This is a genomic window from Kitasatospora sp. NPDC097643 (genome assembly GCF_040302625.1).
Lineage (GTDB): Bacteria > Actinomycetota > Actinomycetes > Streptomycetales > Streptomycetaceae > Kitasatospora.
On record NZ_JBEOSA010000035.1, the window covers coordinates 1 to 88,429 of the forward strand.

General features: G+C 73.4%; 77 protein-coding genes, 2 tRNA genes and 1 pseudogene. 44 read left to right on the forward strand and 36 right to left on the reverse strand.

The genetic code is table 11. From position 1 onward, the window contains the following. Nucleotides 1-340: pseudogene (locus ABTY15_RS22375) on the forward strand (2-oxoacid:ferredoxin oxidoreductase subunit beta); the annotation flags it as partial. Nucleotides 341-438: 98 nt separating this feature from the next. On the opposite strand, the gene ABTY15_RS22380 reads toward ABTY15_RS22375, so the two are convergent. The 3 genes from ABTY15_RS22380 to ABTY15_RS22390 all read right to left on the reverse strand — a co-directional run bounded on the left by ABTY15_RS22380 (nucleotide 439) and on the right by ABTY15_RS22390 (nucleotide 2,807). Next, nucleotides 439-819: a VOC family protein gene (locus ABTY15_RS22380; protein WP_350596734.1), complete on the reverse strand. Its 381-nt coding sequence runs from the start codon at nucleotides 817-819 to the stop codon at nucleotides 439-441. A 160-nt stretch (nucleotides 820-979) separates the two neighbouring features. After that, complete coding sequence (locus tag ABTY15_RS22385; protein WP_350596737.1) at nucleotides 980-2,401, reverse strand: LCP family protein; 1,422 nt, start codon at nucleotides 2,399-2,401, stop codon at nucleotides 980-982. Beyond that, nucleotides 2,394-2,807, reverse strand: coding sequence for a DUF6542 domain-containing protein (locus ABTY15_RS22390; RefSeq protein ID WP_350596741.1), 414 nt, complete (start codon nucleotides 2,805-2,807; stop codon nucleotides 2,394-2,396). The genes ABTY15_RS22385 and ABTY15_RS22390 overlap by 8 nt, the downstream gene beginning before the upstream one ends. 240 nt (nucleotides 2,808-3,047) lie before the next feature. On the opposite strand from ABTY15_RS22390, the gene ABTY15_RS22395 reads away from it, so the two are divergent. After that, a complete protein-coding gene (locus ABTY15_RS22395; RefSeq protein WP_350596745.1) occupies nucleotides 3,048-3,689 on the forward strand; it encodes a TetR/AcrR family transcriptional regulator in 642 nt (213 codons plus the stop codon). A 61-nt stretch (nucleotides 3,690-3,750) separates the two neighbouring features. Here ABTY15_RS22395 and ABTY15_RS22400 read toward each other — a convergent pair whose 3' ends face one another. The 3 genes from ABTY15_RS22400 to ABTY15_RS22410 form a co-directional block, all read right to left on the reverse strand. Then, the gene (locus ABTY15_RS22400; RefSeq protein WP_350596748.1) at nucleotides 3,751-4,452 is read right to left on the reverse strand and encodes a hypothetical protein; all 702 of its coding nucleotides are present in this window, start codon (nucleotides 4,450-4,452) and stop codon (nucleotides 3,751-3,753) included. Nucleotides 4,453-4,681: 229 nt separating this feature from the next. After that, nucleotides 4,682-5,215 (reverse strand): GNAT family N-acetyltransferase, encoded by a 534-nt coding sequence (locus tag ABTY15_RS22405; protein ID WP_350596751.1) that lies wholly within the window; start codon nucleotides 5,213-5,215, stop codon nucleotides 4,682-4,684. A gap of 55 nt (nucleotides 5,216-5,270) precedes the next feature. Then, nucleotides 5,271-6,053 (reverse strand): GNAT family N-acetyltransferase, encoded by a 783-nt coding sequence (locus ABTY15_RS22410; RefSeq protein ID WP_350596755.1) that lies wholly within the window; start codon nucleotides 6,051-6,053, stop codon nucleotides 5,271-5,273. Nucleotides 6,054-6,151: 98 nt separating this feature from the next. Between ABTY15_RS22410 and ABTY15_RS22415 the strand changes: the two genes are divergently transcribed. Further along, on the forward strand, nucleotides 6,152-6,463 hold the full coding sequence (locus ABTY15_RS22415) for an endonuclease domain-containing protein (protein ID WP_350596996.1): 312 nt from the start codon (nucleotides 6,152-6,154) through the stop codon (nucleotides 6,461-6,463). Nucleotides 6,464-6,485: 22 nt separating this feature from the next. On the opposite strand, the gene ABTY15_RS22420 is transcribed toward ABTY15_RS22415, so the two are convergent. The 3 genes from ABTY15_RS22420 to ABTY15_RS22430 all read right to left on the reverse strand — a co-directional run bounded on the left by ABTY15_RS22420 (nucleotide 6,486) and on the right by ABTY15_RS22430 (nucleotide 11,792). After that, nucleotides 6,486-7,367 (reverse strand): CAP domain-containing protein, encoded by an 882-nt coding sequence (locus tag ABTY15_RS22420; RefSeq protein ID WP_350596759.1) that lies wholly within the window; start codon nucleotides 7,365-7,367, stop codon nucleotides 6,486-6,488. 124 nt (nucleotides 7,368-7,491) lie between these two features. Beyond that, nucleotides 7,492-10,422, reverse strand: a complete 2,931-nt coding sequence (locus tag ABTY15_RS22425) for an ATP-binding protein (protein ID WP_350596764.1) — start codon at nucleotides 10,420-10,422, stop codon at nucleotides 7,492-7,494. Nucleotides 10,423-10,520: 98 nt separating this feature from the next. Continuing rightward, complete coding sequence (locus ABTY15_RS22430) at nucleotides 10,521-11,792, reverse strand: RNA-guided endonuclease InsQ/TnpB family protein (RefSeq protein WP_350596767.1); 1,272 nt, start codon at nucleotides 11,790-11,792, stop codon at nucleotides 10,521-10,523. A gap of 166 nt (nucleotides 11,793-11,958) precedes the next feature. On the opposite strand from ABTY15_RS22430, the gene ABTY15_RS22435 reads away from it, so the two are divergent. Further along, the gene (locus ABTY15_RS22435) at nucleotides 11,959-13,389 is read left to right on the forward strand and encodes an AfsR/SARP family transcriptional regulator (RefSeq protein ID WP_350596772.1); all 1,431 of its coding nucleotides are present in this window, start codon (nucleotides 11,959-11,961) and stop codon (nucleotides 13,387-13,389) included. A 107-nt stretch (nucleotides 13,390-13,496) separates the two neighbouring features. Here the strand turns inward: ABTY15_RS22435 and ABTY15_RS22440 are convergent, their stop codons facing one another. Next, nucleotides 13,497-13,985 carry a hypothetical protein gene (locus ABTY15_RS22440; RefSeq protein WP_350596775.1) on the reverse strand — a complete coding sequence of 163 codons (489 nt, stop codon included), beginning with the start codon at nucleotides 13,983-13,985 and terminating at the stop codon, nucleotides 13,497-13,499. 180 nt (nucleotides 13,986-14,165) lie between these two features. Here ABTY15_RS22440 and ABTY15_RS22445 point away from each other — a divergent pair, with 180 nt between their 5' ends. Together ABTY15_RS22445 and ABTY15_RS22450 are read left to right on the forward strand one after the other, a co-directional pair. Further along, a complete protein-coding gene (locus ABTY15_RS22445; RefSeq protein ID WP_350596778.1) occupies nucleotides 14,166-14,576 on the forward strand; it encodes a VOC family protein in 411 nt (136 codons plus the stop codon). A gap of 229 nt (nucleotides 14,577-14,805) precedes the next feature. Continuing rightward, the gene (locus ABTY15_RS22450; RefSeq protein ID WP_350596783.1) at nucleotides 14,806-15,570 is read left to right on the forward strand and encodes an alpha/beta fold hydrolase; all 765 of its coding nucleotides are present in this window, start codon (nucleotides 14,806-14,808) and stop codon (nucleotides 15,568-15,570) included. A gap of 7 nt (nucleotides 15,571-15,577) precedes the next feature. On the opposite strand, the gene ABTY15_RS22455 is transcribed toward ABTY15_RS22450, so the two are convergent. Beyond that, a complete protein-coding gene (locus tag ABTY15_RS22455) occupies nucleotides 15,578-15,979 on the reverse strand; it encodes a VOC family protein (RefSeq protein WP_350596785.1) in 402 nt (133 codons plus the stop codon). Between the two features lie 173 nt (nucleotides 15,980-16,152). Here ABTY15_RS22455 and ABTY15_RS22460 point away from each other — a divergent pair, with 173 nt between their 5' ends. Together ABTY15_RS22460 and ABTY15_RS22465 are read left to right on the forward strand one after the other, a co-directional pair. Then, a complete protein-coding gene (locus ABTY15_RS22460; RefSeq protein ID WP_350596787.1) occupies nucleotides 16,153-16,614 on the forward strand; it encodes a hypothetical protein in 462 nt (153 codons plus the stop codon). Nucleotides 16,615-16,677: 63 nt separating this feature from the next. Further along, nucleotides 16,678-17,019: a DUF5713 family protein gene (locus ABTY15_RS22465; RefSeq protein ID WP_350596790.1), complete on the forward strand. Its 342-nt coding sequence runs from the start codon at nucleotides 16,678-16,680 to the stop codon at nucleotides 17,017-17,019. Between the two features lie 129 nt (nucleotides 17,020-17,148). On the opposite strand, the gene ABTY15_RS22470 is transcribed toward ABTY15_RS22465, so the two are convergent. Beyond that, nucleotides 17,149-17,751 carry an NIPSNAP family protein gene (locus tag ABTY15_RS22470; RefSeq protein WP_350596794.1) on the reverse strand — a complete coding sequence of 201 codons (603 nt, stop codon included), beginning with the start codon at nucleotides 17,749-17,751 and terminating at the stop codon, nucleotides 17,149-17,151. A gap of 169 nt (nucleotides 17,752-17,920) precedes the next feature. Between ABTY15_RS22470 and ABTY15_RS22475 the strand changes: the two genes are divergently transcribed. Next, the gene (locus ABTY15_RS22475) at nucleotides 17,921-19,405 is read left to right on the forward strand and encodes a phosphatidylinositol-specific phospholipase C domain-containing protein (RefSeq protein ID WP_350596796.1); all 1,485 of its coding nucleotides are present in this window, start codon (nucleotides 17,921-17,923) and stop codon (nucleotides 19,403-19,405) included. 93 nt (nucleotides 19,406-19,498) lie between these two features. Here ABTY15_RS22475 and ABTY15_RS22480 read toward each other — a convergent pair whose 3' ends face one another. Then, nucleotides 19,499-22,237, reverse strand: a complete 2,739-nt coding sequence (locus ABTY15_RS22480) for an MXAN_6230/SCO0854 family RING domain-containing protein (protein WP_350596801.1) — start codon at nucleotides 22,235-22,237, stop codon at nucleotides 19,499-19,501. Between the two features lie 273 nt (nucleotides 22,238-22,510). Between ABTY15_RS22480 and ABTY15_RS22485 the strand changes: the two genes are divergently transcribed. Beyond that, entirely contained in the window at nucleotides 22,511-22,924 is a 414-nt protein-coding gene (locus ABTY15_RS22485; RefSeq protein WP_350596803.1) for a DUF3052 domain-containing protein, read from the forward strand. A gap of 54 nt (nucleotides 22,925-22,978) precedes the next feature. On the opposite strand, the gene ABTY15_RS22490 is transcribed toward ABTY15_RS22485, so the two are convergent. Both ABTY15_RS22490 and ABTY15_RS22495 read right to left on the reverse strand, forming a co-directional pair. Further along, the gene (locus ABTY15_RS22490; protein WP_350596806.1) at nucleotides 22,979-23,683 is read right to left on the reverse strand and encodes a DsbA family oxidoreductase; all 705 of its coding nucleotides are present in this window, start codon (nucleotides 23,681-23,683) and stop codon (nucleotides 22,979-22,981) included. 82 nt (nucleotides 23,684-23,765) lie between these two features. Then, complete coding sequence (locus tag ABTY15_RS22495) at nucleotides 23,766-24,257, reverse strand: hypothetical protein (RefSeq protein ID WP_350596809.1); 492 nt, start codon at nucleotides 24,255-24,257, stop codon at nucleotides 23,766-23,768. A gap of 246 nt (nucleotides 24,258-24,503) precedes the next feature. Here ABTY15_RS22495 and ABTY15_RS22500 point away from each other — a divergent pair, with 246 nt between their 5' ends. Continuing rightward, the gene (locus ABTY15_RS22500) at nucleotides 24,504-26,540 is read left to right on the forward strand and encodes a tetratricopeptide repeat protein (RefSeq protein ID WP_350596811.1); all 2,037 of its coding nucleotides are present in this window, start codon (nucleotides 24,504-24,506) and stop codon (nucleotides 26,538-26,540) included. 128 nt (nucleotides 26,541-26,668) lie between these two features. Here the strand turns inward: ABTY15_RS22500 and ABTY15_RS22505 are convergent, their stop codons facing one another. After that, complete coding sequence (locus ABTY15_RS22505; protein WP_350596815.1) at nucleotides 26,669-26,893, reverse strand: DUF6011 domain-containing protein; 225 nt, start codon at nucleotides 26,891-26,893, stop codon at nucleotides 26,669-26,671. Between the two features lie 42 nt (nucleotides 26,894-26,935). Between ABTY15_RS22505 and ABTY15_RS22510 the strand changes: the two genes are divergently transcribed. After that, nucleotides 26,936-27,706 (forward strand): TetR/AcrR family transcriptional regulator C-terminal domain-containing protein, encoded by a 771-nt coding sequence (locus ABTY15_RS22510; protein ID WP_350596820.1) that lies wholly within the window; start codon nucleotides 26,936-26,938, stop codon nucleotides 27,704-27,706. A gap of 18 nt (nucleotides 27,707-27,724) precedes the next feature. On the opposite strand, the gene ABTY15_RS22515 is transcribed toward ABTY15_RS22510, so the two are convergent. Continuing rightward, nucleotides 27,725-28,117: a winged helix-turn-helix transcriptional regulator gene (locus ABTY15_RS22515; RefSeq protein ID WP_350597000.1), complete on the reverse strand. Its 393-nt coding sequence runs from the start codon at nucleotides 28,115-28,117 to the stop codon at nucleotides 27,725-27,727. Between the two features lie 106 nt (nucleotides 28,118-28,223). On the opposite strand from ABTY15_RS22515, the gene ABTY15_RS22520 reads away from it, so the two are divergent. Both ABTY15_RS22520 and rarD read left to right on the forward strand, forming a co-directional pair. Next, nucleotides 28,224-29,072: an SDR family oxidoreductase gene (locus ABTY15_RS22520; RefSeq protein WP_350596822.1), complete on the forward strand. Its 849-nt coding sequence runs from the start codon at nucleotides 28,224-28,226 to the stop codon at nucleotides 29,070-29,072. A 110-nt stretch (nucleotides 29,073-29,182) separates the two neighbouring features. Further along, nucleotides 29,183-30,151: an EamA family transporter RarD gene (gene rarD, locus ABTY15_RS22525; protein WP_350596828.1), complete on the forward strand. Its 969-nt coding sequence runs from the start codon at nucleotides 29,183-29,185 to the stop codon at nucleotides 30,149-30,151. On the opposite strand, the gene ABTY15_RS22530 is transcribed toward rarD, so the two are convergent. Genes ABTY15_RS22530 through ABTY15_RS22540 form a run of 3 tightly spaced genes read right to left on the reverse strand, consistent with a single transcriptional unit; the run spans nucleotide 30,141 to nucleotide 33,522 of the window. Beyond that, complete coding sequence (locus tag ABTY15_RS22530; protein WP_350596833.1) at nucleotides 30,141-31,109, reverse strand: ABC transporter permease; 969 nt, start codon at nucleotides 31,107-31,109, stop codon at nucleotides 30,141-30,143. The genes rarD and ABTY15_RS22530 overlap by 11 nt on opposite strands. Then, entirely contained in the window at nucleotides 31,096-32,157 is a 1,062-nt protein-coding gene (locus tag ABTY15_RS22535) for an ABC transporter ATP-binding protein (RefSeq protein WP_350596836.1), read from the reverse strand. Before ABTY15_RS22535 ends, ABTY15_RS22530 begins: the two co-directional genes overlap by 14 nt. A 3-nt stretch (nucleotides 32,158-32,160) precedes the next feature. Further along, the gene (locus ABTY15_RS22540) at nucleotides 32,161-33,522 is read right to left on the reverse strand and encodes a LolA family protein (RefSeq protein ID WP_350596840.1); all 1,362 of its coding nucleotides are present in this window, start codon (nucleotides 33,520-33,522) and stop codon (nucleotides 32,161-32,163) included. A gap of 182 nt (nucleotides 33,523-33,704) precedes the next feature. Between ABTY15_RS22540 and ABTY15_RS22545 the strand changes: the two genes are divergently transcribed. Further along, nucleotides 33,705-36,293 (forward strand): bifunctional FO biosynthesis protein CofGH, encoded by a 2,589-nt coding sequence (locus ABTY15_RS22545; RefSeq protein WP_350596844.1) that lies wholly within the window; start codon nucleotides 33,705-33,707, stop codon nucleotides 36,291-36,293. A gap of 139 nt (nucleotides 36,294-36,432) precedes the next feature. Next, on the forward strand, nucleotides 36,433-37,548 hold the full coding sequence (locus ABTY15_RS22550; protein WP_350596849.1) for an ADP-ribosylglycohydrolase family protein: 1,116 nt from the start codon (nucleotides 36,433-36,435) through the stop codon (nucleotides 37,546-37,548). A gap of 106 nt (nucleotides 37,549-37,654) precedes the next feature. Here the strand turns inward: ABTY15_RS22550 and ABTY15_RS22555 are convergent, their stop codons facing one another. The 3 genes from ABTY15_RS22555 to ABTY15_RS22565 all read right to left on the reverse strand — a co-directional run bounded on the left by ABTY15_RS22555 (nucleotide 37,655) and on the right by ABTY15_RS22565 (nucleotide 40,040). Beyond that, nucleotides 37,655-37,864: a DUF397 domain-containing protein gene (locus ABTY15_RS22555; protein WP_350596850.1), complete on the reverse strand. Its 210-nt coding sequence runs from the start codon at nucleotides 37,862-37,864 to the stop codon at nucleotides 37,655-37,657. After that, nucleotides 37,861-38,724, reverse strand: coding sequence for a helix-turn-helix domain-containing protein (locus tag ABTY15_RS22560; protein WP_350596853.1), 864 nt, complete (start codon nucleotides 38,722-38,724; stop codon nucleotides 37,861-37,863). Before ABTY15_RS22560 ends, ABTY15_RS22555 begins: the two co-directional genes overlap by 4 nt. Nucleotides 38,725-39,290: 566 nt before the next feature. Further along, nucleotides 39,291-40,040: a GOLPH3/VPS74 family protein gene (locus ABTY15_RS22565; protein ID WP_350596856.1), complete on the reverse strand. Its 750-nt coding sequence runs from the start codon at nucleotides 40,038-40,040 to the stop codon at nucleotides 39,291-39,293. 297 nt (nucleotides 40,041-40,337) lie between these two features. On the opposite strand from ABTY15_RS22565, the gene ABTY15_RS22570 reads away from it, so the two are divergent. Next, nucleotides 40,338-42,668: a hypothetical protein gene (locus tag ABTY15_RS22570; protein WP_350596859.1), complete on the forward strand. Its 2,331-nt coding sequence runs from the start codon at nucleotides 40,338-40,340 to the stop codon at nucleotides 42,666-42,668. 141 nt (nucleotides 42,669-42,809) lie between these two features. Here the strand turns inward: ABTY15_RS22570 and ABTY15_RS22575 are convergent, their stop codons facing one another. Continuing rightward, the gene (locus ABTY15_RS22575; protein ID WP_350596861.1) at nucleotides 42,810-44,354 is read right to left on the reverse strand and encodes a glycosyltransferase family 39 protein; all 1,545 of its coding nucleotides are present in this window, start codon (nucleotides 44,352-44,354) and stop codon (nucleotides 42,810-42,812) included. A 340-nt stretch (nucleotides 44,355-44,694) separates the two neighbouring features. On the opposite strand from ABTY15_RS22575, the gene ABTY15_RS22580 reads away from it, so the two are divergent. Further along, nucleotides 44,695-44,767: transfer RNA gene (locus tag ABTY15_RS22580), tRNA-Arg, on the forward strand. An 81-nt stretch (nucleotides 44,768-44,848) separates the two neighbouring features. On the opposite strand, the gene ABTY15_RS22585 is transcribed toward ABTY15_RS22580, so the two are convergent. Beyond that, a complete protein-coding gene (locus ABTY15_RS22585) occupies nucleotides 44,849-45,658 on the reverse strand; it encodes a phosphatase PAP2 family protein (RefSeq protein WP_350596864.1) in 810 nt (269 codons plus the stop codon). A gap of 423 nt (nucleotides 45,659-46,081) precedes the next feature. Between ABTY15_RS22585 and ABTY15_RS22590 the strand changes: the two genes are divergently transcribed. Next, complete coding sequence (locus ABTY15_RS22590; RefSeq protein WP_350596868.1) at nucleotides 46,082-47,053, forward strand: sigma-70 family RNA polymerase sigma factor; 972 nt, start codon at nucleotides 46,082-46,084, stop codon at nucleotides 47,051-47,053. A 131-nt stretch (nucleotides 47,054-47,184) separates the two neighbouring features. Beyond that, nucleotides 47,185-47,454: a hypothetical protein gene (locus ABTY15_RS22595; RefSeq protein WP_350596871.1), complete on the forward strand. Its 270-nt coding sequence runs from the start codon at nucleotides 47,185-47,187 to the stop codon at nucleotides 47,452-47,454. Nucleotides 47,455-47,534: 80 nt separating this feature from the next. On the opposite strand, the gene mscL is transcribed toward ABTY15_RS22595, so the two are convergent. The 5 genes from mscL to ABTY15_RS22620 form a co-directional block, all read right to left on the reverse strand. Next, nucleotides 47,535-47,954, reverse strand: coding sequence for a large conductance mechanosensitive channel protein MscL (gene mscL / locus ABTY15_RS22600; protein ID WP_350596873.1), 420 nt, complete (start codon nucleotides 47,952-47,954; stop codon nucleotides 47,535-47,537). A 30-nt stretch (nucleotides 47,955-47,984) separates the two neighbouring features. Continuing rightward, the gene (locus ABTY15_RS22605) at nucleotides 47,985-48,254 is read right to left on the reverse strand and encodes a hypothetical protein (protein ID WP_350596875.1); all 270 of its coding nucleotides are present in this window, start codon (nucleotides 48,252-48,254) and stop codon (nucleotides 47,985-47,987) included. Between the two features lie 295 nt (nucleotides 48,255-48,549). After that, a complete protein-coding gene (locus tag ABTY15_RS22610; RefSeq protein WP_350596879.1) occupies nucleotides 48,550-48,867 on the reverse strand; it encodes an FmdB family zinc ribbon protein in 318 nt (105 codons plus the stop codon). A gap of 158 nt (nucleotides 48,868-49,025) precedes the next feature. Continuing rightward, nucleotides 49,026-50,363, reverse strand: a complete 1,338-nt coding sequence (locus ABTY15_RS22615) for an MFS transporter (RefSeq protein ID WP_502893566.1) — start codon at nucleotides 50,361-50,363, stop codon at nucleotides 49,026-49,028. Between the two features lie 448 nt (nucleotides 50,364-50,811). After that, a complete protein-coding gene (locus ABTY15_RS22620) occupies nucleotides 50,812-52,296 on the reverse strand; it encodes a potassium/proton antiporter (RefSeq protein WP_350596887.1) in 1,485 nt (494 codons plus the stop codon). 345 nt (nucleotides 52,297-52,641) lie between these two features. Between ABTY15_RS22620 and ABTY15_RS22625 the strand changes: the two genes are divergently transcribed. Continuing rightward, nucleotides 52,642-55,359: a penicillin acylase family protein gene (locus ABTY15_RS22625; RefSeq protein WP_350596890.1), complete on the forward strand. Its 2,718-nt coding sequence runs from the start codon at nucleotides 52,642-52,644 to the stop codon at nucleotides 55,357-55,359. An 86-nt stretch (nucleotides 55,360-55,445) separates the two neighbouring features. On the opposite strand, the gene ABTY15_RS22630 is transcribed toward ABTY15_RS22625, so the two are convergent. Continuing rightward, nucleotides 55,446-56,021 (reverse strand): 5-formyltetrahydrofolate cyclo-ligase, encoded by a 576-nt coding sequence (locus tag ABTY15_RS22630; RefSeq protein WP_350596892.1) that lies wholly within the window; start codon nucleotides 56,019-56,021, stop codon nucleotides 55,446-55,448. A 74-nt stretch (nucleotides 56,022-56,095) separates the two neighbouring features. On the opposite strand from ABTY15_RS22630, the gene ABTY15_RS22635 reads away from it, so the two are divergent. The 8 genes from ABTY15_RS22635 to ABTY15_RS22670 all read left to right on the forward strand — a co-directional run bounded on the left by ABTY15_RS22635 (nucleotide 56,096) and on the right by ABTY15_RS22670 (nucleotide 62,464). Next, entirely contained in the window at nucleotides 56,096-57,010 is a 915-nt protein-coding gene (locus ABTY15_RS22635; protein ID WP_350596895.1) for a GGDEF domain-containing protein, read from the forward strand. 51 nt (nucleotides 57,011-57,061) lie between these two features. Continuing rightward, nucleotides 57,062-57,979 (forward strand): UTP--glucose-1-phosphate uridylyltransferase GalU, encoded by a 918-nt coding sequence (gene galU, locus ABTY15_RS22640; RefSeq protein WP_350596899.1) that lies wholly within the window; start codon nucleotides 57,062-57,064, stop codon nucleotides 57,977-57,979. A gap of 25 nt (nucleotides 57,980-58,004) precedes the next feature. Continuing rightward, complete coding sequence (gene glp / locus ABTY15_RS22645) at nucleotides 58,005-59,369, forward strand: molybdotransferase-like divisome protein Glp (protein ID WP_350596902.1); 1,365 nt, start codon at nucleotides 58,005-58,007, stop codon at nucleotides 59,367-59,369. A gap of 134 nt (nucleotides 59,370-59,503) precedes the next feature. Beyond that, on the forward strand, nucleotides 59,504-59,944 hold the full coding sequence (gene moaC, locus ABTY15_RS22650) for a cyclic pyranopterin monophosphate synthase MoaC (protein WP_350597003.1): 441 nt from the start codon (nucleotides 59,504-59,506) through the stop codon (nucleotides 59,942-59,944). Then, on the forward strand, nucleotides 59,941-60,444 hold the full coding sequence (locus tag ABTY15_RS22655; protein WP_350596907.1) for a MogA/MoaB family molybdenum cofactor biosynthesis protein: 504 nt from the start codon (nucleotides 59,941-59,943) through the stop codon (nucleotides 60,442-60,444). The genes moaC and ABTY15_RS22655 overlap by 4 nt, the downstream gene beginning before the upstream one ends. 14 nt (nucleotides 60,445-60,458) lie before the next feature. Next, nucleotides 60,459-61,067, forward strand: coding sequence for a GNAT family N-acetyltransferase (locus tag ABTY15_RS22660; protein ID WP_350596912.1), 609 nt, complete (start codon nucleotides 60,459-60,461; stop codon nucleotides 61,065-61,067). Nucleotides 61,068-61,216: 149 nt separating this feature from the next. Then, a complete protein-coding gene (sepX, locus tag ABTY15_RS22665; RefSeq protein ID WP_350596916.1) occupies nucleotides 61,217-62,308 on the forward strand; it encodes a divisome protein SepX/GlpR in 1,092 nt (363 codons plus the stop codon). An 82-nt stretch (nucleotides 62,309-62,390) separates the two neighbouring features. Continuing rightward, nucleotides 62,391-62,464: transfer RNA gene (locus tag ABTY15_RS22670), tRNA-Ala, on the forward strand. Between the two features lie 128 nt (nucleotides 62,465-62,592). On the opposite strand, the gene ABTY15_RS22675 is transcribed toward ABTY15_RS22670, so the two are convergent. The 3 genes from ABTY15_RS22675 to ABTY15_RS22685 all read right to left on the reverse strand — a co-directional run bounded on the left by ABTY15_RS22675 (nucleotide 62,593) and on the right by ABTY15_RS22685 (nucleotide 65,308). Further along, nucleotides 62,593-63,018, reverse strand: a complete 426-nt coding sequence (locus tag ABTY15_RS22675) for a universal stress protein (RefSeq protein WP_350596920.1) — start codon at nucleotides 63,016-63,018, stop codon at nucleotides 62,593-62,595. Nucleotides 63,019-63,110: 92 nt separating this feature from the next. After that, on the reverse strand, nucleotides 63,111-63,986 hold the full coding sequence (locus tag ABTY15_RS22680; protein ID WP_350596922.1) for a peptidase: 876 nt from the start codon (nucleotides 63,984-63,986) through the stop codon (nucleotides 63,111-63,113). A gap of 2 nt (nucleotides 63,987-63,988) precedes the next feature. Further along, nucleotides 63,989-65,308, reverse strand: coding sequence for a VWA domain-containing protein (locus ABTY15_RS22685; protein WP_502893565.1), 1,320 nt, complete (start codon nucleotides 65,306-65,308; stop codon nucleotides 63,989-63,991). A 212-nt stretch (nucleotides 65,309-65,520) separates the two neighbouring features. On the opposite strand from ABTY15_RS22685, the gene ABTY15_RS22690 reads away from it, so the two are divergent. The 5 genes from ABTY15_RS22690 to ABTY15_RS22710 all read left to right on the forward strand — a co-directional run bounded on the left by ABTY15_RS22690 (nucleotide 65,521) and on the right by ABTY15_RS22710 (nucleotide 72,283). Further along, a complete protein-coding gene (locus ABTY15_RS22690; protein ID WP_350596927.1) occupies nucleotides 65,521-66,033 on the forward strand; it encodes a DUF1269 domain-containing protein in 513 nt (170 codons plus the stop codon). Between the two features lie 97 nt (nucleotides 66,034-66,130). Next, a complete protein-coding gene (locus ABTY15_RS22695) occupies nucleotides 66,131-67,480 on the forward strand; it encodes an FtsW/RodA/SpoVE family cell cycle protein (protein WP_350596931.1) in 1,350 nt (449 codons plus the stop codon). After that, nucleotides 67,480-68,988 (forward strand): penicillin-binding transpeptidase domain-containing protein, encoded by a 1,509-nt coding sequence (locus tag ABTY15_RS22700; protein ID WP_350596936.1) that lies wholly within the window; start codon nucleotides 67,480-67,482, stop codon nucleotides 68,986-68,988. The genes ABTY15_RS22695 and ABTY15_RS22700 overlap by 1 nt, the downstream gene beginning before the upstream one ends. Nucleotides 68,989-69,234: 246 nt before the next feature. Beyond that, a complete protein-coding gene (locus ABTY15_RS22705; protein WP_350596940.1) occupies nucleotides 69,235-70,743 on the forward strand; it encodes an amino acid permease in 1,509 nt (502 codons plus the stop codon). 130 nt (nucleotides 70,744-70,873) lie between these two features. Further along, complete coding sequence (locus ABTY15_RS22710) at nucleotides 70,874-72,283, forward strand: glycosyltransferase 87 family protein (RefSeq protein ID WP_350596946.1); 1,410 nt, start codon at nucleotides 70,874-70,876, stop codon at nucleotides 72,281-72,283. Between the two features lie 62 nt (nucleotides 72,284-72,345). On the opposite strand, the gene ABTY15_RS22715 is transcribed toward ABTY15_RS22710, so the two are convergent. Together ABTY15_RS22715 and ABTY15_RS22720 are read right to left on the reverse strand one after the other, a co-directional pair. Then, complete coding sequence (locus tag ABTY15_RS22715) at nucleotides 72,346-74,121, reverse strand: penicillin-binding transpeptidase domain-containing protein (RefSeq protein WP_350596949.1); 1,776 nt, start codon at nucleotides 74,119-74,121, stop codon at nucleotides 72,346-72,348. A gap of 188 nt (nucleotides 74,122-74,309) precedes the next feature. Beyond that, nucleotides 74,310-76,121, reverse strand: a complete 1,812-nt coding sequence (locus ABTY15_RS22720) for a dolichyl-phosphate-mannose--protein mannosyltransferase (protein WP_350596953.1) — start codon at nucleotides 76,119-76,121, stop codon at nucleotides 74,310-74,312. 106 nt (nucleotides 76,122-76,227) lie between these two features. Here ABTY15_RS22720 and rsmI point away from each other — a divergent pair, with 106 nt between their 5' ends. The 10 genes from rsmI to ABTY15_RS22770 all read left to right on the forward strand — a co-directional run bounded on the left by rsmI (nucleotide 76,228) and on the right by ABTY15_RS22770 (nucleotide 88,386). Next, entirely contained in the window at nucleotides 76,228-77,097 is an 870-nt protein-coding gene (gene rsmI / locus ABTY15_RS22725; RefSeq protein WP_350596959.1) for a 16S rRNA (cytidine(1402)-2'-O)-methyltransferase, read from the forward strand. Nucleotides 77,098-77,332: 235 nt separating this feature from the next. After that, nucleotides 77,333-77,758, forward strand: coding sequence for a hypothetical protein (locus ABTY15_RS22730; RefSeq protein ID WP_350596962.1), 426 nt, complete (start codon nucleotides 77,333-77,335; stop codon nucleotides 77,756-77,758). A 78-nt stretch (nucleotides 77,759-77,836) separates the two neighbouring features. Next, complete coding sequence (gene metG / locus ABTY15_RS22735; RefSeq protein WP_350596967.1) at nucleotides 77,837-79,456, forward strand: methionine--tRNA ligase; 1,620 nt, start codon at nucleotides 77,837-77,839, stop codon at nucleotides 79,454-79,456. Then, on the forward strand, nucleotides 79,456-80,328 hold the full coding sequence (locus ABTY15_RS22740) for a TatD family hydrolase (protein WP_350596971.1): 873 nt from the start codon (nucleotides 79,456-79,458) through the stop codon (nucleotides 80,326-80,328). The genes metG and ABTY15_RS22740 overlap by 1 nt, the downstream gene beginning before the upstream one ends. Before the next feature lie 125 nt (nucleotides 80,329-80,453). Then, the gene (gene rsmA, locus ABTY15_RS22745) at nucleotides 80,454-81,347 is read left to right on the forward strand and encodes a 16S rRNA (adenine(1518)-N(6)/adenine(1519)-N(6))-dimethyltransferase RsmA (protein WP_350596975.1); all 894 of its coding nucleotides are present in this window, start codon (nucleotides 80,454-80,456) and stop codon (nucleotides 81,345-81,347) included. Beyond that, nucleotides 81,344-82,270 carry a 4-(cytidine 5'-diphospho)-2-C-methyl-D-erythritol kinase gene (locus ABTY15_RS22750; RefSeq protein WP_350596979.1) on the forward strand — a complete coding sequence of 309 codons (927 nt, stop codon included), beginning with the start codon at nucleotides 81,344-81,346 and terminating at the stop codon, nucleotides 82,268-82,270. Before rsmA ends, ABTY15_RS22750 begins: the two co-directional genes overlap by 4 nt. Before the next feature lie 207 nt (nucleotides 82,271-82,477). Next, nucleotides 82,478-84,313, forward strand: coding sequence for an ABC-F family ATP-binding cassette domain-containing protein (locus tag ABTY15_RS22755; RefSeq protein ID WP_350596983.1), 1,836 nt, complete (start codon nucleotides 82,478-82,480; stop codon nucleotides 84,311-84,313). A 418-nt stretch (nucleotides 84,314-84,731) separates the two neighbouring features. Then, nucleotides 84,732-85,208 carry a DUF2563 family protein gene (locus ABTY15_RS22760; protein ID WP_350596986.1) on the forward strand — a complete coding sequence of 159 codons (477 nt, stop codon included), beginning with the start codon at nucleotides 84,732-84,734 and terminating at the stop codon, nucleotides 85,206-85,208. 43 nt (nucleotides 85,209-85,251) lie between these two features. Then, entirely contained in the window at nucleotides 85,252-86,898 is a 1,647-nt protein-coding gene (locus ABTY15_RS22765; protein WP_350596990.1) for a WXG100 family type VII secretion target, read from the forward strand. Nucleotides 86,899-86,997: 99 nt separating this feature from the next. Next, on the forward strand, nucleotides 86,998-88,386 hold the full coding sequence (locus ABTY15_RS22770; RefSeq protein ID WP_350596992.1) for a S8 family serine peptidase: 1,389 nt from the start codon (nucleotides 86,998-87,000) through the stop codon (nucleotides 88,384-88,386). The last annotated feature ends 43 nt before the right edge of the window (nucleotides 88,387-88,429 follow it).

Genomic DNA, 88,429 nt, shown 5'->3' on the forward strand with positions numbered 1-88,429 from the left:
GCTGGAACACGGCCGTCCGGTGCGCTTCGGCGCCGACCAGGGGCAGGGCGTGTTCCGTGGCGCGGACGGCGAGTTGTTCACCGCGCCGGTCACCGCCGACAACGAGGCCGACGTGCTGGTCCACGACGCCCACGCGACCAGCCCGGCGACCGCGTTCGCGCTGTCCCGGATCGCCGACGCCGACACCCTCCACCACACCCCGATCGGCGTCCTGCGCGCCGTCCGACGCCCCGTCTACGACGAGCTGATGGCCAGCCAGTTGGCGGCCGCCGCGGCCCACCGCGGCCCGGGCGACCTGGCCACCCTGCTCGCGGGCAACGACACCTGGACGGTGGACTGACCCTCCTGGACCCTCCTGGCCCCTCCTGGCCCTCCTGGCCGGTCAAGCGAAGTGGCGCCCCCGTCGGTCGACGGCGGCGCCACTTCGCTTGACCGGCCCTACTGCTCGACCCACTCGACCAGCTCGATCACGACTCCGTTCGGGTCGGCGACCTGGAACAGCTTCTCGCCCCACGGCTCCTCGCGCAGCGGCAGGGTGATCTCCACCCCTTCGCCGCGCAGCCGCTCCTGTTCGCCCTCGATGCCCTCGACGACGAAGGCCAGGATCACCCCGTCCGCGACCCGGTCCCGGAACCCCTCCGGCAGCACCTCCAGCCCGCGCCGCAGGAACACCACGTCGACCCCGCCCCCCGGGTGCCCGAGCGACACGAACCCGTCGGCCGCCATCTGCTCCGCGTACCCGAAGTGCCGCTTCAGGAAGCCGGCGGAGGCCTCGACGTCCTCGACGGTCAGCGACACGACACTGCCGGTGATCTGCATGGTGGAACGCCCTCTCCTCGACCCTGCCCGATTATCCCGTACGCGGTACACTATACATAGTACGGAGAATTGCGCCAGGGGGATCCGCGGCGGCGGGGAAAACGCCGGTGCCCCCGCCCGGGGAGGGCGGGGGCACCGGCGCGTCGAGGGAAGGTGGGCGTCAGAAGACGCAGGGGATGCCGCCGTCGGCCTCGGCTTCGACCTTGGGACCCTGCATGGGGAGGTCGGCGGCGGGGTCGGTGGGGGGCGGGGTGGAGCCGGTGGGGGCGGGGGTACTGGAGGTGGGGGTGGCGGTGCGCTTGCCGGAGGGCGGCGAGGTGCGGGTGGCCGTCGGGGTCCGGGTGGTCGTCGGGGTGGCCGTCGGGGTCGGGGTCTGGCTCGGCTGGGCGGGGGTGCCGGTCGCGGGGTCGGTCGGGGCCGGGGCAGGGGCGGTGTCGGCGTAGCCGAAGAGCTGCTTGACCACCTTCTGGATCTTCGCCGGGGTGACCAGGTTGACGTCCTGGCCGTTGCGGCGGTCGAACCGGTCGAAGGTCAGGGTGTTGAACTCGACGTTGCCGCCGGTGAGGTTGGGGGCCTGCTGGGCGAAGTCGAGGATGTTCCACTCGTTGTCGATGACGAGGTCCTTCTGCACCACGCCGAACAGCTTCTGCATCTCCCCGAGGTCGCCGATGACGCCCTTCTGCTTGAGGTTGTGCATGACGGCGGAGATGAAGGCCTGCTGGCGGTGGGTGCGGGCGAAGTCGTCGGCGTTCCCGTTGCCGTCGTCGAGGTTGTGGCGCTGGCGGACGAAGGAGAGCGCCTGGGCGGCGTTCAGCTTGTTGACGCCCTTGTGGAAGTCCGCGCCGGAGCCCTGGCCGTCCTTGGCCGGGTCCTTGGTGTCGTGGGTGAGGCAGACCTCGATCGGCTCGACCGCCTTGGCGATGTCGTAGAAGCCGATCAGGTTGACCTCGGCGATGTGGTCGACCGGCTGGTCGAGGAACTTCTGTACGGTCCGGATGGTGGCCGCGCGGCCGATGTCACGGCCGGCCTTCTCCAGGTCGGCGCCCTTGAGCCCCTTGGCCTGGAGGGCGGGGGTGGCCTTCTCCTTCGCGGCGCCGTAGGCCTCCTTGATCTTGGCCATGCCCATCTGGGAGCCGTCGCCGTTGTAGGTCATGACGTAGTCGTCGCGGGGGATGGAGACCGCCTGGACCTTGCCGCCGCCGGCGGGTATGTGCAGCAGGATCAGGGAGTTGGTGTTGTAGCCGCCGACGTCGGAGCTGTGCCCGGCGTGCAGTTCGTCCTGGATGAGCGCCGGGTCGATGTCGGTGCCGTCCATGTTCCGGCGGCTGTCGAGGCCGATCAGCAGCAGGTTGACGGAGTTGTCCAGGTGCTTGGGCGCGTCCTTCTTGGTCTCGGCGATGACCTTGGAGGTGACCATGCCGTCGGTGAGGCTGGTGTACTCGTACCAGACCACCCCGCTGGCGGCGAACACCGCGAGCGCGACCGAGCAGGCCGCCGCGCGGCCCGCGATCAGCAGCGGGGAGCGTCGGCGGGGTGCCGTCGGCGCCCGTTCCGCCGGGCCGTCGTTCCGGTGCTCAGCCATGCTGCCCCCTCCGGTCCCGGACCACCCGGGCCACGATCACCAGCGCGGCCGTCCCCGCGGCCGTGGCCATCACGGGAAAGCCGTGCACCACCCACTTCGCGGAGCCGGTGGCCAGCCCCTTGCCCCGGTAGGCGTCGCCGTCGGCCAGCAGTTCCGCGCCGGCGGTCACCCCGAGGACGAGTAGCGGGGAGGCGGTGAGCACCCACCACCAGCCGTGGCGGGTGGAGAGCGCGGCGGCCAGGGCCGTGCCGAGGACCGCGCCGAGCGCGAACGCCAGGCCCATGCCGGGGCCGGAGAGTTCGTCGACCGCGGCGCCCACCACCGGCAGCCCGACCGCGAGCGCGACGGGCAGGGTCGCGCCGCCGGGGAGCGGTCGTGCCGGGGGCCGGTCGGCCCGCCGTGCCACCCGTTGCCCGGACCCGGATGTCCGTCCTCGTCGCCCTGCCACGTGCCCACCCCCGTGTTTCCGTGTCCGGGCGCCTCGGCGGCGCCCGCGCCGGGCCGCTCTGTGACGAGCGGTGCGGCGTTGCCAGTAGTGGACGCCCGGGGTCGGGCGTGTGGTTCCCGTGCGGATGTTCGGTGGCGGTGGCGTCGGATACACTACACCGGGTAGTTTTTGCCGGTGCGAGGGACGAGGAGTGGGGCCGTGGCGGCGACGGGTGGAGCGGGGCGGCCGGAGAAGCGGCAGGCGATCACGCGGGCCGCGACGACGGTGTTCGGGCGCGAGGGGTACGTGCGGGCCAGCATGGACGCGATCGCGGCCGAGGCCGGGGTGTCCAAGCGCACGGTCTACAACCACTTCGCCGACAAGGAGACCCTGTTCCTGACGGTCGCCCTGGAGAACTCGGCCGAACTGACCGGGAAGATCCGCGAGTTGATGCGCACCTACCTGGAGCGGGTGGTGGACCTGCGCCAGGACCTGATCGACTTCGCGGTGGACCGCGCGCGGGCCGTGCTGTCCGCGGGGGACCACGGCGCGCTCGGCCGGGCGATCCGCGCCGAGGTGGCCAACATCCCGGCGGACGTGCTGGCGGCCTGGCTGGACGCCGGGCCGGTCGCCTCGCTGCGGGACCTCGCCGAGCGGTTCGCGGTGCTGGCCGACCGGGGCCTGCTGGTCGTCGAGGATCCCGGACTGGCCGCCGAGCAGTACACCCTGCTGACCTTCCACGGCGTGGCCGAGCGCTCGTTCTGGGGCGCCGTCCCGGTGCCGGACGAGGAGGTCGCGCGGATCGCGGCGGTCGGCGTCGACGCGTTCCTGAAGATCTACCGGGCACCGGCGGCGGGGTGAGCGCGCGCTCCGGGCGGGGAGTCGGCACGAGGCCGGGTTCCCCGCCCGGAGTGCGGTCGGGCTACTTCCAGTTGACGCCCTTGCCGAGGGTGTACGGGCTGCCCCAGTACTCGGCACCGGCCACCTTCGAGGCCGTCGGAGAGAGCGCCACCGCGCAGGCCGTGCTGGACTGGCCGTTGGTGAAGCCCTTGGGCAGCGAGGGGCTCGGGCACTTGGCGAAGTTGCCGATGACCATCAGCTCCTGCGCCTCGGTGCCGTCCGCCAGCAGGCCCTTCATGTGGTCGACGCTGGTGAAGGACAGGTCGGTGGTGCCGACGTTGGTGATCTTGTAGTGCACGTAGTAGGGCACCAGGCCCTTCGCCTTGTCGCCGAGCTTGAACTCGGTGAGGTCGGCCGGGTCGCCCTGGTCGATCGATGTGACGGCCAGCGTGATGGTGCCCTTGGTGCTGCCCGAGGTGAACGGCACCGTGGCGGCCTCGCCGATCTTGTACGTCTGGCCGGGCGCGGCGGTCGGGCCCGCGTTGCCGCCGCCGGCCGTCGGGGCGGAGGCCGTCGGGGTGTCGGCCGGAGCCGGGGCGGTGGCCGGGGCCGTGGCGGCCGGGGCGGTGGTCGGGGCGGCGGCCGTGGTGGTCGGCGCGGCCGGCTGGGTGGGCGCGGCGGTCGCGGGCGGGGCGGTCTTCGCCGTGTCGGACGACGAGGAGTCGTCGTTGCAGGCGGTCAGGGTCAGCGCGCTGACCGCGGCCAGCCCGACGAGTATCTGCACGCTCCGACTGCTGCCGGTGGTCTTCAAGGACGTCCCCCGTCTACTCGGGTCCGCCGGTCGGCGGTCCTCCTGACCCATGTTCATAGCGCAGCGCCGGGGGCGGTGCCACGGCTTTGGCGGCCTCTTGACCGGGTCGTGACGAGTCCCGTGCGGGGCCGTGACAGCGGAGGCCGGTCCGTGACCCGGGCCGGCAACTCACCGGTTCCGCGTGCGCGTTGGCCGCTCCCGCTCACCGGTCCCGCCACTCCCGGGCGAGCAGGCCGAGGACGGTCTGGTCGACGAACTCCCCGCAGACCCAGGCGGAGGCGCGCAGGGTGCCCTCGACGGTGAACCCGGCGGCGCGGGCGGCCCGGATCATCGGCTCGTTGTCGGTGAGGGTCTCGATCTGGAGCCGTTGCAGGCCGAGCACCCGGAAGCCGTAGTGGCACAGCGTGCGCACGGTGTCGGCGGCGAGCCCGCGGCCGCGGTGGGCGGGGCGCAGCGCGATCCCGACGTGGGCGCAGCGGTTGTGGCCGTCGATGCCCCAGAGCAGCGCCTCGCCGGCGAGTTCGCCGCCGGCCCGTTCGAGGACGGAGAAGCAGGCGGCGTCGTCGGTGGGCGCCGTGACGGCGTACGGCGAGTGCTCGGGCAGGGGCGGGACGGGCCGCCAGGGCCGGTTGTCGGCCCGGACCCGGGTGGTGACGTCGTCGTGCAGTTCGGCCTGGAGGACGGGGACGTCGTCCGGGTGGCGGGCGCGGAGGGTGACCAGGGAGCCTTGTAACATGTCACATTTCTAGCAGGGTGATGGTGCGCCGCGCCCGCGGATTTCCGGGCGGGCCTCAGGAGGCGCCGAGGAGCAGCTCGTGGTAGCCGGTGACGGTGGTGAAGCCGAGCTGCTCGTACAGCCGGATCGCCGGGGCGTTGTCGGTGCGGACGTTCAGGCCGAGGTGGTCGGTGGTCGCGGCGAGGTGCCGGCACAGGGCGGTGACGCAGGAGCGGGCGAGGCCGCGGCCGCGGGCCTCGGGCAGGGTGGTGACGTTGCCGAGCACGGCGACCCGCTGGGCGGGGGAGTGCACGTGCACCCCGGCGGCGGCCAGCAGCCGGCCGCCCTCGCGCACGCCGACGTAGCCGCCGCCGGTCAGCATCCGCTCGTCGAACCAGGCCTCGGGGTAGGAGGCGGCCAGCAGGGCGCGCAGGTCGGCCAGGTCGGACGGGGTCAACGGCTCGACCTGGTGCGGGAGTCGGGCCGGCAGCTGCGCGTGGCCCGGGAGGATCATCCGCAGCAGCGGGGTGCGGTGCTCGACCCGGTAGTCGGGGGCCAGGGCGCGCTCGGCGCCGTCCGGCAGGCCGGCCGTGAACCGGCGCGGCAGGAACGGCCGCAGCTCGCGCAGCAGTTCGTCGAGCGCGGCCGCGGCGGCCGGGCGGGCGAAGGCGAGCAGGACGGGCAGCCGGCCGCCGCAGTAGAGCAGCGCGACCGGGCCGTGGTCGGCGTCCGTGGCGTACCAGGTGGTGTGCGGCCAGAGGACGTCGTCGAGGTCGCCGAGCTCGAACAGGTGGAGCGCCGGGTCGGCGCCGAAGCGGGCGGCGAGCGCGGACCGGTCGTGCAGGCTGATCAGGGACACGGGACCGAGGATACGGACGTGCCCGTCCGCTCGTCGGCGCCGACGAGTGGACGGGGGCCGGTGCGGCCGGTGTCGGGGACTACCGCAGGCAACTGCACATCAAGACTCGGTACGGCCTCTCGTGGGAGGAGTACACGGGCTTGCTGGAGTTCCAGGGCGGGAGGTGCCCGATATGCTCGCGCACCGAGCCCGGCGGTAAAGGGGTTTGGCACGTCGACCACGACCACGAGTGCTGCCCCAACCCGTCGGAGTCCTGCGGAAGGTGCGTCCGCGGGATCCTGTGCAACTCGTGCAACTCCTCCGGGCTGTCCTGGTACGAGCGGCTCCCGGAGGAACTGCGCACCTTCGAGCTCCTGAACCGGTATCTCGCCGATCCGCCTGCTGTGCGGTACCGGCAGGCCGCCCGGTAGCGGGCGGTCTCGGAACCTGTGGTCAGGCCTGGGCGAAGGTCTGGACGTAGCGGCCCCAGTTGCCGCGCTGGCGGGGCGCGTAGCCGACGCCGAGCAGGTTGTACTGCGGGTTGAGCATGGTGTCGCGGTGGTGCGGGCTGTTCATCCACGACCGCATGGCCTCCGGCACGCTGTTGCCCGGGGTGACGTTCTCGGCGGCAGGCACTTTGCCGAGGCCGGCGTCGCGGATGCGGTCCCAGGGCGAGCCGCCGTCGGTGCCGTCGTGCTGAATGAGGTCGTGCGCGGCCAGGTCGTCGGCGTGGCGCTGGGCGGCGGCGCTCAGCCGGTCGTCCAGGCGCAGCGGCCGGGCGCCGGCGCGGGCGCGTTCGGCGTTGACGGTGGCGAGCATCTCGGCGCGGAAGTCACCGCCGGGCTGGGGCTGGGGCTGTTGCCGGCCGCCACCCACGCCGGAGCCGACCGGGACGAGCTGCCAGCGCTGGGCCGGGTTGGCGTCGTCCTGCTTGCCGAGGGTGAGCGGGGAGCCGGGGGCGGCCGCGGTGAGGAAGAGCTCGCCCTCGTCGGTGCGGACGGTCCGGACCCGGAACCAGTCGTCGTCGACGACCTCCAGGCACCAGTGCTGGTTGGGCCGGTTGTGCTCGTTGAACAACCAGGTCTGGCCGAGGGAGTAGTTGTAGTCCATGACCATGGCCTGGCCGGGGGCGTGCCGGCCGACGGTCAGCTGGGTCTCCAGGAGCCAGGTGCCGCCCTCCTCGGCCCAGAAGGTCCAGCCCTGCGCGGCGGTGCCGTTGGGGCCCCAGGCGTGGATGGGGGTGCCGCGGTCGCTCCGGCTGGAACGGACGGCGGCGACCGTTCCGTTGGCGGACTTGAGCGTGCAGGTCTGGCCGTGCTGCGGGAACGTGGGCATGAGTGTGCCTCTCGGCGGTGGGTGTCACCCCGGGTGGGTGTCGTCCTGGCCCGGGACCGGACGAGAGATACGGTCCCGGGCTGTGGCAGACAGACGGTCAACAGCCGTAGCCCCGCCAGTGGCCTTACGGCTGCGGCAGCTCCGCCAGCAGCTCCCTGGTCCGCTCGGCGTCCTCGGCGAGCCCCAGCCGCTCGTACACCTCCAGGGCATCCGCGAGGCAGGCCCGGGCCTGGCGCGGGCGGCCGAGGCCGGTGAGCGCGGTGCCCAGGGTGTGCAGCAGCGCCGCCTCCAGCGCGGCGCTGGTGCGGCGGGCCAGCGGCAGCGCGGCCTCGGCGGCGTCGGCGGCGAGCAGCCAGCGTTCGGCCTCGGCGTGGATCCGGGCGGCGAGGTCGCCGGCCGCCGCCTCGAACACGGTGACCTGGAGGGCGGCGAACTCCTCACGGGCGCCGACCGCATGGGTCAGCGCCGCCTCCGGGTCGCCGCACAGCCGCAGCACCCGGGCGAGGTAGTAGCGGCCGGTCGCGGCGGACACCGGCCCGGAGCCGGACATCAGCCGGGCGCCGCGCTCGGCGGCGTCCCGGGCCTCGGCCAGGCGCCCGGTCTGGGCGGCGCTGAACGCGAACTCGCCGAGCGCACTGCCCTCGGAACGTTCGGCGCCGAGGCGGTGGAACAGGTCGGCGGCGCGGCCCGCGTGCTCGGCGGCCTCGGCGTAGCGGCCGTGCACCCGGGCGTTGCCGCCGAGCGTGAGCAGGGCCTTGGCCAGCACCCGGACGGTCGGCTCCTGCTCGGTGCACAGGGCGACGGCCCGGCGGATCTCCTGCTCGGACTCGGTGTAGCGGTTGATGTGCCAGAGCATGCAGCCGCGCACGTAGCCGGCGAGCGCGCGCGGGCCGTGCTCGCCGCGGGCGGCGGCCTCGTGGGCGATGCGCTCGGCGAGGTCGGCGATGGCGCCGGTCCGGGTCCGCTCGGGCAGCACCGCGCCCATCCGGTCGGCGAGTTCGGCCGCCCGGTCGAGCGGCAGCGCCGGGTCGGCGCAGGTCAGGGCGATGGCGGCGGCGTGCACGTCGGCCTGGTCGCGCATCCAGCGCACCGCCTCCGCACCGTCGGCGACCGGCCGGCCGGCGGAGCGGACGGGTGCGTCGAGCAGGGCGAGTTCGACCAGGTCGGCCTTGCGGGCGGCGAGGTCGGCGTTGCGGGCGGTGGCCAGGCAGAAGTCGATCAGCCGGTCGGCGGCCGCGGTGCGTTCGGCGGCGCCCTCCTCGGCGGCGAGGCGGCCCCGGGCGTAGGCGCGGACCAGGTCGTGGAAGCCGTAGCGGCCGAAACCGGGGGAGTGCAGCAGGTTGAGGTCGACGAGGGCTTCGAGGAGTTCGTCGGTCTCGGACTCGGTGCGGCCGAGCAGCGCGGCCGCGCAGGGCAGCGGGATGTCGGGGGCGTCGGGCAGCGACAGCAGGCGGAAGGCGCGCGCGGACTCGGCGTCCAGGCGGTGGTAGGAGAGGGCGAAGGTGGCCTCCACCGTCCGTTCGCCGTCGCTGAGTTCGGCCAGCCGGTGCTCCTGGCGCAGCCCCTCGGCGAGCGCGGCCAGGGTGAGCGCGGGGTCGGCGGCCAGCCGGGAGGCGACGATCCGGACGGCGAGCGGCAGCAGGCCGCAGGCGCGCACGATCTCCTCGGCGGCCGCGGGCTCGGCGGCGACCCGCCCGGCGCCGACGATCCGGGTCAGCAGCTCCAGCGCCTGCTCCCGGGGCAGGGTGTCCAGGCGCAGCTGGTGCGCCCCGGCGAGGCCGGTCAGGCGGACCCGGCTGGTGACCAGGACGGCGCAGCCGGCCGAGCCGGGCAGCAGCGGTTCCACGTGGCCGAGGGTGGCGGCGTTGTCGAGGACGACGAGGACGCGCCGCCCGGCCAGCGCCGAGCGGTACAGCGCGGAGCGTTCCCCGGTGTCGAGCGGGATCTCGGCGGCGGCCACGCCGAGGGCGCGCAGGAAGCCGGCGAGTACCGTGCCCGGGTCCAGCGGTGTCCGGTCGGCGCCGCGCAGGTCGGCGAAGAGCTGCCCGTCGGGGAAGCGCGCGGTCACCTGCCGGGCGACGTGGACGGCGAGGGTGGTCTTGCCGACCCCGCCCATGCCGTCCAGCGCCGAGACCACGACGGCCCGCCCGCCGGCTCCGGCGAGCCGGTCGGCGAGGGTGTCGACCTCCTCCGTGCGGCCGGTGAAGTCCGGCAGGCCGGCGGGGAGTTGGGCGGGCGGCTGCCAGCCGGCGGCCGGTTCCTCGGCCCGGCCGGCGGCGGCGGCCAGCAGGGATTCGTCCTCGCGCAGGATGCGCAGCTGAAGGGCGGCCAGGCCCTCGTCCTGGGCCGGCAGGGTACGGCGGGCGTCCTCGTACACGGCCAGCGCCTCGGCCTTGCGCCCGGCCTGGTAGAGCGCGCGCATCAGGACGGCGGTCAGCCGGGGCCGCCCCTGGTGCTCCAGGGCCAGCGCGGCGGCCTCCGCCGTCAGGTCGGTGCGGTCGCCGATCTCCGCGTCCAGCTCCAGCTGCGCCTCCTTGGCGGAAAGCCGCTGCTCGGTCAGCCGGGCCCGGACGGCCTCGGCGTGCGGCCCCGGCAGCCCGGCCAGCGGCTCGCCGACCCAGAGCCGCTGCGCCCGTCGCAGCACCTCCCGGACGTCCCGCGCCGCCGCGCCGCCCGCTCTCAGCCGCTCGGCCTCGGCCAGCAGCGCCTCCCAGACCGTCACGTCCAGCTCGGCGTGCGGCGCCCGCCAGGCGTACCCGTCGCCGACCCGTACCAGCGGCATCCGCTCCGGCTCCGGCCCGGTGTACGGCTTGAACGCCGCCCGCAGCCGGGAGACGGCCAGCTGGACCGCCTTGCGCGGATCGGCCGGCGCGGCCCCGCCCCACACCCCCTCCACCAGCACCGACGTCGCCACCGTGCGCCCCGCGGCGGTCAGCAGCACGGCGAGCAGCGCCCGCTGCTGCGGCCGCCCCAGCTCGATCGCCTCGTCACCGTGCCAGGCCCGCAGCGGTCCCAGCATTCCCAGCCGCAGCCCGGATTCCCCCATGTCAGCCATGCCTGCCCCCGAATGTCCCGGTGTGTCTTCCGATGGGTCGGATCCCGCCGTTCTCCGGACGTTCCCGTCCGCACTACGGCGCCCCCGGGACCGGTCCCCTATGCTTCCGTCACAGATTGTGCAGTCAACTTGACCCGGCCGCACGCGACCGGGCTGGCGGGTAGGGCGCGGCTGGCTGTCGCGCGGCCTCCCGCGTCTGAGCCACCTGCCAACGGGGTGGCTGGGACGCGTGACTCACGCCCCGCGATCCATGCGGCCTCGCCCTTGCAGGCGATGTTGCGGGATGCGTTGTGGTCCGCGTTCATCATGACGCCGCAGGCGCGGCACGCGAACGCGGATTGCGACCGGCGGTTGCGCCGGTCGATGTGGTGGCACTGGGAACACTGTTGGCTGGTGTGCGCCGGGTCGACGTACACCAGCGGCACCCCGGCGCGGCGCGCCTTGTACTCCACGAAGGAGGCGAGCTGGTGGAAGCTCCACGAGTGCAGTGGTTGCCGCTGGTCCTTGCGGAGCCGTACCCGGCTGCGGATCCCCGTCAGGTCTTCCAGAGCGATCCCACTACCGGTGCGTTCAGCGGTGCTGACGATGGTCTTGGCGATGAGGTGGTTCTCGTTGGCGGCGTGCCGTCGCTCCTTGCGGGAGCGCTTCTTCAGCAGACGCTTCGCGGACTTGGTGCCCTTGGCCTGAAGCTTCCTCCGCAGGTCGAGTTGCCGCTTGCGGTGCCGGTTCAGGCCGCGCCCGGCAGCCCGGTAGCCGGTGCTGGTGGTGGCGATGTTGACGATGCCGAGATCAACGCCGATGAACCCGGCGGGCTCCTCGTTGACCGGGGCCTCGGGAACATCGCAGGTGGCGACCAGGTAGAACGCGCCGCCGCGTTCGACGAGGTCGGACTCACCTCGCCGGTGTTCCCGCAGAGTCCTGAGGGCCTCCGTGGAACACGCGAACGGAATGCCCTTGAGACGACCTGCCGTGGTCCAGATGCTCACGGTCCGCGCGTCCAACTGCCAGGACAGACACCGGTCGTCGTACGGCTGCGCGGCATCCCGGCGGAAGACGATCGGCTTCGACTCCGCCTTGACCCGACGTCTGGATCCCGGCCTGCCGAGGTTCCCGGCCCGGGCGTTCGCTCTCAACGCGGTATAGGCGTCACAGGTCTTCTTGATCACGTGCTGCGCGGCCTGCGCCCCCAGCCCACGGGCCTTCAACTCCGCATAGGTGTGCTTGCGCAGCTCGTACTCACGCGGCACACCACGATCGAGCGCAACAGCGGACACCCAGCACGCCGCATCATTGACGGTGCGCAGGGTGGCCTCCAGTGCCGACGCCTGTCCAGGGGTCGGCAGGAGCTTCACCTGCGTCACGATCTTCACCTGTCGAACGTAGCAAGAGGCACTGACATTGATCCCCGACCGACCAGCAGCGCGGAGCACGCCGACGCTCCGCGCCTCCGGACCAAGGACGCGATACCTCCCGGGTGTGAACGCCCGGGATTCCTCGCAAGAGTCAGCTGAACTCATGGCTTCGAGGGGTGGGGGCATGGGGCTCGAATTCCGCGTGCTGGGACCGCTGCGCGCCCGGCGCGACGGCGGCGAGATCGACCTCGGCCGGCCGCAGCAGCGGGCCGTGCTCGCCGCCCTCCTCCTCGCGTCCGGCCAGCTCGTGCCCACCGACCGGCTGGTCGAGGGCCTGTGGGGCGAGGACGACACCCGCTGGCCCAAGGACCCGGTCGGGCAGATCGGCACCCACGCCCACCGGCTGCGCCGGGCCCTGGCCGAGCCGGGGCTGCTGGTGGCGGCCGCGGGCGGCTACCGGCTGGCGGTGGAGCGCACCGCCGTCGACCTGTTCCGCTACGAGGCGGGCGTGGCCGAGGCGACCGCGCTGCGCCACGAGGACCCGGCCCGGGCGCACGAGCTGCTCACCGGGGCGCTCGGCGCGTGGGAGGGGCGCGCACTGGACGGCGTGCCCGGGGTGTTCGCCGAACGCGCCCGGGACCGGCTGGCAGCCGGTCGGCACGCGGCGGTGAAGCTGCTGCACGACCTCGACCTGGCCCTTGGGCGGCACGCGCTGGCGCTGGCGCCGCTGGACGCGCTGGCGGCCTCGCACCCGCACGACGAGGAGGTGCAGCGGCTGCACCTGCTGGCCCTGCATCGCTGCGGGCGGACGGCCGACGCACTGGCCGCCTTCGAGGCGCTGCGCGAACGGCTGGACGGCGACCTCGGGCTCGAACCGGCGCCCGCCGTGGTCGAGCTCGCCGAGCGGATCCGGCGCGGGGACGCCTCACTGGCCGCCCCGGCACCACTGCGGCGGCCACCCCGGCCGAGCCAGCTGCCGCCGGACATCGCGGACCTGGTCGGGCGGGCGGCGCAGTTGCGGGAGGCCGAGCAGGTGCTGCGACGGGCGGACGCCGCACCGGTGCTGGCCCTGTCCGGGCCGGTCGGCTGCGGGACGTCGGCGCTGGCGGTGCACATCGCGCACGCCGTCCAGGACGCCTTCCCGGACGGGCAGCTGTACGGCAGCGGCGAGCCCGCGGCCGTCCTGGCGGCCTTCCTGCGGGCCCTCGGCGAACGGCCCCCGTGCGACGCGCCCGTGCCGGAGCTCTCCGCGCACTACCGGGCCGCGCTCGCCGGGCGGCGGGTGCTGGTGGTGCTCGACGACGTCGCCGAGCCGGCGCCACTGCTGCCCGAGGTGCCGGGCTGCGCCGCCGTCGTGGCCGGCGCCGAGCCGGGCACCCTGCCCGGTGCGGCGGTGCGGCTGCCCCTCGGACCGCTGGAGGAGCACGACGCGCACGAGCTGCTGGCCCGCATCGTCGGCGCCGACCGGATCCGCCAGGAGCCGGGCCCGGCCGCCGAGGTCGCCGCCCTCTGCGGCTACCTGCCGGTCCTGCTGCGCACGGCGGCCACCCGGCTGGCATCCCGCCCGCAGTGGTCGGTCGCCGACCTGGTCAGGTGGCTCGCCGAACGCGGCTGAGCGGCACCTCGTGCGGCCCGGGCGCGGTGCGGCCCCGGCCCGGACGGGAGTTCGTCGGGGCCGGGGCCGGGTGTACCGGGGGGTGCCGGGGAAGGCGGGGGCGGGCGTCAGTACAGGTCGGAGCTGCGGATCGTGATCCGCGGGCGCCAGCCGCTGTTGTCGGTGAACTCGACCGAGAAGCCGCCGAGCGCGGAGACCGTCAGCCAGGTGGTCTGGTTCGGGTTGGACTTGAACGTGTTGGTGGACCAGCAGGGGCGGCTGTTGACGTCGTAGACGACGAAGTTGCCGTCGCCCTGCACGATCGCCTTGTAGCCGCAGCCGTAGGTGCCCGGGGCCGACCAGACGGGGTGGACCAGGCTCGCGTCCTGGAAGGCCCGGTAGAGGACGAGGTTGCCGTCGTCCTGAAGGATCAGCCGGGTGTCACCGGCGTCGAGGTGCCCGCCCCGGAACAGCACCGAGGGCTCCGGAATGCTCGTGGTCGCCGCGTCGGCGTGCGCGCTGCCCACTCCGGTCAGCGTCCCCGCCATCGCCAGTACCCCGGCCGCGACCGCCATGGCCGCGTTCCGCAGCGTCTTCGTCGTCTTCGTCGCCTTCATCCCCGTGTCGCCTCTCTCGTTCCTGCGGCGCCCGCGATCATCCGCGGCCGCCCTGGTGGAACTGATCATGGGCTACGCCAGTAGACAAACGATGAACGCCCGATCGGCGACCGGTTCCGCCTCGGCCGGCAGGGTCAGTCGGACGAGCGGGTCCGGCCGGGCCTTCCTAGCATGGCGGGCATGGACCTCACCCTTTCGACCTGTTTCGTCCTGGTTCACGATCCCGACGCCGCCCTCGCCTTCTACCGCGACGCCCTCGGCCTCGACGTGCGCAACGACGTCGACCGCGGCGGCCTGCGCTGGATCACCGTCGGCGCCCCCGCCCAGCCCGGCGTCGGCATCGTCCTCACCAACTACCTCAACGGCGGCCCCGCCGACCGCGAGACCCTCAGCACCCTGATCGCCCAGGGCGCCCTGGGTGGCCTCCACTTCCGCGCGGACGACCTCGACGCGGCCTTCCAGCAGGCCCGCGCCGCCGGCGCCGACATCGACCAGGAACCCACCGACCAGCCCTGGGGCACCCGCGACTTCGCCGTCCGCGACCCCTCCGGCAACCTCATCCGCATCGAACAGGCCCCCGCTGCGGGGTGATTCGTCGGCGGGTTCCGGAACGCGGGGCGAGCTGCCCGAGCCTCCCACGCCGGATCGGCCGGCGCCGCCGCCACCCTTTCCGGCCCCGGCCCGGCGGACGTTGCCGGTCGCAGCGGTTCGAAGAACGACGTCTCGCCGCCCGCTCGTTGGGGGCCGACGAGCGGACGGGTGCCCTGTACGGCGGGGATAATCGCGGGTCTTCGCAGATGATGGGGCCTAGGGTCGGCGCATGACTCTTGCCTATGACGTGACCGGGGACGGCCCCGCGCTGGTGTTGCTGCACTCCGCCGTGTGTGACCGACGGATGTGGGAGCCGCAGTGGCGGGCGCTGGCCGAGGCCGGGTACCGGGTGGTGCGCTGTGACCTGCGGGGCTTCGGGGAGAGCGGGTTGCCGGGGCGGCGGCACAACGATGCCGAGGACGTCCTGGAGGTGCTGGACGTCCTCGGCGTCGAGCGGGCGGCGCTGGTCGGGTCCTCGTACGGCGGGCGGGTCGCGCTGGAGGTGGCCGCGCGCCGGCCGGAGCGGGTGACGGCGCTGGCGCTGCTGTGCGCCGGGCTGCCGGAGCACGAGCCCAGTGCGGAGCTGCGGGCGTTCGGGGAGCAGGAGGACGCGCTGCTGGAGGCGGGGGACGTCGCGGGCGCGGTGGAGTTGAACGTGGACACCTGGCTCGGGCCGGAGGCCGGGGAGGAGGTCCGGGCCGAGGTGCGGGAGATGCAGCGGCGGGCCTTCGAGGTGCAGCTGGCCGCGCCGGAGGGGGCCGGGCGGCGGGCCGTCGAGGTCGAGCTGTCGGCGGTCAAGGCGCCCTGTCTGGCGGTCTCGGGTGGTCAGGACGTGGGGGACTTCCGGCGGATCGCGGCCGAGCTGCCGGAGTCGGTGGTCGGTGCCCGGCATGTCGAGCTGCCGTGGGCCGGGCATCTGCCGAGTGTGGAGCGGCCGGCCGAGGTGACGGAGCTGCTGGTCGAGTTCCTGCGCGAGGCTGTTCCGGCCGGCTGAGCGACGGTCAGACGGCGATCGGAGTGAGGAAGATCCAGACGTGGCCGAAGGGGTCGCGCAGCATCGACTGCCGGGCGCCGTAGGGCATGTCGGCGGGGGCGGAGAGGAGTTCGGCCCCGGCGGCGACGGCCTGGGTGGAGAGGCCGTCGACGTCGGGGACGTAGACGTGCAGGGCGACGGGGGTGGTGGTGCCGTCGGGGGCGGAGAAGGGGGCGACATGGGCGTCCCCGAGCATCAGGGTGGCGCCGTGGATGCTGATCTCGGCGTGCACGATGAGCCCGTTGTCGTCGTGGAGCCGGACGAGCTCGGACGCTCCGAAGGCGGCTGAGTAGAAGGTGATCGCCTCGGCGGCGCCGTCGATCATGATGTGCGGGATGACGGTGTGTCGGTGGTGCGCGGGGATGTCCATGGGGATCACGGTAGGCGGGAGTTGATCACCAGGGCATCGGGCGGCGGGCGTAGGACCGGAGGCGGACCGCCGTCCAGCGCATCGCCCACCGCGAGGGCGCGGGCCGCAACCCCCGCCCGCCTCAACCCTCGCCCGCCTCAATCCCAGGCTGACCGTGTGACAGCCTTGCCCCCATGGACGGATTCGCGAGCCGCATCGACGGCGCCTGGGAGTGGTGGGACGCCGCCATCGAGGACGCCCAGGAGGGCCGCTGGGTCCGCACCCCCGCCGAACGTCAGATCATCGACGACCTCGTCGCCGCGACCAACGCCCTGCACGGCGGCCGCCTCCCCCCGTTCACCAACGACTCCTGGCACGTCCGGCTCGGCCGCATCGCCAACTGGGCGGGTGCGCTCCGTCTCGCCGCCCGGGCCGGCGGCTGGCAGCTGACGCCCGTCGCCGGCACCACCCCGCCCCGCCCGGCGGGCATGGCCGAACTGCTCTCCGGCATCTACGCCATCGGCGAGCAGGGCGAACGCTGGCTCCGCAGCCTCCGCACGGACGGGCCCCCGCCCGAGACCGACGTCGCCGGGGCCGAGGCCTTCCTCACCGGCCCCGGCTCGGTCGAGGACCTGCGCCAGTTCTTCTACGACTGATGCGACTGATACGGCTGATACGACTGAACGCCGTTGTCAGTGCGGTGGCACATCATCGCCCCCATGCCGATCACCAACGCCAAGGCCGCCGGCCACGCCTTCCTGCGCCAGCTCTCCAACGACTCCTACTACCCCGCCCACGTCGTCGACCAGGGCAAGGCCGTCCTGCTCCGCCTCTGCGAGCGGATCGAGGCCGAGCGCCCCGCCGACCTCACCGCCCTCTACGCCCTCACCCACGCGGCGACCGACGAGTTCAACGAGCTCCAGGACGCCTTCGAGGAGGCCGGCAGCGAGATCGAGACCGTCGCCCGCGAGGCGATCGCCGAGGACTTCTGGTTCATCGCCTCGGCCTACGGCTTCACCGGCGCCGGCATCGAGGAACTGATCGCCACCCGCGACTGGTGACCGACACCCGGCCCGGGGGTGTCCGTCAACCGCAGGGAGCGCGAGCTGCGGATCGGCTTCTCGGGGGACTGGGGACCGTTCCGGCCCGGAATCCCGGAGAAGGCGGCGGCCGGTACCGACATGCGGCCGCTATGCCCGTACGGGCTCCAGGCGGAGCTGCTGCGGAGCCGTCTTCAGGTGGGCCGAGAGGTCCGGCAGGGGCGGTGCCTCTCCCGGCGTGAACCAGAGCAGGACGTCCTCGCCGGTCCGGACGGGCAGGGCGGGGAACGTGTTCTCGGCGTGCTCGGTGCGGTGCACCGCCCGTGCGGGGGAGCCGAAGGCGGCCAACGCCGGGCGCAGGTCCCGCTCGAAGTAGTGGGCGAAGGCATCGGCGTCGAGCGGGTGGCAGATGGTGACGGCGACCGGCCCTTCGGCGTCCGGGGCGGCGAAGCCCGGTCCGCGCAGCAGGAGCACGTTGTCCGAGTCCACCATGGTCGCGTTGGCCTGATCGCGGTGGGCCTGCCAGACCGGACCGAAGTAGAAGGCCCGCAGCGCCCGCTCCCGCTCCGCCATGTTCGGGAAGCTGCGCAGCCAGACGAAGCGGTCCGGGTCGTCCAGGTCGCGGAACCGGCCGCCCAGGGTGATGCCGGCCGCCTCCTGCCCGGTGACGAACTCCCGCTCGAAGAGGTCGATCAGGGTGTCCCGGGCGCCCGGGTGGAGGGTGTACTGGCGGAGTTCGACGATGACGTTCATGGCCGGGAGGTTAGGGGCGCTCCGCTGACATCTCCTGTCAGTGGAGCGCCGACGGGTGGTGAACCGGACGTGGTCGCGTGCCCGTAGCCCTCGGTGGGCGTACATCGGGTGAGGCCGTCCCCAGGCCCGGTCGGGTGACGCCCGTCCGTCCGTCGAGAGGATCCTCCCCGTGCTTCAACCACGCTCCCGCCGACCCGGGTTGGCCGCCGCTCTGCGCCGGTCCGGGCGCCGCCTGGCCAGTGCGGCCCTGGTGCTGGCCACCGCCGCGCTCGGCTCGGTGGCCGCCACCAGCCCGGCCGCGGCGATGGGCAGCAGCCTCAGCGACTCGTTCCGCAGCATCGACTCGACCCGCCACCCGGACTGGATGTCGCTGGTGCACGGCGACACGTGGCTCGCGGCGATGTCCATCCCGGGCACCCACGACACGATGGCGATCAAGGGTGGCTCCCTGGTGCAGACCCAGGAGGACCACGGCAGCAGCGGCGGCACCCTGGCCGACCAGCTGATGCGCGGTGTCCGGGCGCTGGACATCCGGGTCCGGGTCATCGGCGGCGGCTTCACCATTCACCACGGCGCGTTCTACCAGGACGCGGTCTTCGACGACGTGCTGATCCGGGCCCGGGACTTCCTGAAGGAGCACTCGGGCGAGACGATCCTGATGCGGCTCAAGGGTGAGTGCGAGGGGTCGACCGGCAGCTGCACCGATGACCCGAAGTCGACCACCGACGCGGACCGGCTGCGGATCTTCCAGCAGTACCTCAACAAGCCCGAGTACCGCGACCTGTTCTACGCCCCGTCCGTGCAGCAGGGGCAGCAGACCTCCGTGCCGAGGCTCGGCCAGGTGCGCGGGAAGATCGTGCTGACCGACTTCCGCCTGCCCGGCGGCACGGACTACGGCATGGGCATCAAGGGCTTCGGCGACCACATCGAGGACCACTTCGACCTCAACAGCATCGACAAGAAGTGGCCGTATGTGAAGGGCAACCTCGACAAGGCCGCGGCCGACTCGAGCGGCGAGATGTTCGTGACGTACTCCTCCGCGTCGCACTTCATGGCCCCGGAGCCGGTCGAGTTCGCCGGCGGTCACATCGGCAACACCGGCAACATCGACGTCGAGGGCATCAACCCGCGGCTGATGAAGTACCTGAACAACAACGGCGGCAACGGTGACCACCTCGGCGTCGTCATGATGGACTTCCCCGGCTGGGCGCTGATCGACAACCTCATCTACCGCAACCCGTCCCAGATCTGGTCGAACTTGAAGGGCCCCAAGGGCGAGAACGTCTGCCTGGACGACTACCAGGGCACCTTCAAACCCGGCGCGAAGGTCGACACCTGGGCCTGCAACCAGAGCGCGCCGCAGCAGTGGAGGCTCATCGGCGACACCATCCGGATGGGCAGCGTCAGCCGCCCCGGCGGCGAGCTCTGCCTGGACATCACCGGCGCCGGCACCGGCAACGGCTCGCCGGTCGGGCTCTGGAACTGCCTCCCCGGCGCGCCGAACCAGCAGTGGGTGCTCAACGGCAAGAGCCAGCTCTTCAACCCGGCCTCCGGCCGCTGCCTCGACATCCCCGCCGGCCAGACCGGCGGCCGCCAACTGGACATCTGGGACTGCGTGGGCGGCGCCCAGAACCAGGTCTGGTACCACGCCTGACGTTCCTCGGGCGACGCTCCTCGGAGGACGCTCCTCGGACGTTTCTCGGCGGGCGGCTCTTCGCGCGGTCGAATCCCGGCGAAGCGCCGCCCGCTACCGCCGTCCCGGCGGCCGTGGCGCCAGGGCCGCGACGAGGTCGCCCGCCGTCAGCCGTTCCAGCGCCTCGGGCGCCGCGTCGATCGGGCCCGGGTAGAGCCGGTAGAGCGCGCCGGACAACTTCTCCGGCGCGGGTACGTCCCCGTCGACGAGCGCGACGAACGCCCGCCGCCCGCTGAGCAGTTCGGACAGGTCGCCGGGGCCGTCCGGCTCCCGCAGCCCCCGCAGCCGCGCCGCGAACGCCTCGACGCCCTCCCCGTCCCGCCGCCGCCAGCGCAGTGCGCCGGCATCGCCGTCGCGTCCGCGCACGACGACCTCGTCGGCCGTGGCTGCCGCCCGGGCGCAGGCGACGTCCCACAGGGTGGCGCGGTTCTCCGGGGAGAAGTGGGCGAGGACGTCCCGGCTGAGTGCGCCGACCTCGGCCTGGTGCCGGTACACGCTGTGGAAGCCGCCGTCGGCGCCGGTGTTGAGGTCGGTCCAGGTGTACCGGCGCTCGGCCAGGTCGATGATCATCGGCACGCACACCTTGGCGTCGCCGACCAGGTCGAGCCGCTGCCGGACGGCCCGTGGGTGGAAGTGCCGCCCGCCCGCGGGTGTCGTGCCGAGGTCCATGAACCCGGTGAAGGCATCGGTCAACTGCTCGAAGGCGACGTCGTTGTAGCTGAAGACGATCATCACCGCGTACCGCGACGCGCTCGCCGCCAGCCGTCCGAGGTCCAGGTCGACGAACTCCGTCGCCCCGTCCGGCGGTGGCGCCGAGACGTAGTCGCCCGAGTGCACCGCCTCCCGGTCGCCGTGCACCAGGTTGGTGTAGTCGCAGAGCCCGGTGAACCGCCAGTGCTCGTCGTAGAGCGCCACCGACAGGTCGAGGTCGACCCGCAGGTGCTCCGGCTGCATCCAGTGCAGGAACAGCCGCAACCGCTCGCCGGCCGGCAGGCGCTGGCGGCTGCCGCGCGGCACGCAGACCAGGGTGCGGGCGGCGGCCCGTTCGGCGAAGGGTGCGATCAGGTCGGCCAGGCCCTCGTCGAGCAGCGCGACCTCGTACCGGTCCGCGCCGTCGGCGGAACTCCGCCGCAGCAGCTCGGCTTCGATCAACGCGCAGACGGGGGCGCTGAGTTCGGCGGGCACCACGGTGCCGTGGTCCGTCCGGGCGTGCGCCAGCGACACCGTGCCGCGCGGGAAGTAGAGTCGCCGCTCGCCGGCCTCGCGGGGCCCGCGCAGCCGCCCGTACGCGCCCAGCAGCGGGCCGGGCGCGACCCGGGTGAGCGCCCCGGCGACCGTCTCCAGCAGTTCCTCGGGCAGCGGCGTGCGGGCCGGCGGCGTGCCGGCCGGTTGCGCACCGGGCGACGGCGTTCCGGGCGGTGTCATGGCGGCGTGCACGCGCAGCACGTGGTGCAGCCGGCGGACGAGTTCCCCGGGCCGCTCGGCCAGTACCCGGACGGCCCCCGCCGTGTCCCCGGCCGCCAGTCGGGCTTCGACCCGCCCGGCGAAGCCGGTGAAGCCGAGCCGGGTGCGCTCGCCGACGGTGACCACGCGCAGCGGCGCGGGCGGCTCGGCGAACTCCCGGCCGACGCCGTGCGTGCGCAGGTCGGTTTCGCGCAGCAGCACGAACGCCGCCGTGACCTTGGGGAAGTGCCGCCGGTGCTCGTACGGGTGCAGCAGCTCGCCCGCGCGCAGCCAGGCCGAGCGGTGCCGGGGCAGGTCCTCGGCGAGGGCGGTGGGGTGCAGCCCTTCCAGGATCTCCAGCAGGCCCCGGCGCAGCGGGCGCGGGAGGGAGCGCAGGCGCAGCCGCCGGGCGGTGCCGCGCAGCAGGTCGGGTTCGGCCCCGGACCACGCCCACAGCAGCCGCAGCACGTCGGTGGCGGTGTCGATGCGTTCGGCGAGGACGGGCAGCGCGTCGGCGCCGCCGCGTCGCAGCAGGGCGGCCAGGACGACGGCCTTGGTCTCGCGCAGCGGGATCTGCGCGGGTAGCCGTTGCGGCAGGTCCTCGGGGGCGTGCGCGAGCAGCGCGGCGAGGTCGTCGCGGTCCTGCGGGGAGAGCGGGGTGCGGCGGGCCAGCAGCCGGTGGAACTCGGCCATGGCGGCGGTGAGTTGGTCGGCCGCCAGGAGCCGCAGCGGGCGCAGGGCCTGCTCGCCGCCGAACTCCTCGGCCGCCCGCCGTCCGACCGCGCTGTCCTCGGCGAGGTAGGTGCCGGCGCTCAACGAGGCGCCGCAGAGCGGGCATTGGCCGCCTCGGCCGTCGGCCGCCAGGCCGTCGAAGCAGCCCGCGCAGAGCAGGTGGGCGCAGGGCGCGAGCGCCCCGATGCCGGCCTCGGCGCCGCGCCGGCCGCAGTGCGCGCACGGCTGGCGGGGCTGGTTGAGCAGGAACGCCCGGATCTGGCGGGTGTAGAGGGCGTGCGCGTGGTCGGGCACGGCGTCCGGGAAGCAGCGGAACAGCGGCTGGTGCTCGCGGTCCGCGCCGAGCAGGTGGTCGATCCGGGCGAGCAGCCCGTCGCCCAGCTCGGCCAGTCGGCCGGGTGCCAACCTGGCCAGGGCGGTGCGGAGTTGGGTGGTGAGCAGGTAGCCGCGCCGCGCCAGGTCGGCGTCCAGGGCCACCAGGCCGCGCACGCTCCACGGGTCGGCGGCGGGCAGCAGCTCGCCGGGGGCCACGGCGACGGCGCCGCGCCGGCGGAGCAGGAAGGAACCGAGATCGAGATCGACGTCGACGTCGAAGGGAGCCGCGATGGCTCGGGGCATGCGGAGAGATCCCCCTGGGAAAGGCGGAAAGCGGGAATCGGGCGGAGAGGGGGCGCGCTACGGGTTTTCGAAGGAAGGTGAGAAGGAAGCGCGTCGCGGAGCCGCCCGCGGAGCCACAGTAGCGGAGCCGTCCGCGCGCGCCCACCGGTTTTTCGGGCGGCCGGCGATCGCCGTGCCGGGCTTGGGCGTTTCGCCGGTTCGCCACCCTGCGTGTCTGGTTGGCTACTCGCGCGCGAGGCGAGCGGCGCCTCCGGAGCGAAGAGGGACACCACCATGACGACATCAGAGGACGAGCTCACCAACCCGGCGGGTCGGCTCGGATTTCAGCCCGGCCAGGTCGTCCAGGAGATCGGGTACGACGAGGACGTCGACCACGACCTGCGCGAGGGCATCGAGAGCCTCATCGGCCAGGACCTCGTCGACGAGGAGTACGAGGAGGTGGCCGATGTCGCCCTGCTCTGGTTCCGCGAGGACGACGGTGACCTCACCGACGCCCTGGTCGACGCCGTCGGGCTGCTGTCCGAGGGTGGGGAGATCTGGCTGCTGACCCCCAAGTCCGGCCGGGACGGCTACGTCGAGCCCGGCGACATCACGGACGCGGCTCAGACCACCGGCCTCGCCCAGGCGAAGTCGATCAACGTCGGCGCCGACTGGACAGGCACCCGCCTGATTTCCGGCAGGCGGTAGCGCGCCCCGGAGTGGGAAGTCGGCCCGTCCGACTTCCCACTCCGGCCGGGGCGGTCACCGCTGCGGCACCGCGCAGCCGTCCGGCCCGCAGGCCTCCCCGGCGTCCGTCAGCAGAGGGATCGCCACCCGGCTCTCCCAGGCCTGCTCCAGCACAGCCGTGAAGGTGTCGGACGGCTGGGCGCCCGACACCCCGAGCCGCCGGTCGAAGACGAAGAACGGCACCCCGGTGGCGCCCATCGCGCCCGCCGTCGCCTCGTCCTCGCGGACCGCCTCCGCGTACGCCTCCGGGTCGGCCAGCACGGCGGCGGCCGCCGCGCCGTCCAGGCCCGCCTCGACCGCCAGCTCGACCAGCCGGCCCTCGGCGAAGGCGGAGCGCTCGTCGGCGAAGTTGGCGCGGTACAGCGCGTCCAGCAGCTCCGCCTGCCGGCCGTGCTCCTCGGCGAAGTGCAGCAGGCGGTGCATGTCGAAGGAGTTCGCGGCGTCGCGCCCCTCGCTCAGGTACGGCAGCCCCTCCTCGTGGGCGTTGGCGGCGATCCGCTGCTCGGCCGCCTTGGCCTGCTCCAGGCTGAGCCCGTACTTGGCGGCGATCAGCGGGACGACGGGCCGGGCCTCCCGCGGCGAGCGGGGGTCGAGTTCGAAGGACCGGTGGACCACCTCGACGTCCTCCCGGTGCGGGAAGCCGGCGAGGGCCTTCTCGAACCTCGCCTTGCCGATGTAGCACCACGGGCAGTTGATGTCACTCCAGATCTCGACGCGCACGGCGTTGCTCTCCCTTCCGGTTGGTGGTCCGACTCCCTCCGCAACGCGCATGAGTGCCTCAATATTTCTTGTTGTGAAATATTTAGAGGCAGATCCAGCAGTACAGCTGCTCGCCGGCCGCGCGGGCGCGCCGGGCGAGGGCGATCAGCTCCTCGGCGAGCGGGAGCAGGAACTCGGGGTCGACGCCGCCCAGCTCCTCCGCCCGCGCCCACCGGGCGACGGCCTCCGGCACGAGGTCGTCCGGCACCCCGGCCAGGGCGTCGCGGGTCGCGGTGTCCAGCTCGGTCACCCAGGGGCCGGTCACCCAGGGATCGTCCTCGTCCTCCAGGCCCTCCGGGCCGGGCGGCGCGGTGGTCGGCCAGACCGGGGCGTCCGCGACCAGGTCGACCCGCCACGGCTCGCGCCGGATGGCCGCGACGAGCTGCGCCAGGACGACGTTCGGATCGACGCGCTTGGCCTCGACCCCGTCGAACACCGGATCCCGGCCCCCGACGAGCATCCGGTCGTCCCGCTCCATCGCCCGCACGACCGCCGCCGCGTCGGGCGCCCGGAAGTAGTCGGTCAGCACACCCATCGCCGCTCTCCTCACCTTTCGACATCCCTCGCCACCGTTCGACGTCGACGGGCAGCAGATCAGACGCCACCGACAGGCGGGCGCGTGCCCACCCGCGCGGGAAGTCGGCCCGTCCGACTTCCCGGGCGGGCTCCGAGGCCCGCCCGGAGGGGCGACACGCCATGCGGGTGATCATCTGACCGTCATATCCGCGGGATAGCCTCGTCCGCGCACATCGGCGACCAGGGCGACGGGGGACACGGACACATGGCGCACAGCGACGACGCGGACGAGCGGCTCGCGGCCGAGGGCGAGGTGGCGGTCGCCCGGCTGGCGATCGACTCGGGGGACCTCCCGCACGCCGCCGACCACCTCGCCGACGCCATCCTCGTCGACCCCCAACTCCCCGAGCTGCACGAGGCGCTGGCCGAACTCTGCGCCGCCGCCGGCGGCCCCGTCGCCGCCCGCGAGCTGTTCCCGCTGGAGGGCCAGGTGTACCTGGGCACGGTGGTCTGCCGCGCCCACGTCGAGGCCGCCGCCGGCGACTGGGACGCGGCCGTCGGCATGCTCGCCTCCGCGATCCAGCACGAGCCCGGCAAACCCTGGGCGCACGCCGCCTGGCTCGCCCGCGAGGACCTGCCCGCCCTCGTCGACCCGGACGCCGTCGCCCAGGCGGTCGCCCGCGCCGCCGGTGCCCTGCCCGACCCGCTGCCCGCTGAACCGGCCGCCGCCGTCCGGCCGTTCGACGCCTTCGTGCAGGCCGTCGTGGCCCACCACCCCGACCACCCGCTGCTCCTCGCGATGGCCTCCGGCCTCACCAGACGCCTCGGCACCACCGCCCGCGCCGTCGAACTCGCCGAGCGCGCCCAGGGGTTGGCGCCCGGCTACATGCCGTCCGTGATGCTCGGCAACGCCCTGCGCGCCCACGGCCAGCCGGAACGGGCGCTCGCCGTCTGGGAGGCCGAACTCGCCCGGGTCGAGCCGGCCCACGACAACTCCAGCAGCTACCTGGCCGTCGACGTCGCCGAGTTGTACGGCGCGCTCGGCCGCCCCGCCGACGGCCTGCCCTGGCTGGACCGGGTGCTCGCCACCGAACCCGACCACCCCAAGGCGGCCCCCGCCCGGCACGGCCTGCGGCACGCCGTCGACGGCGACCCGGCCCACCTGCTCGCCCTCGCCGACCACCACCGCGCCCACCCCGACCACGAGTACGCCCTGGACCTGCTGGAGCGGCTGAGCCACCGCGAACCCTGGCTCGGCATGATCTCCGGCGCCACCGAGGCGACCGTCAACGTGCTGCACCAGGTGCTCGCCGCCCCCGGCACCACCCGGGACAGCGAGATCGACTGCAGCGCCTCCGTCGTGGAGCCGCCCAGCTCGCTGCTGGCCGTCCGGCTCGCGCTGCCCCGCGCCACCGTCCGCTACCGCGACGTCCCCGAGCCGGACCTGCGTCTCCCGCTGGACGAGCCGGCCACCGGGTCTGCCGACCGGTCTGCCGGCGGGTCTGCCGGCGGGCCCGCCGGCAGACCCATCACCGGACCCGTCACCCGGATCTGGACCTGGGACGGCACCGACCCGCGCCCGGCCGTCGACCCGCCCGCCCCGGAGAGCGCCGAACTCGTCCGCGCCACCGCCGAGATCGTCTGGCCCGCCGTGCCCGCCGCGTACGACCACGCCGTGCGGCTGGCCGGGCTGCCGCTGGCGGACCTGGTCGGCGTCCTGGTCCACCCGCCGCAGCCGCGCGAGGACGAACTCGGCCGGGCCCTGCTCGCCCACCAGCCCGAACTGTGGGTGCGCGCCGTCCAGGCCTTCGCCTGCCTCGGCGTCGCCCACCACCGCACCGACCAGCCGTGGGAGGGCTCCGAGCGCCGCCGCGTCCTGCTGGACCTGCTGCTCGGGCCGGAGGACTGGGTGGTCGAGGCGGCCGGCTTCGCCCTGGTCGCGATCGGCTGGACGCACCCGGACACCCGCGCCGACATCGCCGCCCAGCTCCGGCGGCGGCTGCACTACAGCGCCCGGGCCCACCGCACCCGGGTGGTGACCGTCCTGCGCTCGCTCTGCGCCCTGGCGCTCGCCGCCCCCTGGCTGCCACCGGCCGACCTCGACCTCGCCCGCCGGCTGATCGAGGAGACCGAGGCGGAGGAGGAGCAGGAACCGACCGAGGACCAGCGCCGGGAGGCCGTCGCGCACGCGAAGTCGCTCGGCGCGGCGCCCGAGCCGGAGGCGGAGCAGAAGCAGCCGCAGCAGCCGCAGCAGCCCGCACCCCGGCCGGGCTTCTTCCGCCGCCTCTTCGGCCGGGGCTGACGGGCCCGGTGCGGGGGTGGGCGGACCGGGCACGGGCGCGGGCCGGGCGTCGGGGCGCGGCCGGTGACCACTGGTCGCATCCCGGGTGAGCGGCGCTGCCGGCGCAGCGGGCCGTCGGCCCGGGGCTGCTACCCGACGCCCGGGAGCGGGTCCTGCTCGACCTCGTGCCGGGCGACCCGCTCCGCCGGGTCGCGGCACTCGGGGCCGAGCCGCAGGATCCGCGACTCCGGGTCGTGCAGCGGGCGGTGACAGCGGCGGCAGGTGACGCGCGGGCGGACGGCCTCCGGGGTGTCGGTGCCGGGCAGTGCATCAGGCCGATCGGTACGGCCGGGGCGGTCGGGGCGGCTGGTCATGGGGGAGACGGTAGCCGGGTGGTGCCGTGACACGATGGCCCCATGGCCACGGACCGCAGCAGCGCAGGAGACCCGGCCCGCACGCTCGCCCTGCTCTGGGGGCTGACCGCCGAGGAGAAGCCCGGCCGGCGCGGCCCGAAGCAGGCGAGGTCGACCGGGGAGATCGCCGCCGTGGCCATCGCGCTGGCCGACGCCGAGGGCGTGGACGCGGTCACCATGCGCCGGGTCGCCCAGGAGCTGGGCCTGTCCCCGATGGCGCTCTACACCTACGTGCCGGGCAAGGCCGAGCTGCTGGACCTGATGCTGGACACCGTCTACGCGACGATGCCCCGCTGCGCGCCCGCCGGCGAGGGCTGGCGCGCCCGGGTGAGCGCCGTGGCGGACGACAACCGGGCCCTGCACCGCGCCCACCCGTGGGTCGCCACCGTCCCCACCAGCCGGCCGCCGCTGGGCCCGGGCCTGATGGCCAAGTACGAGTACGAGCTGCGCGCCTTCGAGGGCACCGGCCTGCCCGACGTCGAGCTGGACGCGGCGCTGACCCACGTCCTCGGCTTCGTGCAGACCTGCGCCCGGATGGCCGCCGACGAGCGCGCCGCCGCGCAGGACAGCGCGCTGACCGACGAGCAGTGGTGGGCCGCCAACGCCGAGCTGCTGGCCCGGGTGTTCGACCCCGCGCGCTACCCGGTGGCCGCCCGGGTCGGCGCCGCCGCCGGCGAGGCGTACGGCGGGGCGTACAGCCCGGACCACGCGTACGCCTTCGGCCTGGCCCGCGTCCTGGACGGGCTGGCCGCGCTCATCGCCGAAGAGGCCTAGGGGCCTGACCTACCGCACTTACCGCGGCCGGGCGTCGTACTCCTCCCGGGCGTCCTGGACGGCGGACATCCGGTCCTGCACCCAGTGGGCCAGCGCGGAGACGTACTCGGCGGCCTCCGACCCGAGCGGGGTGAGGCTGTAGTCGACCCGGGGCGGGATGACCGGGTGGGCCTCGCGCCGGACGAATCCGTCGCGCTCCAGCGTCTGCAGGGTCTGGGCGAGCATCTTCTCGCTGACGCCGGAGACCCGCCGCCGCAGTTCGCTGAACCGGTACCCGCGCTCGCGCAGCGCGACCAGCACCAGCACCCCCCAGCGGCTGGTGACGTGCTCCAGCACGCCCCGGGAGGGGCACATCCGGTCGTAGACGTCGGGCACCCGGTCGAGGAACGACGCGGTCTCCTCCACTGCCATTACCTTCATGTCAGTACCCTACTTCGAAGTGCGTACTATCCAGAAGTTAGTGCCCTCCCTACGGTTGGTGTCGAGGTCAACGAGCCAACACCCGAGGAGCAGGCACATGTACGTCGTCACCGGAGCCACCGGACAGCTCGGCCGACTGGTCGTGGAGGGGCTGCTGGCCGCCGTCCCGGCGGGCGAGATCGCCGTCGTGGTCCGCTCCGCCGCGAAGGCCGAGGCGTGGGCGGAGCGGGGTGTCCGGGTCCACGAGGCCGACTACAACCGGCCCGGGACGCTCGACGGGGTGTTCGCGGCCGGCGACCGGGTGCTGCTGATCTCCGGGAACGAGCTGGGCAGCCGGGTCGCGCAGCACGGTGCGGTGATCGACGCCGCCGCGGCCGCCGGGGTGGCGCTGCTGGCGTACACCAGCGCGCCGGGCGCGGCCACCTTCCGGCTGGCCGACGAGCACAAGGCGACGGAGGAGCTGGTCCGGGCCGCCGGTGTGCCCCACACCCTGCTGCGCAACGGCTGGTACACCGAGAACTACCTGGGTGACGCGGCCGGCACGGTGGAGCGTGGCGTGGTGCTCGGCAGCGCCGGCGAGGGCCGGGTGGCCACCGCCCCGCGCAGGGACTACGCGGACGCCGCGGTGGCGGTCCTGCTCGGCGAGGGCCACGAGAACCGGGTGTACGAGCTGAGCGGCGACGCCGCGTGGAGCCTGCCCGAGCTGGCCGCCGAGCTGTCGCAGGCCTCGGGCCGGCCGGTGGAGCACCGGAACGTGTCGCCGGCGGAGCACCGCGAGGTGCTGGTCGGGGCGGGCGTGCCGGAGGGCTTCGCCGAGGTCTTCGTGGACGTGGACGCCGGTATCGCCCGGGGCGAGCTGGCCGGCACCCCGGGTGACCTGGCCCGGCTGATCGGGCGCCCGACCGTCCCGCTGGCCGAGTCGGTCCGTGCCGCGCTGAAGGCCTGAGCACCCCACCCACAGCCCCTGTCATGACCAAACTCCGGAAACGGAGATGACAGCCTGCCCTCCCGCCCGCTACCGTCGCCTGGACACACGCGCGCGGAGGGCAGGCGGCCATGCCAGAGACAACCCAGCAGAACAGCGGCCGAGGCCTCTGGTACGGCGTCGCCGCCTACGGCATCTGGGGGCTGTTCCCGCTGTTCTGGCCGCTGCTGGAGCCCGGCGCCGCCGACGACATCCTGGCCAACCGGATGGTCTGGTCCCTGGTCGCGGTCGTGCTGCTGCTGGTCGCCCAGCGGCACTGGGGCTGGATACGCCCGCTGCTGCGCCAGCCCCGCCGGCTCGCCATGCTGGCCGGCGCGGCCGCCGTGATCTCGATCAACTGGGGCGTCTACATCTGGGGCGTCAACGCCGGGCACGTCGTCGAGACCAGCCTCGGCTACTTCATCAACCCGCTGGTCACCATCGGCTTCGGCGTCCTGGTGCTCAAGGAGCGGCTGCGCACCGCGCAGTGGGCGGCGGTCGGGGTCGGCGCGGCCGCCGTCGCGGTGCTGACCGTCGCGTACGGGCGGCTGCCGTGGATCGCGCTGACCCTGGCGTTCTCCTTCGCCACGTACGGGCTGCTGAAGAAGAAGGTCGGGCTGAGCGGCCTGGAGAGCCTGGCCGCGGAGAGCGCCTTCATGTTCCCGTTCGCGCTCGCCTACCTGGTGTACCTGGAGATCAGCGGGCGCGGCACCTTCGGGCACACCGTGGCCGGCTCCTACGGCTGGGGGCACTCGGGGCTGCTGATGCTCAGCGGGGTGATCACCGCCGTTCCGCTGCTCTTCTTCGGCGCGGCGGCCGTCCGGGTGCCGCTGACGGTGCTCGGGCTGCTCCAGTACCTGGCGCCGGTGTTCCAGTTCCTGATCGGCGTCGCCGTCTTCCACGAGTCGATGCCGCCCGCCCGCTGGGCCGGCTTCGGGCTGGTCTGGCTGGCGCTCGCGGTGCTCACCTGGGACGCGCTGCGCCAGGTGCGGGCCGACCGCGCGGAGCGGGCCGCGGCCGCGCCGCAGCCCGCCCCCGCACAGGCACTGCTCAAGCGCTGATGTCCCGGCTGGTGAACCGCGACCAGGCCGCCGAGCCGAACACCGCCACGTAGGCCGCCTGGAGGCCGAGGTTCTTCAGCACGCCGTCCCAGTACATCGGTTCGCGCAGCAGGTCGCTCATGCTCAGCCAGTAGTGGGTGAACAGGAACGGCCGGATCGCGTCCAGCTGCGGGAAGCCGTCCAGGATCTGGACGGTGATCACCAGGCCGACGGTGGCGGCCATCGCCGCGATGCCGCTGCCGGTGAGCGTCGAGACGAACAGCCCGATCGCGACCAGCCCGGCCAGCGAGAGCGCCACCACCCCGGCCACCAGGACGGCCCGCACCAGCGCGTCGCCGAGGCCGATGGTGTCCCCGGAGATCAGCGTGACGTCGCCGACCGGGAACAGCAGGGCGCCGGTGGCGAGCGCGGTCACCGCGACCGCCGCCGTCGCGGCCGCGCAGAACGCCAGCCCGGCGGTGAACTTGGCGGCCAGCAGCCTGGTCCGCCCGGCCGGGGCGACCAGCAGGTAGCGCAGCGTCCCGGTGGCCGCCTCGCCCGCCACCGAGTCCCCGGCGACCACGCCGACCGTCATCGGCAGGAAGACCGGCAGCGCCACCGCGAGCGCGGTGAACACCAGGAACAGGCCGTTCTGGGTCAGCTGCGCGATGAAGGCCGGGCCCTCGCCGCCGCGCGGGGCGTCGCCGGTCTCGACCTTGACGATCACCCCGATCAGGATCGGCAGCACCGCCAGGATCGCCAGCAGCACCTTGGTGCGCAGCCGGCGGAAGGTCAGGTGCAGCTCGTTGCGGAACAGCGCCAGGAATCCCGCCGTCGTCTGCGGCCGCCGCCCGGCGCCCGGCAGGGTCTCGCGCCCGGCGCCCGGCAGGGTCTCGCGCTCGGCGCCCGGCAGGGTCTCGCGCTCGGCGCCCGGCAGGGCCTCCCGCCCGGCGCCCGGCACGGTCTCAGCCCGCGACATCGAAGCCCTCCCCGGTCAGCGCCACGAAGGCGTCCTCCAACGTGCCCCGCTCCAGCCCGAAGCCGTGCACCCGCACCCCGGCTTCGACCAGGGCCGCGCACAGCTTCGGCAGCGCCTCCTCGTCGGCGACGGCGAGCTCGCCGTCCACCCGGTCCTCGCCGTGGACGAGGCCGCCGACCCGGTGCGCGGCCAGCACCTCCGCCGCTCGCGCCACGTCGGGGGTGCGGACCACCAGCCGGCCCTGCGCCCGGGCGGCCAGCTCGGCGACGGTGCCCTGCACCACCAGCCGGCCGCGCGACATCACCGCCGCGTGGGTGCAGACCTGCTCGATCTCGTCCAGCAGGTGCGAGGAGAGGAACACCGTGGTGCCCTCGGCGGCGACCTCCCGGACCAGCGCCCGGATCTCGCGCATGCCCTGCGGGTCCAGCCCGTTGGTCGGCTCGTCCAGCACCAGCAGCTCGCGCGGTTGCAGCAGCGCCGAGGCCAGGCCGAGCCGCTGCTTCATGCCGAGCGAGTACGCGCGGGCCTTCTTGCCCGCCGCCGCGCTCAGCCCGACCCGCTCCAGCGCCTCGTCGACGCGGTGGCGCCGGGTGCGCGGGTCGGCGGTCGGGTCGGCGGCGTCGAACCGGACCAGGTTGTCCCGCCCGGTGAGGAAGCCGTACAGCGCCGGGCCCTCGATCAGCGCACCCACCCGGGGCAGCACGCTGGCGACGGACTGCGGCATCGGCTCGCCGAGGACGGTCGCCACACCCGAGGTGGGGGCGATCAGGCCCATCAGCATCCGGATCGTGGTGGTCTTCCCGGAGCCGTTCGGGCCGAGGAAACCGAACACGGAACCGCGCGGCACGGTCAGGTCGAGACCGTCGACGGCGAGCTGGCCGCCCCGGAAACGCTTGCTCAGACCGCGGGTCCGGATGACGGCGTCGGCGTCAGGGCGGGCCGACGGGGCGGGGGCGGCGGCGGGAACGGGAACGGGGGCGGGGCGCGGCTCGGCGCCCCGGCCCCCGGCCGACTCCGTAACGTCCCCCGTTACGGGAGTGCGGGTCATCCGTCAGTTCACCCCGGCCGCGTGCTGGAGCACCGACGGGGTCACCGCGCCGGCGAAGATCCGGCCGTCGTCCGTCAGCAGGACGTTGAACACCTTGGTGCTGACCAGGGTGCCGCCGCCGACCGGCTTGCCGAACGACTTCACCAGCCCCTGCGGGTTCAGGCCGAGCTTCTGGTCGCCGTGCCGGCCGCCCTTGGCGCCCTTGCCGCCCTGGCCGCCGTCCTGCGGGACCTCCACCGGGCCGCTCGGCAGCTTCGCGGAGAACACCGTGGTCCAGCCCTCGCCGATCACGTTGAACCCGTCGTCCGCCCCGAGCCGCTCGGCGCCGAAGCCCTCGCCCCCGGGGGCCTTTTCCCCGGGGGCCTTGTCCGCGGGGCCGAACCCGGTGAGCGGGCCGTCCTCGAAGACGCCGCCCTCGGCGGCCTCCGCCGCCTTCCGCTCCGTCACCTTGGCGCCCTTGGGCACGGTGAACTCGAAGGTCTTCGCGGCCGGCTTGGCGAACGAGACGTCGGTGAAGTGGACGTCCAGCACGGTGCTGCCGTCCGAGGCCTTGACCACCACGGCCAGTGGCACCCCGTTGTCGGCGGCCACCGCGATCCGGACGTCCCCGATCGTCGAACCGGGCTGGGCGGGCTTCACGCTCAGCTGGTACGCCGCCTTCCCGGCCACCTTGGTGGTGCCGGCCACCGTGACCGAGGTGGTGCCCGCGCTCGCGGTGAGGAACTGCCGGGCGGCGTCCTGCGGGGTGGTCGGCACGCCGGTCAGCGGCGCCCCCGGGTGCCGGCCGCCGTGCCTGCCGTCGTGTCCGGCGTCGCGCTGCGCCGCCCCGCCGGTCAGGTGCTCGGCGCTGTTGGTCGAGCTGTCCCACGCCCAGGCCTGGTCGCCGTTGTGGACGATGGTGTAGCCGGACATGTTCTCCAGCAGGTCGAGCCGCTGGTGGTCGGGGCCGTCCACCGCGACCCGCAGCGTCTGGTCGCCGCCGAGCAGACCGAGCAGCTTGCCCTGCGGGTCGGCCGCCGACTCGCGGGCCTTGCCGCCGCCGCCACCGCCGACCGCCGCGCCGAACCCGCCGGCCGCCCCCAGCAGCTGGCCCGGCAGCCCCAGGTCGGTGGAGAAGGAGACCGTGCCCGAGAGGGTCTGCGCCTCGGAGCCGAGCGCCTTGGCCACCACCTGCTCCGCCGTCAGCGCCGGGAGGTCCGGCGGGGAGTCGGCGGCCAGCGCGGGGACCAGCCCGACCCCGGTGGCGATCACCGCCACCACCGCCAGCGGCACCGCGACCCGCACCAGGGTGCGCCGCCGCGAGCGGTACGGCACACCGCCGTCCGGATCGTCCACGCCGCCCCCCGTCACCGTGTCATTGGTCATGGCGTCCTCAACTCCTCTGTGAACACGAGCGATTGGCTGTACCCCTCCATTAGAGGGCCGGACCCGCCCGCCGTCATCGCCCTCCAGGGCCAGATCGGGTTGAACCTGATGGGTACATCGACCCTGAGACGTCCTCAGGGTTGACTCCTCCCGGCGTACGACACCTGGCGTAGGGTCGCGCCATGGACGCAACCGCCATGGACGCACCCGACACCCCGACCGCGAACGCGATGCGCCGTGCCCTGCGCCGTGCCCGCGACGGCGTCGCCCTCGACGTGACCGAGGCCGCCGTGCTGCTCCAGGCCAGGGGAGAGGACCTGCGCGACCTCTGCGCCAGCGCCGCCCGGGTGCGCGACGCCGGGCTCGACGCGGCCGGCCGGCCCGGGGTCATCACCTACTCCAAGAGCGTGTTCATCCCGCTCACCCGGCTGTGCCGCGACAAGTGCCACTACTGCACCTTCGCCACCGTCCCCGGCAAGCTGCGCCGCGCCGGACACGGGATGTTCATGTCCCCGGACGAGGTCCTGGAGGTGGCCCGGCGCGGGGCCGAACTCGGCTGCAAGGAAGCCCTGATCACGCTCGGCGACAAGCCCGAGGACCGCTGGCCCGAGGCCCGCGAGTGGCTGGACGCGCACGGCTACGACGACACCATCGCCTACGTCCGGGCGATGTCGATCCGCATCCTGGAGGAGACCGGCCTGCTGCCGCACCTCAACCCCGGGGTGCTGAGCTGGACGGACTTCCAGCGGCTCAAGCCGGTCTCCGCCTCGATGGGCATGATGCTGGAGACCACCGCCACCCGGCTGTGGAGCGAGCCCGGCGGCCCGCACCACGGCTCCCCGGACAAGGAACCCGCCGTCCGGCTGCGGGTGCTGGAGGACGCCGGGCGCAGCTCCGTCCCGTTCACCAGCGGTCTGCTGATCGGCATCGGCGAGACGTACCAGGAGCGCGCCGAGTCGCTGTTCGCGCTGCGCAAGGTCTCCCGCGCCTACCACGGCATCCAGGAGCTGATCCTGCAGAACTTCCGCGCCAAGCCGGACACGGCGATGCGCGGCATGCCGGACGCCGAACTGGACGAGCTGGTGGCCACCGTGGCGGTGGCCCGGCACCTGCTGGGCCCGTCGGCCTGCCTACAGGCGCCGCCGAACCTGGTGGACGGCGAGTACGAGCGGCTGATCGCCGCCGGCATCGACGACTGGGGCGGCGTCTCCCCGCTCACCCCGGACCACGTCAACCCCGAGCGCCCGTGGCCGCAGATCGAGCGCCTCGCCGAGCGGTCCGCGGCGGCCGGCTTCGAGCTGCGCGAGCGCCTGGCCGTCTACCCCGAGTACGTGCGGCGCGGCGAGCCCTGGCTGGACCCGCGGGTGCTGCCGCACGTGCGGGCCCTCGCCGACCCGCGGACCGGGCTGGCGGACCCGGACGCGGTGGTGCGCGGCCTGCCGTGGCAGGAGCCGGAGGACCTGCCCGCCTCGTACGGGCGCACCGACCTGCACGCGACCATCGACACCGAGGGCCGCACCGGCGACCGCCGGGCCGACTTCGAGGACGTGTACGGCGACTGGGAGGTGCTGCGCGAGCAGGTCCTCGCCAAGGGCGCGCCGGAGCGGCTGGCGGGCGACCTGCGCGAGGCGCTGGCGGTGGCCGCCGACGACCCGACCAGGCTGACCGACGACCAGGCGCTGGCGCTGTTCCACGCGGACGGCCCGGCCCTGGACGCGCTCTGCCGGATCGCCGACGCCGTCCGCCACGACGCCGTCGGCGACGACGTCACCTACTGCGTCACCCGGAACATCAACTTCACCAACGTCTGCTACACCGGCTGCCGGTTCTGCGCGTTCGCCCAGCGCCGCACCGACGCCGACGCCTACACGCTGTCCCTGCAACAGGTCGCCGACCGGGCCGCGCAGGCCTGGGAGGTCGGCGCGACCGAGGTCTGCATGCAGGGCGGAATCCACCCGGACCTGCCGGGCACCGCCTACTTCGACATCGCCCGCGCGGTGAAGGAACGGGTGCCGGGCATCCACGTGCACGCCTTCTCGCCGATGGAGGTGGTCAACGGCGCGACCCGGACGGGGCTCTCGATCCGCGAGTGGCTCCAGGAGGCCAAGGCGGCCGGGCTGGACACCATCCCGGGTACGGCGGCGGAGATCCTGGACGACGAGGTCCGCTGGGTGCTCACCAAGGGCAAGCTGCCGGCCGCCACCTGGGTCGAGGTGGTCACCACCGCGCACGAGCTGGGCATCCGCTCCTCCTCCACCATGATGTACGGGCACGTGGACACCCCGGAGCACTGGCTCGGCCACCTGCGGCTGCTCGCGGACATCCAGCAACGGACCGGCGGCTTCACCGAGTTCGTGACCCTGCCGTTCATCCACACCAACGCCCCGGTCTACCTGGCCGGCATCGCCCGGCCCGGCCCGACCGCCCGGGACAACCGCGCGGTGGTGGCGATGGCCCGGCTGCTGCTGCACCCGCACATCCCCAACATCCAGACCAGCTGGGTCAAGCTGGGCGCGGAGGGCGCGGCCGAGATGCTGCGCTCGGGCGCCAACGACCTGGGCGGCACCCTGATGGAGGAGACCATCTCGCGGATGGCCGGTTCGGCGTACGGCAGTTACAAGTCCGTCCGGGACCTCCAGGCGATCGCCGGGGCGGCGGGCCGTCCGCACCGCCAGCGCACCACGACCTACGGCGAGGTCCCGGCGGAGCGCCGGGCCGCGGCACTGGCCTCGGACGGCCACCTGCCGGAGCTGCTGCCGGTCCTGGACTGAGCGCCTCCGGCACTCGGGGTGGTCGGATGTTCGAGGGATCCCGTCGATGGGCGCGAACCTTCGAATACAGTGCCAGGGCGCGCGCCGGGCCGTGCGTCGCGCCAGAGCCCGCCACCCCGAGGAAAGGCGCCCCGTCGTGATGCCACTGTGGTCACGCGCCCAGCAGCAGGACTTCCGCAGCCGGGTGCGGGGCTGTCTGCTCGGCGGTGCCATCGGCGACGCGCTCGGCGCCGGCGTCGAGTTCGAGTCGCTGGCGGGCATCCGCGCCCAGCACGGCCCGCAGGGCGTCACCGGCTACGTCCCCGCGTACGGGCGCAGCGGCGCGATCACCGACGACACCCAGCTGACCCTGTTCACCGTCGACGGCCTGATCCGCGCCCACATCCGGCGCGACACCGGCAGCTGGCACCCGCCCACCGACCTCCACCTCGCCTACCTGCGCTGGGCCGCCACCCAGCACGACTGGGGCCCGGACGAGCGCCGCCCCGACCTCGGCTGGCTCGGCCGCGAGGAGTGGCTGTACGCCCGGCGCGCCCCCGGCCAGGGCTGCCTGTCCGGCCTGACCGGGCCCGACGGCGAGCGGCTCGGCACCCTGGAGCAGCCCAAGAACCCGCATTCCAAGGGCTGCGGCACGGTGGTCCGGGCGGCGCCGTTCGGGCTGCTCACCAGCTGGGAGCCGGGCCTGGTGTTCCAGCTCGCGGTGGAGTGCTCGGTGCTCACCCACGGCCACCCCACCGGCTACCTGGCGGCGGGCGCGTTCGCGGTGATCGTCCAGAGCGTCGCCCGCGGCGGGACCCTGGAGGAGGGCGTCCACCTGGCGCTGGCCCTGCTCTCCGAGCGGCCGGCGCACGAGGAGACGACCGCGGCGCTGCGGGCCGCGCTGGACGCGGTGCGGGCCGGTGAGCCGTCCGCGGACCGGGTGGAGGCGCTGGGGGAGGGCTGGGTCGCCGAGGAGGCGCTGGCGATCGCGGTCTACTGCGCGCTGGTGGCGCACGACGTCCGGTCGGGCCTGCTGCTGGCCGTCAACCACTCCGGGGACAGCGACTCCACCGCCGCGATCTGCGGGAACCTGCTGGGCGTGCTGCACGGCGACACCGCGCTGCCGCCCGGGCTGCTGGCCGGGCTGGAGGGGCGCGGGGCGATCCTCGAACTCGCCGACGACCTGGTGCTGGAGCTGCTGCACGGCACCGAACTGCACGGCCGGGAAACGCCGGAGGGGATCACCTGGACCGACCGCTACCCGGTGGTGCGCTGAACCTGCCGGATGTCAGGAGCGGGGAAAGCAGTTGCCCGTAGCGGCGGCCGCCGCCGGGAGGGCGACGGACACCGCTACGGGCAACTGTCCCGCGAACGGATCCGGATCAGAGCGAGCCGAAGGCCCCGGCCGCGGCCGCGGACGCGAACGCGTTCCACGCCTCGGCGGAGAAGTGCAGTCGTGGGCCCTCCGGGTCCTTGGAGTCCCGGACCGCCACCGCACCCGCGACCGGCGTGGCGATCTCCACACAGGCGCCGTTACCGCCGCTGTGACTGCTCTTGCGCCAACGCGTGCCGTTCGCGGGTGTGGTGGTCATGGGTGATATCCCTCTTCAATCTCTGCTATCAGCTGGCGGCTCTCCGCCACACCGAGTGCCGCCGCCCTCAGGTGGTCGTAGAGACTGGTATAGCGGCGCACGTCAGCCTCCTTCTCCAGGTAGAGATCGCTCGTCACACCTTCGAAGTAGACAACCGTGGAATCGGCTGACTCCGGGAACTCCAGCAGGGAGAATGTCCCGGTCATACCGGGGTGGGCGCCCTGCGAGAACGGGATCACCTGGATGGTGATGTTCGGGCGCTGGCTCAGCTCCAGCAGGTGCTTGAGCTGGTAGGCCATCACCTCGCGGCCGCCGACCTCGCGGCGCAGCACGGCCTCGTCTATGACGGTCCACAGGCTGCCCAGCTGGTGCTCGCCGTGGATCCGGTCCTGCCGTTTCATCCGGACCTGCACCCTGCGCTGCACAGCGAGCGCGTCGGTGTCCGGCTGGGTGCCCTCCACGACCGCCTGGGCGTACTGCTCGGTCTGCAACAGGCCGGGGACGAAGGACGACTCGTAGGCGCGGATCGAGGAGGCCTCGGCCTCCAGGCCGATGTACACGCTGTACGGGGTCGGCATGTCGTTGAAGTCGTGCCACCAGCCGCGCTGGCGGGACTCCTTGGCCATCTCCATCAGGCTGGCCCGCATCTGTTCGTCGTTCACCTTGTACACGTCGCAGAGGTCGCGGACGTCCCGCTGGCTGATGCTGCGGCGGCCGTTCTCCAGGCGGCTGATCTTCGACTGGGAGACCATCAGCCGGCCGGCCACCTCCTCCGCGGTCATCCCGAGGCCCTCGCGGAGCTTGCGGAGCTCGGAGCCGAGACGTCGGCGGCGCACGGTGGGATTGATGTTCGCGGACACGTCGACCTCCGGCCGGACCTCTGGTGATCGTTGGAACGGCAGTCCTCGGAACACATCGGACATTGGGACCAACCCCCCTGACTCGGAGCAGCATGTCACCTCGGGTCAGGTCGGCGCCGGGGAATGACAGGAGCGCGGTAGAACAGATCATCGGAAAAGCGCTTCTGCGAGACGGCGCAGGCCCCCAGGTGGTAATGCGGCTCAAACGGCTCCTGACCGGTAATGCTGCGACAGGCGCGCCCCGGCGGTGCAGATGCTGGTGGCACATGCGCCGGCAGGGTCGCCGGGTGTCCCCGGGAGGGCCCGGCAGGGCCCCGGGGGGACGGCAGAGGGGCGGTCGCCGGGCGACTTCCGTCGCGGGCGACCGCCCCTCCGTGCTACGGGTGGTGCTGCTGGTGCGGATGGTGCCGGTGTTCCGGTAGTGCGTGGGGTCGTTCGGCGCTCTCAGGGGGCGCGTACCGGCTGGCATGCGCCGCCGGGTGGGTCGTCGGGCGAGTCGGGCGGTTGGCTCGTCTCGCTCGTGTCGTTCGTGTTGCGCGACTTCCCGGGGCGCCGGCCCGGCTCCGTCAGCGGACGCCGACCCGGGAGGCGGCGACCCGCCCACCCGAACCCCGGCCCGCCGCCGCGCGGGCGCCGGAACGCCCGGTGGCAGCCGGCGCCGAGCCCTGGGCGGCGGCACGGTTCTGCTGGGCCGGCAGGCCGTTCTGCACGTCCATCACGGCGTGCGCGACCATCCCGCCCAGCGGGTCGTACCGGATCAGGTCGCGCAGCCGCGACCGCGAGGACCGGCCCTCGTTGCCCGGGTACAGGTGCTTGCCCAGACCCACCGAGTGGGCCAGGGCCGCCAGCGCGGCCGTCCGCGGGTCCGGCGGCACGCCGGTGCGGATCGCGGTGTCGAGCCGCTGCTTGATCGCGGCGTTGGTGCAGTCGTCCGACGCCTGGTACCGGGTCGTCGGCAGCACCCCGCACACCTGGCCCGGCACGGCCGTGACCATGCCGCAGCGCTCCAGGTGCGCCAAGTACGTCTGCCGCAGCCCCAACCGGGGCCCGCCGATCCAGTGCGCCGCGCGGACCGGACTGCCGCGTCGGCGCAGCAGCTCCAGTGCGTGGTCCAGAGTCGGGTCGCCGGTAGGCCGTGCGAGCACCACGGCGATCCGGTCTCCCTCCGGTACGATCCGTCCGGCCAGGGACAGCTCGACGAGCTGGGCCCCGGCAAGTCCGAGGTCGAGGGTCTGCGGCTGCGCAGTGGTACCCGTGGTCGGGTCCAAAGCGAGCAGCAAGAGTTCCTCGGGAACAGTTCTGCGGCTCTTGCCCATCCAAGCCTCCCCGCGTGGATGAGAGACAGGGTGACGCCTCTCACACGGGCTTGTCGAGTACGCCTCCGAATCGTGACCTTGCGGTGAAGACGGGGAACCGGCGGGCGCGGGCCCTGCGTCTGACCGGTGAACAGACCGCGGTACGGCCGTGCGATGGCAATAAGGGCCGGTCGGGCGGGGTGTGCGCGGCCGTCCGGCGGCCGGTGGCGGAGACTGTACAGGTACACGGGGCGGGGCGTCGGCTTCCCGAAATCGGGTCTGCCGGTGCCCCGCCGGGCGTTGAGGAGGCTGGGATACGTGGGCGAGTCCCCCGACAGGGTGCTGAGGGACGGCGAGCGGGAGCGGGACCGCGAGCGCGAACGGACCGGGGCGGCCGCCGGCACCGGTCCGGCCGCCGGGGGCGGCTCCACGACGGCGTCCGGGACCGCGTCCGGGACCGGGGAGGCGCCTTCCGTCGAGACGCCCGAAGGGGCGTCCGGCGAGGCGTCCGGTGAGGTCTCCGGCGCCGTTTCCGGTGACGCGCCCACGGGGGCCAAGGGCGGCTCGACCGTGCAGCTCCGTGTCCGGGATGTGGACAGCCGGACGACGATGCTGCGACTGCCGGTGGACCAGAAGACCACCGCACTCCGGCTGCCCGAGGAACTGGTGAAGCCCGAGCCGTCCGGTGACGCCGAGGACGGAGAGGGTGCGGAGCCGGACGTGCCCACCGGCAAGGGCACCGGCGACGGCGCCGCCGAGGCCGCGGAGCCCGCCGACGGACCGTCCGGTGTCGACCCGCGTCTCGCCATGCGGACGACCGCGGCCGCCCCGGCGAAGGGCGCCGAGGCCGCGTCGGACGACACCGGGAAGGCCGAGGAGGCCGAGGGCGTCGCGGAGGCTGCGCCCGCTACCCCCGCCGCGCCCGCCAGACCGGTACGGCTCGCCAAGCCGGGGAAGACGGGGAAGACGGGGACGCCGGGACAGCCGTCGGCGACGGCGACGGCATCGGCATCGGCGCCGGCGGAGAAGCTGGAGAAGCCCAAGCCGCTGACCGCCCCCGCGGCTGCCGCCACGGCCCCCGCCGCCGGAACCGTGCCGGAGCCCCCGGCCCCGAGCCCGCTGCCCGAACCGTCCCCCGTCCCGGAGCCGGTGCCCGAGCCGCACCCGGCGCCCAAGCCCGTCCCCGAACCCGAACCGGTACCCGGCCCGGAGCCGCTCCCGAAGCCGGCCCCCCGGCCCGAGCCCGGCCCCGCCCCGGCCCCCGAGCCGCTGCCCACCCCCGACCCGCAGCCCGTGCCACCCACCCCGCCGCTGCCCCGCCCCGAGCCGCTGCCGACCCCCGAGCCGCTGCCCCAGCGGGAGAACCCGGAGAACACCGCCGAGGCGATGGAGGTCCTGGCGGCCCTCAACGCCCGCCCGGTCTCGCCGCTGCGCCGCGCCCTCAAGCGGATCACCATCTGGACGGTCTTCCTGGCCGTCGTGCTCGGCGCCGTGGTCGTGGCCCAACTGCTGCGCCCGCTGCCGGAGTCGAAGGTCCGGATGTCGGCGGCGAGCAGCTACACCTTCCCCGGCGACCCGCTCGACCTCGCCTGGCCGGCCAAGGGCCAGTCCGCGGCCGAGGTGGTCGGCGTCGGCCCCCTGGGCAGCTCCGGCCAGGAGACGCCGGCCTCGATCGCCAGCGTCACCAAGGTGATGAACGCCTACCTGATCCTCCAGAAGTTCCCCCTGAAGAAGGGGGAGAGCGGCCCGAAGATCATCGTCGACAAGCAGGCCGCGCAGGAGTCCGGGAACAGCGACGAGTCCCGGGTCACCCTCACCGAGAACCAGGTGCTGACCGAGTACCAGGCGCTGGAACTGCTGATGCTGCCCTCGGCCAACAACGTGGCCCGGCTGCTCGCCCGGTTCCACTCCGGCACCGAGGAGGCGTTCGTCAAGCAGATGAACGACACCGCGGCCAAGTTCGGCATGAGCAACACCACCTACGCCGACCCGGCCGGCTACAACTCGGACACCAAGTCCACCGCCAAGGACCAGCTGAAGCTCGCCGAGCAGGTCATGCAGGACGAGATCTTCCAGCAGATCGTGGCCACCCCGGACACCACCTTCAACAACCAGAAGATCTACAACACCAACACCCTGATCAACGCGAAGAACGGCGTCATCGGCGTCAAGACCGGCTCCAGCACCCCGGCCGGCGGCTGCCTGATGTGGGCCGCCTACAAGGAGATCGGCGGCGTGCGGCGGCTGATCCTGGGCGTCACCCTGGGCCAGCCCGCCACCTCCTCGGCGCCCGCCGACGGGATCCTCCCGACCGTGCTGAAGGTCAGCGGCAAGCAGATCCAGGCCGCGCAGAACGGGCTGACCGGCCAGACCCTGGTCAAGCAGGGCGAGGTGGTCGGCTACGTCGAGGACGGGCTCGGCGGCAAGGTCCCGGTCGTCGCGACCAAGGACGTCGTGGTGGCCGGCTTCCCCAGCATCACCGCCGGCCTGCGCCTGGACCCGACGAAGGTCGGCCACACGCTGAAGGCCGGCGAGAAGGTCGGCGTGCTGCGCACCGGCGAGGGCGGCGGCAAGGTCGAGGTGCCGGTGGCGTTGCAGTCGGACCTGAACCCGCCGTCGATCATGTCCCGGCTGACCCGGTTGTTCTGACAGTCTGCCTGTTCTGACACCCCGCCTGTTCTGACGCCCCGGCGGGGCGAACACGAGAGGGGGAGCCGGTCCGACCGGCTCCCCCTCCGTCGTTTCTCACGCGCCCGTCAGCTGTCGCGGTCCGTCAGCCGGAGTGCTCCGTCAGCTGTCGCGGTCGAGCAGGGCGAGGGTGACCCCGCCGAGCGGCCGCACCTGATCGGGGGTGCCGTACCGCGCGAGGAGCACCTTGGCCCACTCCGGCGGCAGGGCGGCCAGCGGGTCCTGGGTGTCCCCGAGGACGAGCAGCCACAGCCGGCTGCCCTGGCCCGTGCAGGCCTCCGGCCGCTCGCAGGGCACCGGCGACAGGTCCTCCGCCTCCACGGCGCTCTGTGCGACGAACACCGGGTACGGGTGGACGCGCTCCGGCAGGAAGTAACTGACGCCCGGCCAGACCATCGCCCAGCTCTGGTTGCCCAGCGGCGCCGCCATGCCGTCCCCGGGGCGGAACCCGGCGGTGATCAGCTCGGCCGCCGCGCGGAACGGCTCCTGCGAACCGTTGTGCGAGCCGACGTAGCGCACCTGGGGCTGGTCGGGCAGCGCCGCCACGGCCGGTACCGCGAGCAGCGCCAGCGCCAGCACACCCGCCGTCACCCGGGCCGGCCCCGGCGTGGGGAACACGGCCCGGCCGGTCCCGGTCCGGGCCGCCACCGCCGCGTACACCGCGCCGACCCCGCCCCCGGCGAGCACCGCCCAGGCGGGCACCGTGAACAGCAGATACCGGTCGAGGAAGTACGAGGTCGAGCCCCGGGACATCAGCCAGACCCCGACCACCGGCAGTTCCGCCAGCAGCAGCGCCTGCCAGGCCTGCCACCGCCGGCCGGGCAGCGCCAGGGCCGGCAGCGCCAGCAGGACGAAGGCGTAGTACACGTGGTCCGAGCCGAACAGGTGCTCGCCGAAGCGCACCAGGCCGCGGAAGGACGGCGTGGCGATCCAGCCCAGCTGACGGTCCGACTGCCGGCTGCCCAGCAGCATCACCGGCACCACCGGCAGGGCGGCGACCGCCACCGCCAGCGGGTACTGCCACAGCAGCCGCCGGTCGACCGCCGCGCGGGTGCGCCACAGGTGCACCAGCACCAGGGCGGCCTGCCCGGCCACCGTGCTGAAGGAGATCAGGTGCCCGGCGCCCGCCGCCGCCATCGCGAGGCAGTACGGCGCCCACCGCCGCCACCCCGGGTTGTCCAGCGCCCGCAGCAGCAGCCAGGTCGCCGCCGCGATCGCGCAGGTCACCAGCGCGTACGAGCGCGCCTCCTGCGCGTACCGGGAGACCGGCGGCACCACCGTGAACAGCAGCCCCGCCGAGACGGCCGCCACCCGGCCGCCGAACAGCCGCTCGGCGGCCAGCGCCACGAAGGCCGCCGCCCCCGCCATGGCCAGCACGGACGGGAACCGCAGCGCGATCACCGAGTCGCCGAACACCGCCGTCCAGCCGTGCATCAGCAGGTAGTACGCCCCGTTGCTGGCGTCTATGTGCTGGAGCAGGCGCAGCAGGTCACCCAGCGACCGGGTGGCCACCGTCCAGGTCGCGATCTCGTCCCGCCACGGCTCCGGGGTCCCCAGCCGGTACCCGCCGACGCCGAGCATCACCACCGCGGGCCACAGCCACACCTGCCCCAGCAGGCGGACGACCGGGTGCGCAGCAGCTTTCATCGGGTCCTTCTTTTCCTTCCCTCGGCCGAGGGAGTGTTCGAATCACTGCTCGGCAGGCTACTTGACCCGACCTGACGCCTCGTCGGCGCCCGGCCCTCGTGGCCCCGTCCGATGGATCCTGTCGGGCTCGCGGCGTCGGGATCCACCGGACAGGCCCCGACCCGGCCCGTGACAGCCGCCCGGACGCCCGCGCCTCGCCGCGGCCGGCACCGCCCGAGGACCCGCCCCCGCCCCCGGCCCGCCGGCCACCGCGCCGCCCCACCCGGCCACCACCAAGATCACCGAGCCGCCCCCCGGCCGCCGCCCGACCCGCTAGACTGTCCCAGCGGTCATCCCGCCCGCCTCAGTAGCTCAGGGGATAGAGCACGGCTCTCCTAAAGCCGGTGTCGCAGGTTCGAATCCTGCCTGGGGCACAGTGTGGCAGCGTGTCGAAGGGCCTCCCGTCAGTGACGGGAGGCCCTTCGGCGTGGTGCGGGTCCGGCGCGTCCCGGGCTCTAGCGGACGGCCTCGTCGGGGTGGTCGGCGCCGTCGCCGAGCAGGTCGGAGCCGCGGGGCGGCCGGACGGCCGGGACGACGATGCGTTGGACCCGGGGCCTGGTGCGCCAGTTGACCCGCCGTACGTCGCGGGCGAGCGCGCCGGGGCGCCAGAGTTCGATCGCGGCGGTCACCGCGCCGAGCACCACTCCGGCGGCCAGCCAGCCGGCGAGCACGTCGCTCGGCCAGTGCACCCCGAGGGCGATCCTGGTCCAGCCGATGGTCAGGACGGTGGCCCCGGCGACCGCGCAGGCGGCGATCCGGCCGCGGCGGCGGACCCGGTACCAGAGCAGGCCGACCAGGACGGCGCAGGTGATCGCCGAGGCCATGGCGTGCCCGGAGGGGAAGGCCGGGCCGCCGGCGTGCGAGACCGGGTCGGTGAAGGACGGCCGTTGGCGGTCGACGGCCAGCTTGAGTGCCCACTGACCGGCCCAGCCGACCAGGGCCTGGGCCGCCACCCAGCCGGCCAGCATCCGGGCGCCGATCAGCCAGAGCCAGCCCGCCGCGATGCCGAGCAGGGCACGCATCGTGATCGTGCCGCCGATGTCGGACAGCGTCTGCACCGAGGCGGTCCAGATCTTGTGGTCCCGGGCGTACCGGTGCAGCTCGCCGACCCAGCCCAGGTCGAACCGCTCCAGCGGCTGCCAGTGCCGCGTCACCAGAACGGCGAGGAGCCCGAACAGCGCGGCGCAGACCACCGCGACGGCCGAGTCCCGGAGGAGACGGCGGTGACGCGCGGTGACGGAGGTCGAGCTGTTGGTCAGGTGCATGGCTGACACCTTCCCAGTGTCCCAGACCGATCGGGCGCCGGGGCGATAGCGATTTGGCATCTTTTGTGGGGAGGACCTGCGTGCGCCGGGGCGCGGGAGCGGGCGGGAGCCGGGGCGTACGGGAACGTCCGCGGCCGTTCGCGGGTTCACCGGGTGGGGCGGCGAACGCGTGTGGGTCCGGTGGCGGAAGCGTTCCGAAGTGGTCGCCCGAGCGGCACCCGAGGTGCCCGACCGGTCACTCAGCGTCCAGGACCGGTGTGAAAACCGGCAGGATACTGCATCGGCGGGAAGAATCTGAGTGACTTGGGAATGTTGTCCGGATTCTGTTCGTTGGATCGTTACGTGTGAGCCCCTCCGGGCCCGCACTTCTTGCCCTCTCGGGCAGGCAGGCAGACCTCGGCAACACCAGCAAAGGGAGCAAGCATGGCCACCCGTGCCGTCGTTCGCGACAGGGCCGACCGGACTCGCGCGGCCCGCCCGACCAACCTTGAGGCCGACCGCGACCTGGTCGGCATGTACCTCGACGAGATCGCCAGGACGCCCCTGCTCGATGCCGCCGAGGAGGTCGAGCTCTCGCTGCGGATCGAGGCCGGCGTGTACGCCCAGCACCTGCTGGACGAGGGCGAGCTCCCCGAGGGCGTCACGCGCGAGGAGCTGGAGGCGATAGCCGACGACGCCGAGCGCGCCAAGGACGTCTTCATCCGCTCCAACCTCCGGCTCGTGGTCGCGGTTGCCCGCCGGTACCCGCGCAGCGGCCTCCCGCTGCTGGACCTCATCCAGGAGGGCAACGCGGGCCTGGTGCGCGCCGTCGAGAAGTTCGACTACGCCAAGGGTTTCAAGTTCTCCACCTACGCGACCTGGTGGATCCGGCAGGCGATCACCCGGTCGATCGCCGACCAGTCCCGCACGATCCGGCTGCCCGTGCACCTGGTCGAGGAGCTGGGGCGGATCCGGCGGGTGCAGCGCGAGAAGTCCAAGGAGCTGGGCCGCGAGGCCGAGCCGGCCGAGATCGCGGCCGAGCTGGACACCACCGAGGCCCGGATCAAGGACGTGCTGGACTGGGCCCGCGACCCGGTCAGCCTCAACATGTCGGTCGACGACGAGGGCGAGACCCAGTTCGGCGACCTGGTTGAGGACACCGGGGCGACGTCCCCCGAGGACGCCGTGATGGTCATGCTCCGCCGGGAGGAGCTGGACGACCTCATCGGGCGGCTGGACGACCGCACGGCCTCGATCATCCGCTCCCGCTACGGGATGGAGGACGGCCGCGAGCGCACCCTCACCGAGGTGGGCAAGCAGCACGGCCTGACCCGTGAGCGGATCCGCCAGATCGAGAAGCACGCGCTGGCCGAGCTGAAGAAGATCGCCGACCACGCGGGCTTCGAGGCGGCCTGACCGGTCCCGAAGGCCCCGAATCCCACCGGGCCCTGGCGCGGAGCACTCCGCACCGGGGCCCGCGGCATGCCACGGGGCTCTTAGGCTGGAGGGACAGGACGATTCGGGCGAGCAAGTGGAGTGGGGACAGGATGAGCGAGCAGGAGCCGCAGCGGGAGCAGGGGCAGGACGAGGCGCGGGAGCAGGGGCAGCAACCGGGCGAGTCGGGTCAGCCGGGCCGGCCGGGCCTTCGCCGGGCCCCGGCGAAGGCCCGGCTGATCTTCCGGGACCCGTTGGACCAGCAGTCCCGGGACGACACCGACACCGGCTGGGGTGAGCGCCCGGGCGCGGGCGCGGGGGAGAGCGGTGGGCGGGGGCTGGACTGGTACCTGAGCCAGCGCCCGCCGCACCACGGGGACTGACCCCCCACCCCCCCACCCCCCGCCTTCCCTCCCTCCTCCTCCTTCCCGCTTCCTCCTCTTCCCCTTCCCCATCGCTGCGGTCAGCCCAGCGGGGCGACCAGCGCGTCGCGGATCTCGGTGAGCAGTTGGACCTCCTTGGCCTCGGCCTCCGCGGCCACCTCGGCGAGGGTCTTGCGCCTGGCGGCGAGCCTGTTCATGGGCACGATCAGGACGAAGTAGACGACGGCTGCGGTGATCAGGAACTGCAATGCGGCGCTGAGCACCGATCCCCAGAGGATGAGGATCCCGGATGACACCTCGCCGGTGGCGCTCACCTCGCAGGGCCCCTTGAGGCAGGAACTGTAGGACCCCAGGTCCTTCGTCCCGAACACGCCGACGATCGGATTGATCACGCCCTTCACGAAGGCGTTGATGATGTTGGTGAAGGCCGCGCCGATGACGACGGCGACGGCGAGTTCGACGACATTTCCACGCAGCAGGAATTCCTTGAAGCCCTTCATGCCGCCTCGAACGACGGAGTCGTTCCTGGGTTACGGGTGATCTTCCGCAGCCTGGGATTGACAACCCGTTCGGCCCACCGCACCGGCCGGGGGCGGCAGCCCGGCCCGCGCGGGCCCGGCCGCGAGTGCCGCGGCCACCGCGAGCAGCACCAGGGCGGGCACCCCGCCGCACCGCCGCACGGCGCGCCGCCAGCGGTGCCACCGGCCGGCCCCGCGCCGGATCGGCGGGAAGCTCGGCACCTCCTGCCGGGGCGGGACGGCGGGCGGGGGCAGCGGAACGGAGAGGCTCATGGTCGTCATCGGTCACCACCGGGGTCGTCGGGCGACCGCCCGGCCGGGGCTGGTCGGTCTCTGGTGACCCCCACGATGAGGGCCCGGAGCCGCCCCGGGAAGCGGCTATCCGCAGCCTGTGGACAACTCGGGCCTGTGGACAACTTCGTTCACCCGTGCGAGCGGATCGGGTCGTTCCATGCTGACGAAGGCGCCCCGCACCGACAGACCGGAACGGGGCGGCCGGGCAGGCGAAAGGCCCGCCGCCCCCGCGCGCTGCGGGGTCGACGGGCCTTTCCCGTGCTGAGGTCGGCCGGAGCCGTGGTCAGCTCGCGGCCGGAGCCGGGCTGGCCGAGCTGGTCGAGCCGCTCGACGACGAGCTCGACGAGGAGCCCGAGGACGCCGTCGAGGAGGACGACGCCGAGGAGCCGGACGAGGAGCCAGAGCTCACCGAGCTGCTGGAGGACGAACGGCTGTCGGTCCGGTAGAAGCCGGAGCCCTTGAAGACCACACCCACGGCCGAGAAGACCTTGCGGAGCCGCCCCTGGCAGTCGGGGCACGTGGTCAGTGCCTCGTCGGTGAACTTCTGCACCGCCTCCAGGCCGTTGCCGCACTCGGTGCACTGGTACTGGTACGTGGGCACTTGTCTTCCTCCTGGCACTCTCGCCTGATGAGTGCTAACGATGGTCAATGATGCGGTATTCCGCTGGATCAGTCCAGCGACTCCGATGTGAGATGAGCCGGGATCCGGGCCGTGAACCGCCCCCGGCGCACCTCCTGCCACCGCCGCCACGCACCCGCTCAGCCCTTGGCGGCGCCCACCAGCTGCGGCGCCCCGGCCCGCTCCGACGAGGACACACCCGCGGACACACCCGCGGACGCGCCCGCGGAGACACCCGCGCCGACGTCCGAGCCGGCGACCACCGTGCTGACCCCGCCACCACGCCGCGCGGCGCCCGGCGCGACCAGCAGGTGCCGCAGCGAGACCAGCGCCAGCAGGCCCAGCCCGGCGCCGGCCACCGGCACCACGAACCCGGCCGAGGCCCCGTGCCCGTCGATCAGTCGCCCGGCCGCCATCGAGCCGGTGGCCAGGCCGAGGCCGATGGCGCCGGTCAGCCAGGTGAAGGCCTCGGTCTTGGCGCCGTCCTCGACGAGCGTCTCGACCAGGGTGTAGCCGCTGATCAGGGTCGGTGCGATGGCCAGGCCGCAGACCAGCCCGGCGACCGACAGCGCGACCAGGTTGGGCATCGCCCACAGCGTCGAGCAGCCCAGCACCAGCAGGCCGTAGCTCATGATCATCCGGTGCTGGACGGCCCGCCGCCAGGCGATCACGCCGTACAGCACGCCGGCCAGCATCGAGCCGCCGGCGAAGATCCCGTACACGGTGCCGGCGGCGCCGTGCTGCCCGACCGAGTCGGCGAAGGCGTTCACCGAGACCTGCATGCCGCCGAACACGGCGCCGACCCCGAGGAAGGTGCCGGCCAGCAGTCGGACGCCCGGCGAGGAGAGCGCGGAGACCCGGCGGGCGCCGGCCACCGGCGCCACCCGGGCGGGCGCGGTGCGCCGCTGGGCGGCGAAGGCCAGGCCGCCGACGAAGGTCAGCGCGGCCTCGACGACCAGCCCGGTCGAGGGGCTGACCGAGGTGGCGATGGCGGCGGCCAGGATCGGGCCGATCACGAAGGTGAACTCGTCCGTCACGGACTCGAAGGCGAACGCGGTGCTCACCTTGGCCGCGGACGAAGCGGACGCGCCCTCGGCGGCGAAGGTGGCGACCCAGCGGGCGCGCACCATCGCGCCGATCTGGGGGATGCTCGCCCCGGCCGGGGCGGCGGCCAGGAACAGGCTCCAGGCCGGCGCGTGGCCGAGCGCCAGCGCGATCAGCGTGCCGACCGAGGCGGCGTGCACCACAACGGTCGGGACCAGCACGGCGGCCTGGCCGTACCGGTCGGCGAGCCGCCCGGTCTGCGGGCCGATCAGGGCCTGGGCGACGGCCGCGACGGCCGCGACGGTGCTGGCGGTGCCGTAGGAGCCGTGGGTCTCCTTGACGAGCAGCAGGATGCCCATGCTGAGCATCGCGTAGGGCAGTCGCGCGATGAACGCGGGCGCCAGGAACGTCCAGGCGCCGGGCGTGCGCAGCAGCGTCCCGTACCCGGCGCGGGCGGGCGCCGCGGTGTCGTGCGTGCTGGTGGCGCCGGGCGAGGTGGTGGTCTCCTCGACGCTGTCGACCGTTCGGCGGGCCGTCACGGTCGGTCCTTCCTGCTGCCTGGTAGCGCGGCAGGGCATGGTGTGGCCCCGACGGCGCCGAGAGTCGTCCTCTCGCGCGTCGACCGGGGTAGATACCGGGCCGGTCCGGCGGGGTGGCCGGGGCCGGGCCGCGGCCGCCGAGCGGTCGCGCCAACTCTGCGTCAGGCAGATGCTGGGTTTGGTCTCTCCATCATACAGTTACGCGCGTAGATGTCGCGCTCACCCCCACACTACAGGGCAGATCCAAAATTGTCCTGCCGATTGAAGGTGAACGGAGGGTTAAGGCCTCAGAATCACGCCAGCAAGCAATCCCCGCCCATAAGGCCTCCCCGCCCGCGGGCCCTCACCGCCCGGTGAGCCACCCCGCCAGCTTGCCGCCCTTGTCGACGGCCCGCAGCCGCCGCTCCGCCGCCTCGCCGACCTCGTCCGTGGTGACCACCAGCAGCTCGTCCCCGCCGCGCAGCACCGTCGCCCGGTCCGGCACGAAGGAGTTCCCCTCCCGCACGACCAGGGTGACCGCCGCCCCCTTGGGCAGCCGCAGCTCGCTCACCTCCACCCCGGACATCCGGGAGGCCGGGGAGAGCGCCACCGACAGCAGGTGCCCGTGCAGCTTTTCCAGCGGCGCGGACTCGATGTCGAGGTCCTGGCCCATCGCGCCCTCGCCGATCTTCAGCCGCTTGGCCACCCAGGGCAGCGTCGGGCCCTGGAGCAGGGTGAAGACGACGACCAGGATGAAGACGATGTTGAAGACGTCCTGGGCCTTCGGCGCTCCCGACACCATCGGGATGGTGGCCAGCACGATGGGCACCGCCCCGCGCAGCCCGGCCCAGCTGAGCAGCGCCTGCTCCTTCCCGGGCACCTTGAACGGGGTCAGCGTGAGCACCACCGAGAGCGGGCGGGCCAGGAACACCAGCACGCCGCCGATCACCAGTGCGGGCACCACGGAGGAGCCCATGGTCTCGGGCGTGCAGAGCAGGCCGAGCAGCACGAACATGCCGATCTGCCCGATCCAGGCCAGGCCGTCGGCGAAGCCCCGGACGGCCGGTCCGTGCGGCAGCTTGGCGTTGCCCAGGATCACCGCGCTGATGTAGACGGCGAGGAAGCCGGAGCCGTGCAGCAGCGCGCCGCCCGCGTACGCGAGCACGGTGAGCGCCATGACGGCGATCGGGTAGAGGCCGGAGGAGGGCAGCGCGACGTGCTTGACCCCGTACGCGCCGAGCTTGCCGACCGCGAAGCCGACGGCCGCGCCGATCGCCAGCTCGGCGACGATCGTGCCGACCAGGACGTACCAGGGGTCCAGCTCGCCGGTGGTGGCGAAGGCGACGACCAGGATGACGACCGGTGCGTCGTTGAAGCCCGACTCGGCCTCCAGCAGGCCGGTGAGCCGGTGCGGCAGCGGGACCATCCGCAGGACGGAGAAGACCGCCGCGGCGTCGGTGCTGGAGACGATCGCGCCCAGCAGCATCGAGGTCCGCCAGTCCAGGCCGACCAGCCAGTGCGCGCCGGCCGCGGTGACGAAGACGCTGACCCCGACGCCGAGGGTGGCCAGCACGGTGGCGGCCGGCATCACCGGCTTGACCTCGCGCCAGCTCGTCTTGAGACCGCCCTCGGCCAGGATCACCACGAGCGCCGCGTAGCCGAGCACCTGGGTCAGCTCGGCGTTGTTGAAGGTGATGCCGATCCCGTCCTGGCCCAGTGCGACCCCGATCCCGAGGTAGATCAGCAGGCTGGGCAGCCCTGATCGGGTCGAGATCCGCACGGCGACCACCGCGACCAGGAGGATCACGGAGAACTCGAGGAGGAGCTGGTTCAGGTGGTCGACGTTCACGCAGTGGCACCTCGGGCAGGCAGGGGCGGGCGGGGTGTCTGGTGGTGCTGGGGTGACCCGTCGGGGAGCCGGCGGCAGGTGGGGCCGGCCGTCGGCGCTAAGGAGTCGTCAATGCTCCCCTTGCGGATCGTTACTCAGTCTAACATTTTGCCATATCTTTAGCTTGCCGCTTTCCACAGGCCCCCCACCAGGCGTTCCGGGTCTCGGCGTTGACCTCCTCCGATGTCACGGTGAGCGTCCCCCGTGCACGCCGCCCGGTCGACTCGGCCTAATGTGGTGCCCTGTCACGGCCGCAGGCCCTGGACACGCCCGCCCGCCCCGAAGTCGAGGACCGCAAGGACCCAGATGCCCCGCTCGAAGAAGTTCCGGCGCGCCCGTCTGATCGTGATCGTGCTGGTCGTGCTGCTGGTGGCCGGCGTCGGCTACGGCGGATACCGCGGGGTCGCCGCGGTCCGCGCCTCCTTCCCGGAGGTCGACGGCAGCGTCAAGGTGGCGGGCCTGAGCGCGCCGGTCGACGTCAAGCGGGACGCCAACGGCATCCCGCAGCTGTACGCCGACACCTCCGAGGACCTCTTCCGCGCCCAGGGCTACGTCCAGGCGCAGGACCGATTCTGGGAGATGGACGTCCGGCGGCACATCACGGCCGGCCGCCTCTCCGAGATGTTCGGCGACGGCCAGGTCGACACCGACGCCTTCATCCGCACCATGGGCTGGCGGCAGGTGGCGCAGAAGGAGTTCGACACCAAGCTCTCCGCCGACACCAAGAAGTACCTCCAGGCCTACGCGGACGGTGTGAACGCCTGGCTCGCCGAGCACCCCGGCGGCGAGAAGGCCTCGCTGGAGTACGCGCTGCTCGGCGCCGTCAACGGCGACTACAAGCCGGAGCAGTGGACCCCGGTCGACTCGGTGGCCTGGCTCAAGGCGATGGCCTGGAACCTCTCCGGGAACCTCCAGGAGGAGATCGACCGCTCGCTGCTGGCCCAGGACTTCGGCCCGGACAAGATCGCCGAGCTGTACCCGGAGTACCCGTACGCCCGCAACGGCACGATCGTGAAGACCGGCACCGTGGTCGGCGACACCTACCGCCCCGCCGACGGCACCGGCCAGGCCGGCGCCACCGGCGGCACCGCCCAGGGCGCGACCACCACCAAGGCGCTGCTCAAGGGCCTGACCGACCGGATCGACGGCATGCCGCAGCTGCTCGGCCGCCCGGGCCAGGGCATCGGTTCCAACTCCTGGGTGGTCGCCGGCACCCACACCACCAGCGGCAAGCCGCTGCTGGCCAACGACCCGCACCTCGGCCCCGGCCTGCCCTCGGTCTGGTACCAGATGGGCCTGCACTGCCGGAACGCCTCGCCGGCCTGCCAGTTCGACGTCTCCGGCTTCACCTTCGCCGGCCTGCCCGGCGTGGTGATCGGCCACAACAAGGACGTCGCCTGGGGCTTCACCAACCTCGGCGCCGACGTCACCGACCTCTACCTGGAGAAGGTCACCGGCCCGGACACCTACCAGGTCGACGGCAAGGACGTGAAGTTCGAGCTCCGCAAGGAGACCATCAAGGTGGCCGGCGGCGACGACCGCGTCATCACCGTCCGCACCACCCAGACCGGCGCACCGCTCATCTCCGACCAGCGGACCGAGCAGCAGAACGTCGGCAAGTACGCCCCCAACGGCAGCGCCGCCCCCGACCGCGGCACCGGCGGCTACGGCGTCGCCCTGCAGTGGACGGCGCTCAACCCCGGCAAGACCATGGACGCCGTCTTCGAGCTGGACAAGGCGAAGAACTGGGACGAGTTCCGCACCGCCGCCAAGGACTTCGCCGTCCCCGCGCAGAACCTGGTCTACGCCGACGCCAAGAACATCGGCTACCAGGCCCCCGGCGACATCCCGGTCCGCGGCAAGGGCGACGGGAGCTACCCGGCCCCCGGCTGGGACTCCGGCTACCAGTGGAAGGGCTCGGTCCCCTTCACCGCGCTGCCGTACAGCTTCAACCCCTCCGCCGGCTACATTGTCACCGCCAACCAGGCCGTGGTGGACCCGGCCTACAAGTACCTGCTCACCAAGGACTGGGAGTACGGCACCCGGGCCAAGGAGATCACCGAGCAGATCGAGGGCCTGCTCAAGAACAACGGCCGGATCTCGCCGGACGACATGCAGAACCTTCAGCTGGACAACACCAGCATCATGGCCAGGACGCTCGTCCCGCTGCTGCTCAAGCAGCAGATCGACGACCCGTACGTGCGCGAGGCCCAGGACCTGCTGAAGGACTGGAACTACCACCAGGACGCCGACTCGGCCGCCGCCGCCTTCTACAACGGCGTCTGGCGCCAGCTGCTCGGCCTCGCCTTCGGCCAGAAGTTCCCGGCCGACCTGCGCGCCAAGGGCAACTGCCTGCTGGTCCGCCAGCAGGCCGACCCGACCAAGCCGGACAGCGCGGGCAACGCCCCGATCGTCACCGAGTGCGGCACCCGCGACCCGGGCAAGGCCCAGCCGGACGGCGGCGACCGCTGGACCGAGGTGGTCCGCCAGCAGCTCGACAAGCCCGACAGCTCCTGGTGGACGTACATCGACTCCCAGCACAAGGAGCAGAAGGGCCTGGACAACCTGCTCAAGGAAGCGATGCGCAACGCCCGCCAGGACCTCACCTCGCTGCTCAGCAAGGACGTCTCCACCTGGAGCTGGGGCCGCCTGCACAAGCTGACGCTGCGCGAGCAGACCCTCGGCACCGACGACTCCTCGATCGCCTCCGGCCTGGTCCACCGGCTGCTCAACCGCGGCCCGTACCGCCTCTCCGGCGGCTCGGCGGCGGTCGACGCGGCCGGCTGGAACGCGGCGGCCGGCTACGAGGTGGACTGGATCCCGTCGATGCGGATGGTGGTCGACCTGAGCGACCTCGACTCCTCGCGCTGGATCAACGTCGGCGGCGCCTCCGGCCACGCCTTCCACGACAACTACAACGACCAGACCGACCTCTGGCTCAAGGGCAGGCTGCTGACCTGGGCCTACACGCCGGACGCGGTCGAGAAGGCGACCAAGCACAAGCTGGTGCTCAGCAACGGCTGACGCCCGCGCGACGAACGACGGCGGCCCCGCTCCTCCCGAGCGGGGCCGCCGTCGTTCCACCGCCCGGCGTGATCCGAAAGCACGTCCTAGCCGAGCCGGCGCACTCCGGAGGGCGTGACCGCCAGGTCCACCGGCAGGTCGTGCGGCTCGGCCGGCACGCTCTCCAGCACCTCGTCCTCGTACAGCAGCACGGCCAGCACCGGCCGCACCCCGGCCCGCCCCAGCCGGGCCAGCACCCGGTCGTAGCTGCCGCCGCCGCGCCCCAGCCGCAGCCCGCGCCGGTCCACCGCCAGCCCCGGCAGCAGCACCGCCGAGGCCCCGGTGACGGCCTCCGGCCCCAGCCGCGGGCCGACCGGCTCCAGCAGCCCGCGCCCGGCCGGGGCGAGCCCCTGCGGCCCCTCGTACGCGGCCCAGTCCAGATCGTTGTCGGGCAGCAGCACCGGCAGCAGCACCCGCACCCCGCGCTCCCGCAGTGCGTCCAGCAGCGGCCTGGTCCCGGGCTCGGCGCCGACCGAGACGTACGCGGCCACCGTGGCACCCGGTGCCGCCAGCTCCCCGGCGTGCCCGGCCAGCGCGTGCGCCGCCTCCGCGCGCCCCTCGGCGGAGAGTGCGCGGCGCCGCGTCAACAGCCGTGTCCTCAGGTCGCTCTTCTCGTTGTGCATGGGATCCTCCGCAACTCTCCGCCGCCGGCCCGGTGTCGTCGACGCAGAGCCTGACACGCGAAAGGGCGCCCCGATTGTCCACCCCGCTGCTGGTCCAGGCCCTGGCCGTACTGAGCGCCCCGGCGCTGGCCGGTGCCACCGTGCTCGGGCTGCGACTGCGCCGGGGCCGCGCCGAGGCCGCCGCCCGCGAGCACCGGCTGCGCGAGCGGGTCGCCGAGCTGGAGGGCCGCTGCGCCGAGCTGGAGCGCACCGCCTCCTGCGACCCGCTCACCGGAGTGTGGAACTACCGCCACCTCCAGCTCACCCTGGACCGCGAGATCGAGCGGGCCCGCCGCGCCGAGCGGGCCGAGCAGCCCGAGGGGCCGCGCCCGCTGGCCGTCCTGCTGCTGGAGATCGCCGGCTTCGAGGCGGTCGTCGCCGAGCACGGCCGCGCCCGCGCCGGGGCGATACTGCGCGACCTCGCCCAGCGCCTGGCGATGGAGATCCGCCGGGCCGACACCCTCGGCCGCTACAGCGGCGAGGAGTTCCTGGTGGTGCTGCCGGACACCGGGGCCGAGGGCGCCGCCCAGGTCGCCGAGCGGCTGGTCTGGTCGGTCCGCCGGCACCTGCTGCTGGACTGGTCCTCCGGCACCCGCGAGCCCCGCCCCGCGCAGGGCAACGGCCTCACCGCGGCCGTCGGCGTCGCCGTGCTGCCCGAGGACGGCACCCACGCCGCCGTGCTGCTGCGGGCCGCCGACCGGGCCCTCGCCGAGGCCCGTGCGGCGGGCGGCGACTGCTGGCGGGCCTCCCCGCACCACCAGGGCACTCGCCCGCCCAGCACGCCGTCGCAGCCGCCCACTTCCGGTACGGAGCACGGGCCGACAGCCGAGGATGACTGTTCGGGAAAGCCGGGTAGTCTGTCGCCCTGTGCCGGAGGGGACCCCCTCTCCCAGCCGGTCGCTTCCCATACGCCTGCCACCGTGGCCGGGCCCCGCGACGTGCGTTCCTAGCCGTCCGGCCGCGCCCGGCCGGGCGAAAACGTGCCTGAGTAAGGTAAACGCATGACGAGCAACTCCCGTATCCCGGTAACCAAGGCCGTGGTGCCCGCGGCCGGACTGGGCACCCGCTTCCTTCCGGCCACCAAGGCCACGCCGAAGGAGATGCTGCCCGTAGTCGACAAGCCGGCCATCCAGTACGTCGTCGAGGAGGCCGCCGCCGCCGGCCTGTCCGACATACTGATGGTCACCGGCCGCAACAAGCGGGCGCTGGAGGACCACTTCGACCGCGCCTACGAGCTGGAGGAGCTGCTCGCCCGCAAGGGCGACGAGGACCGCCTCCGCCGGGTTCGCGAGTCCGTCGAGCTCGCCAACATGCACTACGTCCGCCAGGGCGACCCGAAGGGCCTCGGCCACGCCGTCTCGGTCGCCGAGCAGCACGTCGCCGGCCAGCCCTTCGCGGTCCTGCTCGGTGACGACCTGATCGACCCGCGCGACCCGCTGCTCGCGCGCATGATCGAGGTCCAGCAGGAGCTCGGCGGCTCGGTCGTCGCCCTCATGGAGGTCGACCCCTCCCAGATCCACCTGTACGGCTGCGCCGCCGTCAAGGCGAACGGCTTCGGCGAGGACGTCTTCCAGGTGACCGACCTGGTCGAGAAGCCCGAGACCGACGAGGCCCCGTCGAACTACGCCGTCATCGGCCGCTACGTCCTCGACCCGCTGGTCTTCGACGTGCTGCGCGAGACCCCGCCCGGCCGCGGCGGCGAGATCCAGCTCACCGACGCCCTGCGCGAGCTGACCACCCGCGAGGCGGCGGCCGGCGGCCAGGTGCACGGCGTGCTCTTCAAGGGCCGCCGCTACGACACCGGTGACCGCGCGGACTACCTGCGCGCTATCGTCCGTCTGGCCGCCGAGCGCGAGGACCTGGGCCCGGAGTTCCGCTCCTGGCTGCGTGAGTTCGTCGCCGCCGAGCTGCAGGACTGACACGACGACAGAGAGCGAGCCGCCGATGACCGGGTCCACGGAGCACAGCAACAGCCCCGCCGCAGCCTGCTGCGAGGGGTCCGCGGACCAGGCGCCGGCGGCTCGCCGCCTCTGGACGGTCGACGAGCACCTCGCCGACGTGCTGGCCGCGGTCGGCCCGCTGCCCGCCATCGAGCTCCGACTGCTCGACGCCCAGGGCTGCCGGCTCGCCGAGGACGTCGTCGCCGGCGGCGACCTGCCGCCCTTCGACAACAGCTCGATGGACGGCTACGCGCTGCGCACCGCCGACACCGACGGCGCCACCGACACCTACCCGTCGGTGCTCTCGGTGGTCGGCGACATCGCGGCCGGCGCCGGTGACCTGCCCCGGGTCGGGCCCGGCCAGGCCGCCCGGATCATGACCGGCGCCCCCGTCCCGCCCGGCGCCGAGGCCGTCGCCCCGGTCGAGTGGACCGACGGCGGCAGCGGCACCGGCCAGGCCGCCGACGCGATGACCGCCCCCGTCCAGGACGAGGAGGTCCGCGTCCTGCGCCCGGTCGCCGAGGGCGCCCACATCCGTCGCCGCGGCAGCGACGTCGCGGCCGGCGCCACGGTCCTGGAGGCCGGCACCCGCCTCGGACCTACCCAGCTCGGCCTGCTCGCCGCGATCGGCCGGGCCACCGTCAAGGCCCGCCCGCGCCCCCGGGTCGTGGTGCTGTCCACCGGCAGCGAACTGGTCCAGCCCGGCGAGCCGGTCGGACCGGGCCAGATCTCCGACTCCAACAGCTTCACCCTCACCGCGGCCGCCCAGGAGGCCGGCGCCATCGCCTACCGGGTCGGCGGGGTGCCGGACGACGCCGCCCGGCTGCGCGCCGTCCTGGAGGACCAGCTCGGCCGGGCCGACCTGATCGTCACCAGCGGCGGGGTCAGCGTCGGCGCGTACGACGTGGTCAAGGAGGTCTTCGAGTCCTACGGGGGCGGGGCCCGCGGCGGAGCCGCTGGTGTCGAGTTTCGGCGGCTGCGGATGCAGCCCGGCAAGCCGCAGGGCTTCGGCCGGATCGGCGGCGCGGACGGCGTGCCGCTGCTCGCCCTGCCCGGCAACCCGGTGAGCGCCTACATCTCCTTCGAGCTCTTCGTCCGCCCCGTCATCCGCACCATGCTCGGCGCCGCCGACGTCCACCGCCCAGTGGTCCGCGCGGTCTGCCCGGCGGCGCTGCGCTCGCCGGCCGGGCGCCGGCAGTTCCTGCGCGGGCGCTACTCGGCGGCCGACGGCACGGTCGAGCCGGTGGGCGGCGCCGAGTCCCACCTGGTCGGCGCGCTGGCCCGGGCCGACTGCCTGATCACCGTCCCCGAGTCCGTCACCGAGCTGCCCGCCGGCAGCGAGGTCGACGTGGTCCTGCTCGGGGGCTGAGCCCTGCACCCGTCCGGGCCCGGGGGAGGGGTACGGTAGCGCGGTATTCGACCTGCGCGCCCCTGGAGCCACCCGTGACCACCTCTCCCCCCGGCGACCGCCTCACCCACGTCGACGACCAGGGCGCGGCCCGGATGGTCGACGTCTCCGAGAAGGCCACCACCGCGCGCACCGCCGTCGCGGCCGGCCGGGTCAAGGTCTCCCCGAAGGTGGTCGAGCTGCTGCGCGGCGAGGGCGTGCCCAAGGGCGACGCGCTCGCGGTGGCCCGGATCGCCGGGATCATGGGGGCCAAGAAGACCCCCGACCTCGTCCCGCTCTGCCACCCGATCGCCGTCTCCGGCGTCAAGGTCGACCTCACGGTCGCCGACGACGCGGTGGAGATCACCGCCACCGTGAAGACCGCCGACCGCACCGGCGTCGAGATGGAGGCGCTGACCGCCGTCGCGGTGGCCGGCCTGACCGTCATCGACATGGTCAAGGCGGTGGACAAGGGCGCCACCATCGAGTCCGTCCGGGTGCTCAGCAAGACCGGCGGCAAGAGCGGCGACTGGTTCGCGGCGGAGGTGGAAGCGTGAAGGCGCTCGCCGTGACGGTGTCCAACCGGGCCTCGGCCGGGGTGTACGAGGACAAGGGCGGCCCGCTGCTGGTGGCCGGCCTGACCGCGATGGGCTTCACCGCCGACGGCCCCCGGGTCGTCCCGGACGGCGAACCGGTGGAGGCCGCCCTGCGCGAGGCCGTCGCCGCGGGCTACGACGTGGTCCTCACCACCGGCGGCACCGGCATCTCGCCGATGGACCTCACCCCCGAGATGACCGCCCGGGTGATCGACCGCCAGATCCCCGGCATCGCCGAGGCCATCCGCGCCCACGGTCGCGCGAAGGTCCCGACCTCGGCGCTCTCCCGCGGGCTGGCCGGCCTGGCCGGGCGCACCCTGATCGTCAATCTGCCGGGTTCGACCGGCGGTGTGAAGGACGGCCTGGCCGTCCTCGAACCGCTGCTCGCCCACGCCGTCGACCAGCTCGGCGGCGGGGACCACCCCCGGCCCGACGCACCGGCCTCCGGGAGAGCGCACTGAACGCCGGCTGGCCGGTGGAGCTCCAGGAGGGGGAGGTCGTGCTGCGCCCGATCCGGGCCCGCGACCAGCGTGAGTGGCAGGAGGTCAGCCGGCGCAACCGGGACTGGCTGCGCCGCTGGGAGGCCACCGTGCCGCCCGGACCGGCCGGGCAGGCCGCGGGCCCCCGCCCGACGTACCGGCAGATGGTCCGCTTCCTGCGCGGCGAGGCCTCGGCCGGGCGGATGCTGCCCTTCGTGGTGCTCTACAAGGGCCAGTTGGTCGGTCAGCTGACCGTCGGCGGCATCACCTGGGGGTCGATGTGCTCGGCGAACGTCGGGTACTGGATCGACGAGGCGGTGGCCGGGCGGGGCATCATGCCGACCGCCGTGGCGCTTTCGGTCGAGCACTGTTTCCGGACCCTCGGACTGCACCGGATCGAGGTCTGCATCCGGCCGGAGAACGGCCCGAGCCGGCGGGTGGTGGAAAAGCTCGGCTTCCGCTCGGAGGGAATCCGTCCGCGCTATCTCCACATCGACGGCGACTGGCGGGACCACCTGGTGTACGCGCTCACCGCCGAGGAGGTTCCGGAGGGGATGCTGGAACGCTGGCGGGCGCTCAGTTCCGGCCGCGAGCCAGGTAATTGAATATATGTTCGAATCAAATATCGATATGGCATCGTCGTGGCGACGGACAGGCACAAATACCGGCAAAATAGTCGGAGAATCAGCTTGATCACACGACACGCCGTGCCAAATTGCTGCCAGGTCTTCCCGGCGCCCGTACGGTGTGAATCGTGAGCAGTAGCGGCCTTATCTACGCCGTCATCGTAGGGGCCTGGGCCGCCTATCTGGTGCCGATGTGGCTCCGCAGGCAGGACGAACTCAACGAGGCGCGCCCGACGGAACGCTTCAGCACCGCCATCCGCCTGCTGGCCGGGCGTTCGGCGCTGGAGCGGCGGGCAGCCCGGGCCCTGGGCGACGAACCGCGTGACGACGAGCAGAGTGACGACGGCCCTCCCGGACGGGACGGGGCCGCCTTCGGCGACCCCGCGGCCGCCGGCGACCCGGTGGGGCCGGACGGCCCCGGCGCGGAGCCCCTGGCGGAGTCCGTCCCGGAGCCCGTGATGGAGCCCGCGCCCGAGCGGGCGGTCCGCGGCGACGGGCGCCCCGCCGGGGCGTCCCGGGGCGGGGTGGAGCGCCGGGCGCGGCTGCTGGCCCGCCGGCGCCGCATGGTCACCGTCCTCTTCCTGGCCTTCGCGCTCGGCGCGGTGGTCGCGGCGGTGGCCGGACTGGCCTTCCTCTGGGTCCCGGCGGTGCCGGCGGTCCTCCTCACCCTCTACATCGGCCACCTGCGCAAGCTGGAGCGCCAGCGGTACGAGGTGAAGCTCGACCGGACCCGGGCCGCCCAGGCGGCCGAGCGGCTGCGCCAGCGGGAGCAGCAGCGCACCGAGGCCCGCGCGGCCGAGCGGGCCGCCGCACCGGCCCCGGCCGCCCCGGCGCAGGCCCCGGAGCGGGTCCCGGCGGCCGACGGCGCCGAGGCGCGGCCCGGGCGCCGTCCGCACCTGCGGCTGGCCGTCGACCCCGAGGAGGGGGCCGGGTCCGTGCCGTCCGCCTCGGCGGTGGCGGAGGCGACCGAGCACGAGGAGTGGGTCGACGGCATGCGCGAGCGCGGTGCGGCCGGCCCGGACTCCTGGGAACCGGTGCCCGTTCCGCTGCCGACCTACGTGACCGCGCCGGTCGCCCCCCGGGTCTCCCGCGGCCTCGACCTGTCGGCCCCCGGCACCTGGACCGCCGGCCGCCCGGCCGAGTCCCGCAGCACCCCGCTCTTCGACCAGTACGCCGAGCCGCCGGCCGCCGAGAGCCGGCCCCGCGCGGCCAACGAGTGACCCCCTCCGGCCCCCGACCAGCACCGGGTCCCGGGGGGTGGTCACAGACCCCCTCCGAAAGGTGCTAGAGTTTCTTCTCGTTGGGGCTGTGGCGCAGTCCGGTAGCGCACCTCGTTCGCATCGAGGGGGTCAGGGGTTCGAATCCCCTCAGCTCCACCCAACAAGGGCCCCGCCCGGTCGAGAGACCGGGCGGGGCTTCTGCGTTGTGGCGGCAACCCGGCCGGAGGGGGCGGGAGTTGGCCGTGTGACGAGCGTCACGCCGGGGGTGGCAGGTGCTCTGACGGTCAGTCGCGGACGACCACCACCGGGCAGGGGGCGTGGTGGAGGCAGTACTGGGCGACGGTGCCGAGCGGGGCCTCGGGCGGGGTGGAGCGGCCACGGTTGCCGAGCACCAGCAGGGCGGCCCCGGTCGCGGCGGCGACCAGGCAGGGGCCCGGCGGGCCGGCCTTGAGGCGGCGGCGGACCGGGAGCGGGCAGCGGGCCAGGGTCTCGTCCAGGATCTCGGCGGCGCGGCGTTCGGGGCCGAAGCCGTCCAGGACGGGCGGGACGAGGCCGTACGGGCCGTCGAGGCCGGGGAACTCCCAGACGGCCACCGCCTCCAGCGGGCCGCCGGTGAGGGCGGCCAGGCGGCTCGCCCAGCGCAGCGCGGCGTGAGAGGGCGGCGAGCCGTCCACGCCGACCACGATCCTGCCGTCGGGCTGCCGGGGCATGGTTCGAGGGTAGGCCGGTGGGCGCCGGACGGAAACGGCTGAGGGCCGGCCGGAGGTGGTCCGGCCGGCCCTCGATCCGGGCACGGGGTGGGTCAGGGGCGGTCGGAGCCGGCGTAGGGGCCGGGCTGGGGGGCGCCGGACTGGGGCGGGACGGCGCCGTAGCGGGCCGGACGGCGGCCGTGCGGGTGCCGGGTCAGGTTGTAGCCCAGGACGCCCGCCAGGGCGGCCAGGAAGCCGCCGCCGATGGTCCAGTACCAGCGGCTGTTCCAGCCGGAGAACCAGCCGGTGTACCAGTGCTCCTCGGGCTCGACCGGGGCGGCCGCCTTGGCGGTGCTCGCGCCGCCGCCCGTCGGCGGGACCAGCGGGGCCTTGAGCTCGCCGCCCTCCGGCTGGGCGTTGTCCGCGTCGCCCTTGGCGGTGACGTGCAGCTGGACGGAGGTGGCGAGGCCGAGGTCCGGCTGCGGGACGTCGCTGACCGACAGCTTCACGTAGTAGGTGCCGGGCAGCGGGTCGCCGGACCACGGCTCGGCCCAGGAGCGGACCTCGCGCAGGGTGCAGCTCAGCGCCAGCGAGGCGGTGTTCTGGTCGCCGGTGGCGTTCTGGGTGCCGGCGGTGCAGGACTGGCGGCGGCGCAGGCCGTCGAAGACCTCCACGGACCAGGTCTGCGGGCCGTGCCGGTCGGTCGCGGGGGCCAGGTTGACGGTCAGGCCGATCGTCGGGGTCTGGCCCTCGGAGGCGCCGAACGCCCAGTACAGGTAGTCGCCGGTGGAGGCGGCGACGTTGGCGTCCTGGCCGGGGGAGAGGTTGACCGCCGTCAGGAAGGACGTGCCGGCCTTGGTGGCCGGGGCCGGCGCGCCGCCGGCGCTCGCCGAGGGGGTCGGCGAGGCGGCCGAGGCGGCCGGGGCTCCCAGCGCGAGGGCGGGCAGCAGGGCGAGGGCGGCGAGGGTGCCGCGAGGACTCGTACGCATCGTCAGTTCTCCCGCCAGACAGCGATCCGCCAGCGCGCGATCCAGCCGAACAGCAGGCCGAACACCAGGCCGGCCAGGGTGAGGGTGAGCAGCAGGATCCAGCCGCGGCCGAGGCCCATCGCGGCGCCCTCGGGGGCGGGCGAGGCGGAGGCCAGGTCGACGGTCAGCTCGATCGGCAGGCCGGGGTCGGCCTGCACGCCGGCCTGCGGGGCCAGCGAGTTGCTGACGACCAGGCAGACGGTGGTCTCCGGCTTGGCGCTCGGTGCGGAGCTCGGGCTCTTGGCGACGTAGCCCTTGGAGTCGTCGGTGGACCAGCGCAGACCGGTGGAGATCAGGTCGGTGCGGCCGCTGCCGGCGTCGGTGCCGCGGACCAGTTCCTGGCCGGTGGCGCTGGTGGCCTGGAGCAGGACGCCGTAGTCCCGGGCGACCGCGCGGTCGAGCGCGACGCTGACCGAGGCGCGCAGCTCCTGGCCGGACTTGACCGGGACCTTGTAGACGCGGTGCTCGGAGAACTTCTCGCGGTCGCTGTAGACGCCCGGGGCGAGCACCGGGGCGTTCTCGCACTTGTCGGTGCCCGCGGTCTTGACCGGGGTGACGGTGTACGTGTCGTTGGAGCGGTCGACCAGCTGCTTCACCTTGTCGGTGAGCTGCTCCTGGGTGCGCACGTCGGTGTAGGTGCCGCCGGTCGCGTTGGCGATGCAGGTGAGCTGCTGGCGGGTCTTGTCGTCGTGGGCCAGGCCGAGCGTGTCGACGACCAGGTGGATGCCCTGGGAGGCGAGTTCGCGGGCGACGTCGCACGGGTCGGGCGGGGTGCAGGTGTCCTCGCCGTCGGTGATCAGCACCACCCGGCGGGTGGTCTCGCCCTTGCCGAGGTCCTGGGCCGCGCCGCGCAGGGCCAGGCCGATCGGGGTCCAGCCGGTGGGCCGCAGGGTGGCGACCGCGGTCTTGGCCTCGACCTTGTTGGTCTTGCCGACCGGGAAGAGCTGCTTGGTGTCCTGGCAGCCCTGGTTCTTGTCGTTGCCGGGGTAGTTCGCGCCCAGGGTGCGGATGCCGAACTCGGTCTCCGCGGGCAGCGCGTCGATCACGTCGTTCAGCGACTGCTGGGCCACCGAGATCCGGCTCTTGCCCTGGATGTCCCGCTCGTTCATGGAGCCGCTGACGTCCAGGACGAGATCGACCCGGGGGGCCTCCTTGGGCGCGGCGGAGCCTGCTGATGGTTCGTCGGCGTGGGCGGGCAGGCCGAGGAGCAGCGAGGCGCCCGTTATCGCCAGGGCGGCCAGCAGGCCGCCGAGCCTGGTGTGTGGTCGTCGTCCGGTAGTCACGCGGCAGATCCTAGGGATCATCAGTTCGCCATGGCCAACGAGTGGGAGGCCGGTCCGGCGCTTGGCCCGGCGGCCGGACGATCCGGCAATACCGGACACACCGTGGCGAAGAGTCAATCCCTATGGATAGTGCTCGTTAGGGTGACGAATCGGGGCACGGGCGTCGGCGTCCGGACCCGGCCGGCATGTCCGATTCGTTGGAAGGACCCGCAGTGAGCAACCTCTTCGCGATCGCCTACCCGGACCTCGCCACCGCGCAGGCGGTGCGCAAGGAAGCGATCGGCCTGCAGAAGCAGAAGCTGATCGAACTGGAGGACGTGGTCGTCGTGGAGCGCCGCGACGACGGAAAGATCAAGCTGCACCAGCAGGTCAGCACCACCGGCGCGGGTGCCGCCAGCGGCGCGCTGTGGGGCGGTGTCATCGGGCTGCTGTTCTTCATGCCGTTCCTCGGCGCGGCCGTCGGCGGGGCGACCGGGGCCGCGGTCGGCGCCGCCACCGACATCGGGGTGGACGACAACTTCATGCGCGAGGTCGGCGAGCACCTTCAGCCCGGCACCGCCGCGGTCTTCCTGCTGGTGCGCAAGGCCACCGCCGACAAGGTCGTGCCCGCGCTGGCCCGCTACGGCGGCCAGATCATCCAGACCTCGTTGTCGGCCGCCGCCGAGGCCGAGCTGAAGGCCACCGTCGAGGCGGCCCGCACGCACGACGCGCCGGCCTCCGCCTGACCCTGCGACCAGCCGCTCAGGTCGGGGCGGACCGGCCCTGCGGTTCGCCCCGGCCGGCATCCCCGCCCGGGCAAACCCGCGACCCCCAGGACGGTCCGTGGCGACACCCTCCGCCGAGACGAGAACCGCCGCCCGGCCGACCCGGCCGGTGCCGACCCGGCGCACCACCGAGCTCGTGCTGGTGCTGGTCGCCGTGCTGATCGCCGTCCTCGGCTACGCCGGGGTCGGCGTCGAGCTGGACGGCGAGGTCCCGGCCGACGCGGCCGAGTACGGCGTCGCGCTGGGGGTGCTCGCCCTGCTGGCGCACGCCGTCGTCCGGTGGCGGGCCCGGTACGCGGACCCGCTGCCGCTGCCGATCGCGGTGCTGCTGAACGGGATCGGGCTGGTGGTGATCTACCGGCTGGACCGGGCCGCCCCGGGCCCCGGGGCGGCCGCCACCCAGCTGTTGTGGTCCGCCCTCGGGGTGGGGCTGTTCTGCGCGGTGCTGGTGCTGCTGCGCGACCACCGGCGGCTCCAGCGGTACGCCTACCTCGGGGCGCTGGCGGCGCTGGTCCTGCTGGTGCTGCCGATCTTCTTCCCACCGGTGTACGGCTCGCGGATCTGGATCACCCTGGGGCCGCTCTCCTTCCAGCCGGGGGAGTTCGCCAAGATCCTGCTGGCCGTCTTCTTCGCCGCCTACCTGGCGGTGCACCGGGACGCGCTGGCGCTCACCGGCCGCCGGGTCCGGCGCTGGCAGCTGCCGCGCGGGCGGGTGCTCGGGCCGGTGCTGCTGATCTGGGCCGCGTTCGTCGGCGTCCTGGTGCTGGAGACTGACCTCGGCACCTCGCTGCTGTTCTTCGGGCTGTTCGTGGTGATGCTGTACGTGGCCACCGCACGCACCGGGTGGATCGCGATCGGGCTGCTGCTGGCGGCGGTCGGGGCGGTGACGGTGGGCTGGCTCTCGCCGCACGTGCACAGCCGGGTGCACGACTGGCTGGACCCGCTCGGCTCGATCGCCGCCGGCCGGGGCGCCAACCAGATCGCCCAGTCGCTGTTCGCCTTCGCCTGGGGCGGGGAGCTGGGCGCCGGGCTGGGCAACGGGCACTCGGTGCTGATCGGCTTCGCCGCCAAGTCGGACTTCATCCTCGCCACCATCGGCGAGGAGCTGGGGCTGACCGGGCTGATCGCGGTGTTCCTGCTGTACGCGCTGCTGGTGTCCCGGGGGATCCGGACGGGCATCGCGCTGCGCGACCCGTTCGGGCGGCTGCTGGCGATCGGGCTGGCCGCGCTGGTCGGCCTCCAGGTGTTCGTGGTGGCCGGCGGGGTGCTCGACCTGATCCCGCTGACCGGGATGACGCTGCCGTTCGTCGCCCAGGGCGGCTCCTCCGTGGTGACCAACTGGATCATCGTGGCGCTGCTGGTGCGGATGAGTGACAGCGCGCGGCGCCGGCCGGCGGGGGAGGCGTGATGGCGCGGCCGCGCACGTCGGGGAACGGGCCGCAGGGGCTGCCGGGGATCTCGGTCACCGGCCGCCGGGCGGGCACCTTCTGCCTGCTGCTGATCGCGGCGCTGTGCGTGCAGGCCACCCGGGTGCAGGTGTTCGAGGCGAGGGAGCTCGACCACAACACGGCCAACCAGCGGCCCGTCATCGAGCGCTACGCGCGGCCGCGCGGCAACATCCTGGTCGGCGCGGACACCGTGACCGGCTCGGCGCCCACCGGCGGGCGCTACGACTACAAGCGGACCTACGCCGACGGCCCGCTGTACGCGGCCGTCACCGGCTACTCCTCCCAGGCGTACGGCAACACCCAGCTGGAGGGGACCGAGGACGAGCTGCTGACCGGCACCGATCCCCGGCTGGCCGACTTCGCGCTCCGGGACGCCGTCGCCCGGAAGCAGAACCCCGGCGGGGACGTCCACACCACCCTGGACCGGGCCGCCCAGGAGGCCGCGATGCGCGGGCTCGGCGGCCAGCAGGGCGCGGTCGCCGCGATCGAGCCGGCCACCGGCCGGATCCTGGCGCTGGCCAGCACGCCGTCCTACGACCCGGGGAGCTTCGCCGGCTCCTCCGGGGCCGACCAGGCGGCCTGGAACCGGCTCCAGGCCGACCCGGACCAGCCGATGCTCAACCGGGCGCTGCGCCAGACCTACCCGCCGGGCTCGACCTTCAAGGTGGTCACCGCGGCGGCCGCGCTCTCCGCCGGGGTGGTCACCGACGTCGACGCGCCCACCACCGCGCCCTACCCGTACGTGCTGCCCGGGATGACCACCCCGCTGGTCAACGACACCACGGCCTGCGACCGGCCCGGGCTGTCGCTGGACGCCGCGATGGTGCACAGCTGCAACAGCGTCCTCGGCCACCTCGGGGTGCGGACCGGGCTGGCCGGGATGGCCGCGACGGCCGCGGACTTCGGCTTCAACGACGCCCGGCTGGACATGCCGGTGCGCCCGGCCCGGTCGAACTTCGACACCCGGATGGACCAGGCGCAGCTGGCGCTCTCCTCGATCGGGCAGTTCGACACGGCGGCCACCCCGCTGGTGATGGCGATGGTCGCGGCCGGGGTCGCCAACAACGGCACGGTGATGCGTCCGCAGCTGGTGGACCGGCTGACGCGGAGCGACGGCACGGTGGTGCGGCAGCTGAAGCCCGCCGTGTACCGGCGGGCGGTGTCGCCGGAGGTGGCCGGGCAGCTGCAACGGCTGATGACCGACGTGGTGGAGAAGGGGACCGGCGGCAGCGCCCGGATCGCCGGGGCGGTGGTCGGCGGGAAGACCGGCACCGCCCAGCACGGGGTGGACAACAGCGGGACGCCGTACGCCTGGTTCGTCTCCTGGGCGAAGCCGGCCGGTTCGGACGCGGTGCCGCCGGTGGCGGTGGCCGTGGTGGTCGCGGACAGTGCCGCCACGGACGTCACGGGGGGCGCGCTGGCCGCGCCGATCGCCCGCTCGGTGATGCGGGCGGTGCTCGGTCGCTGACCCCGGCAGCACCGCTGAGCTGGGGCTTTAGCTGCTCGGCGGTCGAACTGCCGGTTGCGAAGTGTCCGGTTTGTACAGGCATATGCGCCGATTCGTACAATGCGCGCATCAAGACTGTTCGTTTGCGACACTGGTGCCTTCGCGCGGTACTGTCCCATGTTTGTTCGGTTGGTCCCTGATCGCACCCCATGAATCAGAGGTGACCGGCCGCTAGGACACCCTCCATCGCCTAGAAGGACCCCCGCTTTGGCCAGCAACACCCTCGGCGCGCGTCTGCTGCGACGCAAGCCCGTCTCGACACTGATCGCCGAGAGCGAGGGCCACGACGCCCTGCCCGCCGGCGCGCCCGAGGAGGGCGGCCGCTCCGGCATCCACCTGCGTCGCTCGATCGGCCTCTGGCAGCTGTCCTCGATCGGCATCGGCGCCACCATCGGCACCGGTATCTTCTTCGTGCTCAGCACCGCGGTGCCCTCGGCCGGTCCGGCCGTCATCCTGTCCTTCGTGATCGCCGCGATCACCGCCGGACTCACCGCGCTCTGCTACGCCGAGATGGCCTCCGCGATCCCGGTCTCCGGCTCCTCGTACTCCTACGCCTACGCCACCCTCGGCGAGGGCGTGGCGTTCGGCGTCGGCATCTGCCTGCTCATGGAGTACGGCGTCTCCGCCTCCGCGATCGCGGTCAGCTGGGCCGAGTACCTGAACAAGTTCTTCGACCTGGCCTTCGGGTTCAAGATCCCCGAGCAGCTCTCCGGCGCCCCCGGCGACGGCCACTGGTTCAACCTGCCGGCGCTGCTGCTGGTCGCCATGATCTGCATCCTGCTGGTCCGCGGCGTCAGCGAGTCCGCCAAGGTCAACGCGGCCATGGTCGCGATCAAGATCCTGATCCTGATCCTGTTCGTCGGCGTCGCGCTCACCGGCTTCCACTCCGGCAACCTGACCCCGTTCATGCCGCTCGGCATCGGCGGCGTGCAGATGGCGGCGTCCAGCATCTTCTTCTCGTTCATCGGCCTGGACGCCGTGTCCACCGCCGGTGAGGAGGTCAAGAACCCGCGCCGCACCATGCCGATGGCGATCATCATCTCGCTGGTCGTGGTGACCCTGCTCTACATCCTGGTCGCGCTGGCCGGCATCGGTGCCCAGCCGTGGGAGAAGTTCGACGGCCAGGAGGCCGGGCTCGCCCAGATCCTCCAGGACATCACCGGCCAGAGCTGGCCCGCGATGATCTTCGCGGTCGGCGCGATCATCTCGATCTTCAGCGTCACCCTCGTGGTGATCTACGGCCAGACCCGCATCCTGTACTCGATGGGCCGCGACGGCATGCTGCCCAAGCGCTTCGCCGAGCTCTCGCCGCGCACCGGCACCCCGGTCTGGAACACCATCGTGGTCGGCCTCGGCGTGGGCGCGCTGGCCGCGTTCGTGCCGCTGGACGTCCTGGCCGACATCACCAGCCTTGGCACCCTGATCGCCTTCTCGGTGGTCTCGATCGGCGTGATCGTCCTGCGCCGCACCCAGCCCGACCTGCCGCGCGGCTTCAAGGTCCCCGGCTACCCGGTGGTGCCGCTGCTGAGCATCGGCTTCTGCGCCTACCTGATCAAGGGCCTGCACGCCGACACCTTCGAGGCCGGGGCGGTCGCCCTCGCCGTCGCCGTGATCGTCTACTTCGGCTACAGCATCAAGCACTCCAAGCTGGAGCAGCAGCAGACGGAGCAGCCGGCCGAGTCGACGGATGCCCCCGTCGACAGCCGGACCAGCTGAGCCGGACGGGATTTCCGGACATGAGGGGCCGCCGATCGGTACGACACTCGGCGGCCCCTTTCGTGCCACCTCACCCACCGTGCCGTACGCCATGGCGACAGGGCGCCGCCGCCACCCATAACCTTCCACCATGGTGAGCACCCGCACGTCCGGCTTCTCCCGCCCGCGCGGCCGCTTCACCGGCCGTTCCGGCACGCCGGCCCCCCAGACCGCCGCCGGACCGCCGCCCGGATCGGGGCGGGCGCCCCGCGGCTTCTCCAGCAGACCGTTCCCCCGCCAGCGTGGCGAGAGCACCTTTCCGCCCACGCCCGATCGGCTGAATCCCGCCCACCTCGCCACGCTCCGCAGCGTCCACCTGCTCGGCTGCCTGATCGCGGCCGGCTGGGCCGCCGCCTTCCCGCTCGTCTCCGACCTGCCCAACCAGCGCCTCTGGGGCCTCGTCGCGGCCCCCTCCTACGCCCTGGCCGGGCTGCTCTGCCTGACCCTGCCGCGCCGCTTCGCGGCCCGCGCCGCCGCCGCCGTCGCCCTGCTCGGGGCCGTCCTGGTGCCGCTCGCGCTCCTCGCCGTCCACGGCCGCCACCAGTCCGAGGTGATGGTGGTCGAACGCTCGGCGCACCTGCTGCTCACCACCGGCAGCCCGTACCTGCCGCACCCGGTGGTGGTCACCGACTACAACCCGTACCTGCCGGCGATGACCCTGTTCGGGATGCCGCGCCAGCTGCTCGGCGACGGGACCGCGTTCACCCGGGTCGCCGGGGACGCCCGGATCTGGTTCGCCCTCACCTTCCTCGCCTGCCTGCTGGCCAGCTGGCGGCTGCTGCGGCCCTCCCGGGACCGCGCGCCGCTGCTGCCGCTGGCCGTGCTCACCGCCTCGCCGCTGATAGCGCTGGCCCTGGCGGTCGGCGGCGTCGACCTGCCGCTGATCGGCGTCTGCTGCCTGGCCATGGCGCTCGCCGAACGGGACCGCACCGTCGGCGCCGGGCTGGTGCTGGCGCTCGCCTGCACCCTCAAGTGGACCGCCTGGCCCGCCCTGCCGGTGGCCGTGCTGCTGCTCTGGCGGCTGTACGGGCGGCGCCCGGCCGCCCGGACCGCGCTGATCGCGCTCGGGGCCGGCCTGGCCGTGATCCTGCCCTCCGCGCTGACCCGGGCGGACGCGCTGCGCGAACAGGTGGTGCGCTTCCCGCTCGGGCTCACCGCGATCCGCACCCCGGCCGGCAGCCCGCTGCCCGGCAAGGTGCTGGCCGGCTTCGGGCCGACCGGGCACTCCGTCTCGCTGGCGCTGATGACCACCGGCGGGATCGGGGTGGCGATCTGGCTGCTGGCCCGGCCGCCGGTGTCCGCGATCGCCGCCGCCGACCTGCTGGCCGCCGGGCTGACGATCGCCTTCATGCTGGCCCCGGCCGGGCGGTTCGGGTACCTGGCGCTGCCGGTGGTCCTGGTGATCTGGCCGCGGCTGGCGGCCCGGCGGTGGAGCAGCAAGCGCCCGGCCCCGCCGCACCTGCGGCCGGAACGGCCGGAGCCCGCCCTGCCCCTGAACTGATCGGAGGCCGAGCGGGCACGTTACTCGCCCGCTCGCCTCCGGGCGGGGCGGGGCGGGCCGGATCAGCGGTTGCCGAAGGCCTTGAGGAGGGAGGCGACGGCCGGGCCGGCCGCGTCCACGCCGTGGCCGCCGCCCTGGACCTCGGCGGCCACCGCGATGTTGCCGCGGTAGGCGGTGAACCAGCTGTTGGTGACGGCCATGCCGGCGACCTCGGCGGAGCCGGTCTTGGCGCCCGCGTTGTCGGTGATGCCGGCCATCACGTCCTTGGCGGTACCGCCCTGGGCGGTGGCCGCCATCATGCCGCGGAGCTTGCCGACCGCGTCGGCGGACAGGTTGCGGGCGGCCTTCTGCTGCGGCAGCTCGGCGACCAGGACCGGCTGCTTGAACTCGCCGCTCTGCACCGTCGCGGTGATCGAGGCGATGGCCAGCGGGTTCATCTGAACCTTGCCCTGGCCGATGTAGTTCATCGCCTGCTCGTCCTTGTTGCCGCCCGGGGACGGCACCTTGCCGTCGACGTTCGGCAGGCCGGTCTTCCACTCCAGCCCGATGCCGAAGACGTCCTTGGCGGTGGCGGACAGCGAGTCGGGCTTCAGGCTGGCCAGGCCCTGGTTGATGAAGGCCGTGTTGCAGGACATCTTGAAGTCGTCCTGGAGCGTGTTGTTCGGGAAGGCGCCCGGGAAGGAGTTCGGGATCGCCTGGGCGTTGCCGCTCTTCTCCGGGCAGGCCACCACGGTGTCCGGGTTGACCCCGGCCTCCAGCAGCGCCGCCGAGCTGACGATCTTCATCGTCGAGCCGGGGGCGAGCATGCCGACGAAGGCCCGGTTCTGGCCGGTCGCGGGCCCGTTGGCGAAGGCCAGCACCTGGCCGGTGCTCGGTTCGATCGCCACGATCGAACCGGACTTGCCGCCCAGGTCGGTCATCGCCTTCTCGGCGGCGGCCTGGATCGCGTTGTCGATCGTCGTCTTGAACGGCTTGGCGGGCTTCGGCTCGACGATCGTGAACAGCTTGTCGGTGGTCTTGCTGGCCGGGTCGGTGATCACCACCGCGCTGCCCGCGTCCTGGTCCTTGTTCGGGTCCGGCGGCAGCAGCTTGTGGGCGTTGTCCTGGAGGGCGGTGAGCAGCGTCGGGGTGATCGAGGCGCCCTGCAGCGGCTTGCCGTTGCGGTCCGTCACGATGGACGAGGTGGAGAAGACCTGCTGGGTGGCGATCGTCTCGTTGCCGTTCAGGTGCGGGTGGAGCACCGTCGGCGCCCAGTGCACGGCCGGGGTGTTGTCGCTCATCTTCACGACGCTCAGGAAGCCGTTGTAGTCCCAGACCCGGTTGGTGCCGGCGAACTCGGCGCGCGCCTTGAAGCCCATCAGCACGCCGGCCGGGCCGGCCGGGGCCGAGGGGGAGGCGGTGTCGGTGGCGCCCGGGGTGCCGGTCGCCGCGGGGGTGGCCGAGGCGCCGGCGGAGGGCTTGGCCGTCCCGGCCGGGCTCGGGGTGCCGGTGGCCGAGGCGAAGGCCTGCGGGGTGGCCGGACCGGCCGGGGTCAGGGTCAGCGCGCTCGGCTTCACCTGGTCCCGGAAGGCGGCCAGCGCGGTGGTCGCCGCCGCCGGGTCGTCGGTCAGCGCGGCCGCCTTGTCCAGGTCGCCCGCCGCCCAGGCCGCCAGGAAGTCCTTGGCGCCGCTCGCCGCCTGCTCGGCCGAAGGGGGTTCGGCGACCACCGTGCGGGGCTTCTTCTCGTCGGACTTCCCGGAGCCCGAGCCGCCCACCAGGCTGTACGCGCCGTAGCCGCCGCCCGCGAGCACGGCGACGGACACGCCGCTGATGATGCCGATCTTCGCGCCTCTGCGCATGGTGCTGCTCCCCCAAGGGTCTGGCGGCGGGGCGCAACCGGCAGGGGCCGGAAACGCGGTTCGGCCCCCAGCCTAGGCAGCCCTCATCGGTACGCCGACGAAACGCCCGCCAGTTGTGACGGATCTGGTACGTGTCGCGCACCGCATACGGACGATCGCCCGGTCCGGTGTTCCGGACCCCGGCCCGGTCAGATCCAGCTGTTGAACCACATCCGCTGCCGCCAGTCGCTCATCGGGATGGTCTGCCCGGTGAACAGCGGGAAGAAGAACAGGAAGTTCCACACGATCAGCAGGACCAGCAGGCCGGCCGCCGTGGAGCCGATGATCCGGCGTTCCCGGGAGACGCCCTGCGGCCCGATCAGGGCGCCGATCAGCATCGTCACCGCGAGCACCAGGAACGGCACGAAGACCACCGCGTAGAACAGGAAGATCGTCCGCTGCTGGTAGGCGAACCACGGCAGGTAGCCGGCCGCCAGGCCGCACAGCAGCGCGCCGGCCCGCCAGTCCCGCCGGACCGCCCAGCGCCACAGGCAGTACACCAGCGCCACCACGGCCGCCCACCACAGCAGCGGGGTGCCGATGCCCAGCACCTCGCGGGCGCACTCGACGGCGGTGCAGCCGTTCGCCCCCTGCTTGGGGGACTCGTAGTAGAAGGAGACCGGCCGACCCAGGACCAGCCAGCTCCACGGGTTCGACTGGTAGGTGTGCGGGTCGCTCAGGTGGGTGTGGAACTCGTAGACCGTCGAGTGGTAGTGCCACAGGGCGCGCAGCCCCTCGGGTATCCACGGGTAGTCGGTGGACCGGCCGACCGCCCAGTCGCGGCCCCAGCCGCCCTGGCCGGGCGCGTTGCTGCTGGCGAACCAGCCCCACCAGGAGGTCAGGTAGACGACCACCGAGAGCACGACGATCGAGACGAAGGCCGGCACCACGTCCCGCCGCAGCGCCGCCAGGTACGGGTTCGGCGCGCCGGCCAGGCGGCGGGCGCCGACGTCCCAGAGCACCGTCATGGTGCCGAAGGCCGCCGCCACGTACAGGCCGCTCCACTTGGTGGCGCAGGTCAGGCCGACGCAGACGCCGGCCGCGATCCGGTACGGGCGCCAGCCCAGGTTCACCCGCTGCGCGAGCTGCGCGTTCTCCACCCCGTCGAGCAGCCGGGCCAGCCGGGCCCGGGTGCGGTCGCGGTCCAGCAGCAGGAAGCCGAAGGCGGCGAGGATCCAGAACATCACCACCAGGTCCAGCAGCGCGGCGCGGCTGAGCACCAGGTGCAGGCCGTCCACCGAGAGCAGCAGGCCGGCCACGCAGCCCAGCAGGGTGGAGCGGAACAGCCGGCGGGCGATCCGGGCCACCATCAGCACCGACAGGGTGCCGAGCAGGGCAACCGCGAACCGCCAGCCGAAGGGGTTCATGCCGAACAGGACCTCGCCGAAGCCGATGATCCACTTGCCGACCGGCGGGTGAACCACGTACGAGGCCATCGCGCGGTAGGGGACCGGCTCGCCCGGCGTCATGATCTTCTCGTTGGCGCCGTCCGGCCAGTTGATCTCGTAGCCGCCGTGCCAGAGCGCGTAGGCGTCCTTGGCGTAGTAGGTCTCGTCGAAGATGATCGCGTGCGGCTGGCCGAGGTTGGTGAACCGGAGGATCCCGGCGAACAGCGCCACCGCCAGCGGGCCCAGCCAGCCCGCCCAGCGGCACAGGAACGTCCAGAGGCCGGCCGGCACGGATATGCCCAGGCGGGACAGCAGCGGCGACGGGGGCACCACCGCCGGCGTCACCCCGGGGCCGTCCGGCATCGGCGGCACCAGGCGGTCGGCGAGCGGGACCGTCGGCCGGGCGGTGTAGCCGAACCCGGCCAGCCGCTGCCGCCACCCGGTCGGGGCGTCCGCCGGCTCCGGTACGCGGGGCGCCGGGGCCTCCGCGGTCGGCAGATCGGCCAGGCCGAGGCCACCCTGCGCGGTGTGGTCTGTACCAGTGGGCGTGCGTGCCGCCGTGTCGCCGTTCATCCGCCACATCGTAGGGGCGCACCCCAGGCGTCGGACCGCTCCCTCCGAAGCTGCCCGAATCGTCACCAAAAGCCCCCGGCCGCCGGTTGCTGGAAGGATGGGGCCCGTGACAGGAGTACTCGTTCTCGCAGGCACCCCCATCGGCGACGTCTCGGACGCCCCGCCCCGGCTGCTCACCGAACTCGCCACCGCGGACGTCATCGCGGCCGAGGACACCCGGCGGCTGCGCCGGCTCACCCAGGCGCTCGGGGTGACCCCAGCCGGGCGGGTCGTCTCCTACTTCGAGGGCAACGAGGTCGGCCGCACGCCCGAACTGGTGGAGGCGCTGCTCGGCGGCGCCCGGGTGCTGCTGGTCACCGACGCCGGCATGCCCTCCGTCTCCGACCCCGGCTACCGGCTGGTCGCCGCGGCCGTCGCCGCCGACGTGAAGGTCACCGCGGTGCCCGGGCCGTCCGCGGTGCTCACCGCGCTCGCGCTCTCCGGGCTGCCGGTCGACCGCTTCACCTTCGAGGGCTTCCTGCCGCGCAAGACCGGCGACCGGGCCCGGCAGCTCGCCGGCATCGCCGCCGAGCCGCGCACCATGGTCTTCTTCGAGGCGCCGCACCGGATCGCCGAGGCGCTCGCCGCGATGGCCGAGGCCTTCGGCGCCGACCGGCCCGCCGCCGTCTGCCGCGAGCTCACCAAGACCTACGAGGAGGTCAAGCGCGGGCCGATCGGCGAACTGGCCGCCTGGGCCGCCGAGGGCGTCAAGGGCGAGATCACCGTCGTCGTCGCGGGCGCCCCGCCGGCCGCGCCGCAGGAGCTCACCCCCGCCGAACTGGCCCGGCTGGTGGCCGTCCGGGAGGAGGCCGGCGAGCGCCGCAAGGAGGCCATCGCGGCGGTCGCCGTGGAACTCTCGCTGCCCAAGCGGGAGGTGTTCGACGCGGTGGTCGCGGCGAAGAAGGAGGGCCTGGACGGGGGGCCGAAAAAGGGGTGAAATCCGGGGGTTGCGGGACCGGTGGGGACGCGTACCTTGGAGTGAAGGCCCCGGTAAACACCCGTTGAGCTGAAGCTTCGACCGCGGATTCCGCAGCGGATCCGGCCCTTCGTATAGGGCTCGCCAATCCGCGTCCAAGTCTTCACAAGCACGGCATCGGTCGGGGCGGTCCGGGCATTTCCTGGGAAGGAAAGACCCAGCCGGGCGAGCGCCCGGCGGGCGCTGGGAGACGACTATGAGCGACATCGTCGGTAACCCTCGCGGTGGCAACGCGCTGAGCGACCCCGGCCTGACCGGCCGGCCGCACACTCCCGTCGAGACCGTCCGGGAGGCCTACTCCTTCGCGTGCCTGAAGTGCGGGTACGCCTGGGAGCAGGCGTACGACATCGAGCACCACGTGGCCCGGGACGGGCACGTCGTGTTCGAGTACCACGCCAACGGCGTCCGGGTGCCGTCCCCGCTGCTCAAGCCGACCTGCCCGGGGTGTGGCGGACACACCGTCCGGATCATGCGCGAGGGCCGGGCGGCCGTCGCCGACCAGCCCTGGCAGCACGCGCCCGGCTACTCGGCCCACGCCGAGCCGGCCGGGGCGCCCCCGGTGCCGGAGCCCGCGGAGCCGCGCGGACGCTGGGCCCGGTTCTGGTCGCGGCTGCTGGGCTGACACCGGGAGCGCACGCCGGGGGCCGCTCCGTGAAACGCGGTCGAGGGCGGCCCCCGTACGCGACTAAGCTTGCCGACCATGGCGGCCACTGCAGACCACAGCACCACCGGGGCGACCACCCCCGCGTACTACGTTTCCACTCCGATCTACTACGTCAACGATCGCCCGCACCTGGGCCACGCGTACACCACCGTGGCGGGCGACGTCCTCACCCGCTGGCACCGCCAGCGCGGCGAGAAGGTGTGGTACCTGACCGGCACCGACGAGCACGGTCAGAAGATCCTGCGGACCGCCGAGGCCAACGGGGTCACCCCGCAGGAGTGGTGCGACAAGCTGGTCGAGGAGGCCTGGAAGCCGCTCTGGCAGCACCTGGAGATCGCCAACGACGACTTCATCCGCACCACCCAGGAGCGGCACACCGCCCGGGTGCAGGAGTTCGTCCAGGACCTGTTCGACAAGGGCGAGATCTACAAGGGCGGCTACTCCGGCCCGTACTGCGTCGGCTGCGAGGAGTACAAGCTCCCCGGCGAACTGCTCGACGGCGCCACCGAGGGCGAGAAGCTCTGCGCCGTGCACAAGCGCCCGGTCGAGTGGCTGGAGGAGGAGAACTACTTCTTCCGCCTCTCCGCGTACGGTCCGAAGCTGCTGGAGTTCTACGCCGCCAACCCGGACTTCATCCAGCCCGCCTCGGCCCGCAACGAGGTGCTGCGCTTCGTCGAGCAGGACCTCAAGGACCTCTCGATCTCCCGCTCCACCTTCAACTGGGGCGTACCGCTGCCCTGGGACGAGAAGCACGTCCTGTACGTGTGGGTCGACGCGCTGCAGAACTACATCACCGCGGCCGGCTACGGCAGCGACCCGGAGCGCTTCGCCGAGCTGTGGCCGGCCTCCGTCCACCTCGTCGGCAAGGACATCCTGCGGTTCCACGCCGTCATCTGGCCCGCCATGCTGATGGCCGCCGGGCTGCCGCTGCCCAAGCGGGTCGTCGCCAACGGCTGGCTGATGGTCGGCGGCGAGAAGATGTCGAAGTCCAACCTGACCGGCATCTCGCCCACCGACCTCACCTCGCACTTCGGCGTGGACGCGTACCGCTACTACTTCCTGCGGGCGATCCCGTTCGGCACCGACGGCTCGTTCTCCTGGGAGGACTTCACCGCCCGGTACACCTCCGAGCTCGCCAACGACTTCGGCAACCTGGCCTCCCGGGTCGCCGCGATGGTCGGCAAGTACTACGACGGCGTGCTGCCCGCCGCCACCGCCGCGGGCGAGGCCGAGCAGGCCGTGGCCGACGGGCTGACCAAGGCCGTCGAGACGGCCGACCAGAAGATCGGCGAGGAGCTGGACTTCGCCGGCGGCATCGCGGCGGTCTTCGAGTTCGTCAAGCAGGTCAACGGCTACCTCACCGAGCAGGAGCCGTGGAAGGTCGCCAAGGACGACTCGGCCGAGGGCCGCGCCCGGCTGGCCACCATCCTCTACACCGCCGCCGAGGCGCTGCGCGCCACCGCCGTCCTGCTCAACCCGCTGATGCCGTCCACCGCCGAGAAGCTGTGGGCCTCGCTCGGCGCCGCCGAGGGCCTCGGCGCGCTGTCCGAGCAGACCATCGCCACCGTGGCGGACTGGGGCCGGCTGCCCGTCGGGGCCACCGTCACCAAGGGCGAGATCCTCTTCCCGCGGCTCGAAGAGAAGCCCGCCGCCTGATGTCTCCCAAGGACGACCGCGCCACGCCGCCGCCGCTGCCGGAACCCCTGGCGGTGGCGGTGGCCGACTCGCACACCCATCTCGACATGCAGTCGGGCACGCCGGCCGAGGGCCTGGCCCGCGCCGCCTCGGTCGGGGTCACCACGGTCGTCCAGGTGGGCTGCGACGTGCCCGGCTCGCACTGGGCCGCCGAACTGGCGGCCCAGTACGAGCAGGTGCACGCCGCCGTCGCGCTGCACCCCAACGAGGCGCCGCGGATCTACCTCGGCGACCCCGACGGCTGGTCCGGGCAGCGGCGCCCGGCGGGCGGCGCCGCCGCACTGGACGCCGCCCTCGCCGAGATCGACGCGCTCGCCGCGCTGCCGCACGTCCGCGCGGTCGGCGAGACCGGGCTCGACTACTTCCGGACCGGGCCGGAGGGCGTGGAGATCCAGAAGGAGTCGTTCCGCCGCCACATCGAGATGGCCAAGCGGCACGGCAAAGCCCTGGTCATCCACGACCGGGACGCGCACGAGGACGTCATCGCCGTCCTGCTCGCCGAGGGCGCGCCGGAGCGGGTGGTCTTCCACTGCTACTCCGGCGACGCCGAGATGGCGAAGCTGTGCGCCGAGCACGGTTGGTACCTGTCGTTCGCGGGCCCGGTCACCTTCAAGGCCAACCAGCCGCTGCGCGACGCCCTCGCCGTCACCCCGCTCGACCGGATCCTGGTCGAGACCGACGCCCCCTTCCTCACCCCGCACCCCTACCGGGGCCGGCCCAACGCCCCGTACCTGATCCCGGTCACGGTGCGGTCGATGGCCGCGACGCTGGGACTGCACGAGGACGAGCTGTCCGCAGCCATCGCGGCGAACACGGCCCGGGCCTTCGGGTAAGGGCGTCTACCTGCCCGTCGCCCAGCACGAAAAGGTGCTCCGCACCTCGGTGCCCTACCCCGTGGAGATCGACCTCGCGGCGGTCGTCGAACTCTGAGTGCGGCTCGCGCCCGTATCCTTGGCGCGTGAGCACCACCGACCCCACCTCTGACAGCCATGCCGACAGCCACCTGCTGGGCGCCGCCGACATCCGGGAGCTGGCGGCCGCGTTCGGCGTGAAGCCGACCAAGCAGCGCGGGCAGAACTTCGTCATCGACGGCAACACCGTGCGGCGGATCGTCCGGGCGGGCGGGGTGACGGCCGAGGACTCGGTGGTCGAGGTCGGCCCCGGGCTCGGGTCGCTGACGCTCGCGCTGCTGGAGGTCGCCAAGCACGTCACCGCGGTGGAGATCGACCCGGTGCTGGCGCAGCACCTGCCGGACACCGTCGCCGCCCGGATGCCCGGCAAGGTCGACAGCTTCGACCTGGTGTTCAGCGACGCCATGGAGGTCACCGAGCTGCCCGGCCCGGCGCCCACCGCGCTGGTCGCCAACCTGCCGTACAACGTGGCCGTGCCCGTCCTGCTGCACATGCTGGCCACCTTCCCCAGCATCGAGCGCACCCTGGTGATGGTGCAGAGCGAGGTCGCCGACCGGCTCGCCGCCAAGCCGGGCAACAAGGTGTACGGCGTCCCGTCGGTCAAGGCCAACTGGTACGCCGACGTGAAGCGGGCCGGCGCCATCGGGCGGAACGTGTTCTGGCCCGCCCCCAACGTCGACTCCGGGCTGGTCTCGCTGATCCGCCGCGAGCCGCCGAAGACCACCGCCAGCCGCGCGGAGGTGTTCGCCGTCGTCGACGCCGCGTTCGCCCAGCGGCGCAAGACCCTGCGGGCCGCCCTGGCCGGCTGGGCCGGCTCCCCCGCCGGTGCCGAACAGGCGCTCGCGGCCGCCGGGATCGACCACAAGCTGCGCGGCGAGATGCTGACGGTGGAACAGTTCGCCGCGATCGCCGAGCACAAGCCGGAGGCCGGAGCAGCGTGATCACCGTACGGGTACCGGCCAAGGTCAACGTCCAGCTGGGGGTCGGCGGGCTGCGCGCCGACGGCTTCCACGGCCTCGCCAACGTGTTCTTCGCCGTCGCCCTCGGCGACGAGGTGACGGCGTCGCCGGTTCCCGCCGGGGAGGGCGTCACGCTGACCTGCTCCGGGCCGGACGCCGGAGTCGTCCCGCTCGACGACAGCAACCTCGCCGCCCGGGCCGCCCGGCTGCTCGCCGCCCACCACGGCATCGCCGACCCCGGCGTGCACCTGCACATCGCCAAGGCCATCCCGGTCGCCGGCGGCATGGCCGGCGGCAGCGCCGACGGTGCGGCGGCCCTGGTCGCCTGCGACGCGCTGTGGCAGCTCGACACCCCGATGGAGACGCTGCTGGAGCTGGCCGCGGAGCTGGGGTCGGACGTGCCGTTCGCCCTGCTCGGCGGCGTCGCACTGGGCCGCGGCCGGGGCGAGATCCTGGAACCGCTGCCCGTCGAGGGCACCTTCCACTGGGTCTTCGCGGTTGCCGACGGTGGGCTGTCCACGCCGGCGGTCTTCCGCGAGTGCGACCGGCTGCGGGAGGAGGCCGGCACCGGCTCCGGCGAGTCCGACGTCCCCGAGCCCGACGCCGAGCCCGCGCTGCTCGCCGCCCTCGCCGACGGCGACGCCGTCGCGCTCGCGGCCGCGCTCACCAACGACCTCCAGCCCGCCGCGCTCTCGCTGCGGCCCGCGCTGGCCGCCACCCTGCGGGCCGGCACCGAGGCGGGCGCGCTCGGCGCGCTCGTCTCCGGCTCCGGGCCGACCTGCGCGTTCCTCGCCAAGGACGCGGACGGGGCCGCCGCCGTCGCCGAGGCGCTGCGCGCCTCCGGTACCTGCCGTACGGCGCACGCCACGTACGGGCCGGTGCCGGGGGCTGGGGTGCTGGCGTAGCTCGGGCCCGTGGGGGCGGGGTGCTGGCGTAGGCGGGGCCGGGGGTGCTGGCGTCGGTCGGGGCCGGGCCCCGGGGTGCTCACGTGACGCGGTGAGGGTGCTGCGGCGGGCCCATTAGGCTGGGGAGATCGGGGCGTCCCCGACAGGGGTGCCCGGCCGTGCACGGCGGGCCGCCCCGCGACCGCCGAACCCAGGAGCGCAGCACACGTGGCCGTCAACCTCGCCACCATCGAGTCCGTCACGAAGGTCTACGGCACCCGCACCCTCCTGGACGGGGTCAGCCTCGGCGTCAGCGAGGGCGACCGGATCGGCGTCGTCGGGCGCAACGGTGACGGCAAGACCACCCTGATCCGGATGCTCGCCAAGCTGGAGGAGCCGGACGGCGGGCGGATCACCCACGCCGGCGGGGTGGAGATGGCCGTCCTCACCCAGCACGACTCGCTCGACCCCGAGGCCACCATCCGGCACGAGGTGATCGCCGACCGGGCCGACCACGAGTGGCTCGGCGACGCCCGCATCCGCGACATCATCGAAGGCCTCTTCGGCGGCCTCGACCTGCCCGGCTTCGCCGACGGCCTGGACACCGTCATCGGCCCGCTCTCCGGTGGCGAGCGCCGCCGGATCGCCCTCGCCAAGCTGCTGCTCGGCTCGCCCGACCTGATCGTCCTCGACGAGCCCACCAACCACCTCGACGTCGAGGGCATCAACTGGCTCGCCCAGCACCTGCAGAAGCGCCGCTCCGCGCTGGTCTGCGTCACCCACGACCGCTGGTTCCTCGACCAGGTCTGCACCCGGATGTGGGACGTCCAGCACGGCGCCGTCCACGAGTACGAGGGCGGCTACTCCGACTACGTCTTCGCCCGCGCCGAGCGCTCCCGGATCGAGGCCGTCGAGGAGCAGAAGCGCCAGAACCTCGCCCGCAAGGAGCTCGCCTGGCTGCGCCGCGGCGCCCCCGCCCGTACCTCCAAGCCGCGCTACCGCATCGAGGCCGCCAACGCCCTGATCGCCGACGTCCCCGAGCCGCGCGACAAGAGCGAGCTGATGAAGTTCGCCAACGCCCGGCTGGGCCGGACCGTCTTCGACCTGGAGGGCGTGACGGTCAAGGCCGGCCCGAAGCTGCTGCTGGAGAACCTCACCTGGCAGCTCGGCCCCGGCGACCGGATCGGCCTGCTCGGCGTCAACGGCGCCGGCAAGACCTCGCTGCTGCGCGCCCTGCGCGACGCGTACGCCTCCGAGGGCGACGTGCAGCCCGCGTCGGGCGTGGTCAAGGTCGGCAAGACCGTACGGCTCGCCTACCTGTCGCAGGAGGTCGCCGAGCTCGAACCGACGACCCGGGTGCTCCAGGCCGTCGAGCAGGTCCGCTCGCGGGTCGACCTCGGCAAGGGCCGGGAGATGAGCGCCGGTCAGCTGTGCGAGCAGTTCGGCTTCGGCAAGGACAAGCAGTGGACGCCGGTCGGCGACCTGTCCGGTGGCGAGCGGCGGCGCCTGCAACTGCTGCGGCTGCTGATGGACGAGCCCAACGTGCTCTTCCTCGACGAGCCGACCAACGACCTCGACATCGAGACGCTCAACCAGCTGGAGGACCTGCTCGACGGCTGGCCCGGCTCGATGGTCGTCATCAGCCACGACCGGTTCTTCATCGAGCGGACGACGGACGTCGTGCACGCGCTGCTCGGCGACCGGAAGATGCGGATGCTGCCCGGCGGGGTGGACGAGTACCTGGAGCGGCGCGCGCGGATGGCCGAGGCGGCTGCTGCCGCTTCCGCTGCTGCTGCCGCCGCCACCTCCGGTGCGGCTGCGGCGGCCGCCGAGGCCGCGCCCGCGCTGTCGGGCGGGGACCTGCGGGCCGCGAAGAAGGAGATGCAGAAGCTGGAGCGGCAGATCGCCAAGCTGGACGAGAAGGAGTCCAAGCTGCACGCCCAACTCGCCGAGCACGCCGCCGACTTCTCCAAGGTCGCCGAGCTGGACGCGCAGCTTCGGGGCGTCCGGGAGGAGAAGGAGGAGCTGGAGATGAGCTGGCTGGAGCTCGCCGAGCAGGTCTGACGGGGTGGTGCGGCCGGTGGGAACTGCGTTGAGCTGAGCAGGGTTTCGAGTTCGTCCTGGTCGTAGGAGCAGGTCCCGGCGCCGGTTGAGGGGCTGTACGTGTCAAGTTCGTACCGATCGCGCGCGGGTGGGCCAAGGGCCCTGCCCGTCCGACGGGGGCGGTGGCTACGATTACGGAGGCGAAAACCGCCCCCAGGTCGGGCGGTGCGCCGATCAGGACGATACGACCGAGAAGTTGACGGTGTGTTGCGGCCGGCGGCCCCCGGGTTTCCCCGGGGGTGCCGACCGTACGGGGGAGAGGTGAACTGCTGTGGCAGGAGAGGTTCCACCGGGCTCGGGGACGGGTTCAGGCACGGGGACGGGAACGGGGACCAACCCGGCTCCGCCCGGTGACGTCACGCCCTTCACGCTCAACCACATGTGGGGGTTCGGGCCGGCCATCAGCACCATGCAGACGTACGTCAGTGCTGGTGACCTGGTGTCGGCGTTCGGCAAGCAGGACGTCAAGATCGAGCTCGACACGCTCACCGCGTTCGCGAAGAAGATCGAGGCCCTGCTCGCCGCGATGGACGGCTCCCCGGCGGCGCCGTACCAGCTCCAGGAACAGAAGCTGGCCCAGGCGAGCTTCGCCAGCGGGGACTCCTCGTCGTTCACCGAGGCGACCGCCCTGAACTCCGCGTACGACAAGGCCCACGCGCAGCTCGTGAAGCTGCACAAGGACTTCGTGTCGCAGATCCAGGCGATGCGGGACGCGGTCTCGGATACGGCGGGCAATTACTCGACCAACGAGAACCACACGACGGCCGCGCAGAACGCCGTCGCGAAGAACGCGGGCGTTGCCACCCCGGCGGCCGGACCGGACGGGCCCGCGCCGAAGACGAAATACACCTACTGATGGTGGTCTGGGGAGAGACCCACGGGGAAACGGGGAGCAAGTAGTGGCAGACACAACGAACTTCGAGGGATTCGACCACGACAAGCTGCGGAAGCTGGTCGCCGACACGGACCCGTCAACGGTCCTGAGTCGGGGCACCCACTTGCAGTCGGCGGGCCGTGTTCTGAAGGAACTGAGCGAGGCGCTCAAGTCGCACATCGGCAGCGTCCAGTGGGAGGGGCCGGCCGCGGACAGCTTCAAGAGCTGGGCCGGTAACCTTCAGCAGTCGGCGTTGATCCTCGGCGACTACTCCACGACGGCGGGCGACGCCATGCACCTGGCCGGCGAGGCGCTGAGCACCGCCAAGGCCGCGGTGCCGGAGGCTCCGCACACGGAGATCGCGATGGTCAACCGGCACAAGGCCCAGTCGCCCTTCGTCAACGTGCCCCAACTCGCGGTCGGTCAGACCGTCGACGCCTACATGAAGACGGTCAACCCCAAGTGGGTGACCGGACCCGAGGCCGCGGCCGCCGAGGCGAAGGTCCAGCAGGAGCACCAGGAAGCCGTTCTCCAGATGGAGAAGCTGGCGCAGGCGTACAGCGCGGCGACGACGCAGCTGAACGGGTTGGCCCCGGATGTGGCGCTGCCAGGGACGCCGGGGGCTACCAATCAGAACGACTCCGAGGCTGCATCCCGCGGTGGTGGCGAGGGCGGCTCCAGTTACGGCGGTTCCGCGCGTAGTGGTCGAGTGAGCGGCGGCAGCACCGGCGGGAGCTACAGCCCGTCTGGCGGAGGCTTCGTCAGTGGTGGATCGGTCCCCATCCACCAGCCCGGGTCGGGCCCGCAGGGGCCGTCCGGGCCGGGGCACACCGACCCGATTCCGCCGCACGGTGGTGGCGGGCAGGTGCCGCCGCCTCCGCATGACCCGGGTTCCTCGACGCCGCCGTCCCTCCCGTCCGACCCGATCAATCGTCCTGGCACTGGTCTCGACAGCCTGCCGACCGTGCCGACCCTGCCGGGTCCGACCGGTTCGACCGGCCCGCTCGGTCCTGGTGGCAGCGGAAGCCTGCCGCCGGACGCTCTGGGCGGTCTTAGCGGATACCAGGGCGGGCCGGGAAGCGGGCCCGGTGGATACCCCGGTGGCATTCCGGGCGGTGGTCCGGTGGGCGGATTCCCCGGTGGGTCGGTCCCGGCACGAAGCGGTGGCTCCGTGCCGGGCAAGAGCGGCGGTTCGTTCCCGGGCCGCACCCCCATCAACGGCGGTTCGGTGCCCGGAAAGGGTGGCACCTCGGGGCTTCCCAGCGGGACCGTCTTCGGTGCTCGTGAGGCCCAGGCAGGTCGGGGCGGAACGGCCAACGGCATGGGGGGGATGCACCCGGGCGGTATGGGCGGCCACGGCGTCGGTGGTTCGGGCGGCAGCACGCGCGGCCGGGGTCTGACCTCGACCAGTGGCGGGACGGTCGGCGGGCGCAAGGGACCCACCGCCGGTGGCGAGTTCACGCCGGGTGGTACGGGCCTGCGTCGGGCGGGTGCTGCGGGGGCCGCCGAGGGCGGTGGCCGCGCCGGCCAGAACGGCATGATGGCGCCCGGCATGGGTGGCGGGGCCGGCCGGAACGAGCGTGACCGGCGCAAGCGGGCCGACTACCTCCAGGAGGACGAGGAGACCTGGACCGCCGGAACGCCGCACAGCAACCCGGACGTGGTTGAGTAAGACGGCAACGGCTGCCCGGCCACTGGGGCTTCCCAGTGGCCGGGCAGACCTGTTCTGGGCACCCCTCCCGGTCGACGGGGAAACTGACGAGGAGTTGTGATGGGGCGGACGAACACGCGAGTTCGTTGGCGGGTGTTTGCTGCAGCACTCCTGGCTGCGGGAGTTGTGGTCGGCCCGGTCACGACGCCTGCGGTTGCGGATGACACGGTTCGTGAACGGCAGTGGCACTTGGACGCCATGCACGCACCGGAGATGTGGCAGGTTTCCAAGGGGCAGGGCATCACTGTCGCGGTGATCGATGGAGGATTCAGGCTCGATCACCCGGACCTGGTGGGGCAGTTTCTCCCGGGTAAGGACTTCAGCGGTAGTCCTGGTGGTGTGGGGTCCTTCAACGATGGACACGGCACGGAGATGTCCAGCCTGATTGCAGGAACCGGTCGGGGTGTTGGGGGAACGGGCGCCTATGGCTTGGCGCCGGCGGCCAAGATCCTTCCCCTCAAAATCAACAATGGAGCGGCCGGAGCGCCGACTTCGGCTGAATTCCTCGACCAGATCGGGCAGGCCGTGAATTATGCGGTCGATCAAGGTGCGAAGGTCATCAACATCTCGCAAGGGATGGCTGCGGCTAGGACCTCTCCGGGCGACGTGGCCAAGCTGGACAGGATCCTCGCGACGGCAAGGGCCAAGGGCTCTCTCGTGGTTGCCAGTGTCGGGAACGAAGCCCAATCTGGGAATCCGCTGTCGTATCCGGGTGGACTGCCCAATGTTGTCGGTGTCGGGGCCTCGGACCGGAACGGAACTGTAACGGCCGAATCGGAGTACGGTCCGCACGTCGTTCTTGTTGCGCCGGGAATGGACATGTTCGCGGCCTGCACGTCTTCGACGGAATACTGCAAGAGTCACGGCACATCCGATGCGGCGGCTCTGGTTTCCGCCTCTGCGGCCTTGGTGTGGTCGGTGCACCCGAACTGGACGGCGAATCAGATTCTGCGGGTGCTGATCAATACGGCCAGTAAGGCGACCAATGGAGCGACTCGCACCGATGACGGTGGCTATGGCGCGGTACGGCCTCGCATCGCCCTGACGGACCCGGGCGACCCCGGTCCGGCAGATGTGTCCCCGATCCCGGTGGCGACGCCTTCGCCGTCCGCACCCGCGTCGCCCTCCTCGACCCCGTCGGCAACCGCCTCGGCCGCACCGAGTTCGAGCGACGCGCCCGTGGCGGCGCCCAGCGCCGAGCCGAAGGTGGCGGACAAGACGTCCGACTCGGGCAGCTCGCTGCCGATCGTCGCTGCCGTGGTGGCCGGGCTGGTGCTGGTGGCCGGGGCGGTGTTCGTGCTGGTCCGTCGACGGAAGACCGTTGAGCAGGCGCCGCAGGCGGCGCACGTTCCGCCGGTGCCGCAGCAGGCCGGGGCGGCGACTCCGCCGCCGCCTCCCCCGTCGTACGAGCCGCCGGCTCCGTCGGGGGACAACCCGTACACGAGGTAGCCGCGAGGCTGACATCGACCGCCCGGCCGTCGGGGTGCACCCC

Excerpts from the sequence above, each read along its gene's own strand:
- ABTY15_RS22380 (WP_350596734.1), bottom strand. The coding sequence starts at position 819 with ATGCAGATCACCGGCAGTGTCGTGTCGCTGACCGTCGAGGACGTCGAG.
- ABTY15_RS22385 (WP_350596737.1), bottom strand. The coding sequence starts at position 2,401 with ATGGCTGAGCACCGGAACGACGGCCCGGCGGAACGGGCGCCGACGGCA.
- ABTY15_RS22405 (WP_350596751.1), bottom strand. The coding sequence starts at position 5,215 with ATGTTACAAGGCTCCCTGGTCACCCTCCGCGCCCGCCACCCGGACGAC.
- ABTY15_RS22420 (WP_350596759.1), bottom strand. The coding sequence starts at position 7,367 with ATGCCCACGTTCCCGCAGCACGGCCAGACCTGCACGCTCAAGTCCGCC.
- ABTY15_RS22425 (WP_350596764.1), bottom strand. The coding sequence starts at position 10,422 with ATGGCTGACATGGGGGAATCCGGGCTGCGGCTGGGAATGCTGGGACCG.
- ABTY15_RS22435 (WP_350596772.1), top strand. The coding sequence starts at position 11,959 with ATGGGGCTCGAATTCCGCGTGCTGGGACCGCTGCGCGCCCGGCGCGAC.
- ABTY15_RS22440 (WP_350596775.1), bottom strand. The coding sequence starts at position 13,985 with ATGAAGGCGACGAAGACGACGAAGACGCTGCGGAACGCGGCCATGGCG.
- ABTY15_RS22445 (WP_350596778.1), top strand. The coding sequence starts at position 14,166 with ATGGACCTCACCCTTTCGACCTGTTTCGTCCTGGTTCACGATCCCGAC.
- ABTY15_RS22450 (WP_350596783.1), top strand. The coding sequence starts at position 14,806 with ATGACTCTTGCCTATGACGTGACCGGGGACGGCCCCGCGCTGGTGTTG.
- ABTY15_RS22455 (WP_350596785.1), bottom strand. The coding sequence starts at position 15,979 with ATGGACATCCCCGCGCACCACCGACACACCGTCATCCCGCACATCATG.
- ABTY15_RS22460 (WP_350596787.1), top strand. The coding sequence starts at position 16,153 with ATGGACGGATTCGCGAGCCGCATCGACGGCGCCTGGGAGTGGTGGGAC.
- ABTY15_RS22465 (WP_350596790.1), top strand. The coding sequence starts at position 16,678 with ATGCCGATCACCAACGCCAAGGCCGCCGGCCACGCCTTCCTGCGCCAG.
- ABTY15_RS22470 (WP_350596794.1), bottom strand. The coding sequence starts at position 17,751 with ATGAACGTCATCGTCGAACTCCGCCAGTACACCCTCCACCCGGGCGCC.
- ABTY15_RS22480 (WP_350596801.1), bottom strand. The coding sequence starts at position 22,237 with ATGCCCCGAGCCATCGCGGCTCCCTTCGACGTCGACGTCGATCTCGAT.
- ABTY15_RS22485 (WP_350596803.1), top strand. The coding sequence starts at position 22,511 with ATGACGACATCAGAGGACGAGCTCACCAACCCGGCGGGTCGGCTCGGA.
- ABTY15_RS22495 (WP_350596809.1), bottom strand. The coding sequence starts at position 24,257 with ATGGGTGTGCTGACCGACTACTTCCGGGCGCCCGACGCGGCGGCGGTC.
- ABTY15_RS22500 (WP_350596811.1), top strand. The coding sequence starts at position 24,504 with ATGGCGCACAGCGACGACGCGGACGAGCGGCTCGCGGCCGAGGGCGAG.
- ABTY15_RS22505 (WP_350596815.1), bottom strand. The coding sequence starts at position 26,893 with ATGACCAGCCGCCCCGACCGCCCCGGCCGTACCGATCGGCCTGATGCA.
- ABTY15_RS22510 (WP_350596820.1), top strand. The coding sequence starts at position 26,936 with ATGGCCACGGACCGCAGCAGCGCAGGAGACCCGGCCCGCACGCTCGCC.
- ABTY15_RS22515 (WP_350597000.1), bottom strand. The coding sequence starts at position 28,117 with ATGGCAGTGGAGGAGACCGCGTCGTTCCTCGACCGGGTGCCCGACGTC.
- ABTY15_RS22520 (WP_350596822.1), top strand. The coding sequence starts at position 28,224 with ATGTACGTCGTCACCGGAGCCACCGGACAGCTCGGCCGACTGGTCGTG.
- rarD (WP_350596828.1), top strand. The coding sequence starts at position 29,183 with ATGCCAGAGACAACCCAGCAGAACAGCGGCCGAGGCCTCTGGTACGGC.
- ABTY15_RS22530 (WP_350596833.1), bottom strand. The coding sequence starts at position 31,109 with ATGTCGCGGGCTGAGACCGTGCCGGGCGCCGGGCGGGAGGCCCTGCCG.
- ABTY15_RS22535 (WP_350596836.1), bottom strand. The coding sequence starts at position 32,157 with ATGACCCGCACTCCCGTAACGGGGGACGTTACGGAGTCGGCCGGGGGC.
- ABTY15_RS22540 (WP_350596840.1), bottom strand. The coding sequence starts at position 33,522 with ATGACCAATGACACGGTGACGGGGGGCGGCGTGGACGATCCGGACGGC.
- ABTY15_RS22545 (WP_350596844.1), top strand. The coding sequence starts at position 33,705 with ATGGACGCAACCGCCATGGACGCACCCGACACCCCGACCGCGAACGCG.
- ABTY15_RS22550 (WP_350596849.1), top strand. The coding sequence starts at position 36,433 with ATGCCACTGTGGTCACGCGCCCAGCAGCAGGACTTCCGCAGCCGGGTG.
- ABTY15_RS22555 (WP_350596850.1), bottom strand. The coding sequence starts at position 37,864 with ATGACCACCACACCCGCGAACGGCACGCGTTGGCGCAAGAGCAGTCAC.
- ABTY15_RS22565 (WP_350596856.1), bottom strand. The coding sequence starts at position 40,040 with ATGGGCAAGAGCCGCAGAACTGTTCCCGAGGAACTCTTGCTGCTCGCT.
- ABTY15_RS22575 (WP_350596861.1), bottom strand. The coding sequence starts at position 44,354 with ATGAAAGCTGCTGCGCACCCGGTCGTCCGCCTGCTGGGGCAGGTGTGG.
- ABTY15_RS22585 (WP_350596864.1), bottom strand. The coding sequence starts at position 45,658 with ATGCACCTGACCAACAGCTCGACCTCCGTCACCGCGCGTCACCGCCGT.
- ABTY15_RS22590 (WP_350596868.1), top strand. The coding sequence starts at position 46,082 with ATGGCCACCCGTGCCGTCGTTCGCGACAGGGCCGACCGGACTCGCGCG.
- ABTY15_RS22595 (WP_350596871.1), top strand. The coding sequence starts at position 47,185 with ATGAGCGAGCAGGAGCCGCAGCGGGAGCAGGGGCAGGACGAGGCGCGG.
- mscL (WP_350596873.1), bottom strand. The coding sequence starts at position 47,954 with ATGAAGGGCTTCAAGGAATTCCTGCTGCGTGGAAATGTCGTCGAACTC.
- ABTY15_RS22605 (WP_350596875.1), bottom strand. The coding sequence starts at position 48,254 with ATGACGACCATGAGCCTCTCCGTTCCGCTGCCCCCGCCCGCCGTCCCG.
- ABTY15_RS22625 (WP_350596890.1), top strand. The coding sequence starts at position 52,642 with ATGCCCCGCTCGAAGAAGTTCCGGCGCGCCCGTCTGATCGTGATCGTG.
- ABTY15_RS22630 (WP_350596892.1), bottom strand. The coding sequence starts at position 56,021 with ATGCACAACGAGAAGAGCGACCTGAGGACACGGCTGTTGACGCGGCGC.
- galU (WP_350596899.1), top strand. The coding sequence starts at position 57,062 with ATGACGAGCAACTCCCGTATCCCGGTAACCAAGGCCGTGGTGCCCGCG.
- glp (WP_350596902.1), top strand. The coding sequence starts at position 58,005 with ATGACCGGGTCCACGGAGCACAGCAACAGCCCCGCCGCAGCCTGCTGC.
- moaC (WP_350597003.1), top strand. The coding sequence starts at position 59,504 with ATGGTCGACGTCTCCGAGAAGGCCACCACCGCGCGCACCGCCGTCGCG.
- ABTY15_RS22675 (WP_350596920.1), bottom strand. The coding sequence starts at position 63,018 with ATGCCCCGGCAGCCCGACGGCAGGATCGTGGTCGGCGTGGACGGCTCG.
- ABTY15_RS22680 (WP_350596922.1), bottom strand. The coding sequence starts at position 63,986 with ATGCGTACGAGTCCTCGCGGCACCCTCGCCGCCCTCGCCCTGCTGCCC.
- ABTY15_RS22700 (WP_350596936.1), top strand. The coding sequence starts at position 67,480 with ATGGCGCGGCCGCGCACGTCGGGGAACGGGCCGCAGGGGCTGCCGGGG.
- ABTY15_RS22710 (WP_350596946.1), top strand. The coding sequence starts at position 70,874 with ATGGTGAGCACCCGCACGTCCGGCTTCTCCCGCCCGCGCGGCCGCTTC.
- ABTY15_RS22715 (WP_350596949.1), bottom strand. The coding sequence starts at position 74,121 with ATGCGCAGAGGCGCGAAGATCGGCATCATCAGCGGCGTGTCCGTCGCC.
- ABTY15_RS22720 (WP_350596953.1), bottom strand. The coding sequence starts at position 76,121 with ATGAACGGCGACACGGCGGCACGCACGCCCACTGGTACAGACCACACC.
- ABTY15_RS22730 (WP_350596962.1), top strand. The coding sequence starts at position 77,333 with ATGAGCGACATCGTCGGTAACCCTCGCGGTGGCAACGCGCTGAGCGAC.
- metG (WP_350596967.1), top strand. The coding sequence starts at position 77,837 with ATGGCGGCCACTGCAGACCACAGCACCACCGGGGCGACCACCCCCGCG.
- ABTY15_RS22740 (WP_350596971.1), top strand. The coding sequence starts at position 79,456 with ATGTCTCCCAAGGACGACCGCGCCACGCCGCCGCCGCTGCCGGAACCC.
- ABTY15_RS22760 (WP_350596986.1), top strand. The coding sequence starts at position 84,732 with ATGTGGGGGTTCGGGCCGGCCATCAGCACCATGCAGACGTACGTCAGT.
- ABTY15_RS22770 (WP_350596992.1), top strand. The coding sequence starts at position 86,998 with ATGGGGCGGACGAACACGCGAGTTCGTTGGCGGGTGTTTGCTGCAGCA.